The sequence below is a fragment of the Mesocryomonas lacus genome, from assembly GCF_055730135.2.
Window position 1 is genome coordinate 334,593 of the sequence record NZ_JBUZWE020000001.1, and the last position, 111,717, is coordinate 446,309.

At 66.9% G+C, this 111,717-nt stretch carries 106 protein-coding genes (2 of these 106 running past the window's edge); 47 read left to right on the forward strand and 59 right to left on the reverse strand.

The window, feature by feature from the left end; translation table 11 throughout:
* Positions 1-681 carry the 3' portion of a polysaccharide deacetylase family protein gene (locus tag ACZLZY_RS01590; protein ID WP_472931654.1) on the forward strand. It extends 372 nt beyond the left edge of the window, so only the last 681 of its 1,053 coding nucleotides appear in the window; the start codon falls outside the window, past its left edge; the stop codon is at positions 679-681.
* Positions 682-724: 43 nt separating this feature from the next.
* Here the strand turns inward: ACZLZY_RS01590 and ACZLZY_RS01595 are convergent, their stop codons facing one another.
* Complete coding sequence (locus ACZLZY_RS01595; RefSeq protein WP_472931655.1) at positions 725-946, reverse strand: DUF2842 domain-containing protein; 222 nt, start codon at positions 944-946, stop codon at positions 725-727.
* A 244-nt stretch (positions 947-1,190) separates the two neighbouring features.
* Between ACZLZY_RS01595 and ACZLZY_RS01600 the strand changes: the two genes are divergently transcribed.
* Entirely contained in the window at positions 1,191-2,279 is a 1,089-nt protein-coding gene (locus ACZLZY_RS01600; RefSeq protein ID WP_472931656.1) for a COX15/CtaA family protein, read from the forward strand.
* A gap of 26 nt (positions 2,280-2,305) precedes the next feature.
* Here the strand turns inward: ACZLZY_RS01600 and ACZLZY_RS01605 are convergent, their stop codons facing one another.
* From ACZLZY_RS01605 to rplM, 7 genes are all read right to left on the reverse strand, one after another.
* Positions 2,306-2,872, reverse strand: coding sequence for an MOSC domain-containing protein (locus tag ACZLZY_RS01605; RefSeq protein ID WP_472931946.1), 567 nt, complete (start codon positions 2,870-2,872; stop codon positions 2,306-2,308).
* 26 nt (positions 2,873-2,898) lie between these two features.
* Positions 2,899-3,954: an N-acetyl-gamma-glutamyl-phosphate reductase gene (gene argC, locus ACZLZY_RS01610; RefSeq protein WP_472931658.1), complete on the reverse strand. Its 1,056-nt coding sequence runs from the start codon at positions 3,952-3,954 to the stop codon at positions 2,899-2,901.
* Positions 3,955-4,057: 103 nt separating this feature from the next.
* Positions 4,058-5,017, reverse strand: coding sequence for an agmatinase (speB, locus tag ACZLZY_RS01615; protein WP_472931659.1), 960 nt, complete (start codon positions 5,015-5,017; stop codon positions 4,058-4,060).
* Between the two features lie 106 nt (positions 5,018-5,123).
* On the reverse strand, positions 5,124-5,408 hold the full coding sequence (locus ACZLZY_RS01620; RefSeq protein ID WP_472931660.1) for a type II toxin-antitoxin system RelE/ParE family toxin: 285 nt from the start codon (positions 5,406-5,408) through the stop codon (positions 5,124-5,126).
* Positions 5,405-5,701, reverse strand: a complete 297-nt coding sequence (locus tag ACZLZY_RS01625) for a hypothetical protein (RefSeq protein WP_472931661.1) — start codon at positions 5,699-5,701, stop codon at positions 5,405-5,407. The genes ACZLZY_RS01620 and ACZLZY_RS01625 overlap by 4 nt, the downstream gene beginning before the upstream one ends.
* A gap of 176 nt (positions 5,702-5,877) precedes the next feature.
* The gene (gene rpsI, locus ACZLZY_RS01630; protein WP_472931662.1) at positions 5,878-6,348 is read right to left on the reverse strand and encodes a 30S ribosomal protein S9; all 471 of its coding nucleotides are present in this window, start codon (positions 6,346-6,348) and stop codon (positions 5,878-5,880) included.
* Positions 6,348-6,812: a 50S ribosomal protein L13 gene (gene rplM / locus ACZLZY_RS01635; protein ID WP_472931664.1), complete on the reverse strand. Its 465-nt coding sequence runs from the start codon at positions 6,810-6,812 to the stop codon at positions 6,348-6,350. Before rplM ends, rpsI begins: the two co-directional genes overlap by 1 nt.
* A 319-nt stretch (positions 6,813-7,131) precedes the next feature.
* On the opposite strand from rplM, the gene ACZLZY_RS01640 reads away from it, so the two are divergent.
* From ACZLZY_RS01640 to ACZLZY_RS01650, 3 genes are all read left to right on the forward strand, one after another.
* A complete protein-coding gene (locus tag ACZLZY_RS01640; RefSeq protein WP_472931665.1) occupies positions 7,132-7,950 on the forward strand; it encodes an enoyl-CoA hydratase in 819 nt (272 codons plus the stop codon).
* Positions 7,951-8,036: 86 nt separating this feature from the next.
* Positions 8,037-8,426: a CoA-binding protein gene (locus tag ACZLZY_RS01645; RefSeq protein ID WP_472931947.1), complete on the forward strand. Its 390-nt coding sequence runs from the start codon at positions 8,037-8,039 to the stop codon at positions 8,424-8,426.
* Between the two features lie 209 nt (positions 8,427-8,635).
* Positions 8,636-9,916 (forward strand): O-acetylhomoserine aminocarboxypropyltransferase, encoded by a 1,281-nt coding sequence (locus ACZLZY_RS01650; RefSeq protein ID WP_472931666.1) that lies wholly within the window; start codon positions 8,636-8,638, stop codon positions 9,914-9,916.
* A 13-nt stretch (positions 9,917-9,929) separates the two neighbouring features.
* On the opposite strand, the gene ACZLZY_RS01655 is transcribed toward ACZLZY_RS01650, so the two are convergent.
* Positions 9,930-10,064 (reverse strand): hypothetical protein, encoded by a 135-nt coding sequence (locus ACZLZY_RS01655; RefSeq protein ID WP_472931667.1) that lies wholly within the window; start codon positions 10,062-10,064, stop codon positions 9,930-9,932.
* 87 nt (positions 10,065-10,151) lie between these two features.
* Here ACZLZY_RS01655 and ACZLZY_RS01660 point away from each other — a divergent pair, with 87 nt between their 5' ends.
* Positions 10,152-10,493 (forward strand): cupin domain-containing protein, encoded by a 342-nt coding sequence (locus ACZLZY_RS01660; protein ID WP_472931668.1) that lies wholly within the window; start codon positions 10,152-10,154, stop codon positions 10,491-10,493.
* Between the two features lie 95 nt (positions 10,494-10,588).
* On the opposite strand, the gene ACZLZY_RS01665 is transcribed toward ACZLZY_RS01660, so the two are convergent.
* Positions 10,589-11,611 (reverse strand): SOUL family heme-binding protein, encoded by a 1,023-nt coding sequence (locus ACZLZY_RS01665; RefSeq protein WP_472931669.1) that lies wholly within the window; start codon positions 11,609-11,611, stop codon positions 10,589-10,591.
* Between the two features lie 420 nt (positions 11,612-12,031).
* Between ACZLZY_RS01665 and ACZLZY_RS01670 the strand changes: the two genes are divergently transcribed.
* Both ACZLZY_RS01670 and ACZLZY_RS01675 read left to right on the forward strand, forming a co-directional pair.
* On the forward strand, positions 12,032-12,517 hold the full coding sequence (locus ACZLZY_RS01670; RefSeq protein WP_472931671.1) for an SRPBCC family protein: 486 nt from the start codon (positions 12,032-12,034) through the stop codon (positions 12,515-12,517).
* Between the two features lie 397 nt (positions 12,518-12,914).
* Entirely contained in the window at positions 12,915-14,519 is a 1,605-nt protein-coding gene (locus ACZLZY_RS01675) for a putative bifunctional diguanylate cyclase/phosphodiesterase (RefSeq protein ID WP_472931672.1), read from the forward strand.
* Between the two features lie 97 nt (positions 14,520-14,616).
* On the opposite strand, the gene ACZLZY_RS01680 is transcribed toward ACZLZY_RS01675, so the two are convergent.
* The 7 genes from ACZLZY_RS01680 to ACZLZY_RS01710 form a co-directional block, all read right to left on the reverse strand.
* Entirely contained in the window at positions 14,617-14,964 is a 348-nt protein-coding gene (locus ACZLZY_RS01680) for a hypothetical protein (protein ID WP_472931673.1), read from the reverse strand.
* A gap of 165 nt (positions 14,965-15,129) precedes the next feature.
* Positions 15,130-16,026 carry an SMP-30/gluconolactonase/LRE family protein gene (locus ACZLZY_RS01685; RefSeq protein ID WP_472931674.1) on the reverse strand — a complete coding sequence of 299 codons (897 nt, stop codon included), beginning with the start codon at positions 16,024-16,026 and terminating at the stop codon, positions 15,130-15,132.
* Complete coding sequence (locus ACZLZY_RS01690; protein WP_472931676.1) at positions 16,023-16,664, reverse strand: 2-dehydro-3-deoxy-6-phosphogalactonate aldolase; 642 nt, start codon at positions 16,662-16,664, stop codon at positions 16,023-16,025. The genes ACZLZY_RS01685 and ACZLZY_RS01690 overlap by 4 nt, the downstream gene beginning before the upstream one ends.
* Positions 16,665-16,666: 2 nt before the next feature.
* Complete coding sequence (locus ACZLZY_RS01695) at positions 16,667-17,599, reverse strand: 2-dehydro-3-deoxygalactonokinase (protein ID WP_472931677.1); 933 nt, start codon at positions 17,597-17,599, stop codon at positions 16,667-16,669.
* A gap of 82 nt (positions 17,600-17,681) precedes the next feature.
* Positions 17,682-19,484, reverse strand: coding sequence for an IlvD/Edd family dehydratase (locus ACZLZY_RS01700; RefSeq protein WP_472931678.1), 1,803 nt, complete (start codon positions 19,482-19,484; stop codon positions 17,682-17,684).
* 101 nt (positions 19,485-19,585) lie between these two features.
* Positions 19,586-20,515: a Gfo/Idh/MocA family protein gene (locus tag ACZLZY_RS01705; RefSeq protein ID WP_472931679.1), complete on the reverse strand. Its 930-nt coding sequence runs from the start codon at positions 20,513-20,515 to the stop codon at positions 19,586-19,588.
* 3 nt (positions 20,516-20,518) lie between these two features.
* Positions 20,519-21,334, reverse strand: a complete 816-nt coding sequence (locus tag ACZLZY_RS01710; protein ID WP_472931681.1) for a FadR/GntR family transcriptional regulator — start codon at positions 21,332-21,334, stop codon at positions 20,519-20,521.
* A gap of 295 nt (positions 21,335-21,629) precedes the next feature.
* Here ACZLZY_RS01710 and chvE point away from each other — a divergent pair, with 295 nt between their 5' ends.
* The 5 genes from chvE to ACZLZY_RS01735 all read left to right on the forward strand — a co-directional run bounded on the left by chvE (position 21,630) and on the right by ACZLZY_RS01735 (position 30,231).
* The gene (gene chvE / locus ACZLZY_RS01715) at positions 21,630-22,709 is read left to right on the forward strand and encodes a multiple monosaccharide ABC transporter substrate-binding protein (protein ID WP_472931682.1); all 1,080 of its coding nucleotides are present in this window, start codon (positions 21,630-21,632) and stop codon (positions 22,707-22,709) included.
* 123 nt (positions 22,710-22,832) lie between these two features.
* Positions 22,833-24,380, forward strand: coding sequence for a multiple monosaccharide ABC transporter ATP-binding protein (gene mmsA, locus ACZLZY_RS01720; RefSeq protein ID WP_472931683.1), 1,548 nt, complete (start codon positions 22,833-22,835; stop codon positions 24,378-24,380).
* Positions 24,377-25,579, forward strand: a complete 1,203-nt coding sequence (mmsB, locus tag ACZLZY_RS01725; RefSeq protein ID WP_472931684.1) for a multiple monosaccharide ABC transporter permease — start codon at positions 24,377-24,379, stop codon at positions 25,577-25,579. The genes mmsA and mmsB overlap by 4 nt, the downstream gene beginning before the upstream one ends.
* Before the next feature lie 315 nt (positions 25,580-25,894).
* Positions 25,895-27,145 carry an efflux RND transporter periplasmic adaptor subunit gene (locus ACZLZY_RS01730; RefSeq protein WP_472931685.1) on the forward strand — a complete coding sequence of 417 codons (1,251 nt, stop codon included), beginning with the start codon at positions 25,895-25,897 and terminating at the stop codon, positions 27,143-27,145.
* Positions 27,142-30,231 carry an efflux RND transporter permease subunit gene (locus ACZLZY_RS01735; RefSeq protein WP_472931686.1) on the forward strand — a complete coding sequence of 1,030 codons (3,090 nt, stop codon included), beginning with the start codon at positions 27,142-27,144 and terminating at the stop codon, positions 30,229-30,231. Before ACZLZY_RS01730 ends, ACZLZY_RS01735 begins: the two co-directional genes overlap by 4 nt.
* A 27-nt stretch (positions 30,232-30,258) precedes the next feature.
* Here ACZLZY_RS01735 and ACZLZY_RS01740 read toward each other — a convergent pair whose 3' ends face one another.
* On the reverse strand, positions 30,259-31,002 hold the full coding sequence (locus ACZLZY_RS01740; RefSeq protein WP_472931688.1) for a phosphatase PAP2 family protein: 744 nt from the start codon (positions 31,000-31,002) through the stop codon (positions 30,259-30,261).
* 246 nt (positions 31,003-31,248) lie between these two features.
* Here ACZLZY_RS01740 and ACZLZY_RS01745 point away from each other — a divergent pair, with 246 nt between their 5' ends.
* Both ACZLZY_RS01745 and pncA read left to right on the forward strand, forming a co-directional pair.
* Entirely contained in the window at positions 31,249-33,795 is a 2,547-nt protein-coding gene (locus tag ACZLZY_RS01745; RefSeq protein WP_472931689.1) for a hybrid sensor histidine kinase/response regulator, read from the forward strand.
* 75 nt (positions 33,796-33,870) lie between these two features.
* Positions 33,871-34,503, forward strand: coding sequence for a bifunctional nicotinamidase/pyrazinamidase (gene pncA / locus ACZLZY_RS01750; RefSeq protein ID WP_472931690.1), 633 nt, complete (start codon positions 33,871-33,873; stop codon positions 34,501-34,503).
* Positions 34,504-34,506: 3 nt separating this feature from the next.
* Here the strand turns inward: pncA and ACZLZY_RS01755 are convergent, their stop codons facing one another.
* Positions 34,507-35,007: a DUF427 domain-containing protein gene (locus ACZLZY_RS01755; RefSeq protein ID WP_472931691.1), complete on the reverse strand. Its 501-nt coding sequence runs from the start codon at positions 35,005-35,007 to the stop codon at positions 34,507-34,509.
* A gap of 234 nt (positions 35,008-35,241) precedes the next feature.
* Positions 35,242-36,459 carry an acyl-CoA dehydrogenase gene (locus ACZLZY_RS01760; RefSeq protein ID WP_472931692.1) on the reverse strand — a complete coding sequence of 406 codons (1,218 nt, stop codon included), beginning with the start codon at positions 36,457-36,459 and terminating at the stop codon, positions 35,242-35,244.
* A 177-nt stretch (positions 36,460-36,636) separates the two neighbouring features.
* On the opposite strand from ACZLZY_RS01760, the gene ACZLZY_RS01765 reads away from it, so the two are divergent.
* Both ACZLZY_RS01765 and ACZLZY_RS01770 read left to right on the forward strand, forming a co-directional pair.
* Positions 36,637-37,818 (forward strand): amidase, encoded by a 1,182-nt coding sequence (locus tag ACZLZY_RS01765; RefSeq protein ID WP_472931693.1) that lies wholly within the window; start codon positions 36,637-36,639, stop codon positions 37,816-37,818.
* A gap of 148 nt (positions 37,819-37,966) precedes the next feature.
* Positions 37,967-38,797 (forward strand): transglutaminase-like domain-containing protein, encoded by an 831-nt coding sequence (locus ACZLZY_RS01770; protein WP_472931694.1) that lies wholly within the window; start codon positions 37,967-37,969, stop codon positions 38,795-38,797.
* 43 nt (positions 38,798-38,840) lie between these two features.
* On the opposite strand, the gene ACZLZY_RS01775 is transcribed toward ACZLZY_RS01770, so the two are convergent.
* The 11 genes from ACZLZY_RS01775 to ACZLZY_RS01825 all read right to left on the reverse strand — a co-directional run bounded on the left by ACZLZY_RS01775 (position 38,841) and on the right by ACZLZY_RS01825 (position 50,603).
* Positions 38,841-39,659, reverse strand: coding sequence for an ATP-binding cassette domain-containing protein (locus ACZLZY_RS01775; protein ID WP_472931695.1), 819 nt, complete (start codon positions 39,657-39,659; stop codon positions 38,841-38,843).
* Between the two features lie 27 nt (positions 39,660-39,686).
* The gene (gene ssuC / locus ACZLZY_RS01780; protein ID WP_472931696.1) at positions 39,687-40,448 is read right to left on the reverse strand and encodes an aliphatic sulfonate ABC transporter permease SsuC; all 762 of its coding nucleotides are present in this window, start codon (positions 40,446-40,448) and stop codon (positions 39,687-39,689) included.
* An 87-nt stretch (positions 40,449-40,535) separates the two neighbouring features.
* The gene (locus ACZLZY_RS01785; RefSeq protein ID WP_472931697.1) at positions 40,536-41,489 is read right to left on the reverse strand and encodes a sulfonate ABC transporter substrate-binding protein; all 954 of its coding nucleotides are present in this window, start codon (positions 41,487-41,489) and stop codon (positions 40,536-40,538) included.
* Positions 41,490-41,608: 119 nt separating this feature from the next.
* Entirely contained in the window at positions 41,609-42,139 is a 531-nt protein-coding gene (locus ACZLZY_RS01790; RefSeq protein ID WP_472931698.1) for a flavin reductase family protein, read from the reverse strand.
* A 71-nt stretch (positions 42,140-42,210) separates the two neighbouring features.
* Positions 42,211-42,840, reverse strand: coding sequence for an RBBP9/YdeN family alpha/beta hydrolase (locus tag ACZLZY_RS01795; RefSeq protein WP_472931699.1), 630 nt, complete (start codon positions 42,838-42,840; stop codon positions 42,211-42,213).
* Between the two features lie 144 nt (positions 42,841-42,984).
* Complete coding sequence (locus tag ACZLZY_RS01800) at positions 42,985-44,379, reverse strand: FAD/NAD(P)-binding protein (RefSeq protein ID WP_472931700.1); 1,395 nt, start codon at positions 44,377-44,379, stop codon at positions 42,985-42,987.
* 61 nt (positions 44,380-44,440) lie between these two features.
* Positions 44,441-44,899: an RrF2 family transcriptional regulator gene (locus tag ACZLZY_RS01805; protein WP_472931701.1), complete on the reverse strand. Its 459-nt coding sequence runs from the start codon at positions 44,897-44,899 to the stop codon at positions 44,441-44,443.
* A gap of 112 nt (positions 44,900-45,011) precedes the next feature.
* Positions 45,012-45,212 carry a hypothetical protein gene (locus ACZLZY_RS01810; RefSeq protein ID WP_472931702.1) on the reverse strand — a complete coding sequence of 67 codons (201 nt, stop codon included), beginning with the start codon at positions 45,210-45,212 and terminating at the stop codon, positions 45,012-45,014.
* Between the two features lie 149 nt (positions 45,213-45,361).
* Positions 45,362-48,472, reverse strand: a complete 3,111-nt coding sequence (locus ACZLZY_RS01815) for an efflux RND transporter permease subunit (protein ID WP_472931704.1) — start codon at positions 48,470-48,472, stop codon at positions 45,362-45,364.
* Positions 48,469-49,542: an efflux RND transporter periplasmic adaptor subunit gene (locus tag ACZLZY_RS01820; protein WP_472931705.1), complete on the reverse strand. Its 1,074-nt coding sequence runs from the start codon at positions 49,540-49,542 to the stop codon at positions 48,469-48,471. The genes ACZLZY_RS01815 and ACZLZY_RS01820 overlap by 4 nt, the downstream gene beginning before the upstream one ends.
* Positions 49,539-50,603, reverse strand: coding sequence for an efflux RND transporter periplasmic adaptor subunit (locus ACZLZY_RS01825; protein ID WP_472931706.1), 1,065 nt, complete (start codon positions 50,601-50,603; stop codon positions 49,539-49,541). Before ACZLZY_RS01825 ends, ACZLZY_RS01820 begins: the two co-directional genes overlap by 4 nt.
* Positions 50,604-50,791: 188 nt before the next feature.
* Between ACZLZY_RS01825 and ACZLZY_RS01830 the strand changes: the two genes are divergently transcribed.
* Together ACZLZY_RS01830 and ACZLZY_RS01835 are read left to right on the forward strand one after the other, a co-directional pair.
* Positions 50,792-51,487, forward strand: coding sequence for a TetR/AcrR family transcriptional regulator (locus ACZLZY_RS01830; RefSeq protein ID WP_472931707.1), 696 nt, complete (start codon positions 50,792-50,794; stop codon positions 51,485-51,487).
* 134 nt (positions 51,488-51,621) lie between these two features.
* Entirely contained in the window at positions 51,622-52,524 is a 903-nt protein-coding gene (locus ACZLZY_RS01835) for an alpha/beta hydrolase (protein WP_472931708.1), read from the forward strand.
* A gap of 36 nt (positions 52,525-52,560) precedes the next feature.
* Here the strand turns inward: ACZLZY_RS01835 and ACZLZY_RS01840 are convergent, their stop codons facing one another.
* The 7 genes from ACZLZY_RS01840 to ACZLZY_RS01870 form a co-directional block, all read right to left on the reverse strand.
* Entirely contained in the window at positions 52,561-54,564 is a 2,004-nt protein-coding gene (locus tag ACZLZY_RS01840; protein WP_472931709.1) for a CocE/NonD family hydrolase, read from the reverse strand.
* Between the two features lie 286 nt (positions 54,565-54,850).
* Positions 54,851-55,060 carry a hypothetical protein gene (locus ACZLZY_RS01845; protein ID WP_472931710.1) on the reverse strand — a complete coding sequence of 70 codons (210 nt, stop codon included), beginning with the start codon at positions 55,058-55,060 and terminating at the stop codon, positions 54,851-54,853.
* A gap of 479 nt (positions 55,061-55,539) precedes the next feature.
* Entirely contained in the window at positions 55,540-57,174 is a 1,635-nt protein-coding gene (locus ACZLZY_RS01850; RefSeq protein WP_472931712.1) for an ABC transporter ATP-binding protein, read from the reverse strand.
* Positions 57,171-57,992, reverse strand: a complete 822-nt coding sequence (locus tag ACZLZY_RS01855; protein ID WP_472931713.1) for an ABC transporter permease — start codon at positions 57,990-57,992, stop codon at positions 57,171-57,173. Before ACZLZY_RS01855 ends, ACZLZY_RS01850 begins: the two co-directional genes overlap by 4 nt.
* Before the next feature lie 9 nt (positions 57,993-58,001).
* Positions 58,002-59,117 carry an ABC transporter permease gene (locus tag ACZLZY_RS01860; protein ID WP_472931714.1) on the reverse strand — a complete coding sequence of 372 codons (1,116 nt, stop codon included), beginning with the start codon at positions 59,115-59,117 and terminating at the stop codon, positions 58,002-58,004.
* Positions 59,117-60,706, reverse strand: a complete 1,590-nt coding sequence (locus ACZLZY_RS01865; protein ID WP_472931715.1) for an ABC transporter substrate-binding protein — start codon at positions 60,704-60,706, stop codon at positions 59,117-59,119. Before ACZLZY_RS01865 ends, ACZLZY_RS01860 begins: the two co-directional genes overlap by 1 nt.
* A 292-nt stretch (positions 60,707-60,998) precedes the next feature.
* Complete coding sequence (locus ACZLZY_RS01870) at positions 60,999-61,976, reverse strand: GlxA family transcriptional regulator (protein WP_472931716.1); 978 nt, start codon at positions 61,974-61,976, stop codon at positions 60,999-61,001.
* Positions 61,977-62,080: 104 nt separating this feature from the next.
* Here ACZLZY_RS01870 and ACZLZY_RS01875 point away from each other — a divergent pair, with 104 nt between their 5' ends.
* From ACZLZY_RS01875 to ACZLZY_RS01885, 3 genes are all read left to right on the forward strand, one after another.
* Positions 62,081-62,986 carry a beta-keto acid cleavage family enzyme gene (locus ACZLZY_RS01875; protein WP_472931717.1) on the forward strand — a complete coding sequence of 302 codons (906 nt, stop codon included), beginning with the start codon at positions 62,081-62,083 and terminating at the stop codon, positions 62,984-62,986.
* Positions 62,987-62,990: 4 nt separating this feature from the next.
* Positions 62,991-64,502 (forward strand): carnitine 3-dehydrogenase, encoded by a 1,512-nt coding sequence (locus ACZLZY_RS01880; protein ID WP_472931718.1) that lies wholly within the window; start codon positions 62,991-62,993, stop codon positions 64,500-64,502.
* Positions 64,503-64,598: 96 nt separating this feature from the next.
* Positions 64,599-65,237: a hypothetical protein gene (locus tag ACZLZY_RS01885; protein ID WP_472931719.1), complete on the forward strand. Its 639-nt coding sequence runs from the start codon at positions 64,599-64,601 to the stop codon at positions 65,235-65,237.
* A gap of 22 nt (positions 65,238-65,259) precedes the next feature.
* On the opposite strand, the gene speB (ACZLZY_RS01890) is transcribed toward ACZLZY_RS01885, so the two are convergent.
* The 3 genes from speB (ACZLZY_RS01890) to ACZLZY_RS01900 are packed head-to-tail and all read right to left on the reverse strand — an operon-like array spanning position 65,260 to position 68,286.
* Complete coding sequence (speB, locus tag ACZLZY_RS01890; RefSeq protein ID WP_472931720.1) at positions 65,260-66,333, reverse strand: agmatinase; 1,074 nt, start codon at positions 66,331-66,333, stop codon at positions 65,260-65,262.
* Entirely contained in the window at positions 66,326-67,531 is a 1,206-nt protein-coding gene (locus ACZLZY_RS01895) for an aminotransferase (RefSeq protein ID WP_472931721.1), read from the reverse strand. The genes speB (ACZLZY_RS01890) and ACZLZY_RS01895 overlap by 8 nt, the downstream gene beginning before the upstream one ends.
* Positions 67,528-68,286, reverse strand: a complete 759-nt coding sequence (locus tag ACZLZY_RS01900; RefSeq protein WP_472931722.1) for an MBL fold metallo-hydrolase — start codon at positions 68,284-68,286, stop codon at positions 67,528-67,530. Before ACZLZY_RS01900 ends, ACZLZY_RS01895 begins: the two co-directional genes overlap by 4 nt.
* A gap of 364 nt (positions 68,287-68,650) precedes the next feature.
* Here ACZLZY_RS01900 and ACZLZY_RS01905 point away from each other — a divergent pair, with 364 nt between their 5' ends.
* The 5 genes from ACZLZY_RS01905 (at position 68,651) to ACZLZY_RS01925 (ending at position 73,491) form a co-directional block, all read left to right on the forward strand.
* A complete protein-coding gene (locus tag ACZLZY_RS01905; protein ID WP_472931723.1) occupies positions 68,651-69,718 on the forward strand; it encodes an ABC transporter substrate-binding protein in 1,068 nt (355 codons plus the stop codon).
* Between the two features lie 124 nt (positions 69,719-69,842).
* Positions 69,843-70,697 carry an ABC transporter permease subunit gene (locus ACZLZY_RS01910; RefSeq protein ID WP_496253507.1) on the forward strand — a complete coding sequence of 285 codons (855 nt, stop codon included), beginning with the start codon at positions 69,843-69,845 and terminating at the stop codon, positions 70,695-70,697.
* Positions 70,698-70,705: 8 nt separating this feature from the next.
* On the forward strand, positions 70,706-71,485 hold the full coding sequence (locus ACZLZY_RS01915) for an ABC transporter permease (protein ID WP_472931725.1): 780 nt from the start codon (positions 70,706-70,708) through the stop codon (positions 71,483-71,485).
* Entirely contained in the window at positions 71,472-72,545 is a 1,074-nt protein-coding gene (locus ACZLZY_RS01920; RefSeq protein WP_472931726.1) for an ABC transporter ATP-binding protein, read from the forward strand. Before ACZLZY_RS01915 ends, ACZLZY_RS01920 begins: the two co-directional genes overlap by 14 nt.
* A gap of 205 nt (positions 72,546-72,750) precedes the next feature.
* Positions 72,751-73,491: a ParB-like protein gene (locus ACZLZY_RS01925; RefSeq protein ID WP_472931727.1), complete on the forward strand. Its 741-nt coding sequence runs from the start codon at positions 72,751-72,753 to the stop codon at positions 73,489-73,491.
* Positions 73,492-73,593: 102 nt separating this feature from the next.
* On the opposite strand, the gene hmuQ is transcribed toward ACZLZY_RS01925, so the two are convergent.
* Both hmuQ and ACZLZY_RS01935 read right to left on the reverse strand, forming a co-directional pair.
* Positions 73,594-73,935 (reverse strand): heme-degrading protein HmuQ, encoded by a 342-nt coding sequence (gene hmuQ / locus ACZLZY_RS01930; RefSeq protein WP_472931728.1) that lies wholly within the window; start codon positions 73,933-73,935, stop codon positions 73,594-73,596.
* An 89-nt stretch (positions 73,936-74,024) separates the two neighbouring features.
* Complete coding sequence (locus tag ACZLZY_RS01935; RefSeq protein ID WP_472931729.1) at positions 74,025-76,232, reverse strand: TonB-dependent hemoglobin/transferrin/lactoferrin family receptor; 2,208 nt, start codon at positions 76,230-76,232, stop codon at positions 74,025-74,027.
* 224 nt (positions 76,233-76,456) lie between these two features.
* On the opposite strand from ACZLZY_RS01935, the gene hemP reads away from it, so the two are divergent.
* From hemP to ACZLZY_RS01955, 4 genes are read left to right on the forward strand one after another with little or no spacing between them, the layout of a single operon-like run.
* Entirely contained in the window at positions 76,457-76,648 is a 192-nt protein-coding gene (gene hemP / locus ACZLZY_RS01940) for a hemin uptake protein HemP (protein ID WP_472931730.1), read from the forward strand.
* 55 nt (positions 76,649-76,703) lie between these two features.
* A complete protein-coding gene (locus ACZLZY_RS01945) occupies positions 76,704-77,522 on the forward strand; it encodes a heme/hemin ABC transporter substrate-binding protein (protein ID WP_472931948.1) in 819 nt (272 codons plus the stop codon).
* 5 nt (positions 77,523-77,527) lie between these two features.
* Positions 77,528-78,607 (forward strand): FecCD family ABC transporter permease, encoded by a 1,080-nt coding sequence (locus ACZLZY_RS01950; RefSeq protein WP_472931731.1) that lies wholly within the window; start codon positions 77,528-77,530, stop codon positions 78,605-78,607.
* A gap of 7 nt (positions 78,608-78,614) precedes the next feature.
* Positions 78,615-79,436 (forward strand): heme ABC transporter ATP-binding protein, encoded by an 822-nt coding sequence (locus tag ACZLZY_RS01955; RefSeq protein ID WP_472931732.1) that lies wholly within the window; start codon positions 78,615-78,617, stop codon positions 79,434-79,436.
* 282 nt (positions 79,437-79,718) lie between these two features.
* On the opposite strand, the gene ACZLZY_RS01960 is transcribed toward ACZLZY_RS01955, so the two are convergent.
* From ACZLZY_RS01960 to ACZLZY_RS01980, 5 genes are all read right to left on the reverse strand, one after another.
* A complete protein-coding gene (locus ACZLZY_RS01960) occupies positions 79,719-80,321 on the reverse strand; it encodes a glyoxalase superfamily protein (RefSeq protein ID WP_472931733.1) in 603 nt (200 codons plus the stop codon).
* A gap of 223 nt (positions 80,322-80,544) precedes the next feature.
* On the reverse strand, positions 80,545-81,456 hold the full coding sequence (locus ACZLZY_RS01965; protein ID WP_472931734.1) for an ABC transporter permease: 912 nt from the start codon (positions 81,454-81,456) through the stop codon (positions 80,545-80,547).
* Between the two features lie 10 nt (positions 81,457-81,466).
* A complete protein-coding gene (locus tag ACZLZY_RS01970; protein WP_472931735.1) occupies positions 81,467-82,759 on the reverse strand; it encodes an ABC transporter permease in 1,293 nt (430 codons plus the stop codon).
* Positions 82,760-82,856: 97 nt separating this feature from the next.
* Positions 82,857-83,939 (reverse strand): ABC transporter substrate-binding protein, encoded by a 1,083-nt coding sequence (locus tag ACZLZY_RS01975; RefSeq protein ID WP_472931736.1) that lies wholly within the window; start codon positions 83,937-83,939, stop codon positions 82,857-82,859.
* A gap of 97 nt (positions 83,940-84,036) precedes the next feature.
* Positions 84,037-85,173: an ABC transporter ATP-binding protein gene (locus tag ACZLZY_RS01980; protein ID WP_472931737.1), complete on the reverse strand. Its 1,137-nt coding sequence runs from the start codon at positions 85,171-85,173 to the stop codon at positions 84,037-84,039.
* Between the two features lie 338 nt (positions 85,174-85,511).
* On the opposite strand from ACZLZY_RS01980, the gene argE reads away from it, so the two are divergent.
* Complete coding sequence (gene argE, locus ACZLZY_RS01985; RefSeq protein WP_472931738.1) at positions 85,512-86,672, forward strand: acetylornithine deacetylase; 1,161 nt, start codon at positions 85,512-85,514, stop codon at positions 86,670-86,672.
* 34 nt (positions 86,673-86,706) lie between these two features.
* Here argE and ACZLZY_RS01990 read toward each other — a convergent pair whose 3' ends face one another.
* Positions 86,707-87,381 carry a DUF1028 domain-containing protein gene (locus tag ACZLZY_RS01990; protein ID WP_472931739.1) on the reverse strand — a complete coding sequence of 225 codons (675 nt, stop codon included), beginning with the start codon at positions 87,379-87,381 and terminating at the stop codon, positions 86,707-86,709.
* 750 nt (positions 87,382-88,131) lie between these two features.
* On the reverse strand, positions 88,132-88,746 hold the full coding sequence (locus ACZLZY_RS01995; protein WP_472931740.1) for an FMN-dependent NADH-azoreductase: 615 nt from the start codon (positions 88,744-88,746) through the stop codon (positions 88,132-88,134).
* Positions 88,747-88,772: 26 nt separating this feature from the next.
* Between ACZLZY_RS01995 and ACZLZY_RS02000 the strand changes: the two genes are divergently transcribed.
* Positions 88,773-89,831, forward strand: coding sequence for a LysR family transcriptional regulator (locus ACZLZY_RS02000; protein WP_472931741.1), 1,059 nt, complete (start codon positions 88,773-88,775; stop codon positions 89,829-89,831).
* On the opposite strand, the gene ACZLZY_RS02005 is transcribed toward ACZLZY_RS02000, so the two are convergent.
* The gene (locus ACZLZY_RS02005) at positions 89,818-90,855 is read right to left on the reverse strand and encodes an LLM class flavin-dependent oxidoreductase (RefSeq protein ID WP_472931742.1); all 1,038 of its coding nucleotides are present in this window, start codon (positions 90,853-90,855) and stop codon (positions 89,818-89,820) included. The two genes, ACZLZY_RS02000 and ACZLZY_RS02005, sit on opposite strands and share 14 nt — an antisense overlap.
* Before the next feature lie 307 nt (positions 90,856-91,162).
* On the opposite strand from ACZLZY_RS02005, the gene solA reads away from it, so the two are divergent.
* The gene (gene solA / locus ACZLZY_RS02010) at positions 91,163-92,347 is read left to right on the forward strand and encodes an N-methyl-L-tryptophan oxidase (RefSeq protein WP_472931743.1); all 1,185 of its coding nucleotides are present in this window, start codon (positions 91,163-91,165) and stop codon (positions 92,345-92,347) included.
* Positions 92,348-92,402: 55 nt separating this feature from the next.
* Here solA and ACZLZY_RS02015 read toward each other — a convergent pair whose 3' ends face one another.
* Positions 92,403-93,062, reverse strand: a complete 660-nt coding sequence (locus tag ACZLZY_RS02015; protein WP_472931744.1) for a sulfite oxidase-like oxidoreductase — start codon at positions 93,060-93,062, stop codon at positions 92,403-92,405.
* A gap of 233 nt (positions 93,063-93,295) precedes the next feature.
* Between ACZLZY_RS02015 and ACZLZY_RS02020 the strand changes: the two genes are divergently transcribed.
* Together ACZLZY_RS02020 and ACZLZY_RS02025 are read left to right on the forward strand one after the other, a co-directional pair.
* Positions 93,296-94,411: an acyltransferase family protein gene (locus tag ACZLZY_RS02020; RefSeq protein WP_472931745.1), complete on the forward strand. Its 1,116-nt coding sequence runs from the start codon at positions 93,296-93,298 to the stop codon at positions 94,409-94,411.
* A 225-nt stretch (positions 94,412-94,636) separates the two neighbouring features.
* On the forward strand, positions 94,637-95,296 hold the full coding sequence (locus ACZLZY_RS02025) for a DedA family protein (protein ID WP_472931949.1): 660 nt from the start codon (positions 94,637-94,639) through the stop codon (positions 95,294-95,296).
* A gap of 104 nt (positions 95,297-95,400) precedes the next feature.
* Here ACZLZY_RS02025 and ACZLZY_RS02030 read toward each other — a convergent pair whose 3' ends face one another.
* A complete protein-coding gene (locus tag ACZLZY_RS02030) occupies positions 95,401-95,700 on the reverse strand; it encodes a hypothetical protein (protein WP_472931746.1) in 300 nt (99 codons plus the stop codon).
* Between the two features lie 413 nt (positions 95,701-96,113).
* Here ACZLZY_RS02030 and adh point away from each other — a divergent pair, with 413 nt between their 5' ends.
* The 4 genes from adh to ACZLZY_RS02050 all read left to right on the forward strand — a co-directional run bounded on the left by adh (position 96,114) and on the right by ACZLZY_RS02050 (position 100,257).
* Positions 96,114-97,634, forward strand: coding sequence for an aldehyde dehydrogenase (gene adh, locus ACZLZY_RS02035; protein WP_472931748.1), 1,521 nt, complete (start codon positions 96,114-96,116; stop codon positions 97,632-97,634).
* Positions 97,635-97,711: 77 nt separating this feature from the next.
* Positions 97,712-98,092: a DUF779 domain-containing protein gene (locus tag ACZLZY_RS02040; protein WP_472931749.1), complete on the forward strand. Its 381-nt coding sequence runs from the start codon at positions 97,712-97,714 to the stop codon at positions 98,090-98,092.
* Between the two features lie 216 nt (positions 98,093-98,308).
* Entirely contained in the window at positions 98,309-99,313 is a 1,005-nt protein-coding gene (gene rsgA, locus ACZLZY_RS02045; protein ID WP_472931950.1) for a ribosome small subunit-dependent GTPase A, read from the forward strand.
* Between the two features lie 113 nt (positions 99,314-99,426).
* Positions 99,427-100,257 (forward strand): aldo/keto reductase, encoded by an 831-nt coding sequence (locus tag ACZLZY_RS02050; RefSeq protein ID WP_472931750.1) that lies wholly within the window; start codon positions 99,427-99,429, stop codon positions 100,255-100,257.
* Between the two features lie 63 nt (positions 100,258-100,320).
* Here the strand turns inward: ACZLZY_RS02050 and ACZLZY_RS02055 are convergent, their stop codons facing one another.
* Positions 100,321-100,863, reverse strand: coding sequence for a gluconokinase (locus ACZLZY_RS02055; protein WP_472931751.1), 543 nt, complete (start codon positions 100,861-100,863; stop codon positions 100,321-100,323).
* Between the two features lie 90 nt (positions 100,864-100,953).
* Positions 100,954-101,721: an SDR family oxidoreductase gene (locus tag ACZLZY_RS02060; protein ID WP_472931752.1), complete on the reverse strand. Its 768-nt coding sequence runs from the start codon at positions 101,719-101,721 to the stop codon at positions 100,954-100,956.
* 131 nt (positions 101,722-101,852) lie between these two features.
* Between ACZLZY_RS02060 and ACZLZY_RS02065 the strand changes: the two genes are divergently transcribed.
* Positions 101,853-102,890, forward strand: a complete 1,038-nt coding sequence (locus tag ACZLZY_RS02065; RefSeq protein ID WP_472931753.1) for an L-idonate 5-dehydrogenase — start codon at positions 101,853-101,855, stop codon at positions 102,888-102,890.
* Positions 102,891-102,953: 63 nt separating this feature from the next.
* Here ACZLZY_RS02065 and ACZLZY_RS02070 read toward each other — a convergent pair whose 3' ends face one another.
* Complete coding sequence (locus ACZLZY_RS02070; protein WP_472931755.1) at positions 102,954-103,817, reverse strand: LysR substrate-binding domain-containing protein; 864 nt, start codon at positions 103,815-103,817, stop codon at positions 102,954-102,956.
* A gap of 42 nt (positions 103,818-103,859) precedes the next feature.
* Positions 103,860-105,092 carry a M24 family metallopeptidase gene (locus ACZLZY_RS02075; RefSeq protein WP_472931756.1) on the reverse strand — a complete coding sequence of 411 codons (1,233 nt, stop codon included), beginning with the start codon at positions 105,090-105,092 and terminating at the stop codon, positions 103,860-103,862.
* A gap of 294 nt (positions 105,093-105,386) precedes the next feature.
* Between ACZLZY_RS02075 and ACZLZY_RS02080 the strand changes: the two genes are divergently transcribed.
* Positions 105,387-106,406 (forward strand): Ldh family oxidoreductase, encoded by a 1,020-nt coding sequence (locus ACZLZY_RS02080; RefSeq protein ID WP_496253505.1) that lies wholly within the window; start codon positions 105,387-105,389, stop codon positions 106,404-106,406.
* Positions 106,407-106,436: 30 nt separating this feature from the next.
* On the opposite strand, the gene ACZLZY_RS02085 is transcribed toward ACZLZY_RS02080, so the two are convergent.
* Positions 106,437-107,030, reverse strand: coding sequence for a GNAT family N-acetyltransferase (locus ACZLZY_RS02085; RefSeq protein WP_472931759.1), 594 nt, complete (start codon positions 107,028-107,030; stop codon positions 106,437-106,439).
* Between the two features lie 208 nt (positions 107,031-107,238).
* Between ACZLZY_RS02085 and ACZLZY_RS02090 the strand changes: the two genes are divergently transcribed.
* From ACZLZY_RS02090 to ACZLZY_RS02110, 5 genes are all read left to right on the forward strand, one after another.
* Entirely contained in the window at positions 107,239-107,853 is a 615-nt protein-coding gene (locus tag ACZLZY_RS02090) for a dual specificity protein phosphatase family protein (RefSeq protein WP_472931760.1), read from the forward strand.
* Positions 107,850-108,527, forward strand: coding sequence for a winged helix-turn-helix domain-containing protein (locus ACZLZY_RS02095; RefSeq protein WP_472931761.1), 678 nt, complete (start codon positions 107,850-107,852; stop codon positions 108,525-108,527). Before ACZLZY_RS02090 ends, ACZLZY_RS02095 begins: the two co-directional genes overlap by 4 nt.
* Complete coding sequence (locus tag ACZLZY_RS02100) at positions 108,514-109,983, forward strand: sensor histidine kinase (protein WP_472931762.1); 1,470 nt, start codon at positions 108,514-108,516, stop codon at positions 109,981-109,983. The genes ACZLZY_RS02095 and ACZLZY_RS02100 overlap by 14 nt, the downstream gene beginning before the upstream one ends.
* Before the next feature lie 158 nt (positions 109,984-110,141).
* Positions 110,142-110,651 carry a 2'-5' RNA ligase family protein gene (locus ACZLZY_RS02105; protein WP_472931763.1) on the forward strand — a complete coding sequence of 170 codons (510 nt, stop codon included), beginning with the start codon at positions 110,142-110,144 and terminating at the stop codon, positions 110,649-110,651.
* A gap of 104 nt (positions 110,652-110,755) precedes the next feature.
* Entirely contained in the window at positions 110,756-111,007 is a 252-nt protein-coding gene (locus tag ACZLZY_RS02110) for a hypothetical protein (RefSeq protein WP_472931764.1), read from the forward strand.
* 108 nt (positions 111,008-111,115) lie between these two features.
* Here the strand turns inward: ACZLZY_RS02110 and ACZLZY_RS02115 are convergent, their stop codons facing one another.
* A protein-coding gene (locus ACZLZY_RS02115) for a cation:proton antiporter (RefSeq protein WP_472931766.1) crosses the window boundary here: on the reverse strand, positions 111,116-111,717 show its 3' end. 949 nt of this gene lie beyond the right edge of the window; 602 of the gene's 1,551 nt are visible here — the last part of the coding sequence; its start codon lies off the right edge, out of view; the stop codon is at positions 111,116-111,118.

Sequence of the window (111,717 nt, forward strand, 5' to 3'; positions counted from 1 at the left end):
GCGATCTTCGTCACGCCGGGAATGACGGAAGGGACGACCTTGCCCTGGTGGGAGGTGGTCGAAAAGGTCGTGCGAGACCGCGACAGCGTCCTCGTGCCCTTCCTGCCGGAGACCTTGCCGGCGCGGACCGTTGCCGACAAGCGACGGGTGTTCGACCGGATCTTCCTCTATCTGACGAATGAGTGCCCGGAAGCCTGTCTCGATGGGACCGTTCGCCGTCTGGCAGGCCTCAACGGCATTGCTGCCTGTGACGCCGCATCCCGTGTGATGGACTGGGAGACCCTCAAGCGTCTGTCAGAGGATCCACTGTGCACCATCGGCGCGCACTCGATGACGCATGCGCGGCTCTCGCGCCTCGACGGGCACGCGATGCGGCGCGAACTCGGGCAATCCCGTCACGTCATTGGCGAAAGGCTCGGCCGGGTCCCCGACTTCTTCGCTTATCCCTATGGCTACCGTGCCGCCTGCGGTCCCCGCGAGTTCGAGGCGGCGGCCGCGGCCGGCTATGCCGCCGCCTTCACCACCCAATTGCACGCGCTCAGCCCCCGGACGGCCGGAAATCTCCACGCGCTGCCGCGCCTGTCGCTCAACGGCTACTACCAGGATCCCCGCTATGTCGACGTGCTGATCTCCGGGCTGCCGGGCCGCTGGAAAGAGCGACGTACCCGCATGGAAGTCTGAACTCGCGCTACCGCGACATCCACGCCGGCGCGGCGCGGTGTCTTCAGCGAGAGCGCGGCTTGCCCTTGTAGCCTTCCATCCAGCGGATCAGGAACATCGCCGGCACCACCCAGAACAAGCCGCTGATGGCGAAGAAGGCGAGGTGGATCCAGCCGCTCGACTGGCCGAGATAGAGCGATGCGAAGGCGGTTGCGAAGATCGCATAGACCGCGACGAGCACGATCATGATCACCGTGCCGATGAGTTTTCTCAGTCTGAGGGGCATACCGTCCGCCAATCCTTGTGGTCGCCTAGATGCTTAGGCACTGGCGGCCGGAAAGGCCAGCTTTAGCTCCAGCGTCCCGCCCAGCCTGCGACGGTCCGACCGCTTGAAGTCGGGGGCGGTTCGGGGCACATGACCTTCAGAACTTTCCGCGCCTTGCCTTCCTTTCCGAGGGGGGGCCGCCGGATGGTATTTCTGATAGGGGAGGCGACATCGTCGGCTCGTCCCAAGGCCAAGGTCGGTGCCGATGTCCAGCGTTTCGCTCTCCCCACCCGCAGCCGTCCCCTCCGCCGCTATCAGTCGGGACGGCGCAAACCGCCGCGCCGTGCGGTATTGGCTCTATCTTGTGGCGCTAATCGTCTTTGCGCTGGTGGTCGTCGGCGGGGCGACGCGCCTTACCGAATCCGGCCTGTCGATCACCGAGTGGAAGCCGATTCACGGTGTCATTCCGCCGCTGTCGGAGGCGGAATGGCAGGAGGAGTTCGCGCTCTACCAGCAGATCCCGCAATATACCGAGCTGAACCAGGGCATGGAGCTTTCCGGCTTCAAGACGATCTATTGGTGGGAGTGGGCGCACCGGTTCCTCGCCCGCTTCGTCGGTCTCGTCTTTGCCTTGCCGCTCGCCTATTTCTGGATTGCGGGGCGCATCCCGCCGGGCCTTAAACCCAAGCTCGTCGGCATTCTGGCGCTTGGCGGTCTGCAAGGCGCGATCGGCTGGTGGATGGTCGCCTCCGGCCTCAGCCAGCGCACCGATGTCAGCCAGTATCGGCTCGCCGTGCACCTCACCACCGCTTGCTTGATCTTTACCGCGACACTGTGGGTCGCGCGTGGCCTCGCGCCGCACAGCAATGACGCTGCGCCGTCGCGGACCTCGATGCGTGCCGCCGGGATCATCCTCTTCCTGGCACTGCTGCAGATCTATCTCGGCGGGCTCGTCGCCGGTCTGAACGCCGGCCTGACCTTCAACACCTGGCCGCTGATGGACGGAAGCCTCGTGCCATCCGGCCTCTTCGCCATGCAGCCGGCCTGGCGCAACCTCTTCGAGAACGTGATGACGGTGCAGTTCGTGCACCGTCTCGGCGCCTATCTGCTGCTGGCGGTCGTGCTGATGCACGCCATCGCCTCCATCCGCCGGGCTCCGCGCACGACGCATGCGCGGCGGGCGGGCGTGTTGCTGGCCCTGGTTCTCGTCCAGGCCGGCCTCGGCATCACCACGCTGCTGCTGGCGGTGCCGATCGGCTGGGCCTTGCTCCACCAGGCCGGCGCGCTGGTCGTCCTCGCCTTCAGCGTCGCCCATGCCCGGGCGCTGAAAGGGCCGTATCCGGTCCGGGCCTGATCGGTTCGGATCGTCGCTCAGGCTGGCTAGACCGGGTTGAGCGCCTCGTGAGGGAAGGGTGGCAGGACGAGGCGGATCGCATCGCCCGGCGTGAGGCTGCCGCCGACGCGCACGACCGCCATGACACCGGCCTTGCGCACAAGTCCGCCCTCGGCATCCCGCCCGAGCGTTGCGGCCGTGAGGCCCTTCTCGTACGCGTCGAGCTGGGCGCAGGGATTGCGCAGCCCGGTTACTTCCACCACCGCTTCATCTCCGATGTGCAGAAGGGTGCCACGCGGCAGGCCCAAGAGGTCGACCCCGCGCGTCGTGATGTTCTCACCGAGCATGCCGGCAGAGACCGTAAAGCCCCCGGCGACAAGTTCATCCAGCAGTTCGCCGTGGATCAGATGGACCTGCCGGAGGTTCGGCTGCGTCGGGTCGACCTTGACCCGCGACCGGTGCTTTACTGTGACGCCGGCATGCGCGTCGCCTTCGACGCCGAGGCCTTCCAGCAAAGTGATGCTCGGGACCGTCGGCTTCGAGAAGGCATGCGTCGCATCAACTGCCACTGCTATCACCGTACCAGCGGCTTGTACCGCCGGTACCGGCTGCACGGCGGAGTCGGTCTTGTGGGTGCCGCTCACGGGAACAACGGCAGCTGTTCGATGCCAAGTGTCTCTTCCAGGCCGTAGGCGACGTTGAAGTTCTGGATGGCCTGGCCGGCCGATCCCTTCACCAGGTTGTCGAGGGTCGAGATGACGATCGCCCGGCCCGGGATGCGGTCGGGCACGACGTTGACGACGACATAGTTCGAGCCGCGCACCATCTGCGTCTGCGGCAGGACGCCTTCGCCGGCGACGGTGACGAAGGGCTCGTCGGCATAGGTATCAACCAACTGCTGGCGAAGGTCCGCCGCGGTCGTGCCTGCCGACAGCCGGACATAGCTCGTGCAGAGCTCGCCGCGGCTCATGGGGATGAGGTGCGGCGTGAAGTTGACGCGGAGGTCGGCGACATCGGCGGCCTTGCCGATTTCCTGCTCGATCTCCGCCATGTGGCGGTGCTTGCCGACGGCATAGGGGCTCATGCCCTCGCCGGCCTCGCAGAACAGGACGTTCTCCTTCGCGCTCCGGCCGGCGCCGGACACGCCGGACTTCGCGTCGATGACGATGTCCGTCACGTCGATCAGCCCGGCCTTGGCCAGGGGCAGCAGCGCCAGGAGCACGGCGGTGGGGTAGCAGCCGGGGCAAGCGATGAGGCGCGCGCTCGCGATGTCGGCGCGGTAGTGCTCGGTGAGGCCGTAGACGGCCTCCGGCTGGATGTCGGTGGCGACGTGGTCGAGCCCGTACCATTCCTTGTAGGCGGCGGGGTCGCGAAGCCGGAAGTCGGCCGACATGTCGATGATCTTCACATCGGGATAGCGCTCGAAGATGCCCTTGGTGATCGCCTGCGTCGTGCCGTGCGGCAGGCCGCAGAACACCGCGTCCACCGCGCCCCAGTCGGCGTCGTCGACCTTGACAAGATCTGGCAGCTCGATGTGCGAGAAGTGCGGGAAGACCGCCTTCATCGGCTTGCCGGCATGGCTGTTGGCGGTGAGCGCGGTAATCTCGATGCCGGGATGGCGGACGGCGAGGCGCACCAGATCGGCGCCGGTATAGCCGCTGGCGCCGAGGACGCCGATCCTGATCTTCTTCGCCATGCCATTCTCCATCGCAGCTATTTCAATCACTTGTCCCCGGCCGCGGAATCGTTTCGTCAGCCAGGTGAATCATTCTCTCAACTGAAAGGCAGGCAGGCTAAGCCTATCCTGCCTCCTGTTCCGCCAGGATCCCCAGCACATAGAGAGCCACGGTCGCGCCCGCCACCGCGGTGATGTCGGCATGGTCGAACGGCGGCGACACTTCCACCACGTCCGCGCCAACGATCGGCAGGTGCTTCAGCTTGTGCAGCACGGACAGCATCTTCGCGCTGGACGGGCCGCCGGCGACTGGCGTGCCGGTGCCGGGCGCGAAGGCGACGTCGAGGCAGTCGATGTCGAAGGTGAGGTAAACTTTCCGCCCCGCCGTCCGGGCGATGATGCGCTCGGCGATCGCAGCAGCCGTCAGGTCTTCCACCTGGTTGCCGTGGATGATTTCGAGGCCGAGCGTCTCCGGGGCGTGCGTGCGGATGCCGATCTGGATCGACGTGTCAACATCCACCAGCCCGTGCTTCACCGCCGCAGTCAGGAACGAGCCGTGGTCGACGCGCTCGCCAGCCACTGAATGCGCTAGTGGCCAGGTGTCCTGGTGCGCATCGAAATGGACCAGCGACAACGGTCCGTGCTTGGCGGCATGCGCCTGCAGGAGCGGCCAGGTGATCGAGTGGTCGCCGCCGAGCGTCAGCAAGAAGCCGGTCTCGGCCAGCAGGGCCTCGGCCTCCACGCGCATCAATTCATGCGCGGTCTCGGGCGTGCGGTAGTCGAGCAGGCAGTCGCCGTAGTCGACGACGCTGAGCTGTTCGAACAGGTCTCGGTGGAACGGGTATTGCGGATCATTGTCGAAGATCTGCGACGCCCGCCTGAGCGCCGAAGGACCGAAGCGGGTGCCCGGCCGGTTCGAGACGGACGCGTCGAAGGGAATGCCCCAGACAGTGACGTCGGCGCCCGCCGGCGTTTTCGTCAGCTTGCGCCGCATGAAGGAGGGAATGCCGGCATAGGTCGGGTCGCTCGCGGCGCCGAGGGCACCCGTTGCCGTGAAGGCGTTGTCGATCGATTTGGAAGCCATGGCAGATCCGATGATGCGCGTCAGTTGCGGCTGCCTAGCGCATCGGGCGGTCATATTGAAGGGCGGATCGCTTGCAGTCCGATGCGTCTGATCCAAACCGCCTGCGTTATTTTCGCTGTGGCCACGACAGCTTTTCGTGCAGGAACCGCACAATCGTCACCTCATCCTTCTCGATGCGATAGACGAGGATGAACGGGGTATCCGGAATAACGAGTTCTCGCGTCTCTGGCACACGTCCGCTTCGTGCGGAGTAGGGCAGGTCCGCCAAACGCCGTGTTGACGCCTGGACAATGTCGCCGATGGTGATGGCCGCTCGTGGATTCCGCTCGGAGATATACGCGATCTGCTTCCAGCGCTCCTGCTCCGCGCGCCTGGACCAGATGACCTTCATCCGAGCTTGCCGGCGATACGCTGCATCAGCTCCTGCCTTTGCGACGCCCACAGGCGCGAAACCTCCTCGTCAGAAACGAACTCCGCCCCCGGCTCCGCCATCTCACGCAAGCCCTCTTCGACTTGTTGTCTGAACCAGGCGTCGTATTCCGGAGTCTCGGCCTCGAACTGCAAGAATTCGTGGACCAGCTGTTCCAGCATGGCCGCGCGGCCGTAGCCCTTGGTCGCGGCGAGGGCGTCGAAGGCGGCGAGCGCCTCGTCGTCGAGATCGACGGTGAAGGTCACGCTGGGCATGCGCTTCTCCTTGTTCGCGTCGGGCGAGGATAGCACCGGTCGTTACCAGGGAGAACACGGTGTTCGCTCAGCCGGACAAGGGTGGTCCTCTCGCCAAGCCCGCTTGGGTCCGCCCATAGGAAAAGGGCCGGCATTGCTGCCGGCCCTTCCAAAGGCATTGTCCAGGAATGCGAAGCTTAGCGCTTCGAGAACTGGAACGAACGACGGGCCTTGGCCTTGCCGTACTTCTTGCGCTCGACGACGCGGCTGTCGCGGGTCAGGAAGCCACCCTTCTTGAGCACGGCGCGCAGGCCCGGCTCGTAATAGGTGAGGGCCTTCGAGATGCCATGACGGACGGCACCGGCCTGGCCGGACAGACCGCCGCCGGCGACGGTGGCGACGATGTCGAACTGGCCGTCACGGGCCGCGGCGACGATCGGCTGGCGCAGCACCATCTGCAGCACGGGACGGGCGAAATAGGCCGCGAATTCCTTGCCGTTGATGGTGATCTTGCCGGAGCCCGGCTTGACCCAGACGCGGGCGACCGCGTCCTTGCGCTTGCCGGTGGCATAGGCGCGGCCAAGCTGGTCGATCTTCTGGACGTGGACCGGGGCTTCGACGAGCGTGTCGACCGTGCCGAGGCTCTGCAGCGAATTCAGATCGGCCATTATGCAGCCCTCCGGTTCTTTGGATTCATCGCGCCGACGTCGAGCGCCTCTGGCGTCTGGGCGACATGCGGATGCTCGGAACCGGCGTAAACGCGCAGGTTCTTCAGCTGCTGGCGGCCAAGCGGGCCCTCGGGAAGCATGCGCTCCACGGCCTTCTCGACGACGCGCTCCGGGAAGCGGCCTTCGAGGATCTGCCGCGCCTTGCGCTGCTTGATGCCGCCGATGAAGCCGGTGTGCCAGTAGTAGGTCTTGTCGGTGAACTTCTTGCCGGTGAACACCACCTTGTCGGCATTGATCACGATGACATTGTCACCGTCGTCGATGTGCGGGGTGAAGGTCGGCTTGTGCTTGCCACGAAGGCGGAGGGCGATGATGGAAGCGAGGCGGCCGACGACGAGTCCTTCGGCGTCGATCACGATCCACTTCTTCACCACCGTCTCGTTCTTCTGCGAGAAGGTTTTCATGGGGTCTACCCTTGGATGAGCGGCGATGCGGCAATCCGGGGGACCGCCAAACGAAAAGCGCGGCCCGGGGGCCGCTCTCTGTGACGGGTGTGTAACGACAGGGGGCACTTTGGTCAAGATGGCTAAATGCGGCCCGAGACAAGCATAAGTCAGCAAAATCAATAATTTGATATGTGAGGTACTATAGTACCGTAAACAATTGTGGCGCCTGGTGACGGGATTCGCCGGCTGGCTCCCCCCCGGCGGGAGTGGGGCAGTGCCATTGGCGGGCGGGATCGTCTAGAACGATCCGACGACACCAGCATGCGAGACCGCCGATATGGCCGATATCCTGTCCCATCCGAAGACGGCGACGCCACCCGTCGCAATTGCCCGGCCGCCGGGAATTCACCGCATCGTCCTGTCGAACCCGCCGGCCAATGCGCTGTCGATGGCAACGATGGCGGCGCTGATCGAGGCGCTGGCGGCGGCAGCCGAGGACCCGGCCTGCCGGGTCGTGGTGATCGCCGCCACCGGTTCGGTGTTCTCCGCCGGCCACGACCTCAAGGAGTTGACCGCCCACCGAGGGGACGCGGATGGCGGGGAGGCGTTCTTCGCCGCGGCGATGGCGCGCTGCGCCGAGCTGATGCAGGCGATCGTGCACCATCCCCGGCCCGTCATCGCGGAGGTCGCAGGGCTCGCCACGGCCGCGGGCTGCCAGCTCGTCGCCAGCTGCGACCTCGCCATCGCCTCGGAAGAAGCGGCGTTCTGCACGCCGGGCGTCAACATCGGCCTGTTCTGCTCGACGCCCGCCGTCGCGCTGTCGCGCAACATGGCGCCGAAGCACGCGATGGAAATGCTGCTGACCGGCGAGACCATCGACGCCCGCTCGGCGCGCGATTTTGGCCTGGTCAACCGCGTCGTGCCGCCGGAATACCTCTCCACCATCGTGCAGAAATACGCCAACACCATCGCCTCGAAATCGCCACTGGCCGTATCGCTGGGCAAGGCGGCGTTCTACCGCCAGGCGGGGCTCCCGCTGGCGGAAGCCTATGCCCATGCCGCCGGTGTCATGGTCGAGAACCTTCTCGCCCGCGATGCCGGCGAGGGCATCGGCGCCTTCCTGGAGAAGCGACTGCCGGTCTGGACAGGCGAATGAGCGGGCCGTTGCACGACGGCGGATCCTCGGATGATCCGGCCAGCCTTGCCAGCGTCACCGCTGGCCTCGTCAGCGACCGGGCAGGCATCGCGGCTCTTCTCGCAGGCGTGAAGGTGATCGCCCTCGTCGGAGCCAGTCCGAACGAGGCGCGGCCTTCCTACGGGGTGATGAAATTTCTTCTGTCCCGTGGCTACCGCGTCATTCCCGTCAATCCGGGGCAGGCGGGCAAGACCCTTCTGGGCGAGACCTGCCACGCGACCCTTGCCGACATCCCCGAGCCGGTCGACATGGTCGACATCTTTCGGGCAAGCGAGGCAGTGCCGGGCATTGTCGACGAGGCCCTCGCGCTCGTGCCGCAACCGCGGGTGATCTGGACTCAGCTTGGCGTCCGGCACGACGCGGCGGCGGCGAAAGCGGTGGCTGCAGGAATGGCGGTGGTCATGGACCACTGCCCGAAGATCGAGCTGCTTCGCTAGCTGCCTGCAGAGATTTGTTGGCATCGTCCGCCGCAAAAGGTCTCGACGAAAGCACCGCGCCGTCGCCCGACCGCCCGCGACACCGTTGACGGCGACCGGTTTTCCTGAGGACGAACCGGCGGACGGGCTTCCCCGATGCCGGCAGATTGGGCTTTGTCCCTTGGCGTGCCGGAGTCACACTGGCGGTCGCGAAAACCAGGGAGGATTTCATGAGCTCGACACCCGGCTTCGATACGCTGGCCGTGCATGCCGGCGCCCAGCCCGATCCCGCCACCGGCGCGCGCGCCACGCCGATCTACCAGACCACGTCCTTCGTGTTCGACGATGTCGACCACGCCGCCGCGCTGTTCGGCCTGCAGCAGTTCGGCAATATCTACACGCGGATCATGAACCCCACGCAGGCAGTGCTCGAGGAGCGGGTTGCCGCGCTCGAGGGTGGTACGGCGGCGCTCGCCGTCGCCTCCGGCCATGCCGCGCAGCTTCTGGTGTTTCATGCGCTGATGCGGCCCGGCGATGCCTTCGTCGCCTCGCGCCGGCTCTATGGCGGGTCGATCAACCAGTTCGCTCATTCGTTCAAGGCCTTCGACTGGCACGTTGCCTGGGCCGACCCGTCGGACATCTCGACCTTCGAGGCCGCAATCACCGACCGGACGCAGGCGTTCTTCATCGAATCGATCGCCAATCCCGGCGGCGTCGTGGTCGACATTGCGGGGATCGCCGAGATCGCGCACCGGCACGGCCTGCCACTCATCGTCGACAACACACTGGCCAGTCCCTACCTCTGCCGCCCGCTGGAGCACGGCGCCGATATCGTCGTCCACTCGCTGACCAAATTCATGGGTGGGCACGGCAATTCCATGGGCGGCGCGATCGTCGACGGCGGCACCTTCGACTGGTCCGCCAGCGACCGCTATCCCGTGCTGTCGACGCCGCGACCGGAATATAACGGCCTCGTCCTGCACGAGAGCTTTGGCAATTTCGCCTTCGCCATTGCCTGCCGCGTGCTGGGCCTGCGCGATCTCGGTCCCTCGATCTCGCCGTTCAACGCCTTCATGATCCTCACCGGTATCGAGACCTTACCGCTGCGCATGCAGCGCCATTGCGACAACGCGCTGGCGGTGGCGGAGTATCTGTCGGGCCACGACAAGGTCGGCTGGGTTTCCTATGCCGGCTTGGCTTCCGACCCCGGTCACGCGCTGATGCAGACCTATTGCCCGAAAGGCGCGGGCGCGGTGCTGACCTTCGGGATGAAGGGCGGCTACGCGGCTGGTGTCACTTTTGTGGAGTCGCTGGAGCTGTTCTCGCACCTTGCCAATATCGGCGACACGCGCTCGCTGGTGATCCATCCAGCGTCGACCACGCACAAGCAGCTCAGCGACGAGCAGAAAGTGACTGCCGGGGCCGGTCCGGATGTCGTGCGGCTGTCGGTCGGGATCGAGAGCATCGAGGACATCATCGCCGACCTCGCGCAGGCGCTAGCGCGGACTTGACGCCCGCGACGTCCTATCCGTTTGCCGGCAGGCGGCGTAAACGCCGCCAGGCCGACATCAGGCGCTCGGCATAAATGCCAAGAACGCTGGCCACGACAATGTTGGCGGCGAAGAAGGCGAGGAAGGAAAGCACTGCCTGACCCGTCATGGCGACTGTCCCGCTTGGGAGAAGGCCTTTCTTCTAGCCACTGAGCCTTGCTTGCGGCTGACGCTGCGGGAGATGTGAGGAGTTTTGATGAAACTTATGATGTTCGACCAGACCAGCGTCGCCGCGGTCTCCGATGCGCCCCCCGCCGAAAGGGTTCTCAGCGGTGAACCGCGGACCCGAACCTGGAACCTCGAGGACGACGGCGCCGGCCTCTACGCCGGGATCTGGGAAGCCACGCCCGGCGAGTGGGCGGTCGAATACACCGAGTGGGAGTTCTGCCACATCATCTCGGGTCATTCGGTGCTGACACCGGAGAAGGGGCCTGCACAGATGGTCCGAGCCGGCGACAGCTTCGTCATCCCGCGCGGTTTCAAGGGAACCTGGACGGTAATCGAGACGACGGTTAAGCACTACGTGATCAAGGAGTAGGCGGCGGCGCCGTCGTAGTCAGCTTTGCCAACTTCACCCCGACAGCAGAACGCCCGCCTTTGAGGGGCGGGCGTTCTCTTAAAAAACTAGCTGGCTTAGCGCTCGACTTCGATCAGGATCTCGTTGCGCTTCAGGAAGCCCGGGGTCCACGGCGGGTTGTAGAAGGCATATTCCGGATCGCCCTTCTGCGTCAGGTTCTCGTCCGCGATGTAGTTGTAGAGCAGCATCAGCTTTTTGGACGCGAGCGTCGCAGAGAAGTTGCCGTTGAAGCGGATGGCGACGACGCGCTTGGACGGCACTTCCTTCAGCTTGACGTCGTCCGACGCCGGGGCCGGCAAGGTCGCGACTGTGTGCTTCTTCGGCATAACGAAGCGAATGGCCCAGCCCTTCGTCTGGCCTTCGTTCTCGGACAACTGCTGGAGGACCGGCGAGGTCATCGGAATTTTCTTGCCATTGCGGTTGTTGGCAAAGATGTAGTCCGCCAGCGTCTCGAAACCGATCCGGCGCGCCTTCTCGTGATAGCCGCTCTTGATCGTCTCGGCCACGACCATGCCGTCATAGTCGCGGACCTCAATGTCGCCGTCGTTGCGGACGGTATCGTAGTCCGGCTCTTCGGTATGATCGGCCACCTTCTTGGTGACGAAATAGGCTGCGCCTGCCAGGGCCAGGACGCCGCCGCCGATCAGGACCGTCGACAGGCCCGGGCGCTGCCGCAGGAAATCAAGGCCCTGCTGCGCCTGCATGCCGCGGCGAAAGCTCTGCGAGCGCGGCAGGCGCGGGTCAGGAAGGCTGCGCGACAGGCTGGAGAGGCGTGATGTCGGGATCCGGCTGGCGATGCCCGACAGCGCACCGCCGACTTCCGGCAGGCGTTCGCGGACGGATCGGTAGGAGCTGCGCGCATCATCAGCGCTCGGCACCGACCAGTTGGTCAGGAAGTCCGGGAGATATCGGGAAGACGAATGACCCGGCAGGTTGCGCTGGATCGAGCGGCGGAAACGCTCGGCGGTCGACGGGGTGAAGCGGTCGACGACCTGCTGCTCAAGTTCGACGATCTTGTCGCCAATATCGCCGATCGCGTCATGGATACGGTCGTAGGCGCTGGACTTGTCGCGGAACATAGGCATCTCCTGGAAAGCACGGCGAACGTTCGGTGGTGCGCCGCAAATAAATGAGCCCGGCCTCCGGCCCGGCATGGTGCGCTCATAACGCCGAGCCCGCGGCGATGGTTGCGCGTCCTCGCGGTATCGACGGCCGCACCGAGAGCGGGTGGGGGCCGTCGCGAGCGAGTTTTCGAGGGTTCTCTGTGCAGTGCAACCTTTCCCGGCCGAGAAGCTTATAGCGGCATCAGTTTCTTCATGGACTGATACTCCAGACAAGACTTCAGGGCGGCCTCCGAGCCGCCCCTTTTTTTGTCCGTTCTTTCCGCGCCGTTCCGATGCCATCGGCGCCTTGTGGGAAGCGCATCGTTACAGCCTTTCGAAAGGCCTTGCCCATGCTACTGATGGCGTGGGCACCGCGGGTTTTACGTGGAGGAAGACATGCGAAAGACGGGTTGGATTGTCTTTGCGGTTGTGCTGGCGGCGTCGTCGCCAGCGTGGGCCATCAGCATCGACAAGGATATCGATACCGACGTTCCCGCCCCCAAGGTCTGGGCGACCGTCGGCGACTTCTGCGGGATCGGCAGCTGGCACCCGGCAGTCGAGAAATGCGTCGAGAGCGAGAAGAACGGCGTCGCCGTTCGCACGCTGACCTTGGCCGGTGGCGGCGGGACTCTCGTCGAGGAACTCGTGAGCCGCGACGACAAAAAGATGACCTACACCTACAAGATCGTCGACGGGCCGCTGCCGGTCGCCAACTACCAGTCGACGCTGACGGTCGAAGCCGATGCTGACGGCGAGGAGACCGAGGTCAGCTGGACCGGCACCTTCGACGCCAAGGGCGCCAGCGATGCCGAGGCCGAAAAGGTGATCACCGGCATCTACGAGTCCGGTTTGAAAGCGCTGGTCGAGAAGGCGGCGAAGTAGCCCCTGTCGATCGGCTAAGATGCGTTCGCTACCCCGGCACCAATGACGAGGCCGGGGTAGCATGACTGCCGGCAAGCTGCCGCAGCCAGCAGAGGCATGCAACGAGTGGACGCTCACACCGGATCGTTGTTTCCTCTAGACTGCATAAGAGATGTAATACTTTCGTCTAGAGACATCTAAAATTTTCAGTATCGTCTGTATACAGCCGACTAAACGATCAGTCGCCTTTTTGACGCAAGTCTTAAGTGATCTGTAAGATCGCCTGAGTAACCTGATTTGGCTTCCGGAAGTGCGCGGTTGGCTGTCGGGAAGCGTCCCGTTACCCGACATCACCACGGCCTGACAGCATCCTTTCAATCCGTACTGCCCCTGGCAGTAATTTGGGATCGGGTCGGCCATGCGGTTCTCCAGCGCCAGCGAAGCCATCCGCGAGCGGAAGTTCGAGCTGGCCTACGCCATGGGCGGTGTGGCGCTCGGGGTCCTGTTTTCGGTGACGAGCCTTGCCGTCGACATGCAGGTGCGGAGCTGGCGGGGCATGGATGGCAGCCTTGAGGCGACGTTCGCATCCAGCCTGATGCACAGCCTGGCACTGATCTCGCCGCTGATCATCGGCCGCATCTTCTACTCCATCGGCAAGCACTACCGCCGGGTGCGCGAGCAGATGCGCCAGCTGACGCAGACCGAACAGTGGATGCGCGCGCAGGCTCACCGCGACGCCGTGACCGGCCTGTTCAACCGCGCCCATCTGACCCGCACGCTGGAGGAGGGGCTTGCGACCCGGACCTGGGAGGACCGGGGCGCGCTCCTCTACATGCTCGACCTCGACGATTTCAAGCACATCAACGACACCTTCGGCCACCGGGCCGGCGACATGGTGCTGGAGGAGGTCGGACGGCGCCTGATCGCAGTGTCCGGACCGGACGATATCGCCGTTCGCCTCGGGGGTGACGAGTTCATCCTCGTGCACTTCCCCTCGGACGACGAGGCCGAACCCGGTCTCTTCGCGGAGAAGCTTTTGGCTGCTGTGACGCGCGAAATGGCGGTGGAGGACACCAGGATCCAGCCGAACACCTCGATTGGGATCGCCCGCGTCGGTGTCGACGGCAGCACCTGGTCGGAGGTGATGCGCTCGGCCGACGTCGCGCTCTACCAGGCCAAGCTCAGCCCGCAATCCTGCTACTGCATCTTCCTGCCGGAAATGAAGGCGCGCAAGGACGACGAGACCATGCTGGAGGCCGAGATGCGCGCCGGCATCGACCGTGGAGAGTTCGAACTTCACTACCAGCCGATCTACGGCACCAAGAGCGAGGTCATCCGATCCTTCGAGGCGCTGGTCCGCTGGAACCATCCGGTGCGCGGCTTCATGTCGCCGATCGATTTCATCCCGCTGGCGGAGAGCTCGGGCCTCATCGTCCGCCTCGGGCGACATATTCTGCGAGAGGCCTGCAAGACCGCAGCAAACTGGCCGAAGCCGATCGGCATCGGCGTCAACCTGTCGCCGGTCCAGTTCAAGGATGCCAACCTCGTCGACCATGTCGAGGCGGCGCTGGCCGAAAGCGGCCTCGCGCCGGGGCGGCTCGATCTCGAGATCACCGAATCGCTGCTGCTGGAATCCTCGCACCGTGTCCGCACCGCGATGGACCGCCTCCGGGCCCTCGGCGTGCGCATCACCATGGACGATTTCGGGACCGGCTTCTCGAGCCTCTCCAACCTCCGCCATTTCCGGTTCGACCGGCTGAAGATCGACCGTTCTTTCACGCGGGACGTCGCCGACAGTTCGGAGGATGCGGAGATCGTTCGCACCATCGTGCGCCTGTCGCAGGCGCTGAAGATGGAGACCATTCTGGAAGGCGTGGAGACGGTCAGCCAGCGTGATTTCGCGCGGGAGGAAGGGCTGACCGAGGTTCAGGGCTTCTATTACGCCCGGCCGATGACCTCGGGCGATGTCGATAAGCTGCTGGCCGCTCCTTTGGACCCGCGTCAGGATGTCTGCGCGGCCTGAACGCCGCTCATTCGGCCCTTTCCCAGACGAAAAAAAAGGGACACCGCGAACGGAGCCCCTTCTGGATTTTGCGAGCCGGCCTTGCGCCGTATGAGGCTTAGTCGAGCGAGGCGCGCACCATCACCGCTTCGGCTTCGCCGACGGTGAGCACGTCACCATCGCGGCTGATCTCGATTTCGCGCGGCGCCTTGCCGGCTTCCGACGGGATCGACACGGTCACGGCCTGGCCATCGGCCAAGGTCGCGACGAAGCGAACAGGTGCAGCGCCTTCGGCAGCGCTCATGGTCGCCACAACACGGAAGCCACCAGCTTCCTGCGTGTAATAGACGACGCCGGTGGCGTCCTCGAGAACGACGCTCTTGGCGGTCATCGGCTTCACGTCAGCAGCCTGTGCGGCGCCGGCGGTCAGGATCGCGGCAAGCGCGAGGAGGGTGGTCTTGGTCATCTCTACGTCCTTCAAGAAGAATTAATCATCCTCCGACGCGAGATATAATCGGCTTCGCTGCACTGCACAATACGACTAGCCATGCGTTTGCGGCATGTCTGCATTGTCCAGTCAGATCAGCAGTTTGTCCGATAAGTTTTACTGTTGCAGTGCAGTAAGTAATGCTTAGTCCAGAAGAACTCTTGGCTCATGCCGGCCCTTCATCGGAAAATCCAGCAAGAAGGTCTTTCCCGCCGCCGGCTCCGCTGCGATCTCCGCCTCGCTCATGCCTTCACGGGCAGAGGTCACCAGCATGCGATCCGCCTTCGCCCCGACGAAGAGCGGGCAGGTCGGCCGGCTGGCGGGCAGCGCGATGGTGCGCAGCCGCTCCCCCGCGGGGCTGTAGGCATCGAGGCAAGCGCTGCCCCAGCGTGCATTCCAGATCACCCCCTCGGCGTCGATCACCGCGCCGTCGAGCCCGCCTTCCTGGCCACGATGGTCATAAAGCGGCACCGCCTCGCCGATCGGCTCGCCGGTCGTCGGCTCTGTCGGCACGCGCATCAGCAGGCCGACCGCAGTATCGGTGAAGTAGGCCGTTGTCCCGTCGGCGGTGAAGCAGATGGCATTGGGAATGCTGATGCCGGCGTAGAGCTTTGTCACTTCGCCGCGATAGAAGCGGTAGATCGAGCCCGCGCCCTTCTCGGCGTTAAGGCCCATGGTGCCGATCCACAGCGCGCCGGAGGGATGTACGCGGCCGTCGTTCGACCGGGTCCGCTGATTGTCGTCCTCGAGCCGGGTGTGCCGCGCCATCGCGCCGCTGGCGATGTCCCGGACGTAGAGCCCGTCCTCGGTCGCCACCAATTGCCGTTTGTCGTCGATGAAGGCGAGCTGGCTACCCTTGAAGGGCAGGGGATGCAGCACCGTCTCGCCGGTGGCGAAGCGATGCTCCAGCATCGTCTTCTCCAGGATGTCGAACCACCAGGCGGTGTCGCTGGCGACGTCGTAGGTCGGTCCTTCGCCGAGATGGCAGGAATGATCCGACAGGATCGCCGTCGCGACGCTCTCGCCTTTGACGCCGCTCACGCTGCGAATGCTTCGTCATAGGCGGCGATCGCCGCCTTGCCGCGGGCCACCACCTCGGCGGCGGGCATGCCGACCTTGTAGAGGCTGGACCCCAGCCCGAAGGTCCGCACGCCGATCTTGCCGAAAGCGGAAAAGTCCGCATCCGACACGCCCCCGACGACGCCGATTGGAACGGTCTTCGGCAGCACGGCCATCATCGCCTGAATGCCGCCAATGCCGATCGCGCCAGCCGGGAAGAATTTCAGCGCCGAGGCGCCGGCATCGATCGCGGCGAAAGCCTCCGTCGGGGTGAACACTCCCGGCATCGTCACCATGCCATGCCCGGCCGCCCGACGGATTACCGTGGGGTTGACGTTCGGGCTGACGAGGATACGCCCGCCGGCATCGTTCAGCCGGTCGACCGCCTCGGGCGTCAGCACCGTGCCGCCGCCGATGAGGACACCGGCCGGCGCCATCTTGGCGGCGATTTCGATCGAGCGGAACGGCTCCGGCGAGTTCAGCGGGATCTCGATGGCCTCAAAGCCGATCTCGATCAGGCCGCCGACGGTCGCCTCGACCTCCTCGGGCTTCAAGCCGCGCAGGATGGCGACCAGAGCGCGCTTCAGCGGCGGCCAGGCGACGTGCGGGATCTCGGTCATGGTCAGTCCTTGAAGGTGCCGAAGCAATGGCGGGCGGCGGCGATGAGGCCCTTGCGGACGGCGCTGTCCGCATCGGCTTCCGTGGTGGTGAAGCCGGCGAGGGGGAGCGCCGCGAGGTAGAGATCGCGCAGCGGTCCGGAGGCGGCGAGCGTCACCGAGGTCCGGCCGGGATAGAGTGCCTTGGCGCCGGCAAGTTCCAGGCCGATGACGAGGCCCGAGAGTCGCGATCTCGTCTCGGTTGGCGTCGCCGTGCCGAACAGGCCGCTCGCCCGCAGCGAGAACAGACGGTTGAGGATCGCCGCCGGGGTCTCCAGGCTGGCGGCGACGCCCGAGGCAAACGCTGCCCGCTCGGCGATGACGTCAGCGGCGGGGTCGATGCTGTGGCGCAGGATCGAGTGCTCGCTGACGAGAGCGAACATCTCGCCGGTCATGAAGGTCGAGAAGCCCGAGATCCGGCCGCTGCCCGCCTCGACCCATTTCGAATGCGTGCCGGGCAGGCACAGGAGGCCTTCGAGCCCGAGGCCCATGACCTGCGTCTCCTCGCCGCGGATCACGTCGTCGGCAAGGCCAGCCGACCGCGCACGCTGCGCGACGCCCGGCAGAATTCGCACGTCGCGGGCGATGCCGGGGACCCGGATGGCGCCGCGGGTGATGGCGGCCAGGTCGGCCGGCGCGTCGACATAGGGCGCCTCGATCCAGCCCTGGCGCGCGCCTGCCATGCCGCAGACGATGACCGGCAGGTCCGCCGGCGCCTCCAGCGCGGCGAGATGGGCCTCCAGGATCGGCGCGAAACCCTCGCCCGCTGCGGCGGCCTGCATGCCCTCGCGGCTGCGGCGTTCGCCGAGAACGCCGCCGTTGACATCGAGCAGCCAGAGGCGGAACCCGGAGGTTCCCCAGTCGACGGCGGCGCAGAAGGCGGTGTCGGGTATGGTCATCAGGCGTCTCGTTGTTGCAGGCGTTTGTGCGTGAAAAGGGGCGCCTCAAGCGCCCCTTGCCTTGTCGATGCCGGTGCCCGGCTCAGTGGTTGTCGCGCGGCAGGCCCTTCAGCTGGGCGATCCGCTGGTAGGCGATCGCCGGCTCCAGCACGGCGCCGGTCGACATCTGGCCGACGATGGCGCGCTGGATCTCCTGCCACGGGGTCTGGTGGGCCGGGTACTGGTAGCCGCCCTCCGCCGCGAGCGTGGTGCGGCGTTCGGCCAGCTCCTCGTCCGAGATCAGGATGTCGGCGGTGCCGCGGCCGATGTCGATGCGCACCCGGTCGCCGGTCCGGATCAGCGCAAGGCCGCCACCGGCTGCCGCTTCCGGCGAGGCGTTGAGGATCGAGGGCGAGCCCGAGGTGCCGGACTGGCGACCGTCACCGATGCAGGCAAGCGATGAGATACCGCGCTTGATGAGGTAGTCGGGCGCCCGCATGTTCACGACCTCGGCCGCGCCGGGATAGCCGATCGGGCCGGCGCCGCGCATGAAGAGGACGCAGTGCTCGTCGATTGCGAGCTCGGGATCGTCGATGCGGTGGTGGTAGTCCTCCGGGCCGTCGAACACGATGGCGCGGCCCTCGAAGGCCTCCGGGTCGGCGGCGTTGGCGAGATAGCGTTCGCGGAACTCCGGCGAGATCACCGACAGCTTCATAATGGCGCTATCGAACAGGTTGCCGCGCAGCACGCGGAAGCCGGCATGGGTCTTGATCGGGTTGTCGAAGGTCTTGATGACGTTCGCGTCCTCGATCCGGGCGCCACGGCAGTTGTCGCCGAGGCTCTTGCCGTTGACGGTCGGCGCGTCCTCATGGATCAGGCCCTGCAGCATCAGCTGATTGACCACCGCCGGCACGCCGCCGGCATGGTAGTAGTCCTCGCCGAGATACTCGCCGGCGGGCTGCAGGTTGACCAGCAGCGGGATCTCCTCGCCGTACTTCTGCCAGTCGTCGATATCGAGCTCGACGCCGACATGGCGGGCGAGGGCGTTCAGGTGGATCGGCGCGTTGGTCGAGCCGCCGATTGCCGAGTTGACGCGGATCGCGTTGATGAAGCTCTCCTTGGTCAGAATGTCGGAGGGCTTCAGGTCCTCGTGCACCATGTCGACGATGCGCTTGCCGGTGAGATAGCTCATCTCCTGGCGGTCACGGTAGGGCGCGGGGATCGCGGCCGAGCCCGGCAGCTGCATGCCGAGCGCCTCGGCGAGCGAGTTCATCGTCGTCGCCGTGCCCATGGTGTTGCAATAGCCGGTCGACGGGGCCGAGGACGCCACGAGCTTGATGAAGCCTTGATAGTCGATCTCGCCCTTGGCCATCAGTTCGCGGGCCTTCCAGACGATTGTGCCCGAGCCGGTGCGCTCGCCGCGGAACCAGCCGTTCAGCATTGGGCCGACGGAGAGCGCGATCGCCGGAATGTTGACGGTCGCCGCCGCCATCAGGCAGGCGGGCGTGGTCTTGTCGCAGCCGATGGTGAGGACGACGCCGTCGAGCGGGTAGCCGTAGAGCACCTCGACGAGCGCGAGATAGGCAAGGTTCCGGTCGAGGCCGGCGGTCGGACGCTTGCCCGTCTCCTGGATCGGGTGAACCGGAAACTCCAGCGGAATACCGCCGGCCTCGCGGATGCCGTCGCGCACGCGCTTGGCGAGCTCGAGATGGTGCCGGTTGCAGGGGCTGAGGTCGGAGCCGGTCTGCGCGATGCCGATGATCGGCATGCCCGACTGAAGCTCCTCAAGGCTGAGGCCGAAGTTTAGGTAGCGCTCGAGATAGAGCGCGGTCATGTCCGGATTGCTCGGATTGTCGAACCAGGCGCGTGAGCGAAGCTTGGTCTGGGTCTCGTTGTTCTTCAGCATTTCGGGTCAACTTCTTGGCTGGATCTGAAAATCGGGCTTGGCTTCAGGTGGTCCGTCAGCGGATGTTTCCGGGCTGAAGGAAGAGGCGATGATGATCGTGGCTAGTCGAAGGCGTCGACGAGGGTGCGGCGGCCGAGCATGAAGGCATCGGCGACATGGCGGAGCGGCGAGACGTCGACGTCGGAGCGTCCCGCCCGGATGAGCTCGACGAAGCGGGCGTAGATGCCGTCATATTCGGCTTCCGGCGGCAACGTTACAACCGTGCCGTCCACCCGCATCTCGCTGCCGCCCTTCGACAGCATCAGGACGCCCTTGTCGGTCTCGACGGTGATGTCCCAGGTCTGCGGGCCGGTCTGGCGCCAGTCGAACTCGGCGGTGATCGGGGTGCCCAGGCGATCAGAGAAGGCAAGTTTGGCCGCGATTGGCTGCGCGCGGTTGGCCGGAAACTCCAGCGTCGAGGCGGTCAGGAAGAACGGCTCCGGCAGGATGCGGGTGACGATCGACAGCGCGTTGATGCCGGGATCGAAGACGCCGAGGCCGCCGGGCTCCCAGATCCAGTCCTGGCCGGGGTGCCAGTGGCGCACGTCCTCCTTCCACTCGACTTTGACCGAGCGGATCGCCGCCTCAGCGAGGAAAGCGCGCGCCGGCTCGACGGCCGGGGCGAAGCGCGAGTGCCAGGTGGCGAAGAGCGTCAGGCCCTTGGCGTTTGCGAGCTCCACCAGCGGCTCGATCTCGGCGAGCGTCGCGCCGGGCGGCTTTTCGAGGAGCACGTGCTTGCCGGCGGCGAGGGCCGCCAACGCATAGGCCTGCCGCACGTGCGGCGGTGTGCACAGCGAGACCGCCTTAATCTCGGGCGAGCCGGCGAGCATTGCCTCGAGCGTCTCGTAGTTGGCGACGCCTTCGACGGCGGCGTTGCGGCTGGCCGCGGCGGCGAGCGCGATGCCCGGCGTCCGGCCGAGCGAGGGGATGTGCTGGTCGCGGGCGATCTTGCCGACGCCGGCTAGTCCGAGCGGGATGGTGTCTGCGGTCATTTCCTACTGCACCTGATGGTTCTTGGAAGGGAGGGACGCGGCATCGGCCGCGTCCGGGTCCGGACAGTCGTCGTCCGGCTGGCTGTAGAGGGATGCGACCACGTCCTGGGCGGCACTCTCGATCAGCCGCCGCATGAACAGGCCGGCAGCCTCGCCGTCGCCGCGGCGGATCGCATCGTAGACGCGGGCATGCTGGCGCACCGTCTCCTCCTGCGGGTTCTGCCGCCAGGAGAGCGAGAAGGAGATCGACAGGCTTCGCTCGATCATCGTCCCGAGCGATCGCAGGATAGGATTGCCGGTGGCCTCGAGGATGATGCGGTGGAAGGCGAGGTCCGCGGCGATGAGCTCGGGCGAGCCGCGCGGGTTGTCGGCCATCGCCTGCAGCGCCTCAGCGAGCCGGGCCGACTGCTCCTCGGTGATGCGGCTGGCCGCCAGCCGAGCGGCTTCGGGCTCGTTGATCAGGCGCATCTCGTAGAGCGCCTCGACGAAGGGCCGGCGGTTGCCGACCATCAAGTGCCAGCGCATCACCTCGGCGTCGAGCATGTTCCAGTCGTTCGAATCACGCACCCTTGTGCCGACCTTCGGGCCGACGGTGACGAGACCCTTCGAGGCGATGTGGCGGATGGCTTCGCGTACCACGGTGCGCGAGACGCTGTAGGTCTGCTGGATTTCAGCTTCTGTGGGCAGCACGGTTCCGGCGACCAGTGCGCCGGAGGTGATCTTGCAGCCGAGATCGACGGCGAGCGTCATCGTACGATTGACCTTCTCGCCCTTGATGCGCCCCTCCGGGCGCGCCCGCTGCTGCAAGATGTCGTTCATTCCACCCCATCCGTCCCGCAATCATCCTATCATTGGCGTCTAAATAAGCAACGCTGCGTCCAGATGTTTACCAGATCGGGTATTGATATGATGAATGGTGCCGATCCCCTTGACAGTCCGATCAAAGGAAATCAAGCTTTGAGCGTCATACGAACTGCCCATCTCGCTCAGGGGCAGTGAGCGGCCCGGGAGAAGACGGCCGCGGTGACGAGGAGGAGCGGCTGAATTCGCGATGCGGTAGCCGGCGGTCGAAACCAGATTTCGAGCGCGGGGCGATTGCGTCAATAACCGTTTGATGAGGGAGAGTCGTGTGAAAACTTTGAAATTGCTTCTGGCTGGCGCCGTTTTCGGCCTGGCCGCTTTGTCGGGTGCCGCCTACGCGCAGGACAAGGGAACGGTCGGCGTGTCGATGCCGACGAAGTCGTCCGCGCGCTGGATCGCCGACGGCGACAACATGGTGAAGTCGCTGGAAGCCAAGGGCTATACCGCCGATCTTCAGTACGCCGAAGACGACATCCCGACCCAGCTGTCGCAGATCGAGAACATGGTCACCAAGGGTGCCAAGGTCCTCGTCATCGCCTCGATCGACGGCACCACGCTCACCGACGTGCTGCAGCAGGCCGCCGATGCCGGCATCAAGGTCATCGCCTATGACCGCCTGATCAAGAACTCGCCGAACGTCGACTACTACGCGACCTTCGACAACTTCCAGGTCGGCGTCCTGCAGGCCTCGACCATCGAGAAGGCGCTCGGCCTGAAGGACGGCAAGGGCCCGTTCAACATCGAGCTCTTCGGCGGGTCGCCGGACGACAACAACGCGTTCTTCTTCTACGATGGCGCGATGAGCGTGCTGCAGCCCTACATCGACTCCAAGAAGCTCGTCGTCCAGTCCGGCCAGACCGGCATGGACAAGGTCGGCACGCTGCGCTGGGATCCGGCGACCGCACAGGCGCGCATGGACAACATCCTGTCCGCCAACTACGCCGACAAGAAGCTCGACGCCGTCCTGTCGCCGTATGACGGCATCTCGATCGGCATCATCTCGTCGCTGAAGGGCGTTGGCTACGGCGCTGCCGACATGCCGATGCCGGTTGTCTCCGGCCAGGACGCCGAAGTCCAGTCCGCCAAGTCGATCATGGCCGGCGAGCAGACCTCGACGATCTTCAAGGACACCCGTGAGCTCGCCAAGGTCACCGTCGACATGGTCGACGCGATGGCTGCCGGCACCGAGGTCAAGGTCAACGACACCACGACCTACAACAACGGCGTCAAGGTGGTTCCGTCCTACCTCCTGAAGCCGGTCGCGGTCGACAAGACCAACCTCGAGGAAACCCTCGTCGGCAGCGGTTACTACACCGCCGACCAGCTGAAGTAAGAAGAACCGCTTGTGATCGAGGCTCGGGTGGCTCACGCTTCCCGGGCCTTTCTGCTTGAAGCTTGAACCCGGCCTTTCCCACCGGCGCAACTTGCCCCGGTCCCGGACGTGGCGGAGGACACGATGACTCCCATTCTGGAAATGCGCGGTATCACCAAGACGTTTCCGGGCGTTCGCGCGCTCGACAACGTCAATCTCTCGGTGCGCGCCGGCGAGATCCACGCCATCTGCGGCGAAAACGGCGCGGGCAAGTCGACGTTGATGAAGGTGCTCTCGGGCGTCTATCCCAGCGGCACCTACGAAGGCGAGATCCGCTACGAGGACGAGAAGCGCGAGTTTCGTGACATCGCGGACTCCGAAAAGCTCGGCATCATCATCATTCACCAGGAGCTGGCCCTTGTGCCGCTGCTGTCGATCACCGAGAACATGTTCCTCGGCAACGAGGTGGCGCGCTACGGCATCATCGACTGGGACGCCGCCCATGCGCGGACCCGCGAGCTCCTCGCCAAGGTCGGGCTGAAGGAAAACCCGACGACGCTGATCAAGGATCTTGGCGTCGGCAAGCAGCAGCTGGTCGAGATCGCCAAGGCACTCGCCAAGGACGTCAAACTGCTGATCCTCGACGAGCCGACCGCCAGCCTCAACGAGAGCGACAGCCAGGCTCTCCTCGACCTCCTGCTGGAGTTCAAGGGGCAAGGCATGTCAGCGATCATCATCTCGCACAAGCTGAACGAGATCTCCCGCGTCGCCGACCAGATCACCGTTCTGCGCGACGGGTCGACCGTGTCGACGCTCGACTGCAAGAAAGAGCAGATCTCCGAAGACCGCATCATCCGCGACATGGTCGGCCGCAACCTCGACGACCGCTACCCGCCGCGGACGCCGAAGATCGGCGAGATGCTGTTCGAGGTCAGCAACTGGAACGCCTTCCACCACCTCAGCGCCCAGCGCCAAGTGCTGAAGGACATCTCCATCAACGTCCGCAAGGGCGAGGTCGTCGGCATTGCCGGGCTCATGGGGGCAGGGCGCACCGAGCTCGCCATGTCGGTCTTCGGCAAGGCCTATGGCCGCAACATCTCGGGCGAGGTCAAGATGCACGGCAAGACCGTGGACGTCTCGACCATCGGCAAAGCGATCGATGCCGGCATCGCCTACGTCACCGAGGACCGCAAGCAGTACGGCCTGGTGCTCGAGGACGACATCAAGCAGAACATTTCGATGGCGAATCTCTCCGGCATCTCAAATGCCGGCGTCATCGACAACCACAAGGAGCGCGAAGTGGCGGAGGGCTATCGCAAGAAGCTCAACATCCGCTCCTCCGGCATCCTGCAGAAGACGCTGAACCTCTCCGGCGGCAACCAGCAGAAGGTCGTCCTGTCGAAGTGGCTGTTCTCGGGTCCCGAGCTGCTGATCCTCGACGAGCCGACCCGCGGCATCGACGTCGGCGCCAAGTTCGAGATCTATTCCATCATCAACCAGCTGGCCGACGAGGGCAAAGGCGTCCTTGTCATCTCCTCGGAAATGCCGGAGCTTCTCGGCATCTGCGACCGCATCTACGTCATGAACGAAGGCCGCATCTGCGCCGAAATGCCGGCCGCCGAGGCGAGCCAGGAAAGCATCATGCGGGCGATCATCCGTTCCGGCCAACCAGTCCAGGATAAAGCGCAATGAGCATCAAGACGGCCGACGAGCCGACCTCCGCCGGCAAGGGCTTCGACCTCGGCTTCTTTAAGGCGCACATCCGCGAATACGGCATGCTGCTCGCCCTCGTGGTGATCATGGCGTTCTTCCAGGTGATGACCGGCGGCGTCCTGATGAAGCCGCTGAACCTCACCAACCTGGTGCTGCAGAACAGCTACGTCATCATCATGGCGATCGGCATGCTGCTGATCATCATCACCGGCCACATCGACCTTTCCGTCGGCTCGGTCGCGGGCTTCATCGGCGGCCTCGGCGCCGTCCTGATGGTCAAGCAAGGAATGGACGGCTTCTCGGCCTCGCTGATCTGCCTCGCCGTCGGCGCGCTCATCGGCGGCGCGCAAGGCTATCTCGTCGCCTACTTCAAGGTGCCATCCTTCATCGTGACGCTCGCCGGCATGCTGGTCTTCCGCGGCCTGACGCTGAAGGTGCTGGGCTCGGCCTCGGTCGGCCCGTTCCCGGAGGCCTTCCAGCTGCTCTCCAAGGGCTTCATCCCGGACTTCCTCGCGGGCACGCCGGGCGTCCACATGACGACGCTGCTGCTCGGCGCTGCCGCCGCCGCGCTGCTGCTCTTCCTCAGCGCCCGCCGCCGGCAGAAGCAGACGCGCCTTGGCCAGGTCGACGAGCCGTTCGCGCTGTTCCTCGGCCGCAACATCTTCATCACCGCGGCGATCATGCTGATCACCTGGCTGCTCGCCTCGTACCGCGGCTTCCCGAACGTCCTGATCGTCATGGCGCTCTTGATCGCGGTCTATGGCTTCGTCACCACCCGCACCACGGTCGGCCGCCGCATCTATGCGGTCGGCGGCAATGAGAAGGCGGCGAAGCTCTCGGGCATCAAGACCGACCGGCTGACCTTCTTCACCTTCGTCAACATGGGCGTCCTCGCCGCGCTGGCGGGCCTGATCTTCGCCGCCCGCCTGAACTCGGCGACGCCGAAGGCCGGCGTCGGCTTCGAGCTCGACGTCATCGCCGCCTGCTTCATCGGCGGCGCCTCGGCCTATGGCGGCGTCGGCAAGGTGATCGGCGCGGTGGTCGGCGCCTTCATCATCGGCGTGATGAACAACGGCATGTCGATCCTCGGCATCGGCATCGACGACCAGCAGGTGATCAAGGGCCTTGTCCTTCTCGCCGCCGTCTGCTTCGACGTCTACAACCGCAACAAGGCCTGAACCGCCAAAAGTGACAGGGCGGCTCCAGGGCTAGCTGACCACTGAAAGGGCCCGGACCTCAAGACGAGGTGCCGGGCCCTTTCCTTTGCCGGGCGAGCTTTTCGCCGGGTGGAGGGATGGGAAGACGCAGCGGTACTTTGTCACCTGAAGGTACAGGGCGTTTCACGCGCGGCCTGCAGATGCTAGCGTGCACCCTCGGCAGGCACGCGCGAATGACGCTGCGGCGACCAACCTTTCTCGCCACGATCGCGTGGTAGAAGTGCGTTGCGCGCCAAGACCGACACCGGTCGACGGGCGGGGGGAAACTGGACCACGATGACGATGCGATACCCGAGTGCCGCTTTCCTGCTCCTGCTGGCACTCGCTCCAGTCCGGTCAGTTCTCGCCGACGAGGCGACAGCCCCTGTGCAGCGCACGGTCCGTCTCCCCGCCGCCACGGTCGTCACCTCGTCCATGGCAAGGCTCACCCAGACCGTGCCGATCAACGGCTCGCTCGTCGCCCGCGAGACGGTGTCGGTGATGCCGCAGGTCACTGGCTACCAGATTATCGAGGTCACGGCCGACGTCGGCGATACCGTCGCGAAGGGCGAGGTGCTGGTACGTCTAGACCGCGCGCCGCTGGAGTCGCAGCTTCGCCAGACCGATGCCGAGATTGATGCGGCCCGCGCCACCATCGCCCAGAACGGCAGCCAGATCGAAGGTCAGCAGGCGACGCTGGTGCAGGCGACCAGCATCCTCGAACGCGCGCGCAAGCTGCTCGCCAATGGCGCCGGCGCGCGTTCGACCCTCGACGACGCCGAGGCGACATTTGCCGGGGCCACCGCCTCGCTGCAGGCGGCGCGCGATGCGCTGACCACCGCCACCGCCCAGCTGGAGCAGATCCGGGCGCGGCGCGAGGCGCTGGCGCTGCAGCTGGCGCGCACCGAGGTCGTGGCGCCGGTCGCCGGCGTCATCGCCACCCGCGCGGCCAATGTCGGGCAGAACGCCGGCATGGAAACGGCGGCGATGTTCACGCTGATCCAAGACGGCGAGATCGAGTTCGACGGCCAGATCATCGAGACGGCGCTAGGCCAGGTGAAGCCCGGCCAGAAGGCGACGTTGCGGCTGTCCGGCTTCGAGAACCGCCTCGGCACCGTCCGCCTGCTCTCGCCGAACGTCGATCCGAAAACCCGGCTCGGCAGCGTCAAGATCAGCGTCGACGATGATCGCGGCCTGCCGATCGGCATCTTTGCGAGTGCCGTTGTCACCACGGCCGCGCGCGATGCCGTCACCGTACCGCTGTCGGCGGTGGTGCCGAGCAGCGCCGGCGACACGGTCCAGGTCGTCGATGCGGCCGGTGTCATCGAGGTGCGGGTGGTGTCGACCGGGATCGTCGAGAACGATCTGGTCGAGATCGCCAAGGGCCTTGCGGCGGGCGAGACCGTGGTCGCGAAGTCGGGGCCGTTCTTCCGCAATGGGATGAAGATCAGGCCGGTTACGGCGCCCATCTCCGGGGCGCCGGAGCCGAAGCCCGAGGAGATGGCGCGGGGCGATGTCGCCGGCAGCGGCAAGGCGGTGGCCCAGTGAACTTCTCGGCCTGGTCGATCCGCCATCCGGTTCCGCCGATCGCCATCTTCCTGGCGCTTCTGGCCATCGGCATTGTCGGCTTCCTCCGGCTGCCGATCACCAACTTCCCGAACATCGACATCCCGATCATCATCGTCAGCGTCGCCCAGCCCGGATCGGCGCCGTCGGAGATCATGACCCAGGTCGGCCAGCCGATCGAGAACTCGATCACCAGCGTCTCGGGCGTCAAGCACATCACCACGGTCGCGACCGATTCGACGCTGTCGACGACGGTCGAGTTCGACCTCGAGTCGGATTCGCAGCGGGCGCTGAACGACGTGAAGGATGCCGTCACCCGCGTGCGCTCGGACCTGCCGGCCTCGGTCGAGGAGCCGATTGTCCAGCGCCTCGACGTCACCGGCCTGCCAATCGTCACCTACTCCGTCACCGATCCCAACCGGACCATTGCCGAGCTCTCGCATTTCGTCGACGACGACGTGGCGCGCGAGCTGCAGGGGCTGAACTCCGTCGGCGACGTGCGCCGCGTCGGCGGCATCGACGAGCAGATCAATGTCGATCTCGATCCGGCGCGGCTCGCCTCCCTCGGCATCACCGCGGCCGAGGTCAGCCAGCAGCTCTCTGCCACCAACATCAATCTCGGCAGCGGCCGCGGCGATCTCGGCAGCCGCGAGTTCTCGATCCGCGCCCTCGGCTCCTCGCTATCGGTCGCCGATCTCGCTGCGCTTCCCATCGTGCTGTCGGAAGGGCGGTCGGTTCGGCTCGATCAGATCGGCCGCATCAATGACGGCGGTGCCGAGATCCGGTCCTATGCGAGTTTCGATGGCGAGCCGATCGTCGCCTTCCAGATCCTGCGCTCGACCGGTGGTTCCGACACCGAGGCGGCCGACAGCGCCTATGCGGCGGTCGAGAAGCTGAAGGCGCTCTATCCCGAGGTCACCTTCGCCAAGATCGACGACGTCTCGGTCTACACCCGCGGCAATTACGAGCAGACCATGGACACGCTCTACGAGGGCGCAGCGCTCGCCGTCGTGGTGGTCTTCCTGTTCCTGCGCGACTGGCGGGCGACGCTGATCGCCGGTGTCGCCTTGCCGCTGTCGGTGATCCCGACCTTCTTCATGATGTGGGTCCTCGACTTCTCGTTGAACGGCATCAGCCTGCTCGCGGTGACGCTCGTCACCGGCATCCTCGTCGACGACGCCATCGTCGAGATCGAGAACATCGAGCGGCACATGGCGATGGGCAAGTCGCCCTACAAAGCCTCGATGGAGGCGGCCGACGAGATCGGGCTGACGGTGGTGGCGATCTCCTCGACCATCGTCGCGGTCTTCGCGCCGGTGTCGTTCATGTCCGGCATTGCCGGCCAGTATTTCCGCCAGTTCGGACTGACCGTCGCCATCGCCGTGCTGTTCTCGCTCGCCGTCGCGCGGTTCCTCACGCCGATGATGACCGCCTACTTCCTGAAGGACCGCGGCCATGGCCAGCGGCCCGACGGCTTCATCATGCGGAACTACCTCCGCATCCTGCGCTGGACGCTGCGCTGGCGGTGGATCACGCTCGGGCTGGGTCTTGCCTTCTTCGCCGTGTCGATCTGGTCGGCGACGTTGCTGCCGACCGGTTTCATCCCTGAGGAGGACAATGGCCGCTCGTCACTGTCGGTCGAGCTGCCGCCGGGATCGCAGGTCGAGGACAACATGCGTGTCACGGCGGCGATCGCCGAGAAGCTGCAGGCCATTCCCGAGGTCGCCGACGTCCTCATCACCGGCGGCAACGGTCCGGGTGGCGGCTCCGTCGCCGATCCGACGCAGGCCGTCATCAGCCTTTATTACGTGCCGAAGGCCGAGCGCAGCCTCGGTAAATACCAGATCGAGGCGAAGATCGAGGAGGCCATCGCCGGCATTCCCGACATCCGCACCTATTTCGCCAATGATGGCGGCCAGCGCGCCATCGTCCTTTCCATCCTCGGCGAGGATCAGGGCAAGGTCGACGCCTATGCCCGCGATCTCGTCGACGCCATCTCCGCTCTGGGTTCGGTGAAGAACGTCACCTCCGGCGCCTCGCTGATGCGCCCGGAAATCCAGATCACGCCGAAAGGCGACGTCGCGGCCGAGCTCGGCGTCACCGCCAATGCCATCGCCGAAACCATCCGCGTCGCCACCATCGGCGACGTCGAGGCGCGGCTGGCGAAGTTCAACCGCGGTGACCGGCAGGTGCCGATCATGGTTCGGCTGAACGACGACGCCCGCCGCGACCTCTCGAACCTCAGCAACCAGATGGTCCCGCGCACGGGCGGCGGCAGCGTGCCGCTCGGCGTCGTCGCCACAATCGCGCTCGCCGACGGCCCGACCAAGCTCGAGCGCTACGACCGCAGCGCCCGTGTCACCATCGGGGCTGACCTGCCGGCGGGGATGCCGCTCGGCGAGTCGGTCGCCGCCATCTACGCCCTTCCGCTCGCCGCCAACCCGCCGCCCGGCGTCTACATCCAGAGCTCGGGCGACGCGGAGGTGATGCAGGACGTTTTCTCGTCCTTCGGCCTTGCGCTCGGCGCCGGCGTGCTGATGGTCTATGCGGTGCTGGTGCTGCTGTTCGGCGGCTTCCTGACGCCAACGACGATCCTCCTGTCGCTGCCGCTATCGGTCGGCGGCGCCATCGTCGCGCTTTACCTTGCCAATGATGCGATCAGCCTGCCGGTGGTCATCGGCTTCCTGATGCTGATGGGCATCGTCACCAAGAACGCGATCATGCTGGTCGAGTTCGCGGTGATGCAGGAGCGCGCCGGCGTGCCGCGCCGCGAGGCAACGCTCGATGCAGCCCACAAGCGCGCCCGGCCCATCGTGATGACCACCATCGCGATGATCGCCGGCATGGTGCCCTCCGCCATGGGCATCGGCGAGGGCGGCGAGTTCCGCTCGCCGATGGCCGTCGCGGTGATCGGCGGCCTTATCGTCTCGACCATGCTTTCGCTGGTCTTCATCCCGAGCCTCCACAGCCTGATGGAAGGGTTCGGCGATCGGCTGAAGCGCGTTTTGACGCGTTTGGTCAATCCGCCGACGGCTGCCGACCGCGGCGTCGCGCAGCCCGGCGAGTAGCGGGCAGGCACTTGCAGAAAAGGGCGCTTAGGCCCGGGAAGACGGGGCGTCGTCTTCCGTCTTCTCGCTTTCGACGACGCCGCGGGTTTCCAGCCAGGTGGCGATGACCCACCACAAGAGGGCCCAGCTGGCGCCGGCGGCCCAGCCGGCCAGCACGTCCGTCGGCCAGTGGACGCCGAGGTAGACCCGGCTGACGCCGATCATCAATGTCAACAGAGCCGCTACGGAGAGGAGGTAGATCTTCATCCCGCGTTGCGGCTGGACGCGGGCGACGAGGACGGCGAGCGTCAGGTAGACGACGGCCGACAACATGGCATGGCCACTTGGAAAGCTTGCCGTGTAGGTGATCGAGCCGTGCGGCACGAGGTCGGGCCTTGGCCGGTCGAAGCCGCGCTTCAACAGCGAGGACATGATAAAGCCGCTGAAGATCGCGGTGATGACCAACACCATCGAGCGGCGATTGCCTTGCATCCACAGGAAGCCGGAGACGGCGATGGTGATCAGCGTCAGGATGCCGACACCGCCGAGGGCCGTGAAGTCGCGGAACATCTCCTGCAGCCAGCCCGGCCCGTAGGGGTTCTGCGGGTTGGCCGCGTCGCGCAGCGCCAGAAGCAGCCAGGTGTCGAAGGCATGCGTCCCGCCTTCCATCACCTCTTCGGCGATCGCCGCAAATCCCCAGACGCCGAGGGCGACGAGCACGAGGCGCAGAAGCGTCCATGCCTCGACGTGTCGACCGGTCCACTGCAGCAGGTCGCGGGGAGTGAGGCGCATGAGTTTTCCTTGATTGCCGCCGTTTCGGACAACAAGGATAGGGCAGGGGCGAGGGAAGTCGTGGTAAAATCGTCGGCCCGTACGACGGTCCGTTCCGAGCCGGGATTGTACGGTTTCGTTTGATCCTTTTCGTTGACTTAGTTTCTGGCACTGAACATACGCGTGAGGCTGCGCGATGCGAGTTTTGCATCGTGGAAGAGGCGATCCCTGGGGTCGGTCTAGCGACCGGAAGACGTGGCGGAACAGATGGCAGCGAAGCAGCAATGGCCTGTCGATGGCGGAGAAGCTGGCGAGCTTGTCAGAACCTTCGATTGGTCCAGCACCTCGCTCGGCCGCCTCGATGACTGGTCGCCGGTATTGCGCTCCGTTGCCGATGTCGTCGTTAATTCCCCGATACCGAAAGTGCTGATGTGGGGGCCGGACCACACAATGCTCTACAATGACAGCTACCGCATCATCGCCGGCGGGAAACACCCGCTCGCCTTCGGCGGTGCGGTGGATACGATCTGGCCGGAGATCTGGGACTGGAACAGGCAGGTGCTGGCGGCGGGCTTTCGCGGCGAGGTGCAGGCCTTTCGCGAGCAGACCCTCGTCCTCAACCGGAATGGCATCCGCGAAGAGGCGACCTTCGACCTGTTCTACACCCCGATCCGGCAGGATGACGGCGAGATCGGCGGCGTCCTCTGCACGGTGCTCGAGACGACGGTCGCCGTGTCCGCGCAGCGCGAACTGGCCCGCCGCGAGGCCGAGCTGCGGACCATCACCGATTCCCTGCCCATTCTGGTCGCCTTCGTCGACCGCAATCTGATCTACCGCTTCGCCAACAATCACTACCGTGAGTGGCTGGGGCTCGATCCGGCCGACATCATTGGGCGCCATGCGCGGGTCATTCTCGGCGACGAGGCCTATTTCGAGCGCCAGCCGCTGCAGGCCCGCGCCTTGGCCGGAGAGATGATCGTGTCGGACGGCTGGATTCCCCGCCCGGACGGTTCGCGGTCGATGGCCGAGATCCGCTATATCCCACGGATCGCGGCGGACGGCTCCGTCGAGGGCATTCATGTCCTCGCGTTCGACGTCGACGCCCGCAAGCGCAATGAGGAGCAGTTGCGCCGGCATGCCGAGGAACTGCAGCAGAGCGTCCGCCAGCGCGCGATTGTCGAGGAGCAGTTGCGCCAACTGAACGAGAACCTCGAGAGCCGGGTCGCCGCGGTGATTGAGGAGCGGCGGCAGGCTGAGGTAGCGCTGGCGCAAGCACAGCGGATGGAGACGATCGGCAAGCTGACCGGCGGCGTCGCGCACGACTTCAACAACCTGCTGCAGGTCGTCTCCGGCAATCTGCAGCTGCTGGAAAGGGACATCCGCGGCAACGAGCCGGCCGAGCGCCGGGTGCAGAATGCACTCGCCGGCGTCGAGCGTGGCGCCCGCCTTGCCGGCCAGTTGCTCGCCTTCGGGAGGCGGCAGGCGCTGGAGCCGAAAGTCGTCAACGTTACCCGCCTGGTGCGGGACATGGACGACATGCTGCGCCGGGCGATTGGCGAGAGCATCGAGATCGAGACGGTCGCTGGCGGTGGCTTGTGGAACACGTTCATCGATCCGCACCAGATCGAGAACGCGCTTTTGAACCTTGCGATCAATGCCCGCGACGCCATGGACGGAGAGGGCAAGCTGACCATCGAGCTCGGCAATGTCAGCCTGGACGATGCCTATGCCCGCTCGCATCTCGAGGTCGTCGCCGGCCAGTATGTGATGATGGCGGTCACCGATACCGGCTGCGGCATGGCGCCGGAGATCATCGACAAGGTGTTCGAGCCGTTCTTCTCGACCAAGACCGAGGGCAAGGGCTCAGGCCTTGGGCTCTCCATGGTCTACGGCTTCGTCAAGCAGTCCGGCGGCCACATCAAGATTTATTCCGAAGTGGGCCATGGCACCACCATCCGGCTCTATCTCCCGCGGGCGCAGGCGGCCGAGGACATCGAGGTGAAGCTGTCTTCGGACCGAGTGATCGGCGGAGCCGAGACGGTCTTGGTGGTCGAGGACGACGAGGCGGTGCGCGCGACCGTCGTCGAGATGCTGACCGATCTTGGCTACCGCGTCCTCAAGGCCGTGGACGCCCAGTCCGGGCTCAGCGTCGTCGAGAGCGGCATTCCGATCGATCTCCTGTTCACCGACGTGGTCATGCCGGGGGCGCTGAAGTCGACGGAACTCGCCCGGCGGGCCAAGGAGCGCCTGCCGGACATCGCCGTGCTGTTCACCTCGGGATACACCGAGAACTCGATCGTGCACGGCGGGCGGCTCGACGCCGGCGTGGAACTCCTGTCGAAACCCTACTCGCGGGAAGCGTTGGCTCGGAAGGTGCGGCACGTGCTGTCGCTCCGCGAGCAGAAGGCCGACCCGCAGGCCGGCCAAGCGCCAGCGCTCGAAGAAGCCCCACGCCAGTTCACCCCGCGGACGATCCTCCTCGTCGAGGACGATGCGCTGATCCGGATGAACTCCGCCGACATGCTGCATGATGCGGGCCATGTCGTCGTCGAGGCCGACAATGCGGAAGATGCGATCGCGGCGCTGCAGACGACGGCGATCGACGTTCTCGTCACCGATGTGAACCTTCCCGGCATGTCCGGCCCGCAACTGGCCGATCGCGCGCGGCAGCTCCGCCCGGGCATTGCCGTCGTCTTCGCCACCGGTGACGCGAAGGTTGCGAATGCGGGCGATGCAGTGGTGCTGCAGAAGCCCTATGGCTCCGGCGAATTGGATAAGGCTGTCCGCCAGGCGCTCGATGGAACGGGGCGCTGACCCGCCGGTAGGCCTTTGGCGTGATGGTGGGTCCAAGGTCGGCGGGAGGGTCCGTCACCCTGAAGGAGAGACGATGTGATCGAGCTTGAGAACGCCCGCGACGCCTTGGTTGTTATCGACGCGCAGAACGATTTCTGCTCCGGCGGTGCACTGGCGGTCAGCGACGGCGATGCGGTCGTGGCGGTCATCAACGCCCTCGCGCCGCGCTTCGGCAACATTGCGATGACGCAGGACTGGCATCCGCCCGGCCATATCTCCTTCGCCTCGACGCATCGCCGCCGGCCTTTCGACACCATCACGCTGCCCTATGGCGTTCAGGTGCTCTGGCCGGACCACTGCATCCAGGGCAGCGCCGGCGCCGAGTTCCACCCCCGGCTCGATCTCCGCGGTGCCCAGGCGATCGTTCGCAAGGGTTTCCATGGCGATGTCGACAGCTATTCCGGCCTGATGGAAGCCGACCGCGCAACGCAAACAGGTCTCGGGGCGTATCTCCGCGAGCGCGGCATTGGCCGCCTCTTTCTCGCTGGCCTCGCGACCGACTTTTGCGTCGCCTGGACGGCGCTCGATGCCCGTGCCGCAGGTTTCGAGGTCGTGCTCATCGAGGATGCCTGCCGGGCCATCGATGTCGAGGGATCGCTGGCGCGGGCGATGGCCGAGATGACGCAGGCTGGCGTTGTGCTCGCAACTTCTGCCGACATCCACCGCTGACGTCTACCAGCCCCGCGTGCCCGGCGGTCCCTTGAACGGGCCGGCTACATGGCGCGTAATCCAGCCGCCGTAGAAGTCGCCCGCCTGCGGCGTCACGGTCTCACCGTCGACGAAGCAGGCATCGACGCGGCCAGGGTAAAAGGCGAACCAGCCGGCGACGGCGAGGAAGTCCGGGGTCGGGCGCGGATAGGACCACGCCGCGTCCTGCGCAGTTCGCCCGCCGACGACGATGTCGTGGTAGGAGGCGCCGCCTTTCCACTCGCAAAGTGTCCGTGTCGACGCCGGCACCAGTAGCGCGGTATCCACGTCTTCCGGCGGGAAATAATAGGATGGCGGATGGCTGGTCTCGATCGCCCGCATGCCCCGCCGGGTCTCGGCGATCGTCTGGCCCGAGAAGACCACGCGGAGGTGGAAGCCGACCGGCTCGATCCGGGCCGGTCGCGGGAAGTCCCACACGCTTTCCTGGCCGGGGGCGGGGGTGTCTCTTTGCGGGTGTTTGAACATGCGGGCATTATGGGCGTCGTGGCGCCCAAGGGCGAGATGCCTTTCCCGCAATCACCCCGAACTGATCGCTTGACGGGTCGTTAGGGAGGCTGAATCGCCGGGTCAGCATTCGGCTCCACGCAGTTGATCCGACGCTGGTTTCCGAGCCGGACCACCGGCGGGAATGCCGATGTCCTCTGCCAATCCAACCCCCGCGGTTCGAACCGTCCGGACGGGCCACGGCGTCGGCAGGCGCTAGAAAAACGCCTGCAGCCCGGTCTGCGCGCGGCCGAGGATCAGCGCATGGACGTCGTGCGTGCCCTCATAGGTGTTCACCGTCTCGAGGTTCTGCGAATGGCGGATCACGTGATACTCGCCCATGATGCCGTTGCCGCCGTGCATGTCCCGCGCCTGCCGGGCAATGTCGAGCGCCTTGCCGCAATTGTTGCGCTTGACGAGGCTGATCATCTCCGGCGCCATCTTGCCCTCGTCGAACAGCCGCCCGACGCGCAGCGATCCTTGCAGTCCGAGCGCGATCTCGGTCTGCATGTCGGCGAGCTTCTTCTGGATCAGCTGGGTGGCGGCGAGGGGCCGGCCGAACTGGCGGCGTTCCATCGTGTAGTCGCGGGCGCGCTGCCAGCAATCCTCGGCGGCACCCATCGTGCCCCAGGAAATGCCGTAGCGGGCGCGGTTGAGGCAGCCGAACGGCCCCTTGAGGCCGGAGACGTTGGGCAGGAGGTTCTCCTCCGGCACGATCACGCCATCCATGACGATTTCACCGGTGATCGAGGCGCGCAGCGACAGCTTGCCGGTGATCTTTGGCGCCGAGAGGCCGGCCATCCCCTTTTCGAGGATAAAACCGCGGATCTGATCGTCATGCGCTGCTGACTTCGCCCAGACGACGAAGACGTCGGCGACGGGGGAATTCGAGATCCACATCTTGGCGCCGGTGAGCCGGTAGCCGTCGGCGACCTTCTCGGCGCGCGTCGTCATGCCGCCGGGGTCGGAGCCCGCCTCGGGCTCGGTCAGGCCGAAGCAGCCGATCCATTCGCCGGAGGCAAGCTTCGGGAGGTATTTCTGGCGCTGGGTGGCGTCGCCATAGGCGTAGATCGGGTACATCACCAGCGAGGACTGCACCGACATCATCGACCGGTAGCCTGAATCCACGCGTTCGACCGCGCGGGCGACGAGGCCGTAGGAGACATAGGAGGCCTCTGCGCAGCCGTACTCCTCCGGCAGCGTCACGCCGAGCAGGCCAAGTTCGCCCATCTCGTTGAAGATCGCGCGGTCGAAGGTCTCGTCGCGATAGGCGTCGACGACGCGCGGCCGCAGCTTTTCTTCGGCATAGGCGCAGGCGGTCTCAAAGATCATCCGCTCGTCGTCGCTCAACTGGTCGTCGAGGCGGAAAGGGTCGGTCCAGTCGAAGCGGGCGGGTTCGGGTTGCCGGCTCTCGCTCGTGGTCGCGTGGCTCATGATTGCTGCCTTATCCATCCTGCATCCGCTGGCGGACGCCGTCGCCGCATTATGACCGCTGGGGGCGGCCGGTCCAGTCCTCATCGAACGGCGCCGTCGATGGCGGCCTGCCGTCGCGAAGGCTATAAGCCTGCAGCACTTGCTGCTGCCGCACCGAAACGCCTGAAGGACTGCCCGATGCTGCTCGATCACGATCCCGTTCGCGCCTTCCTCCCCTATCCGCCGGTGGCCGTCGCTGCTGCTGCCGACGGTCCCCTGAAAGGTCTCCGCCTCGGGGTGAAGGATCTGTTCGACGTCGCGGGCTACCCGACCGGTTGCGGCAATCCCTCGATCCTGGCGTCCAGCGGCATCAAAGCGGTGACCGCGCCGTCGATCCAGCGCCTGCTCGACGCCGGTGCGGTGTTCGCCGGCAAGACGCAGACCGACGAGATCGCCTATTCGCTGTTCGGCGCCAATCCGCATTTCGGCACGCCGGTGAACACCAAAGCGCCGGGCCGCATTCCCGGTGGCTCGTCCTCGGGCTCGGCAGCGGCGGTCGCAGCTGGGCTGGTCGACTTCGCCATCGGCACCGACACCGGCGGTTCGGTGCGGGCGCCCGCGAGCTTCTGCGGCCTCTGGGGCTTTCGCCCGACGCAAGGGCGGATCTCGCTTGAGGGCTGCATGACGCTGGCGCCGAGCTTCGATACCCTCGGCTTCTTCGCCCGCGATGGGGCCACGCTGCTGCGGGTTGGCGACGTCCTCCTTGGCGACGACCCGGCGCCGCTCTCGTCCGTTCCGCGGCTGCTGCGGGCGACCGACATGTTCGCCCGGCTGGGGCCCGACGCCATGGCGCTTCTCGGTTCGGCGTCAGGACAGGTGCGCACCGAGCCCGTCGACGTCTTCGGCGACATGCCGGCGCATCAGGTGTTCGATGCCTTTCGCATTTTGCAATCGCGGGAGATCGTCCGGCAGATCGATCCCTGGCTGGAAGGGCGGAACTGGTACATGGGCGGTCCGGTCAGCGAGCGCCTGGCACTTGCCCGCACGATCGATGCCGACCAGGAAGCGGCCGCGGACCGCGCCCGCAGCCGCTTTCGCGCCGCCATGGACGCTTGTCTCGGCCAGGACGGGGTGCTGCTCGCGCCGGCGGTGGCCGATGCGCCGGTGCCGCTTGTCGCCTCGCCGGAGGTGAACGAGAGCTTCCGCATCGGCGCCATGACCTTGCTGTCGGTCGCGGGGCTGGCCGGACTGCCGCAGGTCGTCGCGCCTGCCGGCATGCTCGATGGCGGTCCGCTCGGCATTTCGCTCATCGGGCCGCGCGGCTCAGATCGCGCGCTGCTCGCGCTCGCCGCCAACCTTTGGCCTGACGCCAACGGTTGATCTGCTGTCGCTCCCACCAGGGACGGGCACCGTAACCGCCACCTTTGGGCAATATTCCCAAGTCCGTGAAACCGATGGCATGGCACTTGCATTTGGGGACGGGTGACGGGTTAACCTTCGTCCTGAAAGCTTGCACGCGGGGAGTGGCATGAAGATACGCGCAGGGTTCCACGTCGCCTACGAGGTTTGGCAGCCCACCCCGATGCTGCTGGTGCTGAACATTCATCCCTCGCGCCGCGTCGACCTCCTGACCGACCAGGTGCTGAGCTTCGACCGGCCGATCGAGGCCTGGGACTACACCGACGGTTTCGGCAATGCCTGCAGCCGCATCGTCATGCAGCCCGGCGTCACCACCATCTCGACCGAGTTCGAGATCTACGATACCGGGCTTCCGGACGTGCAGGCCTGGGATGCGGTGCAGCACGACATCAAGGATTTGCCGGACGATGTCCTGGTCTACCTCCTCGGCAGCCGCTACTGCGACACCGACAAGCTCGCGAACTTCGCCTGGCAGAATTTCGGCCACACGCCTTTCGGCTGGGGCCGCGTGCAGGCGATCTGCGACTACGTCCACAACCACATCACCTTCGATTACCAGAAGGCCGATGCTACCCGCAGCGCGCATGACGGCCACACCGGCCGCTTCGGCGTCTGCCGTGATTTTTCGCACCTTGCCGTAACACTTTGCCGCTGCATGAACATTCCGGCGCGCTACTGCACCGGCTACCTCGGTGACATCGGCGTCCCCGCGGTGCCGTCGCCGATGGATTTCAGTGCCTGGTTCGAGGTCTATCTCGGCGGGCACTGGTACACGTTCGACGCCCGCCACAACACGCCGCGCATCGGCCGCATCCTGATGGCGATCGGCCGCGACGCGACCGACGTGGCGCTGTCGACGAGCTTCGGCCCGTCGAACCTCTCTCGCTTCGACGTCATCACCGACGAGATCCAGCCGGCATCCGCCATCGCGGCGCAGTAGCCGTACCGCAAAGGCGGATCAGCACATCAGCGGACGCGCTGCCTCAAGCGGCGCGTTCGAGCAGTTTGTCCAGCACCCTTGCCTCCAAGGCTCCGAACTTCGGCGTGCCGCGCTGCCGCGGGCGGGCGAGGGGCACCCGCATATCGAGGGCGATCTGGCCGTCCTCGATCAGCACGATGCGGTCCGCGAGCGTCACCGCCTCCGAGACATCGTGCGTCACCAGCACGGCGGTAAACCCTTGATTCCGCCAGACGCGCTCGAGAAAGCGCTGCATGTCGATCCGGGTCAGCGCGTCGAGGGCGCCAAGCGGCTCGTCGAGCGCGAGGAAGCCGGGGTGGCTCACCAGCGCGCGCGCCAGCGCCACGCGCTGCCGCTGACCGCCCGACAGGACGGAAGGCCATTCGCCACCGCGGTCGCCGAGCCCGACCTCCTCCAGGGCGGTAGCGGCAAGCTTGCGCCTGGCCGCGCGCGGCAGCTGGCTGTCGGTGCCGAGGGCGACATTGTCGACAATCCGCTGCCAGGGCAGCAGGCGCGGTTCCTGAAACAGGAAACGCCCCGTCGCCCGTGCGGCCGTCACGGCAGGCTTTCCGGCGATCTCGATCCGGCCGTCGTCCGGCTGTTCCAGCCCCATCAGCAGCCGCAGCAGCGTAGACTTGCCGCAGCCCGATCGCCCGACGATCGCCAGGAACTCGCCCGGCCGGATGTCGAGATCGATGCCGTCCAGCACCGTCTTGTCCCCATAGCGCTTGGAGAGGCCGCGCACGCTCACGGTGGCACCCATAGAGCGCGACACCGTCACCGGCTGGGCGAGGGTCTCGTCGCGGGCAAAGCGCAGTAGCGGTGGGAAGAAGGCAGCGTCCATGTCGGGTCCTCCGGGATGTTGCGGGGGTTAGCGGTAGGCCGGGTTCCAGGAGAGCGCCCGCCGCTCGGCGAGGCGCACCACACTGTCGGCGAGCTTGCCGAGGGCGGCGTAGATCAGGATGGCGAGGATCACGACGTCGAGCTGCATGAACTCGCGTGCCTGCATCGCCATGTAGCCGAGGCCGGAAGAGGCCGAGATCGTCTCGGCGACGATCAGCGTCAGCCACATGATACCGAGCGCGAAACGCACGCCGACGAGGATCGACGGCAAGGCGCCCGGCAGGATGACCCGCGCAAAAAGCTCGCCCGGTCCAGCGCCATAGACCCGGGCCATCTCGATCAGCTGCGGGTCGACCGAGCGGATGCCATGAAAGGTATTGACGTAGACCGGGAAGAACACGCCGAGCGCGACGAGGAAAAGCTTCGCCTCCTCGCCGATCCCGAACCAGATGATGACCAGCGGGATGAGCGCGAGGTGCGGGATGTTGCGGATCATCTGCACCGAGGTGTCGAGGACGGTCTCCGACATCCGCGAGAGCCCGTTGGCAAGGCCGAGCGCGAAACCGATGGCGCCGCCGACGAGGAACCCGCTGAGCGCGCGTCCGACGCTGACCCTCATATGCTCGGCCAGTTGCCCGTTTTCGGCCAGGCGGATGAAGGCATCGAACACCGCCGTCGGCGCCGGCAGGACGTTCTTCGGAACGTAGCCGGTCTGGCTGGCGATCTGCCACGCCGCGAGCACGGCCAGCGGCACGAGAAAGGGCAGCGCCCGGTCGGTCGTCTTCGTCATGGTCGATCCTGCATCTGCCGCCCGCGCGGCCGGCTGGCGCGGGCGGGCGGCTGGTTGCGAAACGGGGCGAACCGGGCGCTTCAGGGCTTAGCCCTGCGGCGCCGTCCACACGATGTCGCGCACGGCGATCGGCGCGGGGATCAGGCCGAGCTTGGCGAACCGGTCTGCGACCTCCTGCTGGGTTTTGACGATGTCGTCGGTCACCGGTGTCACCGTGAACTCGCCGCGATCGGCGGTCAGCTTCTGGATCTCGATCGGCACGCCCGTCGCCGCGCTCAATGCCTCGGCCACGCCGTCCTTGTGCGTGTTCGCCCACTTGCCGGCCTCGCCGAGCGCGCCGATCGCCTGCCGCAACACGTCGGGATGCGCCTTGGCAAAGCTTCCATTGGCGAGGAAGAAGGAGTTCGTCTTGCCAAGGATCTCTGGTCCCGCCGCCAGCACGCGGGCGTCTGAGTTTAGCTCGGCGCCGGCATAGAAGGGGTCCCAGATGCTCCAGGCGTCGACCGAGCCGGTCGAGAACGCAGCGCCGGCGTCGGCGGGGCTGAGATAGACGGGCTCTATGTCGGCATAGCCGAGGCCTGCCCTTTCCAGCGCCGCAACGGCGACGTTGTGGGCACTCGAGCCCTTGGTGAAGGCCAGCTTCTTACCCTTCAAGTCTGCCACTGACTGGATCGGGCTGTCCTTCTGCACGAGAATGGCCGAGTTGCGGCCCGTCGACGGGAGCGCCGCGGCGTAGACGACATCGGCGCCCGCCGCTTGGGCGAAGATGATAGGCGAGTCGCCGGTGGTGCCGAAGTCGATCGAGCCGACGTTCATGGCCTCGAGCAGCGGCGGGCCCGACTGGAACTCGATCCAGTTCACCTTGATGTCCTCGTCGGCCAGCGCCTTCTCGATCAGCTGCTGGTTGCGCGCCACGACGAGGACGCCGTTCTTCTGGAAGCCGACATTGAACTCCTTGAGGTCGGCAGCGGTCGCCGAAAGGCTCGAAGCGGCAAGGAGCGCCAGGGAGGCGGCGCCGACGATGAGAGATCTGAGGGACATCCGGGTTTCCTTTGCTGTGAGGGGGGCTGTGAAGGGGAGAGGCGCCGCTCGCCGTCGGGAGGACATGGCGAACGGCGCGCCGCGGGCCGGGCGGTTCGGGAGCCCGCCGGCCGGGCGGATCAGTCGGCGCCGGCGTGAACGCCGTAGCGGCCATGGCTGTAGACGAGCGCTGCGCCGTCCCCGGTGACGACGGCGCGCACCCGGCCGAAGACCAGCGCATGGCTGTGTCGCTCGACAATGTGCTCGACCTCGCAGTCGATCGAGGCAAGGGCGCCGTCCAGCGCCAGGGCACCGGTCTCGAGGACGGTCCAGTCGGCGCCCTGGTAGCGGTCGGCGCCCTTCAGGCCGCCACGCCCGGCAAAGCGGTCCGCGATCTCCTGCTGGCCGGCCTCGAGGATGTTGACGCAGAAATGGCCGCCGTCGCGAATGGCCGGCCAGGTCGAGGAGGCGAGGTTGATCGACACCAGCATGGTTTCAGGCTCCATCGACAGTGAGTGGGCGGATGTCACCGTGGCCCCGGTTCGGCTGTCGCCGCGCCCGGCGGTCACCACCGAAACGCCGCCGACGAGGTGGCGCATGGCGGATTTCAGCCCGGCACGTTCCGGGGCGGGAGGCGGCGAGGGCCGGGTGAGGACGGCGGATGCGGACATGGCGGCTCCGGATGCGTAAGTGGAAAGGGATGCGGCCCGCCGGATCGACGGAGCCTCAGTACCGATTCGGCTTACCCGGCCGGCCGGAGCGTCGCGGCTTCGCGGCGGGCGAGGAAAGCGGCCTCCGGAAAGGACGGGCGTGGCAGAGGCGCGGTCTGCGCCTGCGTCTGACGGCCGCGCAAGGCTTCTGCGAGGATCACACCGTCGGGCCAGGGGCCGAAGCCGCTGGCGACGTTGATGTGGCCGGCCTCCCCGAGGTCGACGAGGCCGGCGCCCCAGAGCTTGGCGAGTGCTGTTGCCCGCGAATAGGTCATGAACGGATCGTTGCGGCTGGCCACGACGATCGAGGGAAACGGCAAGGCAGCGGTCGGCAGCGGCGCGAAGTCTGCAAAGCCCAGATCCTCTCCGGCGAACCCGTCGGCATCGGCCGGCGCGACCAGGAGTGCTCCGCCGATGTGGGCTGCCGAGGGGCGGCCGGCGAGGTGGGCGACAAGGGCGCAACCAAGGCTATGGGCGACCAGCACCGCCCCCGGGGCGGAAGACAGATGCATCTCGAGGACATGCAGCCAGTCGGTGAGGACCGGATGATCGAAGTCCTCCTGTTCGACGATCTCGACCAGCGGATTGTCGGCGGCCCAGTGCCGCTGCCAGTGTCCCGCCGGCGACCCATGGTAGCCGGGGATGATGAGCGTATGGATCATCGGCCAGTCCTCCTTGTCCCGAAACATCGTTCGATCTGCAGGCAAGGTAGGGGACGCCGTCGGTGCTGGAAAAGAACAAAATACTATATTGATAGATTTATGAGATAAACTTCTGCGGCTCCGCGGACGATCTCCCTGCGCCTTTCAGCGGAGCAGGGAAAGCGGAGCGACCGTCCTCGGGGCGTCCTGGAGCACGGCGTGGAGACGCTCGGCCAAGGCTGCGCATTGCAGGCGGATGTCGGGGATCGCGGTGACCTCCCAGAACCGTGCCCGCGTCACCGGTCCGACGGCGAAGAGGGTCGGCGAGGCCTGACCGGCCTGGTTGACCACCGCGCACTGCTCGTCGACGTCAATCCCGATCTTCAGCGCATCCGGTCGGGCAAGGCCGCGCTCGATCAGGCTGGCGATGAGGCCTTCGCGGTGCTGGGTGACGTCACGCAGGATGCCGGTGCAGTCGATGACCTTGCCGACCGCCAAGGTCTCGGCAACTGCGGCGCCCCGACGGCGAAACCGTACCTCGACGCCCCGCTCCGTCGTCTCGACCCCCTGGAAGTAGCCGGTGACGATGTCGAGCCGCTCCCGCGTCGCGGCCGCGCGGATCTTCACCTCGCTCTCCGGTGGCAGGCGGTGGCGGTGCACCTCCCAGAACGTCCGGACATGGCGCAGGAAACGCTTCTTCGCCTCGGGCGTCAGCGACTGCCAGAGCTTGGCGGTATGCGGGCGGATGCCGTCGACCACGTCCCGCCAGTCGCCGCCGCGCTCGCTCGCCCAGACAACGGTCTGCCGGAACCAGTGCAGCAGATAGGAAATCTCGGTGCCGAAAGGCACGTCGGCGGCGTCGATCCGGATCGGCGTATTGCGCTTGTGGACGCGGGGCAGCAATCCCCGGCGCGACAGCGCGGTGATCTTGCCGCGGTGTCCCTCGTTGGCAAGCTGGATCACCGCATCGACCATCGACAGGCCGGTGCCGAGGATCAGCACGGGATCGTCCGGCCCGATGCCGGCCTCGGCCGGCGTCGACCATGCGCCGATATAGGGGCTCCCGGCGGCAAACCCTGGCACGGCATGGCCGGTCGCCAGCACGGCGGCGTGGCCGATATGGCTGGTGTTGTCGGCGAGGTCGACGACAACACCGCCCGCCGTGGTGCGGATACCCGTACATTCACCGGAGACGATCTCCAGGCGGCCGTCGCCGGTCTCCGCCAGCCATGGTTTCAGGAGATCGCCGAGGTAGCGGCCATAGAGGCTGCGCGAGACGAAGCAGAACGGATCGGAGCAGCGGAGGTCGTCCGGCGCGCCGGTCTCAATCAGCCAGCGCCAGAAATGCTCGCTGTCCTCGGCGAAGGCGCTCATCGAGCCGGCGCGGGTGTTGAGGATGTGGTCGCGCTGCTGAGTGGAGTAGGCGATGCCACGGCCGATCTCCGGCCGTTGCTCGATGATCGCGACCTTGACGCGGCTGCCGTCCCGTCCGAGGAGCCGCGCGGCGAGAATCGCGCCGCTGGCGCCGCCGCCGACGATGATGATGCGCTTGCCGGTCATGCCGCGGCCCTCCCGCAGGACCGGTCCAGGTCGGCTGGTCGCGTCCTGGCGAATGGACCGCTCAGGCCAGAGCGGCCAGTTCGTCCGCGCCGAGGTCGATGTCGCCCGGCATGTCGCGCATTTCCGACAGCGTCTTCTCGTCCAGCACGGCCGAGATGGCGTTGCGCACCTCGAGCATCACCAGCCGCACCGAGCAGGCCTTCTCGTCCTTGCAGTCGTCGCAGCGCCGGTAGGCCGTTCGGCTGGCACAGGAGATCGGCGCCAAGGGGCCGTCGAGAACCCGCAAGATGTGGCCAACCCGGATTTCGCCCGGCGGTCGCGAGAGCGCATAGCCGCCGTTTCGACCCTTGCGGGCGTGCACAAAGCCGGCATTGCGAAGATCGCCGAGGATGGCGTCGAGGAATTTCTTCGAGATGTTGTTGCTCTTGGCGATCTCGTCCGACAGCGTCAGCCGTCCCTCTGAAACCGCCGCGAGATGCATCATGGCCTTCAGGCCATACTTGCCCTTCATGGTCAGCATCGTCTGCCTGCGCCTTCCACACTGCCGCTCTGGTGTCGAGATATAGAGCGGCGGTATAGATTAAGGGGTAAGATATGCCCAGTAAAATGGCATGTCGGGGTTGAAAATTCCGTCATGGCCTCGCCTCCGGAATCGCTGCGACACGCTGGCTCTCTGTCGGAAACAGCTTTGCCTGGTCGATCGCGGCCGTCCGCAAGCCGTCGCCGGAACCCACGCTGTCGGGATGGTGCGGCATGACGACGATGTAGAGGATGAGCGTGACCGCGCCGATGAGGCCGAGCGTGTCGCGGGCATGGGTGAGGGCTGTTCGCATTGGACGTCGTCTCCCATTTGGAGATTAGTCCATCGCGTTTGTAGCTTTATGTCAAGCGGCGGGCTTTTCGTCGCCGCGGACGCCCCGCTCAACCCCGCTGCGAGCGGTCATCCCGAGGCCGGCGTCGTCCGCCGGCCTAGGGGCGTCGGTCAGGCGGTGGCCGGACCCTCAATCGGCGGCGTCGCTGGCATCGGCTCGACCGCTTCCTTGTCCGTCGGCTTCGGCGTTTCCTTGATGCGGAACCAGGCGACGTACATGGCGGGCAGGAACAGCAGCGTCAGCACCGTTCCGGCGATGATGCCGCCCATCATCGCGTAGGCCATCGGCCCCCAGAACACCTCGCGCGAGATCGGGATCAGCGCTAGCGAGGCGGCGGCGGCGGTGAGGAGAATCGGCCGCATCCGGTGCTCGGTCGCCTCCAGCACCGCATCCCACTTGGCCACGCCCTCCGAGATCAGGTGCTCGATCTGGACGATCAGGATCACCGAATTGCGGATCAGGATGCCGATCAGCGCCAGGATGCCGAGGATCGCGACGAAACCCATCGGTGCCCCGGAGGGCAGCAGCGCGGCGACGACGCCGATCAACCCGAGCGGCGCCACCGCGACCACCAGGAACAGCCGCTGGAAGCTTTGCAGCTGGAACATCAGGATCGTCGCCATGGCGAACAGCATCAGCGGCACGATCTTGACGATCGGTCCCTGGCCCTTGCCGCTTTCTTCCACCGCGCCGCCGATGGCGATGCTGTAGCCGGCCGGCAGCTTGGCGGTGAATTCGTCGAGCTTGGGCTGGATCTCGGCGACCGCCGTCGCCGGCTGCACGGCCGTTGCCAGCGCCGCTTTGACCGTGATGGTCGGCAGCCGGCCGCGCCGCCAGACCAGCGGCTGCTCGAGCTCGTAGCGGAAGGTCGCCACCGCTGCGAGCGGGATGGTGGTGCCGTCGCGGGCGGAGATCTGCAGGTTCTCCAGTGTCTCGATCGACGAGCGCTCCGAGGGCATGGCGCGGCCGACGACATCGACGAGATAGATCGAGTCGCGGATTTGCGTCGCCGTCGAGCCGCCGACGATGCCGTTCAGCACCGAGGCGATGTCCTCGGAGGTGACGCCGAGCTGCGCCGCCTTGTCCTGCAGCACGTTGACCTTCACCACGCGTGCCGGCTCGTTCCAGTCGTAGATAATCTGTCCGATATTGGCGTTGTCCGCGACGATGCCGGCAACGTCCTGGGCATAGCCGCGCAGCGTCTGGATGTCGGGGCCGCTGATCCGGTACTGCACCGGCCGGCCGACCGGCGGGCCGATGTCGAGCGCGTGGACGAAGACGTCGGTGCCGACGAACTCCTTTTCGGCGATCGCGTTCAGCCGGGCTCGCACGCGCTCGCGCGCCTCCAGGCTCTTGGTCATGATGACGATCTGGCCGAAGTTGGGGCTCGCCGGCGGCACGTCGTAGGAGAGCAGGAAGCGCACGGCGCCCTGGCCGACATAGGAGGACCAGAAATCGATGTCTTCGTCGCCGACGAGGTTCTTCTCGAAGCGGTCCATCTGCGCCCGGGTCTCGGTGATCGAGCCGCTTTGCAGTGCCGTCCAGTCGACGATCACCTCCGGCCGGTCGGAGGAGGGGAAGAACTGCTGCTGGACGAAGCCCATGCCGTAGATGGCGGTCGCGAACAGTCCGATGGTGACGAGGATGGTGAGGTACCGCAGCCGCATGCAGAGCAGGAGGATGGCGCGGAAGCTGCGGGTGAACAGGCCCGGCTTCTCGTGCTTGTTCTTCATCGTCTTCGGCAGGAAGGTGACGCCCAGCAGCGGCGCGAACAGCACGGCCACAACCCAGGACACCAGCAGCGACACCGCGATCACGACGAAGAGCGTGAAGGTGAACTCGCCGGCGCCACTGTTGTTGAGGCCGACGGGGATGAAGCCAGCCACCGTCACCAGCGTGCCGGTGAGCATCGGGAAGGCGGTCGAGGTGTAGACGTAGGTCGCCGCCTTGTGCAGCGAATCGCCGACCTCAAGCCGCGCCACCATCATCTCGACCGCGATCATCGCGTCGTCGACGAGCAGGCCGAGGGCGATGATGAGCGCCCCGAGCGAGATGCGCTGCAGCGAAATGCCGAAGATTTCCATGAAGACGAAGGTGATCGCCAGCACCAGCGGGATCGACAGCGCCACGATGAAGCCGGCGCGCATGCCGAGGCTGATGAAGGACACGACGAGGACGATGATCACCGCCTCGGCCAGCGCCTTGGTAAAGCCGCCGACCGCCTCCTCGACGACCTTCGGCTGGTCCGAGACCTTGTGGATGCCGACGCCGACGGGCAGATCCGCCTCGATCTGGCGCATTTCTTCGGTCAGCGCTTCGCCGAATTCCAGAAGGTTCGCTGCCGGCTTCATGCCGATCGACAGGCCAATCGAAGGCTGGCCGTTGTAGCGGAACAGCGATGTCGGCGGGTCGACGTAGCCGCGCGCGATGGTTGCGACATCAGACAGGCGGAAGAAGCGGTTGTTGATCCAGAGATTGACGCCGCGCAGGCTGTCCTCGGATGAGAACTGGCCGTTGACGCGCACCGAGATGCGCTCGCCGTTCGCCTCGATCACGCCCGAGGGCGAGATCGCGTTCTGTTCCTGCAGCGCCGTGACGATCGTCGACTGGCTGATGCCGAGCGCGGCGGTCTTGCGCGTCGAGAATTCGAGGTAGACGACCTCGTCCTGCGCGCCGATCAGGTTGACCTTGCCGACGTTCGGCACCGTCAGGATTTTCGCGCGGGCCGCCTCCAGATAGTCGCGCATCTGGCGCTGGCTGAGGCCGTCGGCGGTAAAGGCGTAGATGTTGCCGTAGACGTCGCCGAAACTGTCGTTGAAGAAGGGGCCCTGGACGCCGGACGGCATCTCGCCCTTGATGTCGGCGATGATGTTGCGCACGCGGATCCAGGCCGCGCCCACGGCCTCGTCGCCCTGGATGGTGTCGCGCACGTTGACGAAGATCGTGGTCGAGCCGGGCGTCGTCTGGCTGCGGACGTAGTCGAGCTGGTCGAGCTCCTCGAGCTTCTTCTCGATGCGGTCGGTGACCTGGTTGATCGTGTCCTCGACAGAGGCGCCCGGCCATTGCGCCGTGATGATCATGGTCTTGATCGTGAAGTTCGGGTCCTCCTCGCGACCGAGGTTGATGTAGGACATCACCCCCGCCAGCGACGAGACGAGCATAAAGTACCAGATCAGCGAGCGGTGCCGCAGTGCCCATTCGGAAAGATTGAATCCGTTCATGGGACGGCTCCTTCGCTCAGCTTGACCTTCTGGCCCTCTTCCAGGCTGTGCACACCGGCCGTCACGATCCGCATGCCGGCATCGACGCCGTTGCCGATCGTCACCATGCCCTGGCTCTCCTTCCCGGCGAGCGTGACCGGGCGCGTCGCCACGGTCATCGCCGCGGGGTCGACGACCCAGACCGATGTCTTGCCATCCTTGTCGAGGATCGCGGTCGCCGGCAGCGCGATCCCGGCCGATCCGGTGATGCGCCGTGCCGCGGTGATGGTGGTGCCGAGCCGGAAGGTGGCCGGCGGATTGTCGAGGGTGATCTTGATGCGCCGGGTGCGGGTCGTCGCATCGGCTTGCGGTGCGATCTCGCGCACCTTGCCGGCGGCCTTGACGCTCGGATCGATCTGCAACGTCACGTCGAACGTGTCGCCGAGCCGGGTTTGCTTCGCGATGTCGTCGGGTACGTCGACGACGGCTTCACGCACCTCCGCCTGGGCGATGGTAATGACGGTCGTCCCGGCGGCCACGACCTGGCCAACTTCCGCCCCGGTCGCGGTCACGACGCCGGCGGTATCGGAGACCAGCCGTGTGTAGCCAAGCTGTTCCTTTGCCTTGGAAAGGTTGGAGCGCGCCGTGGTCACCGCGGCGTCGGCCGACTCGCGCGACTGCACGGCGGCATCGAGATCAGACTGCGTCGAGGCGGTCCGGGCCAGCAACTGCTTCTGCCGGCTTTCGGTCGAGGTCGCATTGGTCAGCTGGGCGGTGGACTTCGAGAGCTCCGCCTCTAGCGACCGGACTGCCAGGTCCTGAACGGTCGGGTCAAGGGCCGCGAGGAACTGGCCGGGAACCACGGTGTCGCCGACATCGACGTCGCGCGTGACAATGCGGCCGAGGATGCGGAAGGCGCGTTCGGTGGAGTAGCGCGGCTGAACCGTGCCGGAAAAGCCGCGGTCGGCGATCGTCTGCGGCGCGGCGACGACGGAGAGCACGGGCCGGATGGGCGGCGGCGGCGCTGCTTCCTCGCTGCAGCCCGCGAGGCTGACCACCGTTAGCAGCACGAGGCAGAGGGCATTCCTCACTGGGCGGCTCCCATGTCCAGAGCGACGACCTGGCCTTCGCGCAGCAATTGCGCCCCTGCGGTCACGACCACGTCTCCCGACTTCAGGCCGTCCTCGACGAGGATCTCGCCCGTCCGATAGCGTTCGATGGCGATCTGACGCTGCCCGACCTTGTTGGTCGCGGTATCGACGACCCAGACCGAGGGTTTGCCGGCATCGGATGACAGAGACGTCCACGGCAAGGTGATCGCATCGTGCCGTTCCAGCGTCGCGAAGCCCGCCACCGCCGCACCGAGCGTCATCGCCGGCGGCAAGTTGGCGCCGAGGCCGACCTTGACCCGCACCGTGCCGCCGGTGGTGTCGAAGATCGGCGCGATCTCGTCGACCTCGCCGGTCACCGTCACGCTGGGGTCGCTGACGAGGCTGACGGCCACTTTTCCGTCCGCCGGCGCCTTGGACAGGAGGGATTCGTAGACGTCGAACACCGCTTGCCGCTCGCCATCCTGCGCCAGGCTGAAGATCGTCTGCGCAGCGTCGACGACCTGGCCGGCCTCGGCGCTGCGGGCGGTGATAATGCCGGCCGCATCGGCACGCAGGGAGGTGTAGGCCAGCTGATCCTCGTTGGTGGCGACGTCGGCCTTCGCTGCGGCCAACGTGCCTTCGGCCGTCTGGGCTGCCTCCGCGGCGTTGTCGTAGGAGCTTTTGGTGGTGTAGCCGCCCGTCAGCAGCTGCTTCTGTCGATCGAGCGTCGTCTGCGCCTGGCGCAGCGTCGCCTCGGCGGCGCCGAGGCTGGCCTTGGCGGCGGCGAGGTCTGCCTGCTGCTCCTCGGTATCGAGGGTCGCTAGAACCTGCCCCTTTTCCACGTGATCGCCGACATCGACCAGCCGGTTGGCAATCCGCCCACTGGTGCGGAAGGACTGGTTGCTTTCGATCCGGGCGGCGATCGAGCCGGTCAAGGTCACCGTCGGAGCAAACGGCTTGCGCACCACGGTCTCGCCGCGCACAGGCGTCAGCTTCGGCGGCGGTGGCGGGGCTTCGTCGCCGCAGGCCGCCAGCGATGCCGCGCCGAGCAGCGCCAGCATCAGGCCCGCCCGCTTTGAACTGCGAGGGTCCAGCAGGCGGAAGGGGGATCGGCGGGAAGGGGAGATCGGGCGCATCGAAGCCTCGAGAGCAAGAAATAGAACTGAACCGTTCAGTTCAGTCTTGACTGATGCCGTTCGGATTGAGAAGTGTCAATCGTCTTCTCTCGGACCTGAAGAATTGCCGTTTTATGGTCAATACGCCCGGGCGCTCGCGCATCAAGGAATCGATCGCGGCGTGCTTTTCCGGCCTCTGCAAGTCGCCGGACCGATCCAATGCCAAAGTCGCCCAGCTGCTGGACGCAGCCCACCGGCTGTTTCTTGCGCAGCCCTATGATGCCGTCTCGACCGATGCGATCGCCCGCGCGGCCAAGGTGTCGAAGGCGACCCTTTATGCCCACTTCGCCAGCAAGGAAGCGCTGTTTGCCGCTCTGGTCGAGGAGCAGTGCATCGGCATCTCCGGCGACATCTGGACCGAAGGCGGAGGCTCGGACGACATCGAGGCCGTGCTGAAAACGATCGCGCGCAACTTCGTCAGCATGTTCGTCACCGGCACCGCGATGGGGCTCTACCGCGTCATCGTCGCCGAGGTGCCGCGCTTTCCCGAGCTTGGCCGCATCTTCTTCGAGGCAGGTCCGCGCATGCTGCACGAGCGCATCGGCACCTTCCTCCGCGAGGCCGATGCCCGCGGCCGCCTCGTCGTTCCCGATCCACATCTCGCGGCCGTCCAGTTCCTGGCCCTCATTTCCTGCGAGATCCCGATGCACGAGATGCTCGGCCTCGAGCCGATGCAGGCCGCCGATGTGCAGAAGCGGGTCGACAGCGGCATTGCGCTCTTCCTCGCCGCTTATGCGGTGCCCGGCGCCGTCCCCTCAGCAGCTGCCTGACACCGCGCCCTTGAGCGCAGCATTTTCTACAGGGCAGTGCGAGCCGGGTAGGGGAAGCGGCGTCCTGCGGTCGCCAATTGGCATTGTGCGCCTGACGCGCTACCCCGTCGGGCAATCGCCCACGGAGTTCGCCCATGCGCCAGCCATCGCCGACCGAGCCGGAGATCCTTGCCTACCAGGCCCGCGTCGATGGCTTCTATCCGCCGGACGCTGTCGACGCCTCGATCGACCAGCAGCGCCGGTGGTATGACGAAATGTGCCAGGGTTTCGACGCCCCACTGCCCGAGGGACTCGTCGTCGAGGATGGCGCGCTCTGCTCCATTCCCGTCCGCTTCTACCGCCCGGCGCGGCGCACCGCGGCGGCGACGCTTCTCTATCTGCACGGCGGCGGCTTCGTCGTCGGCTCGCTCGACAGCCACCATGCCATTACCGCCGAGATCGCCGAGGCAGCCGGCGCCGAGCTTATCGCCGTCGACTACCGCCTGGCGCCCGAACACTGCCACCCCGCCGCGTCCGACGACGCCATGCAGGTGCTCCGGCAATTGCTGGTCGACGGCCGCCGCGTCGTGGTCGTCGGCGACAGCGCCGGCGGCAACCTCGCCGCGGGCCTGACGGTGCGCGCCCGTGCCGAAGGGCTGTTCGGCGTGGTGGGACAGGTCCTCATCTATCCCGGCCTCGGCGGCGACCTCGCGACCGGCTCCTATGCCGAGATGGCGGAGGCGCCGGGCCTTACCACCGCCGACGTCGCCTATTACCGCCGCGTCTACGCGGCCCGCGAGGACGACGTCGTCGCCCATCCGCTGCGGGCCAAGCGCTTCGAGGGTCTTCCGCCGGCCTACATCACCGCCGCGCACTTCGATCCGCTGCGCGACGATGCGAGGCTCTATGCCGCGCGCCTCGCCGAGGCCGGCGTCGACGTTACCTTCCGCGAGGAGCCGCAGATGGTACATGCCTGGTTGCGTGCCCGCCATGTCAGCCCCGGCGCTGCTGCTGCCTTCGCGGCGCTGTGCAAGGGTGTCGCCGCGCTGGCCCGGTGAGGGAAGGGCGCCAAACGGCGTCCGGGCCCGCGCGCCTTACATGAAGTCGCGCGCGATCGTCCGTTCCCAGGTCTTTCGGTGAACCTCGACCTCGCCCTCGAAGGCGACCGCCTCGGCAGAGATCAGCCAGTCGCTCGCTGTACAAGCGATGCGCGCCACCGTCGTTGTCCGCGTTGACCAACCCTCTCGGGCCATCTCAGTGATCCAGCGCGACTCGCCCGTCATCGACAGCGGATCGTCCGGGGCGATCGACCAGGTCTCGTCGCGCACCTGGCGGGTCGAGAGCCCGGTGTCCGGGTGCTCGAACAGACCGGTGTCCTCGAGGATATGGTAGTGGGTGACGCCGGCGCCGAGGTCGCGCTCCACCGCCCGCCGCGTCACCGATGGCGCATGCTCGATGTAGGTCGGCAGCGGGTTCGGGTTGGCCGGCGCGGGGATATCGATCGTCCGGGCATCGCCGAGCAGCGGCAGCGACAGGACAAGTCCCTCGGTCTCGATCGTCACCCCGCCATCCGCCGGTCCCGGCAGCACCATCGGCCAGTAGGCGGTGGACAGCGACAGCCGCAGGCTGTGGCCGGCGTTGAAGCGATAGCCGCAGGCGTCGAGCGCAAGCTGCACCGTCACCGGCTCGCCTGGCACCAGCGCTTGGGGCGCGGCATTGCCGCCGCGGTGGGCAAGATTGAGTACGCCGAAGGCGACGCGCGTCGCCGTCCCGTCGGGATGCACGTCGACGAGGCGGGCAATCAGATTGCCGGACGCGGTCTCCGGCGTCAGCGTCACGGACAGGCGGGGCTGGCCGAGGATCTCGATCGGCTCGGCGAGGGGGGCAGTGTCGAACACCAGCGATCCCGCATCGTCCAGCCGCTGGTCGCCGGCCATCTCGGCGTCCGGCTTCAAGGTGAAATACTCGCCCGACATGGTGCCGGTATCCTGGGGGGACTTGAGGTAATGCGTTTCAACGCCGCCTGTTGCTGCCGCGTCGATCTCGTTCGCCGCCGTCTCCGCCACAAGCGTCTGGCCAACCTTTCCGCGCAGCTCCAGCGTCTCCGGCGCTGTCCACGTTTCGACGGTCACCCAGCGGCCGGGATCCGCGTCGCGGCGGCGGGCCGGCTTCGGGCCGTCGAGGATGTAGGCCCGCACTTGCGGCAGTGCGTCGATGCCGTTCTGGGTGCCCTTCAGCCAGCGGTCCCACCATTGCACGGCCTCGCCGAGAAAGTCCGTCCGCGGCTTCGGAAAGGCGAAATGCGGATACTTGTGCACCCACGGGCCGATCAGCGCCTTGGCGCGGTCGCCAAGCCCCTCGACCGCCTTCAGCGGGGTGTTGCGGTAGCCGTCGGCCCAGCCGGCGATCACCAGCGCCGGCACCGGGAAGCCGCCGAAATCCTCGGCGATCGAGCCGTGCTGCCAGAACGCGTCGCGCCGCTGGTGCTGCAGCCATTCCTCCAGCATGAACGGCTCGCCCTCCAGCCGCTCCAGCCACATCGCCTTCCAGCGGTCGCCGACGATGGCCGGGTCGGGCGCGCGCGACTGGTAGGCCAGCATGTTCGACGCCCAGGACAGGTTCGCCGAGAGGTGGCAGCCGTTCTTGTAGTGGATGTCGTCATTGTAGCGGTCGACGGTCGAGGCGAGCGAGATCACCGCCTTCAGCGCCTGATGCTTCAGCGCCGCCACTTGCAAGCAATTGAACCCGCCCCAGGAGATGCCCATCATGCCAACGGCACCCGAGGACCACGGCTGCGCGACGATCCAGTCGATCACCTCCAGCGCGTCCGAGAGCTCGCGCGGCGTATACTCCCCGTCGATCACCCCGTCGGATTCGCCCGATCCCCGTATGTCGACACGCACGCCGGCATAGCCCGCCTCGGCGAAGGTCGGATAGGTCGCCTCGTCGCGCAGGCAGGTGCCGTCGCGCTTACGGTAGGGTAGGTACTCCAGCACCGCAGGAACGGACGTTGCGCCCTCCGGCATCCAGATGCGGGCGGCGAGCTTGGTGCCGTCGGCGAGCGGGATCCAGGTGTTCTCGATGACGGTATGGGGCATGCGCGGTCTCGAATTTTTCGGGAAGCGAGGCTACGCTCTGCCCGACCTGCGATGTTGAAACAAGGCAGCGTTACGGTTGAAACGGAACCCGGACAAGCTCTCAGCTTCGTCATCCCGGGCTTGACCGCGGCGAAACCAATTGTTTCGCCCGGGATCCATTCCAAATCCTTGAATGAGCGGGGCAATGGTCGACCCTCTCAGTATTCTGAAACGACATGCCAAGCTCGGCGCGGAGGAATGGATCCCGGCTTAAGGCCGGGATGACGACCTCATGGGACAGCCCAGCTTATCGCTGAAAGGGCTCGATGCCGTGCTCCGCACATCCTTCCAAATAGACGCGTAGCGAAATCGCACCTTCCTCTACCAGCCTTGCAGCATCCTCCGCATAGAAATCCGCCCCGGCGGTCAGCCCAACAAACGCGCCGCGTAACATGCCGACCTCCGCGTCATAGGACACGGTCGCCTTTTGCCTGCTGATCTCGATGATGGTCGTCATGACTTTATTGAGGAGGTGTCGGATCAAGCGTTGAGGTGTTCCGCAAAGCTCCTAATCCGAATGTCGATCCGATGCCGAACCTGAACGACTTGTGGCGGTATGGGCTAACGCCGCGCGGGAGGGCGGCATCCACTTACCGAGGAAATGGGTAAACACAGCCATCGCGAGTGCTCCCACAGGGATCATGGACAACAGCATGATCTGGCCAAGGGTCATCGATCCATCTCCCTTAAATGCCTGTATGCGAGGAAATGTAGGATGCCGCTGGCGCAAAGGCAAACAGATGCGAACAGCGCACCAACAATAAGCGCCGATCGGCCGGTTGGCATTTCCAGAAATGCTTTTGTCAGGGGCCCGAGTGTTCCGACCGCAAAAGTCGCGACCGCAATGCCGTTCAGGAAATTCGCGCGCAGTTTAATCTGCTCGCGTCCCGCCTCCGTAAGCGGGAGTCTGGAACTCGGAGCCATGGCGGCACTCCCCTAATTCCCCGCCGCCGCCATCCGCCGCTGATCGCGCACCTCTTCCAGCCAGCCCACCCGCATCTCCGGCACCGACTTCAGCAACAGGTCGGTGTAGTCGTCGAACGGCGGCGCGAGCACTTTCGATTTCGGCCCGAAGCGCACCAGCTTCCCGCGGTGCATCACCGCCACGCTGTCGGCGATGGCGCGGACGGTCGCGATGTCGTGAGTGATGAAGAGGTAGGAGACATCCGTCTCCTTCTGCAGCCGCATCAGCAGCTTCAGGATGCCGTCGGCGACCAGCGGGTCGAGCGCCGAGGTCGGCTCGTCGCAGAGGATGAGCTCGGGCTTGGCGGCGAGCGCGCGGGCGATCGCCACGCGCTGCTTCTGGCCGCCGGAAAGCTCGGCCGGAAAGCGGTCGGCGAAGGTCCCGCCGAGCTCGATCTCCTCCAGCAGTTCCTCGATGCGCGCCCGCTTGGCCGTGCCGCGCAGGCCGAAATAGAAAGTCAGCGGCCGTCCGATGATCTCGGCCACCGTATGGCGCGGGTTCATCGCCGTGTCCGCCATCTGGTAGATCATCTGGATCTTGCGCAGATCCTCGCGCTGGCGGTCCTTGAGCTTGGCCGGCAGCTCGCGGCCCTTGAAGACGATGCGGCCGTTCTGAGCCGGCAAGAGCCCGGTGATCACGCGCGCCAGCGTCGACTTGCCCGAACCGGACTCGCCGACGACGGCGAGCGTCTGGCCTTTCGGCAGGTGCATCGAGACCCCGTGCAGGACGCGCAGGCCCGAGGGGTAGCCGGCGTCCACGTGGTCGATCGTCAGCAGCCGGTCGCTCTGGTCCGGCGCCTCGTCCTTGCCGTTGTGCCGGATGGCGACGAGTTTTTGCGTGTAGTCCATCGCGGGGGCTTCGAGGATCTGCCGCGTGGTGCCGTATTCCACCGTCTTGCCGTGCTGCAACACCATGATGTCGTCGGCGATCTGCGCAACGACCGCGAGATCGTGCGTGACGTAGATCGCCGCCGTGCCGGTGTCCTCGATCGCCCGCTTGATGGCGACGAGCACGTCGATCTGCGTCGTCACGTCGAGCGCCGTCGTCGGCTCGTCGAAGACGATGAGGTCGGGCGAGGGGAGGAGCGCCATCGCCGTCATCGCCCGCTGCAGCTGGCCGCCGGACACCTGGTGCGGATAGCGCCGGCCGAAGGTCTCGGGGTTCGGCAGGCCGAGGATCTTGAACAGGTGGTCGGCCTTCTTGCGCGCCTCCTCGCGGGTCATCAGCCCGTGCTTCAGCGCCGCCTCGATCATCTGGTCGCCGAGCCGGTAGGCGGGATTGAACGCGGCCGCCGCCGACTGCGCGACGTAGCAGACCTTGGCGCCGCGCTGCTGGCGCAAGCCGGCCGCGTTGCAGCTGATGAGGTTCACGCCGTTCAGCGTGACGGTGCCGCCCGACAGCGTGATGCCGCCACGGCCGTAGCCGAGCGCGGCAAGGCCAATGGTCGATTTGCCAGCACCGGACTCGCCGATCAGGCCGAGCACCTTGCCTTTCTGGAGGTCGAAGGAGACGCCGTGGACGATGGTGATGTCGCGCGGCGCCTCGCCGGGCGGGTAGATCCGCGCCTCGATCTGGAGGTCACGGACGCGCAAAAGGTCGCCGGTCATCCGCGGCCTCCCTTCAGGCTGGAGGTCCGGTTCAGGAGCCAGTCGACGACGAGGTTGACGGAGATGGCGAGGAAGGCGATCGCCGCCCCCGGGATCAGCGCAGCCGAAATGCCGAAGATGATGCCGTCCTTGTTGTCCTTCACCATGCCGCCCCAGTCGGCGTCCGGCGGCTGGATGCCGAGGCCGAGGAAGGAGAGCGTCGACAGGAACAGCACCGAGAAGGCAAAGCGCAGACCGAACTCGGCGAGCAGCGGCGACAAGGCATTCGGCAGGATCTCGCGAAAAATGATCCAGCCGGTTCCTTCGCCGCGCAGCCGCGCCGCCTCGACGAAGTCCATCACCACGATGTCGGTCGCCACCGCGCGGCCGAGCCGGAAGACGCGGGTGCTATCCAGCACCGCCATCACCGAGATCAGGATCCACAGCTTCTGCGGCAGCACGGCCAGCACCACCAGCGCGAAGATCAGCGTTGGGATCGCCATCATCAGATCGTTCAGCCGCGATAGCGCCTGATCGGTCCAGCCCTTCAGCACAGCCGCTGTGAACGACAGGAGGACGCCGAGCGAGAACGACAGGAGCGTCGCACAGGACGCCACTAGGATGGTGGTCTGGGCGCCGAAAATCAGCCGCGAGAGGAGGTCGCGGCCAAGATTGTCGGTACCGAGGAGGAAGGTCGCGCCCATCGGCTCCCAGACCTCGCCCACCACCTCGCGCTCGCCATAGGGCGCGATGTAGGGCGCGAAGAGGGCGCAGAAGAGCGCGAGGGCGATGCCGGCAAAGCCGATCCAGGCCGAGACGGGAATGCTGCGGAGACGCATGTCAGGCCCTCACTTCGGGTGCCGGAGGCGAGGATTGAACACGATGGCGAGGATGTCGGCGATCATGTTGAGGACGATGTAGACGGCAGCGAAGAGGAGGCCGCAGGCCTGCACCACCGGCATGTCGCGGACGGTTACCGCGTCCACCATGTACTGGCCGATGCCGGGGTAGACGAACACCACCTCGACGACGACCACGCCGACGACGAGATAGGCAAGGTTGAGCGCTACGACGTTGATGATCGGCGCGATGGCGTTGGGACCGGCATGACGCGCGATGATCCGCATCCGGCTGAGGCCCTTCAGCTCGGCGGTCTCGACATAAGGGCTGGCCATGACGTTGAGGATCGCCGCGCGGGTCATCCGCATCATGTGCGCGAGCACCACCAGCACCAGCGTCGCGCAAGGCAGGATGATCGCCTCGACCCGCTCCAGGAAGGGCATGCCGGCATAGACCGTCGACGGGAAGGACACCCAGCCGAGGGTGATCGCGAACAGGAAGATGAAGAGGTAGCCGACGAAGAACTCCGGCAACGAGATCGCCGCCAGCGAGAAGATGTTGATGATCCGGTCCGGAATGCGGTCGCGGTACAGCACCGACAGCATGCCGAGCCCGATCGCCAGCGGCACCGAGACGAGGGCGGCGAAGGCGGCGAGGAACAGCGTGTTGCCGAGCCGGTTCGATAGCTGGTCGGAGATCGAGTTCTTCGACGCCCAGGACGTGCCGAAATCGCCCTGGACGGCGCCGCCGAGCCAGGAGAGGTAGCGGGTCACCGCCGGCTGGTCGAGGCCGAGCTCGCGGCGGATATTCTCGACCGCCTGCGGCGTCGCGGACTGGCCGAGATAGGTCTGCGCAAAGTCGCCGGGCAGTGCCTGGATGCCGAGGAACAGCACCAGGGAGACGGCCCAGAGCAGGACGAGGCTGAGCACCAGCCGCTGCAGGATCATCCAGGCCAGCGGGTACTCGCCGCGCAGGCGCTGGAAGGCGGAGGCGCCGGGCCTTTCTGCGGCCGGTGGCGGCGCCGGAGCGGCGAGGACGCCTCCTCCTTGACCGGCCACCGCCAGCGGGTCACCCGCCGGCAGCCGGCCGGTGACGCCACTGGCATCGGAAGGCCCGAGCGCCATCAGGCTTCGAGCCAGACGCGCGTGGCCACGAAGCCGTTCGACATGTCGTTGCCGATGTCGTGGACATAGCCCTTCACGCTCTTCTGGGCGGCATTCACGAAGTCGTTGAACATCGGCAGGATCACGCCGCCCTCGTCGCGGACCATCATCGCCATCGTCCGGTACATGTCCTTGCGCTTGGGCTCATCGAGCTCGGCGCGGGCTTCGAGCAGCAGCTTGTCAAAGTCCTCGCGCAGGAAGCGCGTATCGTTCCAGTCGGCCTTCGAGGTGTAGGCGGTGGTGTACATCTGGTCCTGCGTCGGACGGCCGCCCCAGTAGGAGGTGGAGAACGGCTGGACGTTCCAGACATTGGTCCAGTAGCCGTCGCCCGGCTCGCGCTTGACCTCGATCTCGATGCCGGCCTTCTTGGCCGACTCCTGGTAGAGCACGGCGGCGTCGACCGCGCCGGGGAAGGCGACGTCCGAGGTGCGCAGCAGGACCGGGCCGGAATGACCAGACTTCTTGTAGTGGAAGGCCGCCTTGTCAGGGTCGTAGGCCCGCTGCTCGATGCCTTCAGGGAACAGCGCATAGGTCTCGTTGATCGGGAAGTCGTTGCCGACTTTGCCGTAGCCGCCGAGGATGGTCTTCACCATCGCCTCGCGGTCCATCGCGTATTTCAGCGACATGCGCAGGTCGTTGTTGTCGAACGGCGCCGTGTTGCAGTGCATGATGAAGACGTAATGGCCGCGGCCCGACGTGTTCAGGATGTCGATCTTCGGCGAGCGCTTGAGGAGGCTCACGGTCTTCGGGTCGACGCGGTTGATGAAGTGCACCTGGCCCGAGGACAGCGCGGCGACACGCGCGGTGGCGTCGTTGATGACGATCATCTCCACCGAGTCCACGTAGCCGCGGTCCTGGCGCCAGTCGTTGGTGTTCTTCGAGAACGTCGCGCGCACGCCCGGCTCGAAGCTCTCCAGCTTGTAGGGGCCGGTGCCGATGGCGGCGTTCGGCTTGTCGAAGCCGCCCTTCGGCTGGATGATGAGGTGATAGTCGGACAGGAGCAGCGGCAGGTCGGCATTGCCTTCCGGCAAGGTGACGACGAGGTTGCCGCCCTCCGCCTTGATCTCGCCGATCGACTTCATCACGCCGAGCGCGCCGGACTCTGACTTCTCGTCGGTGTGGCGCTTGAGGGTCGCGACGACGTCGTCGAGCGTCATCTCGCTGCCGTCGTGGAATTGCACGCCCTTGCGGATCTTGAACGTCCAGGTCTTGGCGTCCGCCGAGGACTCCCAGGATTCGGCGAGCGCTGCGACCGGCTGGCCGGTCAGCGGGTCGCTCTCGACCAGCATGTCGCCCCAGGTGCGGCCGATGACGAAGAGAACCTGCGACAGGTATTTGGCGGGGTCCAGCACGTCGGTGGCGGCGCCGCCCTCGAGCCCGAGCTTCAGTGCGCCACCCTTGACCGGTGTCTGCGCGGAGGCGCTGGTCGAATAGAGCGATCCCGCCGCGGTCAGGCTGACGCCAGCCGCCAGAGCCCGCCCCATGAACTCGCGACGGCTCATGCCGCTGCGGGTCACCTCGGCGGCGAGAAACTTCAGGTAATCGCTCATGCTCGTCTCCTGGAAGGGCTCTGCAAGACCCCTGGCGAGCCGCCATGGAGGGTCTGTTTCAGGGGTTCAAAGATGTTCACTGGCTCGAAAGGGACGCTATCCATCCCGCGAATTCCCAAGCAGTCCACATGCGACATCAAGTGTCGTGTTTAACAATCAAATATTGACAGCGAATAAATTCAGTATCGAAGCCGGTGGATGCGGCAAAATCAGGCGGTCGATGCCGCTTTATGTTGCAACGCGGTGACGTTAGACGTCAAGGTCAGAGCAAAGGCGCTCCATTAGACGATGTCTACTGGTTTCTTCTTGCAGTCCGGGCGGCGGAAGGGCTGCTGCCATAGCGTTCACGAAAAGCGCGGGCGAAGGCGGAAGCGGAATGAAATCCGCAGCGTGCTGCAACAGACGACATATCGTCACAAGTTTCAAGCACCATTCGTCGTCCGGCTTCCAGCCGCATCCGGCCGTAGAAGGCCCGCGGCGACAGCCCGACATGCTGGTGGAACTGCGCCTCCAGCGTCCGGACGCCGATGCCAAGGCGGGCTGCAATCTCGTGGATCGGTAGCGGCATGTCGATCCGCTCCTCCATCGCCCGGATCGCTGCGGCGACCCGCGGCTCGTACCAGCCGAGGCTGCCGAGCGAGACGCTCGGCTGCGGGTCCTCGCCGGTGTGCGCGCGGTCGTAGATGAAGACGCTGGCGACGCTCAGCGCCAGCGCGTAGCCTTGCCGTATCCGGATGAGATCCAGCATCATGTCAAGAGCGGGCGAGGCGCCGCCGGTGGTGAAGCGGTCGCCGTCGACGACGAAACGGCTCGGCCGGACGTCTATCCCGGGGAAGCGCGCGGAAAAATCCTCGAGGTCTTCCCAGTGCGTCGTCGCCCGGTGTCCCTCGAGGAGGCCCGCCAGTGCCAGCACCCAGGCGCCGGCCTCTACGCCGCCGAGCGCCGTCCGTCGCCGGCTCGCGGACCGCAGGCCGCGCAGCAGGGCCGGCGTCGCGTGCCGCAGGACATTGAAGGCGGCGATGACAATCAGCGCTACGGCGTCCGAGTCTGGCTGGAAAGCCGCGTCGACGTCGATCCGCAGGCCGCTCGACGTCGTGATGGCGCGCCCATCGGGCGAGACGAGGCGCCAGCGGTAGAGTTCGCGGCCCGACACGCGGTTGGCGGCCCGCAGCGGTTCTAGCGTCGCGGCCAGCGACAGCAGCGAGACGTCGGGAAGGACGAGCAGGTCGAGCGAAAGGGTCTCGTCGCTCGGCGAAAAGATCGAGGCCATGCGCATAGCGTATCAAAACCGGCGGGTTTGGTATCGCGGATGAGATCGATTTTCGGCACGATCCCTCTGTCAGGAACCGGCATGGCCGAGAGGGATCAGCACACATGGCATTGGCGATGAACCGCGACGTCTTCATCACCGCGGCGGTCACTGGCGCGGGCGACACCACCGGACGGTCGGCCAAGGTGCCAGTGACTCCCGCCAAGATCGCCGCCGCCTCGATCGAGGCCGCCGAGGCAGGCGCTGCCATCGCCCATATCCACGTCCGCGATCCCGCAACGGGGCAAGGCTCGCGCGACCTCGCGCTCTACCGCGAGACGGTGGAGATCATCCGCGGCTCCGGCGTCGACGTGATCATCAACCTTACCGCCGGCATGGGCGGCGACATCACATTCGGCTCGGTCGAGAACCCGCTGCCGCCAGCGACCGTCGGCACCGACATGGCCGGCGCCACCGAGCGGCTCGCGCATGTCGCCGATCTCCTGCCGGAGATCTGCACGCTCGATTGCGGCACGATGAATTTCGGCGAGGGCGACTACGTCATGACCAACACGCCGGCCATGCTGCGCGAGATGGCGCGGCAGATCCAGGCACTGGGCGTGCGGCCGGAGATCGAGATCTTCGACACCGGACATCTCGTGCTGGCAAAATGGCTGGCCGGGCAGGGCCTGCTCGACGATCCCATCCTCGTCCAGCTCTGCATGGGTATCCCCTGGGGCGCGCCGGACGACATCGGCACCTTCATGTCGATCGTGAACAACCTGCCGAAGGACTGGATCTTCTCGGCCTTCTCCATCGGCCGCAACCAGCTGCCTTATGCTGCGCTCGCCGCGCTCGCCGGTGGCAATGTCCGCGTCGGCCTCGAGGACAACCTCTGGCTCGGCAAGGGCGTTCTCGCCTCCAACGGCGACCTCGTCGCCGCCGCCAAGACGACGCTGACCTCAATGGGCGCCCGGGTCATCGGCCCGGCCGAGACGCGCGAAAAGCTGAAACTCAGGAAGCGGGCGTAACACAATGGCGGGATTCACGAAAGCCGCTGTCATCGGCGGCGGCGTCATCGGCGGCGGCTGGGTCGCCCGCTTCGCCCAGAACGGACTCGACGTCGCCGTCTACGACCCCGATCCGGAAGCCGAGCGCAAGCTCGCCGGCCTGATGGAGAACGCCGCGCGGGCCTTCGCCCAGCTCGTCCCGGGCGCCAAGCCGCGCTTCGGAACGGTCCGCTTCGTCGCGACGCTCGTCGAGGCCGTCCACGACGCCGACCTGATCCAGGAGAGCGCGCCGGAGCGGCTCGACCTCAAGCAGAGGATCCTCGGCGAGATCGACGCGCATGCCAGGCCGGACGCGCTGATCGGCTCGTCGACCTCGGGCCTCCTGCCGTCGGACCTGCAGGCGGGCCTGAGATATCCCTGCCGGCTCTTCGTCGCGCACCCGTTCAACCCCGTTTATCTCGTGCCGCTGGTGGAACTCGTTGCCGGCAAGGCGACCGATGCCGCCGTCATCGACACGGCGCGCGGCTTCTATGCCGGACTCGGCATGAAGCCGCTGGTGGTGCGCAAGGAGATCGACGCCTTCATCGGCGACCGGCTGCTCGAGGCGCTTTGGCGCGAGGCGCTGTGGCTGGTCAACGACGATGTCGCGACCGCCGAGGAGATCGACGACGTCATCCGCTATTCCTTCGGCTTGCGCTGGGCGCAGATGGGCATCTTCCAAGTCTACCGCATCGCCGGCGGCGAGGCCGGCATGCGCCATTTCATGGCGCAGTTCGGTCCTTGCCTGAAATGGCCGTGGACGAAATTGATGGACGTGCCGGACCTCACCGACGCGCTGGTCGACAAAATCTCCGACCAGTCCGACGCGCAGGCCGCGGGCCTCTCCATCCGCCAACTCGAGCGCATCCGCGACGACAACTTGGTCGCCATCATGCACGCGCTCGCCCGGCAGAACGGCGGCGCCGGCTGGGGCGCGGGGGAGCTCTTGAACACCTACGAGGCGCATCTGGCGCAGACGGCCAGTGCCGCTGCTCCCGCGGCGCCTGTCGCCGCTACCGTCTCGGCATCAGACCCGTCCCAGCCGCTGGTCCTCCACCACGCGACCGTCCTGCCGGAATGGGCAGACTATAACGGCCACATGACCGAGTTCCGCTACCTGCAGGTGCTCGGCGACGCCACCGACGCGCTGCTCTTCCACATTGGCCTCAAGGCCTATCTCGCCGGCGGCCACAGCTTCTACACCGCGGAGTCCCACCTCCGGCATCTGAAGGAGTGCAAGGTCGGCGAGCGGCTGAGCGTCGCGACGCAGGTCCTCTCGACCGACCCGAAACGCCTGCACCTCTTCCACACCGTCACCAATGCCGCTGGCGATCCAGTTGCGACCGGCGAGCACCTTTTGCTGCATGTCGACACCGCGAGCGGCAAGGTCGTGCCGGCGGAAGGCGCGATGGCGACGACGCTCGTTCGTCTGGCGGAGGGCCATGCCGGTCTCGCGCGTCCCGAGGCGGCGGGGCGGTCGGTCGGGCAGAAGCGGTAGGCGACAGGCGCCGGAAAATCCGCGCAGCCGAGACGCGACTGCCGATCGCCGCGTCGCGGCATGGAAAGAAACGGCAGGGACCGTCGTTCACGTCTGATGAACGCCGAGCCCTCCACCCCCGCTGCCGCCTTGCTCGTCGCCGAATGGCCGTTTCCGACCGCCGCGGCTTTCGGATCGGCGGTGCGCGCCAAGGGGATCGAGCGGGAGATCCTCGCAAAACTGCCGTTCCCCGACCGGAAGCGTCTGAAGCGGGCGGACGACGTCTTTCGCCTCAGCATCCCGGCGGAGGAAAAGGATCGGTTCGAGCAGGCGTCGGCCATCGTCGCCGCGACGCTGGCGGGCATAGCGGACCTGCCGCTGCTGCCGCGCGAAGTCGATGATATCCTGACCATCGCGCCGCGCGAGCGGCTGCGCTGGACCAAGGACGGCCGCCTCGAGAGCGCGGGAACCCGCACCGTCAAGCTGCGCGGCCGCGCCAAGGCGGTCACCTTCCACGTCTTCGATCCCCGGCACATCGAGGACGTTCTCGACCGCGACCGGCCGGCCCTCTGGCGCGAGGAGGACAAAGCGGCCAGCGCGGAGGCCCGCCGGCGGGGTGCCGGCAAGGCCGCCCTGACGCGCGCCGGAAAGGGTGCCCCCAAGACGCCGGCCCGTCGCAAGCCTAACCTTCAGGAGCCGATGGCGTCGGACCTGAAGGGGTGGGAAGGCTTTGCCGACGAGGGGTTATTGCGCTGACGCTTCAGCGTCGGCCCGGTCGTTACCGCGTCGCCGTCACGGTGTTCGCCAAATCCGCCATCCCCGGCTTGAACGGGATCAAGCTCAGGATCTCGAACAGCATCTGCGCCCCGGCATGCGCCGTGTTGGTCGTCGCGTCGTATTGCGGGGCGACCTCGACGACGTCGCCGCCGATGATGTCGATGCCGGCGAGGCCGCGGATGAGGGCCTGTGCCTCCCGCGTCGACAGGCCGCCGATCTCCGGCGTGCCGGTGCCCGGCGCGAAGGCGGGGTCGAGGCTGTCGATGTCGAAGGAGAGGTAGACCGGGCCGTCGCCGACGACGCGCCTGGCCTGTTCCGACAAAGCGGCGAGGCCGATGCCAGCGATCTCCTCGGCATGAACCACCGTCATGCCGGACTCCACCGAGAACTCGTAGAGATATTCCGCCGTGCCGCGCATGCCGATCTGGATCGTCCGCTCGGGGTCGAGCACGCCCTCGAGCACCGCCTGGCGGAACGGCCCGCCATGGTGGAACTTGCAGCCGTCGAACATGCCGCTGGTGTCGCAGTGCGCGTCGATGTGGATCATGCCGACCGGACGGTCGCGGCCGAGCGCGCGCAGGATCGGCAGCGAGATCGAGTGGTCGCCGCCAACGGTGAGCGGGATTACGCCGGCCGCCTGGATGGTCGCGATCGCCGCGGCGATGTCCTCGTGCGACTTGTCGAGGTCGAAGCGGCTGCGGAAGGGCACGTCGCCGATGTCGGCGATCTTTAGTTCGGCCGAGGGCATGGTGCGCAGGACATGGTTGTAGGGCCCGACGCGCTCGATCGTGCGCAGCGCCCGCGGGCCGAAGCGCGAGCCGTTGCGGTTGGTGACGCCGAGATCCATCGGCGCGCCGATCAGCGCGACGTCGAGGTCCGAAAGGTCCGGCGCCGGCCAGGTGACGGCCCGGTAGGGGGCGTCGAGCAGCGTCGGCAGGCCGGCATAGGGCGCGATGCGGGTGCCGCTCGGGTTGATCTGGTGGGCGGCGACCGCGGCGAAGTGCGGATCGTAAAGCGCGGACTCGTTCGCGCCGGAATAGCGTTCGCGCAAGCGGTCGAGACGGGACTTATCCATGGACGCTCTCCGGGGTGCGGGCCGGGGCGCCGAACATCTGGCGCGCCGTGACCAGCCGCTCGCCGAGGCTGGCGATCCGTTCCGCCGAGACGTTGGCGAAGGCGATGCGCAGGTGCGCGTCCTGGCCGGCGCCGAAGAAGCTGCCGGGAAGCGTCACGACGCCGAGTTCGCGCGCCAGCCTTTCGGCGACGACGGCCGAGGGGGTGCCGTGGAAGGGATGGCGGACATAGGCGAAATAGGCGCCGACCTGCTCGATCCGCCAGTCCGGGTGATCTGCCATGGTCTTCCGGAAGACGTCCGCGCGCGTCAAAATCTCCGCCCGCTTCTCCTGCCGCCAGTCGGCGAGCGCGGTGATCGCCCAGACGAGGGCCGGCTGCGGCGGGCGCGGGGCGCAGATCTGCAGGCAGTCGAGCACCTTCCCGGCTTGGTCGAGGAAGCCCGCCGAGGCGGTGATCGCGCCCATGCGGTGGCCGGGAATGGCGTAGGATTTGGAGAAGGAATAGAGGCAGACCAGCGTCTCGCGCCAGCCGTTCCGCTGGAAGAGGTCGTGCGCCGGGGTCTGCGATTCCGGCATGAAGTCGCGATAGGTCTCGTCGAGGATCAGGAAGATGCCGTGCTTCTGGCAGATCGCGAAGATTTCCGCGATCAGCGCCGGCGGATAGATCGCCCCGGTCGGGTTGTTCGGCGAGACGAGGGCGACCGCCCTGACCTTGCCGTCGATCATGCTCTCGATGCGGGCGGGGTCTGGCAGGAACCCATCCTCGGCATGGGTCGTCAGGGTGCGCGTCTCGATGCCCAGCATGTCGAGCGTCATGGTGTGGTTGAAGTAGGAGGGCGCCGGCAGGATCACCGCGTCGCCGGTCTTTGCCACCGTCATCATCGCGACGAAGAAGGCCTGGTTGCAGCCGGCCGAGATGCCGGTTTCCGCCGGGTCGATCGTCGTACCGTAGAGCGCCGAGACGTGCGCGGCATAGGCGTTGCGCAGCGCGGTGTCGCCGAGGATAGGCCCGTAGCGGGCGGCATCGTCGCGGCCGGCGGCCTCGGCAAGCTTGGCCAGCATCGCCGCGGGCGGCGCCTCGCCGGGCACCGCCTGGCTGAGGTTGATCAGCGGGCCGTGACTGCCGTCATAGCCCGCAGCCCAAAGGGCGGCCTGGCCGATCGGCGGGGCGGCGACGCGTGCGAGAAAGGGATTGGTCATGCTCTGTCCTTGCCGTCCAGAAAGGCCCGGATGATCGCCCGGTGCCGGTCTGCGTCGTAGCTGGCGAAGTGTCCGGCATGCACGAGCCGCACCGGCAGCGCCAGCAGCCGCTCCATGCTTTTCACATAATCGGCGGCGTTGGAATGGTAGGTGTCCTCGATCAGCGGTCCGTCGTAGACGATGTCGCCGGAAAACAGCAGGCCGCTCGCCGCCTCCCACAGCGCAATGCCGCCGGGCGAGTGGCCGGGCGTGTGGATCACCTCGAAGTGGCGGTCGCCGAGATCGATCACGTCGCCGTCGGCCAGCAGCCGCGTCGCGGGCGCCGCCTTCACCGCATAGGTCGCGGAGGCATAGGGAAAAGGCGGCAGGCGGGTGAAGATGGCGTCGGTGACGTAGGGATCGGCGAGCGTGTTCGCCCGCGTCGGCGCGGCGAGGAGATGGCTTTCCGCCGCGTGCACGCAGCGGCAGTCGAACTCATGGTGACACCCGACATGGTCGAAATGCGTGTGGCTGGCGACTGCCTGCAGCGGCCGTTCGCTGACCAGCGGGATCTGCTCCCGCAGGCTGACGACGCCCATGCCGCTGTCGACCAGCATGTCACCGTCGCGGCCGCGGACATGCCAGATGTTGCAGCGGTAGAACGGCTCGATGAAGGGCTCGATGATCCAGGTGACGCCGTCGCTGAGGCGGCGCGTATCGTACCAGTCGAGGGCGGAGGCGCGGGACCTGTCGGCGGCATCGACGGGAGCGGGCAAGAGCGATCTCCGGGAGGGCGAACGCGGCGCTGCGGCCGGTCGCGACGATGGTGTGGGCGGCGCTGCGGTCGCCGGCGCGGTGTCCGGGTCGCGGCATGGCCGGGCCGCCGCCAGCCTGCGACAGATGGCCCGGCCGGACAAGCCCGCCGACGCGGTGACCGGCGGGCCGGCGTCCGCGCCGCGCCACGCTCGGGCGTTGCGCGTCTTCCCCTGACGGCAGCGCTTGACGCGCCCGTGCCGCGCCCGTTTATGTGGCAGCCAATCCGTCCCGCCGACCGGCCCTGGCCCGTCGATGGCCAAGCGGACGAAGCGGGTGGACATCCGTGCGGCCGGTCGACCGGCACGCCGGCAGGGGAGGATCGACATGACACTCACACGGCGCACCATCCTGTCGCTCGGCACCGCGGCCGTGGCCGCCGGTGCTTTCGGCCTGCCGCGCCGGGCGCGGGCGGCCGACACCATCACCGTTCTCAACTGGCAAGGCTATGGCACCGACGAGGCATGGGCGCTGAAGATCTTTCAGGAGCAGACCGGGATCGAGGTGGTCAGCGACTACTTCAATTCCGAGCCGGAAATGCTGACCAAGCTGCGGACCAATCCCGGCGTCTACGATGTCGTCCTCGTCAACTGCGCGCGCACGCAGCAGGCGGTCGCCGACGGCCTGCTCGAGCCGATCGACTTCGCGCAGTTTGCCAACGCTTCCGGCCTGTCGCCGCAGTTGCGCGACAACCCCGACCTCATCGCCGACGGCAAGAGCTACGGCGTCGCCTGGGTCTGGGGCATGAACGCGCTGGCTTTCCGGACCGGGACGCCGAAGCCTGACAGCTATGCTGCACTCGCCGATCCCGTGCATGCCAAGAAGGTCGGGCTCTACGACGATGCGGTCACGGCGGTCGCGGTCGGCGCCTTCCTGACCGGGCAGGACATGAACGATCCGAAGGATTTGCCGGCGGTGATGAAGACGCTGAAGGACCTGAAGCCGAACGTGCGCACCATCTGGTCGAGCGAGGACCAGTGGAACAAGGCCTTTTCGGCCGGCGAGTTCGACCTCTCGGTCTACTGGTCCGGCGCCTCGGTGCGCTCGCAGCGCAATTTCAAGCTGCCGGTCGAGTTCGTGGTGCCGAAAGAAGGCGCCATCGGCTGGTTCGACAGCCTCGCCATTCCCGCGACGTCCGAGAAGAAGGAGAGCGCGGCAAAATTCATCGACTACATGATCAGCCCGGACTTCTACACCGAATGGGCGACGAAGATCGGCGCCCCGGCCTCGGCGAGCGCCGCGGCGATGGAGAAGCTGCCGGCGGATGATGTCAGCCGCCTTGTCCACAAGCCGGAATATCTGACGTCGATGAGCTTCATGGCGCCGATCCCGGACGAGCGGCGCGAGGCTTTCGCCAGCCTCTGGTCCGAGGTGAAGGCGTTCTATGCCAGCTGAATTGGGGGCGTCAGCCGCCAATTCAGCGCACCGCGAACCGGACGCTTCGGCGGCCGGTTCGGCGACAGCAAATCCGTCCCCGGACGGATTTGCGTGTGCGACGTCTCCCGTCCGCACCCGTGACCTGCGCCTGCCAAGCTGGGCGGCGACGGCAGCGCTGTTGCTGCCGACCTATGCCTGGCTGACGCTGGCAGTCCTGCTGCCGCTCGCCACCATGTTCGTCTTCAGCTTCCTGACGGCGACGCCGATGGGCTCGAAGCCGGTGGCTTGGACGCTGAAGAACTACCGCGCCTTCGCGGACCAGCCTTATCTCTGGGGCGTCGCCTGGCGATCGCTCTCGATCGGGCTCTGGACGACCGGGATCTGCGCCGTCGCCGGCTTCCTCGCCGCGCTGGCGCTGGCGAAGGCGACCGCCGGCCGGGTGCGCGAGACGCTGCTGATCCTCGTCCTACTGCCGTTCTGGACCAACGGGCTGGTGCGCGTGTTCTCCTGGACCATGGTGATCCGGGAAGGCGGCTTCATCGACGCCGTCGCCCGCACGGTCTGGCCGGGCGCGCCGACGCTCGGCTTCCTCTACACCCAGCCGGCGATCATCCTCGGCCTCGTGCACGGCTACCTCCCGTATATGGTGCTCACCTGCTACATCGCCCTCGTTACCATCGACGACACGGTGATCGAGGCGGCGGCGAGCCTTGGGGCGCGCTGGTGGGTGATCCTCGGCAAGATCCTGGTGCCGATGGCGATGCCCGGCCTCGTCTCGGGCGCCATCCTGATCTTCGTGCCGGTGATCGGCAGCTTCATGGAGCCGCGTATTCTCGGCGGCACGGTCGGGGTGACGATGGGAACGGTGATCGAGGACCAGTTCACCCAAGCCTTCAACTGGCCGCTCGGCGCAGCGCTCTCCTTCATCATCCTCGGCGTGGTGATCGCCGTCTTCGCCACCTTCTCCGGCGTGCTGCGCCGCGCGACGCTGGCCTGAGAGACGCCATGCGCCGACTAGCTAAATTCTACCTCGGCCTCGTCCTCGTGTTCCTCTATCTGCCGATCGCGGTGATGATCGCCATGGGCTTCAACGAGTCGCCGCTTTACGCGCTGCCATTCACCTTCACCACGGGCTGGTACGAAGCGCTTGCGGGCAATGCGAAGCTGATCCGCGCCGGTTCCAACAGCCTCTCGATCGCCGCGATCACGGCGGTGCTGGCGACCGCGCTCGGCACCATGGCAGCGGTGGCGCTCTCGCGCCGGACGTTTCGCGGCCAGACGCTGCTAAAACTGCTGCTGCTGCCGCCGATCGCCATCCCCTGGCTGATCACCGGCACGGCGATGCTGGTCTTCTTCTTCTGGACCGGCATCGGCCGCGGCTTCCACGCCATGCTGATCGGCCATGTCGCGCTGGCGATCCCCTATGTCGTGCTTGTCGTCGGCACCGGGCTCGCGACCGTGCGGGTCGATCTCGAAGAGGCCGCCATGAGCCTCGGCGCGCGGCCGCTCGCGGCCTTCTTCCTTGTGACCTTGCCGCTGCTGGTGCCGAGCATCGTCGGCGCGGCGCTGTTCGCCTTCGCGGTCTCGCTGGACCAGTTCGTCGTCTCCTATTTCCTCGCGACGCCGGGGGCGAGCACGCTGCCGGTCGAAATCTATTCGGCGATCCGCAAGGGCTTCACGCCGGAGATCAACGCCATTTCCACCATCCTCCTGATCGGCTCGATGCTGGTCATCCTGGGCTTTGCCTTGCTCGCCCGACCGGGAGCCGCCGATGAGCGCCGTTGACCTCACCGCCGTCGCCAAGCGTTTTGGCGCGACTCCGGTGCTCGCCGACATCACGGCGAGCTTCGCCAGCGGCTCGTTCACCAGCCTGCTCGGGCCGTCGGGCTCCGGCAAGACGACCTTGCTGCGGATCATCGCCGGCTTCGTCGCGCCCGATGCCGGCCGCGTCGCGATCGCCGGCGAGGACGTCACCGACGTGCCGGTCTGGGCGCGCAACATCGGCATGGTGTTCCAGAACTATGCGCTGTTTCCCCACCTCAGCGTCGCCGACAACGTCGCCTTCGGCCTCAACCGACGTGGCATCCGCGGCTTGGAAGCGAAGCGCGAGGTCGGCCGGGCGCTGGAGATGGTGCGGCTGGAGGGGTTCGACGCCCGCAAGCCGAAGCAATTGTCCGGCGGCCAGCAGCAGCGCGTGGCGCTGGCTCGGGCGATCGTCACCCGGCCGAAAGTGCTGCTGCTCGACGAGCCGCTCTCGGCGCTCGACCGTCGGCTGCGCCAGGAGATGCAGGTCGAGTTGCTGCGCATCCAGCGCGAGAGCGGCCTGACCACGATCTTCGTCACGCACGACCAGGAGGAGGCGCTGACGCTGTCGGACCGGATCGCCATTCTCGACCAGGGCCGGATCGTCCAGATCGGAGCGCCCGCCGAGGTCTACGAACGGCCGAGCACCCGTTTTGCTGCAGAATTCCTCGGCGACATGAATTTCCTCGAGGGGACGGTTGGGCCTGCGGGCATCGCGCTTGCCGACGGTACCGCCATTGGCACGACCGCGGCGCTGCCGTCTGCCGGGACAAGGGTGACGCTGGCCGTGCGGCCGGAGAAGATCTTAATCGTGGCAGCCGGCGCCGCGTCGGGCGCCATGACGGGAGAGCCGGTGAACCGCGTGCCGGCGCGGATCGTCTCCACGGTCTATGCCGGACAGGCGCTGACCTATGTCGCCGAGGGCGCCGGACAGGGCTTCAAGGTCTTTGCCCAGAACAGCGATGCGCGGCCGCATTCCGTGGGCGCCGCCGTCGACCTCGTCTGGTCGCCCGCCCACACCGTCGTCATCGGGGAAGCCTGAGGGGCCGCTGGACCTGATCAACGCGGCTTCCGACCGGGGCGTTGACGATCTCTTCGCCTCGGTCATCATCGCGGCCATTCAAGTAATGGACGCGCGGTCTCCAAGGTATATCGTCTTCACCGAGCAGCCGGCTGACCGCCGGGGGCGGTGACCTCGTCATCGCCGGACGTAGGGCGTCTTGGTCGTTGAACGGGGAGGGGCGTCCATGAAGGCGATCATCATGTGCTGGGGAGTCTCGGTTCTCCTGGCCATTCCATCCGGCTCCGCCGCTGCGGCCGACGCAGCATGCTCGGACAGGACGTCCGCCGGCACGGTCTGCACCTGCGACGTCCGCGAACTCCGGCCCTTGCAGGGCGCCATCGGCCTCGATGAAGTGGAGAGCAAGGCCGCCAAGATCGAGGACAAGCCGAAGAAGGCGATGCGCGCGCTTGCCGCCGACCCCATCAAGGTCGTCCACGGGCCGGGGGGCGCCCTGTTCATCACCGATCATCATCACGGCGCCGATGCCTGGCGCCTGGCCGGTCATCCGAACGCCTTGTGCGAGATCGTTGCCCGACCCGCCTTCGAGCCCGAGGCGGACTTTTGGCAAGGACTCACCCAGGATCAGATGGTGCGGCTCGCGGATGAGAACGGCAAGCCTCTTCAGCCAAGCCAGCTGCCGGCGTCGCTGGTACAGCTTCCGGATGACCCGTACCGCAGTCTCGCCTGGCGGCTGCGCAAGGCCGGCGGGTTCTGCCGCTCCGAGATGGAGCAGAAGGAATTCGCGGAGTTCATCTGGGCCGACTGGATGCGGGCGCAGCCGAAACTCCAGGCGGCTGCGGTCAGCGCGGACGAGAAGTCGATGGTGAAGACGGCTCTCTCGCTGGCGCTGAGCCCGGCGGCGAAGGCACTTCCGGGCTACATCGGCGACAAGCCGACATCGTTCGAATGCGCCGGGGAAGACTAAGGCCGCCCGCCGACGTCGGCGAAAGAGGCCGCTTACGATGCAAGGCCCGGACACGCCTCTCGGCGCATCCGGGCCTTTGCTGCCGGCAAGCGTGTGCCGGCGTCAGGCGGCGTCGACGGCCGGGGCGGCGACGATGTGCTGGAAGCTTTCGAAGCCCTCGAACTGCGGATGGCCGATATAGGTCGGCGCGCGGCCGGAGGTGTTGGTGCGGGCGTGCGAGGCGCGGAAGGCCTCGGATTTAGTCCAGGCCTCGAAGTCGGCCTTGGTCTTCCAGGTCGTGTGCGAGGCGTAGAGGACGTGGTCCTCGGCTTCCGGCCCGCGCAGCATCTGGAACTCGACGAAGCCGGGCAGCGTGTTGAGCTGGCTCTCGCGGTTCAGCCAGATCTGCTCGAAATCATCAGTCGATTCCTTGGCGACCTTGAAGCGGTTCATGGCGATAAACATCGGCTGTCCTTTCGGCGGAGAAGGCCGGCTCGGCGGCAAGGGCCGGGCCGGTTGGGGTGGCCGGGTGCGCCGAGGCGTCCCGGCGGCGGTCAGAACTGGAAGGTGAGGGTCGCTTTGAAGCTGCGGCCCGCCTCGGTGTAGTATTCCTTGGGTAGCGTGGCGCTATCGGGGATGTCGAGGGCGTCATAATAGGTGGTGTCGAGCAGGTTGTAGACCCCGGCTTTGAGCTTTGCTCCTTGCAGCGCTTCCGGCGCCCACCAGCCGGTGATGTCGACGAGGCCGTAGGCGGGCGTCTTCGACAGGTCGTTCTCCACCTTGTTGCGGGCGGCGACGCCGGTGAGGATGAGATCGCCGCCGAACTGCTCAAAGCCATAGCCAACGCCGAGAACGCCCTTCAGCGCCGGGATGGAGTTCAGGTGCTCGCCGGTCGTCCGGTCCCGGCCGAGATAGCTCGCGAACGAGGCGAAGCCGTGCCAGCCGAGGTCCTGGTTGAAGTAGACCACGGCTTCCGCGCCGTAGATCTCGACACTGTCGCGGTTGAGCGTCTGGGTAATGCCCATGGGATAGGTGCCGGCGGGGATGCCGACCTCGGCGGGCGTCACCGACACCGCGTCGATGAAATTCTTGTAGCGGTTGTAGAAGCCGTTGATCGAGCCGCCAAAAATCTCGTCGCCGAGCTTTGCGCCGATCTCGAAACCATTGCTGGTTTCCGGCTCGAGCGCGGGATCGCCGAGGCGGAGATAGGTGCCGGGCCCGCCATAGCTCAGGTAGAGCTCCGACGCCGTCGGCGCGCGGAAGGCCTGCGCCCATTGGGCAAACAGGGTGACGCCCGGCCCCATGTCCCATTCGCCGCGCAGTTTTGGCGAGAAGGCCGAGTCCGAGGATTCGTCCGGCAGGCCGGTATAGGTGACGTTGTCGGTGAAGCCCGGCGTCTCCTGCGGGGTCTGGCGGTACCAGTCGTAGCGGATGCCGGGGGTGATGCGGACCTTGCCGTCGGCGAGCGCGATCTCGTCCTGCAGGAAAATGCCGAGCGTCGTGCCATCGACGTCGGGCATGTCGGACTGGTTGGAGTGGAGGAAGTTGCAGTTGTAGAACCGGCCCGTGTAGGGCGGGGCCGGGCAGCTGTCCTCGCCGATCGACGCGGACGAAGCCTTGCTGGCGAAGAGTTCGCCGCCGACGGTGAAGCCGTGCGTTGCTCCAAGGAGCTCGGCTTCGGACAGCAGGCTGCCGTTGACGCCGTAGGTTTCCTCCTCGCGCTCGGTCAACCGGCGGTAGGCGCCGCTGGGTGTCGTCAGGCGGACGGCGGAGAAGTCGCTGTCGAGCTGCTGGCGCTGCCAGTAGACCACCGCCTCGGCCGCGTCGATCAGCCCGTCGGTGTTGCCCGGATCGTATTCGTAGCTCGCCGAGACGCGCTTTCGCGCATTGCTTTCGTCCTGCATCGCCGAGCCCGGCCGGTAGGTGGCGATCGAGGACGTCCGGCTCTCGATGTCGTCGTCCCGGTCGAAGGATTCCGCCGTCAGGCCGAAGACATGGCCGCCCTCGACATGCTGGCGGACCTTGGCCAGCACGTTGTCCTGGTCGAAGTCGAGCGGGTTCTTCTCCGTGCGCAGCGCGCCGAAACCGCCGACATCGCCTTGGTTCTCGATCTCGTGGCCCTCGCGGGTGCCGCCCTGGACGAGGAAGAAGGTCTGGTCGATGCGGGCGGCCAGCGCCTGCTCGACGCCCCAGCTTTGGTCCTTGCTGTCAAAGCTGCCCTTGGAGACGCCGCCGAAGACCTTGCCGTCTGCGAGGAGGTCCTCCGGATTGATCGTCCGCAGGGCGATGACGCCGCCGAGCGCGCCCGAGCCGAGCAGGCTGGAATCCGAACCCTTGACGATGTCGAGCTGCGACAGCGTGTTGAAGTCGAAGCCTGAGACGCCGCCGGTAAGGCCGCGGGCGCCGTCCTCGATCCAGGGAATGCGGATGCCGTCGACTGTCGTCAGTACGCGCGCCTTGTCGAGCCCACGGATGTTGAAGCTCTTCGACCCCTCGCTGTAGTTCACGGCGGGATCGAGCCGGCCGATATCGTCGGGATCCTCGATCTGCGCGGCGTCGATCTCGGGCCGGGTGACGCGGTGGGTGAGGACGCTGGCGGCCTTCGTCGCCGGAACCCTGCCGGTTGCCCCCGACAGGGTCACCGGCGCGAGTTCGATGGCGCCGGCCGGAACGGCCTCTTGCGCAAGGCCGGGCCGGACCATTGCGAGGGCGGTAATCAGACCGGACGCAACTCCGGCGTAAAGGCGCGTGCGGCTACCCATCGCAATACTCCCTGGGGCTTGGTGAAAGGAAAGCATTGCGGGCTGGGTCAGCGGAAACGCATGGCCGTGCTGGCGGTGCCTGGGCCGTTGCCAGCATTGCGCTGGCAGCCCCCTGGTTGACGCTCCTACCTAAAGATGAATATGTGAGTCAACAAATAACTGGATACATCTAAGTTGTTTGAATCATTCCAGAATTGAATCATTCTAAAGCTGATCGTATTGCCATGAATGCTGCCGATATCCCGACCGACCCGTCTCTGTTCGCGTCCAGCGACACCGCTCATCTTCCGCTGCCGTTTCGTCACTTCCAGGCGTCGGACCTGTTCGGCGCGGCGCGGGAAATCGGCATCGTCCACGACGGCGTGCTCTACCGCCTGCGCCTCACCCGCGCCGGCAAGTTGATCCTGACCAAGTGAGGTCCCGATGATCCCGTTCCAGATCCGGCTTCCCGGGATAACAGCCGTCTTGGTCATGCTTGCTCTGCCGGCCGGCGCGGCCGAGCCGCAGCGCATCGTCTCGGTCGGCGGCGCCGTCACCGAAATTCTCTATGCGCTCGGCGAAGGCGAGCGGATCGCGGCGGTCGACACGACCAGCCTCTATCCGCCCGAGGCGAAGGCGCACCCGAATGTCGGCTACATTCGCGCGCTGTCGGCCGAGGGCGTGCTCTCGCTCTCGCCAGACATGATCCTGATGGAGGCGGGCGCCGGTCCGGCCGACGCCGTCGCTTTAATCGACGGAGCGGGGGTGCCGGTGGTGCACGTGCCGGCCGGGCACGATGCCGGGGCGCTGGCGGAAAAGGTGCGGACCGTCGCCGCCGCCGTCGGGCGCGGCACCGAGGGCGAAAGGCTCGCCGCGACGATGGCGGCGGATCTCTCGAAGCTCAAGGCCGATCTGGCCGGGGTCGGCCAGCGGCAACGCGTGCTGTTCATCCTGTCGCTGGCCGATGGCCGGCCGATGGCGGCCGGCTCGGGCACCGCGGCCGACAGCATGATCGGGCTGGCCGGCGCCGACAACGTGCTGGCGGACATGCAAGGCTACAAGGCGCTGTCCTGGGAGGCCGCCGCCGCGCTGCAGCCGGACGTCGTCCTGATGATGGACCGCGGCGGTGCGGCGCACGATGCGAGCGCGGCCGTCGCCTTGCCGGCGCTGTCCGAGACATCGGCCGGCCGCAACAAGGCGGTGATCACCATGGACGCGCTCTACCTCCTCGGCTTCGGCCCGCGCACCCCGGCCGCCGCGCGCGAACTGGCCGGCAGGCTCTACCCCGACCTGGCGCTGTCGCGGCCATGAATGCCATGGCCTCCCGGCTGCGGCTGGCCTCGGCAGCGGCGCGCGAGGGCGATCGCTCGCTCCGGGCAGCGTTCGCCCTCGCCATGCTGGCAACGGCGCTGCTCGCCTGCGGCGTGCTCTCGCTCGGCGTCGGCCCGGCGGGGCTCGCCCCCGGACGGGTGGTGGCGATCCTTTTTGCTGGCGCCGACGGGCTGGCCCGCTTCGGCGGCGACCACATCATCGTCTGGCAGATCCGCATGCCCCGCATCCTCCTCGGCGGGCTCGTCGGGGCGGCGCTCGCGGTGGCAGGCGCGGTCATGCAGGGCCTCTTCCGCAACCCGCTCGCCGATCCCGGCCTCGTCGGCGTCTCGGCCGGCGCAGCGCTCGCCGCTGTCGGCATGATCGTGCTCGGGGGGAGCCTCGTAGGCCCCTTGGTGCCCGGCAGCTTCGCGCTGCCGCTCGCGGCCTTTTTCGGCGGGCTCGCAACCACCATCGTGCTCTATCTCATCGCGACGCGCGGCGGGCGCACCTCGGTCGCCACCATGCTGCTGGCCGGTATCGCGCTCAGCGCCTTGTCGGGCGCGGTGATGGGCCTCCTCGTCTACATCAGCGACGACCAGCAGCTGCGGGACATCACGTTCTGGAGCCTCGGCGGCCTCGGCGGCGCGTCCTGGGCCAAGCTTGCCGCGAGCGGACCGATCATGCTCGCGGTGATCCTCGCCGCGCCGGTGCTTAGCCGCGGGCTGAACGCGCTGGTGCTGGGCGAGGCGGAGGCCTTCCATGTCGGCGTCTCCGTCCAGCGGTTGAAGAACCTTGCGATCTTCCTCGTCGCCGCGGCGACCGGGGCGGCGGTCGCGACCTCGGGCGTCATCGGCTTCGTCGGCATCGTCGTCCCGCACCTCCTGCGCCTTGCCATCGGTGCCGATCACCGCGCGCTGCTGCCGGCCTCCGGCCTCCTTGGGGCGATCCTCCTGATTGCCGCCGACATGCTCGCCCGCACCATCGCCGCGCCAGCCGAGCTGCCGATCGGCATCATCACCGCGGCGATCGGCGCGCCCTTCTTCCTCTGGATGCTGCTGCGCCGCCGCAGCATCATCGACCTGTGAGGCATCCATGCTGGCGCTCGAGGGCATTTCCGTCCGGCTGGGATCGCGGGACGTGCTGGCCGACATCAGCACCAAGGTGCGGCCGGGCGAGCTCACGATCGCCGTCGGTCCGAACGGCGCCGGCAAGTCGACGCTGATGAAGGTGATGACCGGCGAAATACCGCCGCAGGCAGGCCGGGTCACGCTGCGCGGCCGGCCGCTCGCGGGGTTCACACCGCAGGCGCTCGCCCGCGAGCGGGCGGTGCTGCCGCAGAGCGCGGGCCTCGCCTTCCCGTTCACTGTGCTGGAAGTGGTGCGGCTCGGCCTCGACGGGCGCCCTGGCCTGACGCTCGAGCGGCGACGGCTCGAGCCGCTCGCGGCGCTGGAGAAGGTGGAACTCGCCGGCTTCGGCGCGCGGCGTTTCCAGGAACTCTCTGGCGGCGAGCAACAGCGGGTGCATCTCGCCCGAGTGCTCTGCCAGATCGGCGCGCCGGTGGCGGAAGGCGTTCCGCGCACCCTGTTCCTTGACGAGCCAACGTCGAGCCTCGACATCCGCCACCAGATCGCCGTTCTGATTATCGCCCGCGCCTTCGCCGACGCCGGCGGTGCGGTCTTCGCCATCCTGCACGACCTGAACCTTGCCGCGACTTTCGCCGACCGGATGCTAGTGATGCAGGCCGGGCGGATCGCGGCGGAGGGGATGCCGTCGGAGGTCCTGGCGGATGGCCTGCTCGCTGACGTGTTCGGGATCCAGCTGCGGGTCGGCCAGCCGCCGACTGCCGGCGTACCGTTCATCCTGCCGCAGTCGATCGAAGCGGCGGCTCGGCCGGGGTTTGGCATACACGGATAAGGCCGTCGTGCTGGGTCTTCAGCGACCCTGCCTGCGCGCTGAACTGTCGGGCATCGCGTGACCGGGACGCGAACTCCGACGCTCGTCATCCTCTGCCGCAGGCCGGGGACCATGCCGGGACGTTTCCGCTCCGTTTCGTCAGAGGCGGGCTGCCTCCGCCGTTGTAACGGCGTTCTGCGCCTCGGCATGGGTCCCCGCGCTGCGCGCGAGGATGACGAGATTTAGAACATTCGCGAAGCGTCGAGATTGTCCGTGTTGGCGTGACACCAACACGCACCGCCTTCAGACCATGACGGGTTCGCTTGTAACCGGTGCCTGTCCGTTCGCTTCGGCTTCCACGGGCCGCTCGCAGAAGCGGATGCGGTTGCCGAAGGGGTCGATGACCTCCATCACCAGGCCCCAGGGCATGTCCTCGACGCCGGGAGAATTGTTGGCATAGCGGCGGGCGAGGACTTCGGCGTTGAAGGCGCGGATGCCGCGCATGGCGACGAACGTGGTGGAGCCGGGCGTCGCGTCGCCGTGGTGCTCGCTGAGGTGCAGGATCAGCCCGGCGCGCGACACCTGGCAGTAGAGCGGCGCGCCGGGGTGGAAACGGTGCTCCCAGTCGAGCGTGAAGCCGAGAAAGCCGAGGTAGAACTCCTTCGCCTTGTCCTCGGCGAAGGTGCGGAAGATCGGCGCGGTCTCGTGGAAGCCGATGGCCCGGGCGGCGTCGGTGGAGAAGCCGGCCGCATCGCCGATCTTTGCGGCGAGCACGTTCCAGCTGTCGAGGCCGAACTGGCCGGCGACGATTTCCAGGCACTGGCTGTGGGAGAGGGGCGTGCCCCGCTGCTCGAGATTTGCCCGGAGGCTCTTCGCCATGATCTTGGCATCGAGAAAACTGCGCATGTTTCCATCCGTCCTGTCAGGCGAACGAGATGCCGGGGCTCGCACTGCCGACGCGTTCGCCGTTCAACGAGGAGCGGAGGACGGGTGTGTCGCGATACCTTCACCATGCCCCAAGGGGCGCGAGCGGCAGGCGGTATTGGCCTGCGGAAAGACTAGCAGCGGGGGCTGGGGGCGGCAAGCGGATGTCTGGGCGACCGGCCGCAACGCTGCCCGCGCGCGACGCCTATGAGGGCGTCACGCCCCGCAGCCGCTCGGAGCGGCGGCGCAGCAGCTCGACGGCGGTGAGGAGGGCGATGGAGAAGAGGACGAGGATCGTCGCGGCGGCAAGGATCGAGGGCGAGATCTGCTCGCGGATGCCGTTCCACATCTGCCGCGGGATGGTCTGCTGGTCGAAGCTGCCGACGAAGAGCACCACCACCACCTCGTCGAACGAGGTGACGAAGGCGAAGAGCGCGCCGGAGATGACGCCGGGGGTGATCAGCGGCAGCATGACCTTGAAGAAGATGGTCGAGGGCGGCGCCCCGAGATTGGCGGCAGCGCGCGTCAGCGAATGGTCGAAGCCGACGAGGGTCGCGGTCACGGTGATGATGACGAAGGGGATGCCCAGCGTCGCATGCGCCATGATGATGCCGATATAGGTGTGGGCGAGCCCGGTGGCCGAGTAGAAGAAGAAGAGGCCGGTGGCGGTGATGATCAGCGGCACGATCATCGGCGAGATCAGAAGGGCCATGATCACCTTGCGGAACGGCATTTCCTTCTTCGACAGGCCGAGCGCGGCGATGGTGCCGAGGACGGTGGCGAGGATCGTCGAGGACACGCCGATGATGATCGAGTTCTTCGCCGCGTGCACCCATTGCGCATTGTTCCAGACGTCCCACCACCAGGCCATGTCGCGGGGGGCATCGGGGTTGGCCATGCCGAAGGTCAGCAGCCGGTCGTACCAGCGCATCGAGAACGCCGCCGGATCGAGTGTCAGCATCGCCTTGGTGTAGGTGAAGTAGGGCTCGGCATTGAACGAGAGCGGGATGATGATCAGGATCGGGGCGATCAGGAACAGGAAGACCAGTCCGCAGAAGATACGGAAGCCGTAATAGGTCAAACGGTCGAGCGGGGTCGCGTAGATCGGCAGCGCCATCGTCCGTCTCCTAGCCGAGTTTCATGTTGTCGATGCCGACGAGGCGATCGTAGAGCCAGTAGAGCAGCATCACGCCGGCCAGCAGGATCGCGCCGAGCGCGGCCGCCAGCGACCAGTTCAGCGACGACAGCATGTGGAAGGCGATGGTGTTGGAGATCAGCTGGCCCGAGGCGCCGCCGACTAGGGCGGGCGTGATGTAGTAGCCGATGGCCAGGATGAAGACGAGCAGCGTGCCGGCGCCGATGCCGGGGACCGTCTGTGGAATGTAGACCTTGCGGAAGGCCAGAGCCGGCGTCGCGCCCATCGAGATCGCGGCGCGCATGTAGTGCGGCTTGATCGTCTTCATGACGGAGTAGAGCGGCAGGATCATGAAGGGCAGGAGGATATGCACCATGGCGATGATCGTGCCGGTGCGGTTGTAGATCATCTCGATCCGGCCATCCTCGGACAGGATGCCGAGCGCCACCATGATGTTGTTGAGGACGCCCTGGCCCTGCAGCAGCACCAGCCAGGCGGTGGTGCGCACCAGCAGCGCCGTCCAGAACGGCAGCAGCACCAGCACCATCAGGAGGTTCGAGGTGCGCATCGGCAACGTAGCGAGGAGATAGGCGACGGGAAAGCCGAGCACCAGGCAGATCGAGGCGATCACCGCCGACAGCCAGAGCGTGCGGATGAACAGCATGACGTAGATGCTCTGCTCCGGCGGCATGGTGACGATGCTGCCGGACGCGTCGCGGGTGAGGTCGACGGCGGCAAGGTAGAAGTCGCCGGTGATAGAGGACGAGGCGCGGCGCATCGCATCCCACATCGCGGGATCCGACCAGTCCTTGTCGATGGCGACGAGGGCTTCCCTGTAAGGTCCGGCCTCGAGCTTGGCGACGCCGCGGGCGGTCTTCTTGAACAGCGAATTGGCGCCGGGCATGGAATAGTTGATGCGGGTGCCGACCTGGCCGAGCGTCCGGTCCGCCTGGGCATCCTTGATGTCGAGCGCCAGCGCTTCGAAGCCGGGTTCGCCGGGAACCCCGAGGCCGGCATTGGCGCTGAAATAGGCCGTCGTCCGCGGCATGGCATCGCCGAAAGTCGGGTTCCAGATGCTGAGCCAGAGCATTTGCCCGATGGGAAAGGCGAAGGTCAGGAGGATGAACAGCCCGAGCGGCGCGACGAAGGCGAAGGCGCGCCAGCGCGCGCGGCGGGTGGCGCGCATCAGCGCCTGCTTCAGCGGCGTTCCGTCGGCGGCGACGATGGCCGGCCGGCCGCTGGGTCTGGCCGAAGCGCTGCGGGCGTCGAGGAGCATGTCGCTCATGGGCTTTCCGCCTTGTTCGCTGGACGTGCCTTCTGCAGGCGGCAGTCCGGGTGATGCGAAAACGGCGGGGCAAGACCCCGCCGCTTCTGGGTTCAGCTCAGCTGGCGAGCCAGGTGGCGAAGCGAGCCTGCATGTCGTCGTTGTGGTCGGCCCAGAACTCGAAGCTGTTGACGAGGGCGTTGCCCATGTTCGCCTCGGCTGTCGGCATATGCGGGGCCATGTCGGTCTTGCCGTCGTTGAACTTGCCGACCAGCGGGCCGGAAGATTTGCGGGCCGGGCCATAGGAGATCCAGGCGGCCTGGTCGGCCAGCGGCTTGGAGCCGGTGGCGAACTTGATGAAGTCCCAGGCGAGATCCTTGTTCGGCGCGCCCTTCGGGATGACGAAGAAGTCCATGTCGAGGATCTGCCCGTCCCAGACGATGGCGAACGGCTTGTTCTCCTTGATCTGGGCGCCGAAGATCCGGCCGTTATAGGCGGTGGTCATCACCACCTCGCCGTCCGCGAGCAACTGCGGAGCCTGGCTGCCGGCGTCCCACCAGACGACGTTGCCCTTGATCTGGTCGAGCTTCTTGAAGGCGCGGTCGACGCCTTCCTTGGTGTCGAGCGTCTCGTAGACCTCGGCGGCCGGCACGCCGTCGGCCATCAGCGCCATTTCGAGATTGGCTTTCGGGTCCTTGCGCAGGCCGCGCTTGCCGGGGAACTTCTGGATGTCGAAGAAGTCGGCCATGGTCGTCGGCTTCGCGCCGGAGAATTTCGAGGTGTCGTAGGCGAAGACGGTGGAGAAGACGATGTTGGCGACCGAGCAGTCGCCGAGCGCACCCTCGATGAAGTCCTTGTCGGCCGCGGTGCCGTCGATGCCGGCGGGCAGCGTCTTGGTATCGAGCGGCTCCAGCAGGCCCTCGTCGCAGTAGCGCACGGCATCTGAGAACTCGACGTCGGCGACGTCGATGCTGACATTCTTGGCCTCGACCTGGGCCTTGATCGGCGTCTTCGGATTGTCCGCGTCGACCGACTTCACCTTGTTGCCGGTGGCCGCCGTCCACGGCTTGAAATAGGCCTCGTCCTGGCTCTTGGCGTAGTCGCCGCCCCAGGACACAACGGTGATCTCGCCCGCGGTCGCGGCCGTGGTGAGAAGCCCGACAGCGATGCTTGTCGACGCCATCCAAGTCATGAAACGCATGATGCACTTCCCCATTTGAAGCCCGCGATCACCGCAAGGCCGTTGGTCTCGAAAGGATGATGGGCGCCCCGCAGGACGCCGACAGAAAGCCTGTGGCTCAGCCGGCCATGCGGTCGAGCGCGTGACAGTCGGCCGACTTCCAGCCGACGCGCGCGGTGCGGCCGGCACCGATGGCGGGCCCGCCCGACTCGTTGCGCAGCTTGACGACGAAATCGGAATTGCCGGCGATGGTCATGCGAACGCGGATGTGGTCGCCGAGGTAGATCAGTTCCTCGATCCGTCCCTCGAGGATGTTGTCGACGCTGCCCTCGGCCGGATCGAAGGCGATGCGTTCGGGCCGGAGCGAGATCGTCGTCGCCGACTTCATGCCGCCCGAGTTCACGTCGCGTGCCCGCACCGTCTCGCCGCTGTCGAGACGGACCTCGGCGGTGTCGCCGCTGATGCGGTTGACGGTGCCGTGCAGCCGGTTGTTCTCGCCGATGAACTGGGCGACGAAGGAATTCTGCGGCGCCTCGTAGAGCGCGTTCGGGGTCGAGAGCTGCTGGATCACGCCGTCGTTGAAGACGGCGATCCGGTCCGACATCGTCAGCGCCTCGGTCTGGTCGTGCGTGACGTAGACGACGGTGACGCCGAGGTTCTCGTGGATGTGCTTGATCTCGTACTGCATCTGCTCGCGCAGCTGCTTGTCGAGCGCGCCGAGCGGTTCGTCCATCAGCACCAGCTCGGGCTCGAACACCAGCGCGCGGGCCACCGCAATGCGCTGCTGCTGGCCGCCGGAGAGCTGGGCCGGCCGGCGGTTGCCGAACTGCTCCATCTTGACCATGGCGAGCACCTTGCGCACCCGGCTCTCGACCTCGGCCCGCGGCATCTTGCGGACATTGAGCGGGAAGGCGAGGTTTTCGGCGACCGACATGTGCGGGAACAGCGCGTAGTTCTGGAACACCATGCCGATGCCGCGCTTGTGCGGCGGGACGTGGTTGATCGGCTGGCCGTTGAGGTAGATCTCGCCGTGTGTCGCGGGCTCGAAGCCGGCCAGCATCATCAGGGCCGTCGTCTTGCCCGAGCCCGACGGGCCGAGCATGGTGAGGAACTCGCCCGACGCGATGTCGAGGTTGAGGTTCTTCACGACGAGGACCTCGCCGTCATAGCTTTTCTGGACGTTCTGGAAGCGAACCGACGAGGCCCGATCACCTTGCCCCGAGGAGGTATCCAATGCTGATGCCGAGCCATTCATGCGGTGATCTGGCCTCTTGTTCCGGTCAGCCGCCGAGGGTATCGGCAGCCGCTGATGCCGCAGTCAACGACCTCATTGCGTTGCGGTCAACCGGATTCATTCGTTTTTCGCACAGTTCGTCATCAAAAAATTTGATGCTTAATTCTAATGCAGGCTTGCTGATTTGATGGGCTTGGCATCGGAAATTTGGCAAGCTTTACTGAGCATTAGATAAGTCCGTCGCGAAGGATGACCCACGCCTGCCACGCCGTCCTTCACGAAAGGCAGCGCTGGAGCGACGCAAGACCAGTCGGAAATGTCGTATTCCGGATAATAGACAGCAGAGGACACACTCCCGTATGCAGCGCCCCCCGACGACCCTGGACATCCTGGAAAGGCTCATCGCCTTCCCGACCCTGTCGCGCACCCCCAACATGCCGCTGATGGACTATGTCGGCGGCCTGCTCTCGGCAGCCGGTGCCGAGATCGACATCATTCCGCATGAGAGCGGCACCCGCGCCAATCTGTTCGCCACCATCGGCCCGCGGGGCGTTCCGGGCGTCATGCTGTCGGGTCACACCGACGTCGTACCGGTCGAGGGCCAGGACTGGAGCGTCGATCCGTTCCAGTTGACGCGCCGCGACGGGCGGCTGTTCGGCCGCGGAAGCGCCGACATGAAGGGTTTTGTCGCCTCCGCCGTCGCCGCCGCGCTGCGCGCCGCCGAACGCAATCTGGTCACGCCCTTGCACCTCGCTCTTTCCTACGACGAGGAGATCGGCTGCATTGGCGTCGGCGATCTCATCGAGATGCTGGCGGGCGCGCCGGTGAAGCCGCTGATGGGCATCGTCGGGGAGCCGACCAACATGGTCGTCGCCACCGGCCACAAGGGGAAGGGCTTCTACCGCGCCTGCTGCCACGGCCGCGAAGGCCATTCGGCGCTGGCGCCGATGGCGCTGAACGCGCTGCATCTGGCGACGGATTTCGTCGGCGCGGTGCGGGCCTTGCAGGCCGAGGTCGCCGCCCACGGCACGAAGGACGACGACTACGACGTCGCCTACACCACGCTGCATGTCGCCCGGATCAGCGGCGGCACCAGTCCCAACATCGTGCCGAACTATGCCGAGGTCGATTTTGAGATCCGCCACCTCGCGAGCGACGACCCGAAGACGATGATCCGGCAGCTGGAGGAGGAGGCAAGCCGCATCGTCGCCACCACTGCCGATCCCGACGCCCGCATCGACATCGCCACCACCGGCGGCTACCCGGGCCTCGACACCGCGCGCGATGCCGCGGTCGTCGAGTTCGTCCAGTCGCTGACCGGCACCAACCGCACCATCAAGGTGGCTTTCGGCACCGAGGGCGGTCTGTTCTCTGAGACCGCCGGCATTCCCATCGTCGTCTGCGGCCCCGGCTCGATGGCGCAAGGCCACCGGCCCGACGAATTCGTGACGGAGGAGCAGCTCGCCCGCTGCGACGCGATGATGGATGGGCTGATCGAGCGGCTGGTGGTCGGGCTATAGCAGGCCGATGGAGATCGCTTGAGGTGGCGGGGCGTCAGCGGTCGCCGGGTACGCCATAGCTCGGGGCCTCGCGCGGATCGAGCGCGCGGGTGACGTAGGCGTCGAGTTGCGGGGCGTAGCGGCGCCAGAGCCTGTCCAGTTCGGTGATGGGGCACGCCTCGCTCCAGTCGCAGCGCAGGTCCGCCACCGGCCAGGCGACGTCGCGCACGAGCTTCAGCCCGGCCGAGCGGACCGGCCCGGCCTCGCCGCCTGCGCCGAGCGCCGCCTGCAGGACCGCGATGAGCCGGTCGCCGAGTGGGCCGGAGGAGGCGGCAAAGCTCGCCACCATCGCCGCCGGGACACCGGCATCGGCGAGGAGGTTGCCGGCGCAGGCGACGTTCGGGCCGGTCGCCTCGGCGAAAATGCCAAGCGCCTTGGCGCCGGAGAAGATCGCGGCCTTTCCCGCCGCATCGACGGCCAGCACTTGCCGGTATTCCGGGTGGGGCGCCACGCGCGCGAGGATGGCGACCGTCTCGGCAGCCGAGGCGCCGCGCGCCAACAGGTCCAGCGCCTGCTGGCCGAGGCGGGGATCGGTGACGTTCTGGCTGGCGACGGCACCGATGCCGGCCGCGGCATAGGCGCAGCGCGCGGCGACAGCTGGTGAGGAGGAGGCGACGGCGACGCCAAACATGCCGGTCTCGGCGCAGCGCGCGACGATGGAAAAGGTCATGCGGTTCTTCCCGTCGCGGCAAGCGCCTGCCGGCCTGCTGCGTCGGAGTGAAGGGCGGCTAGTCCGGCTAGTCCGGCTGGCGTCACGGCCATCTCGACGGTGAGGACACCATCTTGTCGGAAGCAGACAGTCTGATCTTCGAAGAGGATCATGGCGGACTTTCCTGCAGATGGGCGCCAGGTTGCGCCGATGACGGTACAAGACGGCCGTGCGGGCAGAGTGCATCAGAAGAAAGTCTTGCCAAAATCCCCGGCGCGGGAAAGCAGGACAATACGAGACCTGACCTCGGCTTTTCCGAAGCCGGCCGGCACCGCCTAAGGCCGGGTCCGCCTTTCGGGAACCCGGCACCCGGCGGCGCGGCGCGTTTTACTTCTTCGGCTTTGGCGGGGCGGCGCCGGCCATCTTCTGGCTGGGGGCCGCAGCATTCTGCTTGGGTGGTGCGGGCTTCTTGGTCTTGCCCTTGCTCTCTTTCATCGTCCGCTCTCCGTAAGGTCTGGGGCCGGGCGATCAGCCCGGGCCCGCTGTGATGGCGGCGGTCGGGAACGACAGGGTTTCCGGCGGACCGGGCGTGCTGCAATTGGCTTCCGCTGAGCCGAGTCTAGCACGCGCCGGCGCCGCGCCAAGCACAATGATGGCGGGCGCGAAGGCGCATTCTGTCGCTCTGTCGCGGCGACGACCCGCGAGTTGGCTCGCCTCTTCGCGCCTGGGTGGCCCGTCCCGCGGTCGGGACAGGCCGGCGGACGCTGCGGGTCAGGCCGCCTTGGCGAGATTGAAGCCTTCGATCCAGGCGGCGGCCTTGGCGATCTGTGCTTCCGCGTTCTCGGGACCCATCGCCTGCTTCTCGACCCGGACGAAGTCGACATCGCGAAGGCCCATGAAGCCGAGCATGCTGCGCAGATGCGGCTCCTGCTGATCGAGCACGGTCGTCGGCCCTTCGCTGTAGGCGCCGCCCCGGGTCTCGATGACCACGACTGGCTTCGGCGCAACGAGGCCCTTTGGCCCCTCGGCACCGTAGGCGAAGGTCTCGCCGGCCCGCAGCACATGGTCGAACCAAGCCTTCAGCGTCGACGGAATGCCGAAATTGTACATCGGCACGCCCATCACGATGATGTCGGCGGCGTGGACTTCGGCGATCATCGCATTGGCGAGGTCGCGGATCGCGTCGGCGCCCTCGGTCGGCGCAGCGCGGCCGATGCTGCCGAGGGTGGTGGACTGAACATGCGGCACCGGCGACGCGTCGAGGTCGCGCTCGACGACGGCAAGGCTCGGATCCGCCGCGACGAGACGCGCGACCAGCTGGTCGACCAGCTTTCCGGACAGGGAGTTCTTGCCGCTGGCGCTGCTCTTGATGACGAGAATGCTCATGCTCATGCCTTCCGGATGCTGTAAGGATGGCGAATAGATATCGCTCCGGCGCTGTTTCCGGCAGTCGTCATTTTCCCGCCTCGGTGTTGCAGAACATGGAACGCTCCTCGGTCGATTTCGTCGAAGTCCAGGCTTTCGCCGCCGTGGTCGAGACCGGCGGGTTTGCGCGCGCGGGCGAGCGGCTCGGGGTTTCGAAATCGATCGTGTCGCGGCGGGTGGCCAATCTCGAGCGGCGGCTCGGCGCGCGGCTGCTGGTGCGCGGCGCCAAAGGGGCGACGCCGACCGATATCGGCAGTGACTATCACATCCGGGTCTCGGTGATCTTCGGCGACCTCGAGGCCGCGCACGAGGCGGTGGCGGCGGCGACCGCCGAGATCGCCGGCACCATCCGCGTCGCCGCCTCGATTAGCTTCGGCGTTGACCATTTGGCCCCGGCGCTGGCGATCTTTCTGGAGCGGCATCCGCGCGTTGACCTCGAGCTCGCGCTCGACGACCGGCGCGTCGACCTCCTGACCGAGCCGTTCGACATGGCGGTGCGGATCGGCAAGCTGCCGGACTCCAGCCTGATCGCCCGCAAGCTCGCACCGGTCGCGGCGGTGCCGGTGGCCAGTCCCGCCTATCTCGCCGCCCGCGGCACGCCGCAGCGCCCGCGCGATCTCAGCGATCACGACCTGATGGTCTATACCAACACGGCACGGTCGACAGAGTGGCAGTTTCGACGCGGCGCCGCCGCCGAGAGCGCCCGCGTCACGGGGCGAATCCGGGCGAACAACGGCGAGGCGTTGCGCGAGATGGCGCGGGCAGGGCTCGGCGTCGCCTTGTTGCCGACCTTTATCGTCGCCCCCGCGATCGCCGACGGCAGCCTGGTCCCGTTGATCACCGACTGGGCGCCCGAGGAGGTCGGCGTCTACGCGGTGATGCCGCCCGGGCGCTCGATGACGGCCAGGGTCCGGGCGCTGGTCGACTTCCTCGCCGCCCATTTCGGCCCGGTGCCGACCTGGGACCCCTGCTGGGCGAAGCGTCAGGAGATGGTCGAAGGCTCTGCCACGGCCGTCGACGCTACGGCGAAGCCTACGTCGCCTTAATCGCTGCGCGTACCGCCGGGGCGACCTCGGTGCCGTAGAGCCGGATGGTCTCCAGCACCTCGGCATGCGGCATGCTGCCCACCGGCGTGTGCAGGAGGAAGCGGTCGATGCCGAGGTTCTCCCGCAGGAGGAGGATCTTGGCGATGACCTCCGCCGGGCTGCCGGCAAACAGCGCGCCGTTGGGGCTGCGGGCATTGTCGAAGCCGGCGCGGGAGTAGGGCGCCCAGCCGCGCTCGCGGCCGATCTTGTTCATCGCGATCGCCGTCGAGGGGAAGAAGAGCTCGGCCGCCCGCGCCGACGTGTCGGCCACGAAGCCGTGCGAGTGGACGGCGACTTTCAGGCTCTGCGGATCGTGCCCGGCACGCGCCCCGGCCTCGCGGTAAAGGCGTACCAGCGGCGCAAACTGCGCCGGGCTGCCGCCGATGATGGCGAGCGCCAGCGGCAGGCCGAGCGCGCCGGCGCGGGCGGCCGAGGGCGCGTTGCCGCCGCTGGCGATCCAGACGGGCAAGAGATGCTGCACGGGGCGGGGATAAACGCCGCGCTGGTCGATGGCCGGACGGTGGCCGCCGCGCCAGGACACCACCTCGCGCTCGCGGATGGCGAGCAGAAGTTCGAGGTTTTCCGAGTAGAGATCGTCGTAATCGTCGAGGTTCTGCCCGAACAGCGGGAAGGATTCGATGAACGAGCCGCGCCCGGCCATGATCTCGGCGCGCCCGTTGGACAGCCCGTCGAGCGTCGCAAAGTTCTGGAACACCCGGACCGGATCGGCCGAGGAGAGCACCGTCACGGCGCTGGTCAGCCGGATGCGCGTCGTCCGCGTCGCGGCGGCCGCCAGCACGAGTTCCGGGGCCGACGAGGCATAGTCCGGCCGATGGTGCTCGCCGAGGCCGTAGACGTCGAGACCGACCCTGTCGGCAAGGACGATCTCCTCCACCGCTTCGCGCAGCCGCTGCCCGTGGTTGGCGACGACTGAGGTGACCGGGTCGGGGGTGGTTTCGGCGAACGAGCTGAGACCGATTTCCATACTGCATCCTTTCGAGCTTCAGGCGGAGTGATAGCCCATCGCTCCGAGATGTGATCGCCTCGATTGGCTGCCAAGCCGCGACGCACCGTCACCGGTTCGCATGGCGTCGCATCCCCCAGAGCTGAAACGCGTGCTGCGCCCGCATCGGTCGATGCCTTGTCCGCCCGCCCGTCTCCGGCTACGCCGGTCGCAACTCAACCGCCGGCCGCCTTCCGGCGGCCGTGCGTACCGAGCCGAACACTGCTGCGCTTTATGACGGAGCCATTATGTCCCCGATCGCCATCCCTCCATTTGCGCCGTGCCGTCGATGACCGCGCCGCTGGATTTCAACGTCGCGGTAATCGGCCTCGGCGCCATGGGCAGCGCGGCGATCGCCCATCTTGCCGGGCGTGGCCTTCGCGCCGTGGGCTTTGAGGCAAACTTTCCTGCGCATGCGCAAGGCTCCTCGCATGGCGACAGCCGCATCATCCGCCTCGGCTACTTCGAGGGCGAGGCCTATGTGCCATTGCTGAAACGCGCCTACGCCAACTGGCGGCGCCTCGCCGCAGAGACCGGGGCGCCGGTGCTCGAGATCAACGGCGTGCTGCAGATGGGCCAGCCGGCCAGCCAGATCGTGACCGGCACGCTGAAGGCCTGCGCGCTGCACGAACTGCCGCACGAGGTGCTGGACAAGGCGGCGATGGCGGCGCGCTACCCGATGTTCGCGCTCGACGCGGGCGACATCGCGGTGCTTGACCCGCAAGGCGGCTACCTCCGACCCGAGCTCGCCGTCATGGCGCACCTGAAGCTTGCGGCGGCACGCGGCGCGCTGCTGCGGCTCGGCGAGCGGGTGACCGCGATCGAGCCGGACGGCGGCGGCGTGACGGTGGTCTCCGGGCATTCGCGGGTGCGGGTGGGCAAGGTCGTCGTCGCTACCGGGCCGTGGATCGCCGAACTCGTGCCGGCACTCAAGTCCTATGCCACCCCCATCCGCCAGGTGGTGGCCTGGTATGGCCCACGCGACGCGGCGATGGCGGGACCGCTGGCGGCGATGCCTTGCTTCATCCGGGACGAGGGCGAGGGCGGCTCGTTCTTCGGCTTTCCCGCGCTCGGCGACGCCGGCGTCAAGGTCGGCAAGCACGCGCACCTGTTCGAGCCGATCGATCCCGATGAGCCGAACCCGCCGGTTCGGGACGCCGACCTTGCCGTGACCGACGGCTTTATCGCGGGTCGCCTGCCGCAGGCTGCAGGCCGCCGGCTCGATGCCGTCGTCTGCCGCTACACCATGCTGCCGGGCGAGGACTTTCTCATCGATACAGCGCCGGGCGATCCGCGCATCATCGTCGCCTCGCCATGCTCGGGCCACGGCTTCAAGTTCGCCAGCGTCATCGGCGAAATCCTCGCCGATCTGACTGAGAACGGCGCCACGGCGCTGCCGATCGACATGTTCTCTTTCAAAGCCTTGCAGGCGAAAGCGGATTCGATTTTTCGCACCGCGGAATTGGTGCCTTAACGCCGGATGCGGTCGCATTCCCGCGTCTTGGCATGTCGCGCGGTCGGGCCGCGCCTCAGTCCGAATAGCGTTCCTCGTTCCACGGATCGCCGCGGCGATGATACCCGCGAACTTCCCAGTAGCCGAGATGCTCCTCGGTCTGGAAGGTGATGCGCTTCAGCCATTTGGCGCTCTTCCAGAGATAGAGGTGCGGCACGATAAGGCGCGCCGGACCACCATGCGCCGCGGTCAGCGCTTGCCCCTCCCAGGCGTGCGCCAGCAATGCGCCCTCGGCGGCGAAGTCGGCCAGAGTCAGATTGGTGGTATAGCCGTCATCCGATTTCAGCGTGACGAAGGCGGCCTCGGGCGTTGGTTCCACGGCGGCCAGAAGGTCCTGCGTCGTCACCCCGCGCCAGTGGTTGTCGTAGCGCGACCAGGTCGTCACGCAGTGGATGTCGGAGACGCTCTCGCTTTGATTCTGGTCGGTGAAGTCGGCCCAGTTCCAGCGCAGCGGCCGCGCGACGGCGCCGTCGATGGTCAGCGACCACTCCTCGGTCGCGATCTCCGGCTGGATGCCGAGATCGAGCACCGGCCAGTTGGTGACGAGGTGCTGGCCGGGCGGCAGGCGCTCGGTCTCGGGCCGGGCGTGCCGGCCGGTGAGGAAGCGGCCCTCCTCGGCCCAGCGCTTCTTGCTGCGGGTCAGCTTGGTCTCTGGGCTCTCGCTCTCGTCCGCCATGCCGGGTCCTCCTGTTCGTGCTGTTCGTCAGCCACCAGCGGCAGATGGCACCGCTGGTGTCCATCGGCAATGAGGGGCGCCGCCGACGCCGCTTGCGTCCTTAGCCATCCCGCGACAATTCTCGCCGCGCCGCGCGCGTTGACGCTAGGGTGGCGGCTGGAGCGTGCCGCGCCCCGATCGCGGCGGCTCTCCAGTGCAGTGTCGCACCGGGGAACGGCACGAAGGAAGACGGCATGGAACAGATCTCGCACGCCACGCCACCGAAACCCGCTCCTGCCAAAGCGGCGGACGACGCCACGGCGTCTCCGCCGGGGCAGCGCTTCGACTGGGTCGACGTCGCCAAGGGCTTCTGCATCATGATGGTGGTGATGATGCACTCGACGCTCGGCGTCGAGAAGGCGGTGGGCGAGACGAGCTGGATGGGCGCGATTGTCGAGTTCGCCCGGCCGTTCCGCATGCCCGACTTCTTCCTAATCTCCGGCCTCTTCCTGTCCCGGGTGATCGACCGCGACTGGCGCAGCTTCCTCGACCGACGCGTCGTGCATTTCCTCTATTTCTACCTGCTGTGGCTGACCATCCAGTTCGCCTTCAAGGGGCCGGGCATGGCCATGGAAGAGGGCGTCGGCGCCATGCTCCAGGCCTATCTTCTGGCGATCTTCGTCGAGCCTTTCGGCACCCTCTGGTTCATCTGGATGCTGCCGGTCTTTGCCGTTGTCGTGAGGTTGGCGCGGAACGTGCCGGTGCCGCTGATGCTGCTCGCCGGCGCAGTCCTCGAAATTACGCCGATCAGCACGGGATATGTCGCGATCGACGAGTTCTGCGAGCGGTTCGTCTACTTCTATGCCGGCTACGCTTTGGCCAGCCAAGTCTTTGCGGTGGCGGAGTGGACCGGGACGCATAAGAAGGCTTCCCTGATCGCGCTGTTAGCCTGGGCCGGGGTCGAACTGGCAGCCGTTCTGTCCGGCTGGAGCGCGGCGCCTGGCATCTCGCTGGCGCTTGGGGTCGCCGGGGCGCTGGCGGTGATCGTGTTTGCGACGCTGCTCGTCGGGGTGCCGTATGCCGGGCCGGCACTGCGCTTTCTCGGCGAGCATTCGATCGTCGTCTATCTCGCCTTCTTCCTGCCGATGGCGGTGGTCCGCACGGCACTGCTGAAGACCGGCATCATTCCCGACATCGGCCTCGTCTCGCTGATCACCACTGTCGCATCGGTGCTCGTGCCGCTGCTGATCTGGCAAGCCAGCCGTCGGCTCGGCTGGACCTTCCTGTTCGAACGGCCGGCCTGGGCGCATCTAGGCCGGGAGAGGCCGACGATGGGACGGTCATCGGCACCCGGTGCGTCATCGGCGTGAACGGGCGGGTCGGACCGTAGGCCCGCGCCTCCGCGTTACCGCGGGAGCGGAGCGATGCAAGCGCGGAGCGCTGCGGGGGCCAGCCGTCACACGCCCTCTACAGAGCCGGGATAACGTTGCGCCATGGTAACGGGGCCGAAGGAAATCCGGCGCTGCAGCCGCCGGGCCGATTGCTCTCGCGACAAGTTTAGAGATTTTTCAAATGGCGGATGCTAAGGCCTGATGATGGAAGCATTTTTCGCCGATCTGACGCAGCTCCTGAAAGACAACCAGATGTGGGCGGGACCCATCGTTGGGCTGATTTCTTTCGGGGAATCCCTGGTGATTGTCGGGCTGCTGATTCCGGCGACGGCGGTCATGGTCGTCATCGGCGGATTGCTGGGGGCCGGCGTCGTCACCCCCGTTCCCGTGCTCATCGGCGCCGTCGTCGGCGCTGTCCTGGGCGACATCGTTTCCTACTTCCTTGGCCGCTGGCTCGGACCCAGCATCGTCCACAAATGGCCGCTTAACCGCTACCGCCATTCCGTTGCCAAGACCCGGCTGTTCTTCCGAAAATACGGCTTCGCCTCGGTCTTCATCGGCCGCTTCCTCGGCCCGATCCGCTCGACCGTCCCACTGGTCGCGGGCATGATGGCGATGGAGCAAAAACGCTTCCAGATCGCCAATGTTCTGTCTGCCTGCGTCTGGGCGCCGGTAATGCTCGCGCCGGGCTGGCTTGCGGGCCGTGGCATGATGGAGTTCGACGGCCTGACCGAGATGCACATCATCGGCCTGATCGGCCTGATCCTGCTGGCGACCGCCGTCGGCACCTATTTCGGCACCCGCCGCCTCAACACCCGCCGGCCGGGCCGAGTGCGCGTTATCAAAATGCCGCCGGTCGTCTGAACCGAGGCCGCAGGACAGGGCTATCCTCAGCCCGCCCCAACTCCTCAGCGCCGAGGCGCAGCCGCTATTTCTTCAGAAATGCAGGCCAGTGCCATGCGGGCGTCTCAGCTCTGCGGCTCGTTCGACCCATCGCGCGCGGCGGCAATAGCGGTGGCGCATTCCGGCGTTGCGCGGGTGAGGACTTCTTCCGGCGGGGTCATGCCGCTCCAGATGCCGACGACGTTGGTCGCCGCCCACCACGGATCCTCGCCGGCCTGGCGGATCAGCACCGGGGTCGCGCCGGCCACGCAGCGGGATATGCTGGAGACCGTCGCGGGCGACAGATTGCCGAAACGCTCGCCCATCTCCGCCTTGAGCGGATCGATGAGGAAGAACGAGATGAGGGCGACGAAGAAGGCTTCCATAGGTTCTATCCGGGAAAATGTCCGACATCACGAGCGGAGGCTCGCCAGAGGGGCCCGGACAGGGTCCTCGGCGAGATGGGGATGCGCGCTGACCCGAACAAGCGCTGTGACTCCGAAATGGTCGCGCCGCCAAAGCCGGCCGTGTGCCAGCCGTTGGCACGACAGGGCGGCCCGCGCCGCGACGAAGCAGGCCATCAATAGGCCGTTGACGATCGACGGCAATCCGCGCAATCTCCGGCCATCGGGGGAGGCCGTTCCGGGCGCCGAACTGCAGTTAGCAGCGAGCGTTTCGTGCAGCCACCTCCACCTTCGCCGTAGGCGCCATATGACCCGTGAAGGGCGAGGGGCAACGGCCTGAACACCCGCCGAAAGACGGCGGAGTGCGCAAGGCGCAACGATCCCGGGAGGATAAAATGTTCCAGCAGGCACTCGACCAGGTCTCGAAGAAGGTCCTGATCCGCGAGCAGTACGACAACTTCATCGGCGGCAAGTGGGTCGCGCCCTCCGACGGGCGCTACTTCGACAATCCGAGCCCGGTCACCGGCAAGCTTCTCTGCAAGGTCGCGCGCTCCAGCGCCGCCGACATCGAGCTCGCACTCGACGCCGCGCACAAGGCGAAGGACGCCTGGGGGTCGACCTCGGCCGCCGAGCGTTCGCGCATGCTGAACCGCATCGCCGATCGGATCGAGGAAAACCTCGACCTCCTCGCCATGGTCGAGACGCTCGACAACGGCAAGCCGATCCGCGAGACGACGCATGCCGACCTGCCGCTGGCGGTCGACCATTTCCGCTACTTCGCCGGCGCGATCCGGGCGCAGGAAGGCGGCATTTCCGAGATCGACAAGGATACCGTCGCCTACCACTTCCACGAGCCGCTCGGCGTCGTCGGCCAGATCATCCCGTGGAATTTTCCGCTGCTGATGGCGATCTGGAAGCTCGCCCCGGCGCTCGCCGCCGGCAACTGCATCGTCCTGAAGCCGGCCGAGCAGACCCCGCTCGCCATCCTCGTGCTGATGGAAATCCTCGGCGACATCATTCCCGAGGGCGTCGTCAACGTCGTCAACGGTTTCGGCGTCGAGGCCGGCAAGCCGCTGGCGCAGTCGACCCGCATCGCCAAGATCGCCTTCACTGGCGAGACGACGACGGGTCGCCTGATCATGCAGTACGCCTCGGAAAACCTCATCCCGATGACGCTGGAGCTCGGCGGCAAGTCGCCGAACATCTTCTTCGCCGACGTGATGGACGAGGACGACGACTTCTTCGACAAGGCGCTCGAAGGCTTTGCGATGTTCGCGCTGAACCAGGGAGAGGTCTGCACCTGCCCGAGCCGCGCGCTGGTGCACGAGTCGATCTACGACAAGTTCATGGAGCGGGCGGTCGCCCGGGTGAAGGCGATCAAACAGGGCCACCCGCTGGATCCCTCGACTATGATCGGCGCCCAGGCCTCGAACGACCAGCTGGAGAAGATCCTCTCCTACTTCGACATCGGCCGCCAGGAAGGCGCCGAGGTGCTCACCGGTGGCCAGCGCGCCAATCTCGAGGGCGAGTTGTCGGGCGGCTATTATGTCGAGCCGACGATCTTCGCCGGCCACAACAAGATGCGCGTCTTCCAGGAAGAGATCTTCGGCCCGGTGGTGTCCGTGACGAAGTTCAAGGACGACGCGGACGCGATGGCGATCGCCAACGACACGCTCTACGGCCTCGGCGCCGGCGTCTGGACCCGCAACGGCACGCGCGCCTACCGCTTCGGCCGCGGCATCCAGGCCGGCCGCGTCTGGACCAACTGCTACCACGCCTATCCCGCCCACGCGGCGTTCGGCGGCTACAAGCAGTCCGGCATCGGCCGCGAGAACCACAAGATGATGCTCGACCACTATCAGCAGACCAAGAACATGCTGGTCAGCTACTCGCCGAAGGCGCTCGGCTTCTTCTGAAGCCGCCCGGCGTAAGGCTTGAAACATCGGCGGCGGGAGCGATCCCGCCGCCGATGCCGGTTTGAAAGGAGACGAGAATGGTCGAGCGTGTCACCATCACCGAGGCGGCGAGCGCCATGGTCCGCCAGCTGCAGGCCGCGCACGGGCCGCTGATCTTCCACCAGTCCGGCGGCTGCTGCGACGGCTCGGCACCGATGTGCTACCCGAAAGGCGATTTCCGGACCGGCGGGCAGGACGTGCTGCTCGGCGAGATCGACGGCTGCGACTTCTTCATGGGGGCGGCACAGTTCGACTACTGGAAGCATACCGCCCTCATCATCGACATCGTGCCCGGCCGCGGCTCGGGTTTTTCGCTGGAGGCGCCGGAGGGCGTGCGCTTCCTCACGCGCTCGCGGCTGTTCACCGACGCCGAGAATGCCGAGTTGGACGCTGCGGGTCCGCCCGCGCGCGGCGGCTGAGCGTTATTCCGTCGGGCTCTTCCGTGCCCTTCGGACAGGTGCCTGTCCGGCTGTTGCCAAGCGCGGGTTGACCACCCTATAGACCGCGGCAGCCGCAGAAGGCCGCGACACTCCGCACCGAGGGTGGCGCGACCCTGGTCCTCCCGCCATCCCCTCTCCAGAAGGCGACTTGCCCTTGAGCCTCTCTTGAACCCTTCCGGCGATGGCGCCCCGACGATGACGCTGCCGGCGCTCGGCTGGTCTGATTTCTATGCCGAGCAGGTAACGGCGGAGGAGGCGGGCTTCGAGCCCCGACGGATCGCCACCGTCCACCGCTCCCGCCTCACCGCCATCGCCCAGTCGGGCCCGACGCGGCTCGTGCTGCCCGCCAATACCCAGACCGGCGACTTTGCCGTCGGCGACTGGGTGCTCGCCGACCCAAAGACCGACCAGCTGCACCGCCGCCTCGACCGGCTGAGTGTCCTCTCCCGACGCATCGAAGGGCTCCCAACGCCGCAGCTCGCCGCGGCCAACGTCGACACGCTGTTCATCGTCACCTCCTGCAACGCCGACTTCAACGCGGCGCGACTCGAGCGCTATCTGGCGCTCGCCAACCAGGCTGGCACGGATCCGGTGATCCTCCTGACCAAGGCCGACATGGCCGATGATCCGCAATCCTATCTCGACCAGGCGGCGGCGCTCCAGCGCGACTTGCCGGTGCTGATCGTCAACCCGCGCGCCGACGACGCCGGCGCGGCGCTCGCGCCCTGGTGCGGTCCGGGGCGGACCGTCGCGCTGGTCGGCTCCTCCGGCGTCGGCAAGTCGACGCTGGTCAATTCGCTCGCCGGGCTCGCGCCGGCCGAGGCACAGCTGACCGGCGGCGTGCGCGAAAGCGACGCCAAGGGTCGGCACACCACGACGTCGCGCTCGCTGCACGCCATCGCCGGCGGTGGCTGGGTCATCGACACGCCAGGCATGCGCACGCTGCATGTCAGCGACGCCGCCGAGGGCATCGACACGCTGTTTGCCGAGATCACCGAGCTCGCGCCGCTCTGCCGCTTCCGCGACTGCACCCATGCGCACGAGCCCGGCTGCGCGGTTCGGGCGGCGGTCGAGGCCGGCACGCTCGACCCGGATCGCCTCGCGCGCTGGCGCAAGCTGCAAGACGAGAACCGCGGCAACACCAAGGTGCAGACCGGTCCGCGCGGCAACAAGGGCGCGGGCTACGTCAAGAAGCGCTGACGCGCCGTTCAGCCTCGCGCCTCGGCTCGCGCCGGCAGCGCCGCCCTTCCGAAACCACCGCTGGCGCCTACCTCCTCTCCGGAACGTTCGGCGGTGAACGAGGAGAGACGGACATGCAACAGGTGACGCTGCCCAGCGGCGAGACGGTCCCGGCATTGGGGCAAGGGACCTGGATGATGGGCGAAAACGCCGCCCGCCGGCCCGACGAGATCGCCGCCCTGCGCCGCGGCATCGACCTCGGCATGACGCTGATCGACACGGCCGAGATGTACGGCGACGGCGCCTCGGAGGAGCTGGTGCGCGAAGCGGTCGGGACGCGGCGCGACGAGATCTTCCTCGTCACCAAGGCCTACCCGCAGAACGCCTCGCGCGCGCGGCTGCCCGAGGCCTGCGACCGCAGCCTGAAGCGCCTCGGCACCGATCGCATCGACCTCTACCTCCTGCACTGGCGCGGCGGCGTGCCGCTGGACGAGACGGTGGCGGCGATGAAGGCGCTGCAGGTGGCCGGCAAGATCCGCCACTGGGGCGTCAGCAATCTCGACGGCGACGACATGGCAGAACTCGTGGACGTCGGCGGCGGCGACTGCGCCACCGACCAGATCCTCTACAACCTCACCCGCCGGGGTCCGGAGTTCGACCTCTTGCCCTTGCTCGAGGGCCGGTCTATCCCGGTTATGGCCTACAGCCCGGTCGAACAAGGTCGGCTGATCCGGCACAAGGGGTTGGCGGAGGTCGCCGCGCGGCTGGAGGCGACCCCGGCACAAGTTGCGCTCGCCTGGCTGCTGCGGCGGGAAAACCTCATCGCAATCCCGAAGGCCGGCACGCCCGCGCATGTCGAGGAAAATGCCCGCGCCCGCGACCTCGTGCTGACACCGGACGACCTCGAGCGTCTCGACGCCGCCTTTCCGCCGCCGCGCAAGGCGGTGCCGCTGGAGATGCTGTAGCCGCGGCAGCAGCGCCGTGCGTTCTGCGGCATACTGCGCGAATGCCGCAGGCCCTTGGCGGCGTTAATTCCGCGTCGGCAGTTCCAGCCGCCGGCCGACCAACTCCGCGAGGGTCTCCGGAGGCTCGCGGCAGTCGAGGGTGATGACGTTCTCGCTTTCGGGCGAGGGCACTTCGAGCGTCGCCAGCTGGCTGTCGAGGAGCGTCGGCGGCATGTAGTGGCCCTTGCGCTGCGCCAGCCGCTCAGCGATGACCTCGCGGCTCCCGTCGAGGAAGGCGAAGAGCAGGCCCGGACACGCGTCGGCGAGCTTCCGGCGGTAGCTTTTCTTTAGCGCCGAGCAGGCCAGCACAGTTGCCTCGCCCGTCGCCGCGGATTGGGCGAGGCGTTCGGCCAGCCGGTCGAGCCAAGGCCACCGCTCCATATCGGTCAGCGGAATGCCGGCGCGCATCTTGGCGACGTTCTCCGGCGGGTGGAAATCGTCGGCATCGAGAAAGATGAAGCCGTAGCGGTCCTTGATGGCCAGGCCGAGGGTCGACTTGCCGGTGCCCGACACGCCCATCACCACGACCACGGGCAGCGGGTTGGCCTGCTTTGAAGCGGTGCTCATTGGATGGCCCCTCGCGCTACTGCAACGGCGGCGGGCAGTTCGCTTGTCATACGTATTGTTCCTCAGGAGGGATGTCGGCGGCGTGGCGTCTCAAAGGGTCGCAAGCACGCCGCCGTCGACGTAGAGGATCTGACCGTTGACGAAGTTCGAGGCGTCGGAGGCGAGGAAGATCGCCGCGCCCTGCAGTTCCTCGACCTTGCCCCAGCGGCCCGCGGGGGTCCGGGTCTTCAACCATTTGTCGAAGTCGGCGTCCGCCATCAGCGCCTGGTTCAGCGGCGTCTCGAAATAGCCGGGGCCGATGGCGTTGATCTGCAGCCCGTGTCGCGCCCAGTCCGTGCACATGCCCTTGGTCAAGTTGTTCACCGCGCCCTTGGTGGCGGTGTACGGGGCGATGGAGTAGCGGGCGGCGGCGCTCTGGAGGCTGGCGATGTTGATGATCTTGCCGCGACCGCGGCCGATCATGTGCCGCGCGACCGCTTGGCCGACATAGAAGACCGAGTCGACATTGGCGCGCATGATCTCGTGCCAGGTCTCGGTCGGATAATCCTCCAGCGGCGCCCGGCGCTGGATGCCGGCATTGTTCACCAGGATGTCGATCGGACCGACCGCCGCCTCGATGCCGTCGACCCCGGCGCGGACGGCGTCGACCTCGGTGACGTCGAAGCTGGCGATCGAGGTCTGGATGCCGTCGGCCTCGAGGCGCTCGGCGGCGGCTTCGAGCTTGGCCTCGTCGCGGCCGTTGAGGACGACGTGCGCGCCCGCTCTGCCGAGACCTTCGGCGAGCGCGAAGCCGATGCCCTGGCCGGAGCCGGTGACGAGGGCGGTGCGGCCGGTGAGATCGAACAGTTTCAACGACATCCCGGCGTTCCCCTCGCGGCCGCGGGCGCCAAGCGCCGGGCCGTCTTTCCGCTTTTCCGCGTGCTATTCCATGTTATCCCTAGCACCGCAAGCCGGCGGAACGCCCGGCAAGATCTGGGAAACATGCCGTTATGCGCGCTGCCGTCATCCATGCCGCCAAGGACCTTCGCATCGACGAGCGGGAGGCGGCGACGGCCGGCCCGGGCGAAGTGCTGGTTCGCTTCGGCGCCGGCGGCATCTGCGGATCCGACCTGTCCTACTGGGGCAAGGGCCGGGTCGGCGACTTCGCGCTGCGCGAGCCGCTGGTGCTCGGCCACGAGATTTCCGGCGAGGTGATCGCGCTGGGCGACGGCGTCTCCAGCCTCGCGCTCGGCCAGCGGGTCGCGGTCAATCCGAGCCGTCCCTGCCTCCACTGCGACTACTGCCGGGCCGGGCGCGGCAATCTCTGCCGGAACATGCGCTTCTTCGGCTCGGCGGCGATCTTCCCGCACGTCCAGGGCGCCTTCTCCGAGACCTTCGTCTGCCGCGCCGACCAAGCAGTGCCGGTGCCGGCGACCATGTCCTTCGCCAAGGCGGCGCTCGCCGAGCCGCTGGCAGTGGCACTGCATGGCGTCCGCCGCGCCGGCGAGCTGCTCGGCAAGCGCGTCGTGATCGCCGGCGCCGGCCCGATCGGCATGCTGGTGGCGCTGGCGGTGCGGCGCGCCGGCGCGAGCTTCATCGCCATCACCGACCTCGTCGACCAGCCCCTCGCGCTGGCGCTCAGCGCCGGTGTCGACGAGACGATCAACGTCGGCACGCGCCCCGAGCAGCTGGCCGCCTATGAGGCCGACAAGGGCTTCTTCGACGTGGCGCTGGAGGCGACGGGCTCGCCGCTGGCGCTGTCCTCGCTGTTCAGGGTGGTTCGGCCGAGCGGGCGCGTGGTGCAGCTCGGCATGATGCCGCCGGGCGAGATCCCGCTGCCGGCGAACCTCCTGATGGCGCGCGAGATCGATTTCGTCGGCGCCTTCCGCTTCGCCGAGGAGTTCCACACCGCCGTCGACTGGCTGGCGCGCGACCTCGTCGACGTCGCGCCGGTGATGTCGGCCGAGCTGCCGATGGAGCGCCTCAGCGAAGCCTTCGAACTCGCCGCCGACCGCCGCTGGGCGATCAAGGTGCACCTGCACTTCTAGCCGGCGAGACCGCTTTGGTTGCGGGCGCAGGGAAGAGCGCGCCCGTGTGGCGTCCCGCCCTTCTCAGATGGTCTTTTCGGCGAAGAGGTCGGCGAGCCTGGCGGCAAGGCTCTGCGCGACCGCCGACTGCTTCGAGTTTTCGGCGAGATAGATCCCGATCACGACATCGGCGAGCGGCGGAAGGTCGTTGGCCGGTCCGAGCTCCCGGAGCCCCGGCGGCAGGACCCGACGGGCCATTGCCGTGATGCCGAGCCCCGAGGCGACGGCGGCGGCGATCCCGGACTGGCTGGGCGAGGCGTAGACGAAGTCGAAGGCGCGGCCGGCGCGCTGCAAGGCCGTCAGCATGCCGCGGCGGTAAAGGCATCCTTCGGGATAGCCGACGAGCCGCACCGGTTCGCCGGCGCCGTGGGGCAGGGGCACCGGGCCACCTGCCCAGACGAGGCCCTCGCGCCAGGTCATGAAGGCGCCTTCGGCCGGGCCGTCGGCGGTCATCGCGACGACGATGTCGTAGGCGCCATGATGCAGGTCCCGCAACAGGGCCGCCGACAGGTCGTAGGTGACATCGAAGGTCATCCCCGCACCATCGGCCCCGAGCCCGCCGAGTAGGTGCGGCAGGAAATGGTCGGCATAGTCGTTGGCAAGGCCGAGGCGCAGGCTGCCGCGGGCGTTGCGCCGGGCGAGGCGGAGCATCATGTCGTCGTTGAGGGCGAGGATCTGCCGTGCAAAACCGGCGACGATCTCGCCCGCCTCCGTCAGCTCGGTGCCGCCCTTGCGCAGCAGCGGTGCGCCGACAAGGTCCTGCAGCTTCTTCATCTGCAGGCTGATGGCGGGCTGGGTCCGCCCGAGCCGTTCGCCGGCGCGGGTGAAGCCCTTGAGGTCGATGATGGCGACGAAGGCCCGCAGGAGATCGGTCGGGATGCTGCGCAAGGTTCACCCTCCCTCGTCGGAAAGCTTATCCTAGCGCAGATTTCATCCCCGCACGATGTTGTGCTCCGGTCCGAACGGGAAATGCGTGATGTTCTCGGCGCCGTTCTCGCCGAGGACGAGGATGTCGTGTTCGCGGTATCCGCCGGCGCCCGGCATGCCCTCCGGCAGGCTCAGCATTGGCTCCATCGAGACGACCATGCCGGGCTTCAGGACCGTGTTCACATCCTCGCGCAGTTCGACGCCGGCCTCCCGGCCGTAATAGTGCGAGAGCACGCCGAAGGAATGTCCGTAGCCGAAGGAGCGGTATCCGAGCAGGCCCTCCGCCCGGTAGAGGTCGTTCAGCTCTGCTGCGATGTCGCCGCAGCGGGCGCCCGGCCTCAGGATCTCCAGTCCGCGGCGGTGCACCCGGACATTTGCCTCCCAGATGGCAAGGCTCGCATTGTCGCAATGGTCGAGGAACAGCGTCCGCTCGAGCGCGGTGTAGTAGCCGGCGATCATCGGGAAGCAGTTGAGCGAGAGGATGTCGCCCCGCCGCAGCCGGCGCGACGTCACCGGGTTGTGCGCGCCGTCGGTGTTGATGCCGGACTGGAACCAGGTCCATGTGTCCATCAGCTCGGCATGCGGCAGGACGGTGGCGATGTGCCGAACCATCGCCTGCGTCCCGGCAAGCGCGATCTCGTGCTCGGCGGCGCCGTTCCGGATGGCAGCCCGCACCGCCACGCCGCCGATATCGGCGGTCTCTGCGCCGAGACGGATCAGCGCGATCTCCTCGGCCGACTTGATCGTGCGCATCCACATCACCGGCTGGCCGAGGTCGACCAGCTCGCAGCCGGGAAACGCGTCCTGCAGCTGGCGGTGCAGTTCGAGGGTCATGTGCTCGAACTCGATGCCGATGCGGCGGCAGTCCTTCAGCTCGCTTTGCAGCGCGTGCAAGAAATTGTCCTTTCGCCAGTCGGTATAGGTGATGTTGTCGCCGAAGGTGCGCCGGAACGGCTGGCCCGCATCGATCCCCGCCGACACCGAGACCGCCCGTGCCGGGGTGACCACGAAGGCATAGCGCCGGCCGAAGGAGCAGTAGAGGAAGTCCGCGAAGTAGTTGATGTTGTGATAGGACGTCAGCAGCGCCGCATCGAGGTCGAGGTCGGCGAGGATGCCGCGCAGGCCATCCTGCCGCCGCTGCATCTCGGCGGCCGAGAAGGTCGGCACCGCCTTCTCGCCATTGTGCATGCGCTGGACGCGCAGGAGGTCGTTGGTCACGGCGACATGCTGGTTCATGGGGGCCTCTTCGGGTCGGCGCATGCGGCATGAGAACCGCCATCCGCTGGAGATTAGGAGAGAGCGACCGCGGCTTTGAAATGAGAAAGCGCAATCGTCCCATCAGCCTTCCTCATGCAGTGCGTCTGATCCCGCGCCCGAGGAGGCACAGCGCCGCAGCCGGATGATCTCTTCGGCAGGTGGCTGGACAGACCGGCCCAGCCGGTGACACCGTCCCGCAACAAGGCCAACACCCCGGTAGGACTGCCTGCCGGTGGAAGGAAAGCCGAACTCAGAGGGCATGATATGGATGCGATGGCTGGCGAACGGGTGACGTTCGAGGCACTGGTGCATCGGCTGCAGCCGATCTTCGAACGGCATGGCTGCTCGCCCGAGGTCGCCCGGCTGCTTGCGGAAAACTGTGCCGCGGCGGAGCGGGACGGCGCCGCCAGCCACGGCCTGTTCCGCATGAAGGGTTATGTCGACAGTCTCAACGCAAACGGCTGGGTCGACGGCCGCGCCGTTCCGGTCGTCGAGGACGCCGCATCCGGCTTCCTACGCATCGACGGCCGCAACGGCTTCACCGTGCCGGCGCTTGCCGCCGGGCGGTCGGAAGCGGTCGCGCGGGCAAGGGCGAACGGCGTCGCCGTCATCGCCATCCGCAATTCGCACCATCTCGGCGCCTTGTCGCTCGACGTCGAGCCGTTCGCGGAGGAGGGGCTGGTAGCCCTTGCCTTCATCAACTCGATGAAGAGCGTCGTACCGCAAGGCGGGCAGAGGGCGGTGCTCGGTACCAACCCCATCGCCTTCGCCAGCCCACGCGCCGACGGACCGCCGCTGGTGTTCGACATGGCGACCTCCGCGATGGCGAACGGCGATGTTCAGGTCGCCCGGCGGGAGGGCCGCGCGCTGGACGAAGGTGTCGGCGTCGACCGCGAGGGCGAGCCGACGACGGATCCCGCCGCCGTGCTGGAGGGCGGTGCGCTCCGCCCCTTCGGCGGCCACAAGGGTGCAGCGCTCTCGGTGATGGTCGAGATCCTCTGCGCGGCACTGGTCGGCGGAAAGTTTTCGGCCGAGGTGGATCTCTCCTCGCATCCCGGCGCGCATACCCCGCACACCGGCCAGTCGCTGATCCTCATCAATCCCCAGGCCGGGCGCGGCGCGCTGCCGGACTTCGCCGTCCGGGTCGAGCAGCTCCTCCATCTGCTGAACGACGCCGGACAGGACCGCCTGCCCGGAGACCGCCGCCTCTCGGCGCGGGCGCGGTCGGCGCAAGACGGCATTGCCGTTTCGGCCGAGATGAACGCACTGCTGGAGCGGTTGGAGACGGCGTGAGCCTGCCGGGTGGAGCGCGTGTCGCGGCCCTCAGCCGGCCAGCAGCGGGATGTGCGGTGCGACATCCGGCGGCGCCAAGCCATCCAGGCGCGGGTCGGGGGCGATCTCGACCTCGCGCTTGTAGGCGGTGAAGCCGGAGCGGGTGTAGAAGGCAATGGCCCTTGGATGGTCGAGCGTGCAGGTGTGCAGCCAGAACCGCCGGATCGGATGCGCAAACGCCTTCTCGATCGCGCGGTTCATCAGAAAACGCCCAGCCGGCCCGCCGATCAGCGACTGCGAGAGCCCGAAGAACAGCAGCTCGCACTCGCCTTCCCGCCGGAAATCGAGCTCGAGCAGGCCGAGCCCGCCCTTTCCGTCGCTCAGCCGGTAGATCTCCAACCCTGAAGGCGCGATCTCGGCGGCCAGCGCCGCATCGTCCATCGCCAGACGGCTGAACCAGAGCCAGTCGATCCCGACAGCGCGGTAGAGCTCCCGGTAGGCCGCGAGATCGGCAGCCATCCGCTCCAGCTGCCAGCCGTCCCCGACCGTTTCCGGCCGCAGCTCGGGGCGCCCAGTCATCTCGAGATAGGTGACGATGGTGGCGAGCATCCCTTGCGGGACGGCGTGAAATCCGGCGGTCAGCATCGTGTGGAACTCCCAGGCGCGAACAGGCCAGCGGCATCCGTGCCGGCCTCGTTCCGACTACGATATTCCAGCGCCCGCCGCAGCCGCAAAAGCCAGGTTGCAGAAGCGAAGTTATCAGGCGCCGGCATTGGCGATCGGTATAGTTCCGGCCATCGGTTCAAGGGGGAGACGCCTCTATCACGGGGAAAGTTCTCGTAACGAGGTGCCGATGTCCCGTTTGCAAATTCGCCTGCGCCTGGCCTTGGTGGCGGTTCTCGTCCTCCTATCGCCGGCGCTCGGCTACGCCGCCTACCAGCATGTCACCGGCAATCTGCATGTGGTGGAGGATGGCATGCTCTACCGCTCGGGGCAGCTGGACGGGCCGGCGCTGACCAAGCTCGTCCTCGACAAGAACATCCGCACGATCATCAACCTGCGCGGGGCGCATCCGGACACCAACTGGTATGCCGCAGAGAACTCGGTCGCCGATGGGTACGGCGTGCGGTACATCCCGATCCCGCTGTCTTCGGCCGAAGAGCCGGACATGGCGACCATGCTGGCGCTTGCCAATGCAGAGCGCAATGCGCCGGGCCCGCTGCTCGTCCACTGCCGCAGCGGCGCCGACCGCACCGGGCTCGCCGCGGCGATCTACGAACTGGTGGTCGCCGGCAGCAGCAAGGAGGCGGCCGCCAGCCAGCTCTCGCCGTTCTACGGGCATTTTCCCTGGTTCGGCTCGCGCACGGCGGCAATGGACCGGGCCTTTGCAAAATTCGCGGAATACTGGGACGCGTCGGGGCGACGTGCTGTAGCCTTCGGCGACAGGGAGATGTTGGCTGCCAAATGAAAATCCTGCTGATTGAAGACGATAGACAGACCGCTGACTATATCGTCGGCGGCCTCGCCCAGGAGGGTCATGATCTGGACCATTCCGCGAATGGGCCGAACGGGCTCGAGCTCGCCTGCACCCGTGACTACGACGTGATGATCGTTGACCGCATGCTGCCGGGCCTCGACGGCCTGTCGATCGTACGCGCTTTGCGATCGTCCGGCCGGGATACGCCGGTACTGTTCCTGACGGCGGTGGGCGGCGTCGACGACCGGGTCGAGGGCCTCGAGGCCGGCGGCGACGACTATCTGCTGAAGCCTTTCGCCTTCTCGGAGATGATGGCGCGGATCAACGCGCTTGGCCGAAGGGCCCCGAGCCGCAAGGAGGAGACGGTGCTGAAGGTCGGCGCGCTCGAGATGAACCTGATCGCCCGCACGGTGGTGCGCGATGGGGTCGCCATCGAGCTGCAGCCGCGGGAGTTCCGGTTGCTGGAATATCTGATGCGCAACCGGGGCCGGGTGCTGACGCGGACCATGCTGCTGGAGCGTGTCTGGGACTTTCACTTCGATCCGAAGACCAATGTGGTGGAGACCCATGTCAGCCGCCTCAGATCAAAGGTGGACAAGCCGTTCGAGAAGGAGATGATCCGCACCGTACGAGGCGCTGGATATTCGCTCAATGCACCTGCCTGAACAGTTTCGCTCGACCTCCTTCCGCCTCGGCCTCGGCTACTCCTTGCTGCTGCTGGTCTCCGTCGTACTGATTCTCGGCGTGACCTATTTCAAGGCGACGTCGGAGGTCGACGGCATCGTTCGCCGGTCGATCGACGAGGATATGGGGGCGCTGAGCGATGCCTGGACGACGGGCGGGCTCGAAGGCCTCAGCGCCGACATTGCGCGGCGTTCCAACAGTGTTTCCGACGACCATTTCTACCTTCTCACCCGCGAAGACGGCAGCAAGATTGCCGGTAATCTACCGGCGGAAGTCTGGTTGGACGGCTGGAGCGAGCGCAAGCTGAAGCGCTCGGTGATCAAGCAGAGCCCCGCTCTCGTGAATGCCGCCAGCCTCAACAGCGATCACGAGGTTCGGCTCTTCGGCGTCGGGGCGGTGATTGGCGGCTACAGGGTGATGGCCGCGCGCAACTCGCATATTCTCGACGAGACGCAGGAGATCATCCTCGCTGCCCTGCTCTGGGGTTGCGTCGTCTCGGTGCTTCTGGCGCTCGGCGGCGGATTGGTCGTCAGCATCGGCCCGACGCGCCGCGTCGATGCGATCGCCTCCGCGATGCGGGCGATCGCCGCCGGGCGTTTCGACCTTCGGCTGCCGATCGCCGGCAAGCGCGACGAGCTCGACCGGCTGTCGAGCGACATCAACGCCATGCTGGCCCGCATCGACGTGCTGATGAGCAGCCTGCGCCAGGTCTCCACCGACATCGCCCACGATCTGCGCACGCCACTGGCCCGGCTGCGGCAAACGCTGGAGGCGGCTCAGGACGGCGATGCCGCCGGGACGCTGCGCAAGAGCACGCTCGACGGGGCGGTCGCCGAAGTCGATTCGATCATCGAGACCTTCAACGCGCTGCTGCGGATCGCCCAGATCGAGGCCGGCGCGCGCAAAGCGAAATTCCGCTCCATCGACCTCTCCGTCCTCCTGACGCAGTTGCAGGACGTGTTCGATACCGTGGCGGATGCGAGCGGCCACCGCATGGAGCTCGACGTCTCCGGCGACCTCCAGATCTTCGGCGACCGCGATCTTCTCCAGCAGCTCTTCGCCAACCTCATCGAGAACGCGATCACCCATGCCCCGGCACCGGCCTTGATCAGGCTGTGGGCAAGGGCTGAGGGCGGCGCGGTCGTCGCAGGGGTCAGCGATGACGGGCCCGGTGTCCCGGTCGAGGAGCGCGAGCGCATCTTCCGGCGGCTCTACCGGCTGGACCGCAGCCGCACGACGCCCGGCAACGGCCTCGGCCTCGCCCTCGTGGCGGCGATCGTGGACCTTCACGATGCGCGGATCGAGGCCGCCGACAACGCACCGGGGCTGATCATGCGCGTCGTGTTTCCGCCGTTGATCGCCGAGACCGCGGGTCTGGCGTCCAATCTGCCGCGGCGTGCTGCCTTGGCGGCACCAACCGCCCTCCAGAAGGCCTGAATCGCCGTCATCGCCGTGCGTCGTGGCGCCGGCAGGGCTTCACCGCGCCAGTATCACGCGGGTTTGTGGTGGCGGAGTGCCGCCTAGGCGCCAGATGGGAAACCTCCCGGCCTCGCTTCCCGCAGACGGGTAGGGCCAGGCCAGCCGGAGAATGCCCCGTGGAAGACGCACCCCTGATCCTGACACTGCAGTTCGACGCCGACAGTTTTGCGCATTTCGATCGGATGCGCCGGCAGTATTTTCCGCCGGCCCGCAATTTCATCCCTGCGCACCTCACACTGTTCCACCATCTGCCCGGCGACCGCTATGCCGAGGTATCGGCCGCCGTGGCGGAGAAGGCATCCGACTCTGCTCCCTTCACCGTGGCGGTGAGCGGCCTTCGCTTTCTCGGGCAAGGCACTGCCTACGCGATCGAGAGCGCAGCCCTCTCGGCACTACGTGCAGGCCTTGCCGCCCACTTCGCGGACGCGCTGACACGGCAGGACGCGCAAGGGTTCCGGCCGCACGTGACCATCCAGAACAAGACTTCTGCGGCGGCGGCAAGGAAGACGTTTGACGCGCTTGCAGATGACTTCGAGCCTTTCGAGGTCACCGCAACCGGCCTCTTGCTCTGGCACTATCGCGGCGGGCCCTGGGAGTCCGCGGGAGAATTCGCCTTCGCCCGTTGAACTGGCCGATGCTGGTTGGACGGACTGGTGCGCGGCTTTAACAGCGGAACCCTCGCCTTAGGTAGATGTTCCTGATATGTTCTAAGCGGACATCAGGGCGGGATATGGTTCAGTCGATCAAGAGCTTTTCGGACGGGCTGAGGAAAGGGCTCGGCATCCTCGTGCGGTGCGAATGCGGTAAGCGGGCGATCTTCCGCGCCTCCGACTTCATGGACGTCATCGCGCCGGGCGAGGACATCGAAGCGCGCGTCTGGCGCTGCACCTGGTGCCGCAAGCGTGCGAGATTTGTCCGTTACGTTCCACTGGACGGCGTGGATCGCGAGGACCTGTCGCGCTGGTCGCCGCGGCCCAGCTAAGCCGATGTCGAAGGAGCAGGCATCCCGGCGGGTCGCCGGTTCCAGTCTGCGAGTACGCTGGCCGGGGACAACGGGTCGGCGACCAGAACACTCATGCGGGTGTCAGACCTAGGTGCGGGTGGCGACCGCGAGATCGGCAAGGTCCAGTTCCTCTTCGATGAGATGGAAGGCTTCGTCGCCGATGGTTCCGTCGCGCCGGAGGGCGAGAAGACGGTTGCGCCGGGCGATAAGGGCCTTTGCCCGCAGCGCCTTCTCCGGCGGGGTCGGCCGTCCAAAACCTTCTTCGGCCGCTTCCGCCACCCGTTTCTCGGCTTCCAGCTCGGCACGCAGCGCGGCCGCCCCGGGCGAGGCGTCGTCCCGCACGGCCGCAATGCCGGCATCGGATGTCGCCATACGCGCCTCGCGCACTTCGCGGGCGACCGGGTCGTCCTCCTCGAGCCCGAAAGCCATCACCAGCGGGCGCAGCGTCAGACCTTGGATCACGAGCGTCCCGAGGGTCACGGCAAAGGCCGAGAACAGCAGCATGCCGCGTTCGGGGAAATCTGTCGGCAAAGCCAGGGCGGTGGCGACGGTGACAATGCCCCGCGTGCCGGCCCAGCCGACGATCACGCCCGTTCGCCAGTCTGGCAGGAGACCGCCCTCGACCGTTGCGCCGTCGGTCCGGGCGATCTGCCACCGGCTCCAGAAGGCCGCGGCGATGGTCCAGACCA

Bases quoted from the DNA above. Each gene is read 5' to 3' on its own strand.
- ACZLZY_RS01595 (WP_472931655.1), bottom strand. From the start codon at position 946: ATGCCCCTCAGACTGAGAAAACTCATCGGCACGGTGATCATGATCGTG.
- ACZLZY_RS01600 (WP_472931656.1), top strand. From the start codon at position 1,191: ATGTCCAGCGTTTCGCTCTCCCCACCCGCAGCCGTCCCCTCCGCCGCT.
- argC (WP_472931658.1), bottom strand. From the start codon at position 3,954: ATGGCGAAGAAGATCAGGATCGGCGTCCTCGGCGCCAGCGGCTATACC.
- speB (WP_472931659.1), bottom strand. From the start codon at position 5,017: ATGGCTTCCAAATCGATCGACAACGCCTTCACGGCAACGGGTGCCCTC.
- ACZLZY_RS01620 (WP_472931660.1), bottom strand. From the start codon at position 5,408: ATGAAGGTCATCTGGTCCAGGCGCGCGGAGCAGGAGCGCTGGAAGCAG.
- ACZLZY_RS01625 (WP_472931661.1), bottom strand. From the start codon at position 5,701: ATGCCCAGCGTGACCTTCACCGTCGATCTCGACGACGAGGCGCTCGCC.
- rpsI (WP_472931662.1), bottom strand. From the start codon at position 6,348: ATGGCCGATCTGAATTCGCTGCAGAGCCTCGGCACGGTCGACACGCTC.
- rplM (WP_472931664.1), bottom strand. From the start codon at position 6,812: ATGAAAACCTTCTCGCAGAAGAACGAGACGGTGGTGAAGAAGTGGATC.
- ACZLZY_RS01640 (WP_472931665.1), top strand. From the start codon at position 7,132: ATGGCCGATATCCTGTCCCATCCGAAGACGGCGACGCCACCCGTCGCA.
- ACZLZY_RS01650 (WP_472931666.1), top strand. From the start codon at position 8,636: ATGAGCTCGACACCCGGCTTCGATACGCTGGCCGTGCATGCCGGCGCC.
- ACZLZY_RS01655 (WP_472931667.1), bottom strand. From the start codon at position 10,064: ATGACGGGTCAGGCAGTGCTTTCCTTCCTCGCCTTCTTCGCCGCCAAC.
- ACZLZY_RS01660 (WP_472931668.1), top strand. From the start codon at position 10,152: ATGAAACTTATGATGTTCGACCAGACCAGCGTCGCCGCGGTCTCCGAT.
- ACZLZY_RS01665 (WP_472931669.1), bottom strand. From the start codon at position 11,611: ATGTTCCGCGACAAGTCCAGCGCCTACGACCGTATCCATGACGCGATC.
- ACZLZY_RS01670 (WP_472931671.1), top strand. From the start codon at position 12,032: ATGCGAAAGACGGGTTGGATTGTCTTTGCGGTTGTGCTGGCGGCGTCG.
- ACZLZY_RS01675 (WP_472931672.1), top strand. From the start codon at position 12,915: ATGCGGTTCTCCAGCGCCAGCGAAGCCATCCGCGAGCGGAAGTTCGAG.
- ACZLZY_RS01680 (WP_472931673.1), bottom strand. From the start codon at position 14,964: ATGACCAAGACCACCCTCCTCGCGCTTGCCGCGATCCTGACCGCCGGC.
- ACZLZY_RS01690 (WP_472931676.1), bottom strand. From the start codon at position 16,664: ATGACCGAGATCCCGCACGTCGCCTGGCCGCCGCTGAAGCGCGCTCTG.
- ACZLZY_RS01695 (WP_472931677.1), bottom strand. From the start codon at position 17,599: ATGACCATACCCGACACCGCCTTCTGCGCCGCCGTCGACTGGGGAACC.
- ACZLZY_RS01700 (WP_472931678.1), bottom strand. From the start codon at position 19,484: ATGCTGAAGAACAACGAGACCCAGACCAAGCTTCGCTCACGCGCCTGG.
- ACZLZY_RS01705 (WP_472931679.1), bottom strand. From the start codon at position 20,515: ATGACCGCAGACACCATCCCGCTCGGACTAGCCGGCGTCGGCAAGATC.
- ACZLZY_RS01710 (WP_472931681.1), bottom strand. From the start codon at position 21,334: ATGAACGACATCTTGCAGCAGCGGGCGCGCCCGGAGGGGCGCATCAAG.
- chvE (WP_472931682.1), top strand. From the start codon at position 21,630: ATGAGGGAGAGTCGTGTGAAAACTTTGAAATTGCTTCTGGCTGGCGCC.
- mmsA (WP_472931683.1), top strand. From the start codon at position 22,833: ATGACTCCCATTCTGGAAATGCGCGGTATCACCAAGACGTTTCCGGGC.
- mmsB (WP_472931684.1), top strand. From the start codon at position 24,377: ATGAGCATCAAGACGGCCGACGAGCCGACCTCCGCCGGCAAGGGCTTC.
- ACZLZY_RS01730 (WP_472931685.1), top strand. From the start codon at position 25,895: ATGACGATGCGATACCCGAGTGCCGCTTTCCTGCTCCTGCTGGCACTC.
- ACZLZY_RS01740 (WP_472931688.1), bottom strand. From the start codon at position 31,002: ATGCGCCTCACTCCCCGCGACCTGCTGCAGTGGACCGGTCGACACGTC.
- ACZLZY_RS01745 (WP_472931689.1), top strand. From the start codon at position 31,249: ATGGCAGCGAAGCAGCAATGGCCTGTCGATGGCGGAGAAGCTGGCGAG.
- ACZLZY_RS01755 (WP_472931691.1), bottom strand. From the start codon at position 35,007: ATGTTCAAACACCCGCAAAGAGACACCCCCGCCCCCGGCCAGGAAAGC.
- ACZLZY_RS01760 (WP_472931692.1), bottom strand. From the start codon at position 36,459: ATGAGCCACGCGACCACGAGCGAGAGCCGGCAACCCGAACCCGCCCGC.
- ACZLZY_RS01765 (WP_472931693.1), top strand. From the start codon at position 36,637: ATGCTGCTCGATCACGATCCCGTTCGCGCCTTCCTCCCCTATCCGCCG.
- ACZLZY_RS01770 (WP_472931694.1), top strand. From the start codon at position 37,967: ATGAAGATACGCGCAGGGTTCCACGTCGCCTACGAGGTTTGGCAGCCC.
- ACZLZY_RS01775 (WP_472931695.1), bottom strand. From the start codon at position 39,659: ATGGACGCTGCCTTCTTCCCACCGCTACTGCGCTTTGCCCGCGACGAG.
- ssuC (WP_472931696.1), bottom strand. From the start codon at position 40,448: ATGACGAAGACGACCGACCGGGCGCTGCCCTTTCTCGTGCCGCTGGCC.
- ACZLZY_RS01785 (WP_472931697.1), bottom strand. From the start codon at position 41,489: ATGTCCCTCAGATCTCTCATCGTCGGCGCCGCCTCCCTGGCGCTCCTT.
- ACZLZY_RS01790 (WP_472931698.1), bottom strand. From the start codon at position 42,139: ATGTCCGCATCCGCCGTCCTCACCCGGCCCTCGCCGCCTCCCGCCCCG.
- ACZLZY_RS01795 (WP_472931699.1), bottom strand. From the start codon at position 42,840: ATGATCCATACGCTCATCATCCCCGGCTACCATGGGTCGCCGGCGGGA.
- ACZLZY_RS01800 (WP_472931700.1), bottom strand. From the start codon at position 44,379: ATGACCGGCAAGCGCATCATCATCGTCGGCGGCGGCGCCAGCGGCGCG.
- ACZLZY_RS01805 (WP_472931701.1), bottom strand. From the start codon at position 44,899: ATGCTGACCATGAAGGGCAAGTATGGCCTGAAGGCCATGATGCATCTC.
- ACZLZY_RS01810 (WP_472931702.1), bottom strand. From the start codon at position 45,212: ATGCGAACAGCCCTCACCCATGCCCGCGACACGCTCGGCCTCATCGGC.
- ACZLZY_RS01815 (WP_472931704.1), bottom strand. From the start codon at position 48,472: ATGAACGGATTCAATCTTTCCGAATGGGCACTGCGGCACCGCTCGCTG.
- ACZLZY_RS01825 (WP_472931706.1), bottom strand. From the start codon at position 50,603: ATGCTGGCGCTGCTCGGCGCGGCATCGCTGGCGGCCTGCGGCGACGAA.
- ACZLZY_RS01830 (WP_472931707.1), top strand. From the start codon at position 50,792: ATGGTCAATACGCCCGGGCGCTCGCGCATCAAGGAATCGATCGCGGCG.
- ACZLZY_RS01835 (WP_472931708.1), top strand. From the start codon at position 51,622: ATGCGCCAGCCATCGCCGACCGAGCCGGAGATCCTTGCCTACCAGGCC.
- ACZLZY_RS01840 (WP_472931709.1), bottom strand. From the start codon at position 54,564: ATGCCCCATACCGTCATCGAGAACACCTGGATCCCGCTCGCCGACGGC.
- ACZLZY_RS01845 (WP_472931710.1), bottom strand. From the start codon at position 55,060: ATGACGACCATCATCGAGATCAGCAGGCAAAAGGCGACCGTGTCCTAT.
- ACZLZY_RS01850 (WP_472931712.1), bottom strand. From the start codon at position 57,174: ATGACCGGCGACCTTTTGCGCGTCCGTGACCTCCAGATCGAGGCGCGG.
- ACZLZY_RS01855 (WP_472931713.1), bottom strand. From the start codon at position 57,992: ATGCGTCTCCGCAGCATTCCCGTCTCGGCCTGGATCGGCTTTGCCGGC.
- ACZLZY_RS01860 (WP_472931714.1), bottom strand. From the start codon at position 59,117: ATGGCGCTCGGGCCTTCCGATGCCAGTGGCGTCACCGGCCGGCTGCCG.
- ACZLZY_RS01865 (WP_472931715.1), bottom strand. From the start codon at position 60,706: ATGAGCGATTACCTGAAGTTTCTCGCCGCCGAGGTGACCCGCAGCGGC.
- ACZLZY_RS01870 (WP_472931716.1), bottom strand. From the start codon at position 61,976: ATGGCCTCGATCTTTTCGCCGAGCGACGAGACCCTTTCGCTCGACCTG.
- ACZLZY_RS01875 (WP_472931717.1), top strand. From the start codon at position 62,081: ATGGCATTGGCGATGAACCGCGACGTCTTCATCACCGCGGCGGTCACT.
- ACZLZY_RS01880 (WP_472931718.1), top strand. From the start codon at position 62,991: ATGGCGGGATTCACGAAAGCCGCTGTCATCGGCGGCGGCGTCATCGGC.
- ACZLZY_RS01885 (WP_472931719.1), top strand. From the start codon at position 64,599: ATGAACGCCGAGCCCTCCACCCCCGCTGCCGCCTTGCTCGTCGCCGAA.
- speB (WP_472931720.1), bottom strand. From the start codon at position 66,333: ATGGATAAGTCCCGTCTCGACCGCTTGCGCGAACGCTATTCCGGCGCG.
- ACZLZY_RS01895 (WP_472931721.1), bottom strand. From the start codon at position 67,531: ATGACCAATCCCTTTCTCGCACGCGTCGCCGCCCCGCCGATCGGCCAG.
- ACZLZY_RS01905 (WP_472931723.1), top strand. From the start codon at position 68,651: ATGACACTCACACGGCGCACCATCCTGTCGCTCGGCACCGCGGCCGTG.
- ACZLZY_RS01915 (WP_472931725.1), top strand. From the start codon at position 70,706: ATGCGCCGACTAGCTAAATTCTACCTCGGCCTCGTCCTCGTGTTCCTC.
- ACZLZY_RS01920 (WP_472931726.1), top strand. From the start codon at position 71,472: ATGAGCGCCGTTGACCTCACCGCCGTCGCCAAGCGTTTTGGCGCGACT.
- ACZLZY_RS01925 (WP_472931727.1), top strand. From the start codon at position 72,751: ATGAAGGCGATCATCATGTGCTGGGGAGTCTCGGTTCTCCTGGCCATT.
- hmuQ (WP_472931728.1), bottom strand. From the start codon at position 73,935: ATGTTTATCGCCATGAACCGCTTCAAGGTCGCCAAGGAATCGACTGAT.
- ACZLZY_RS01935 (WP_472931729.1), bottom strand. From the start codon at position 76,232: ATGGGTAGCCGCACGCGCCTTTACGCCGGAGTTGCGTCCGGTCTGATT.
- hemP (WP_472931730.1), top strand. From the start codon at position 76,457: ATGAATGCTGCCGATATCCCGACCGACCCGTCTCTGTTCGCGTCCAGC.
- ACZLZY_RS01945 (WP_472931948.1), top strand. From the start codon at position 76,704: ATGCTTGCTCTGCCGGCCGGCGCGGCCGAGCCGCAGCGCATCGTCTCG.
- ACZLZY_RS01950 (WP_472931731.1), top strand. From the start codon at position 77,528: ATGGCCTCCCGGCTGCGGCTGGCCTCGGCAGCGGCGCGCGAGGGCGAT.
- ACZLZY_RS01955 (WP_472931732.1), top strand. From the start codon at position 78,615: ATGCTGGCGCTCGAGGGCATTTCCGTCCGGCTGGGATCGCGGGACGTG.
- ACZLZY_RS01960 (WP_472931733.1), bottom strand. From the start codon at position 80,321: ATGCGCAGTTTTCTCGATGCCAAGATCATGGCGAAGAGCCTCCGGGCA.
- ACZLZY_RS01965 (WP_472931734.1), bottom strand. From the start codon at position 81,456: ATGGCGCTGCCGATCTACGCGACCCCGCTCGACCGTTTGACCTATTAC.
- ACZLZY_RS01970 (WP_472931735.1), bottom strand. From the start codon at position 82,759: ATGAGCGACATGCTCCTCGACGCCCGCAGCGCTTCGGCCAGACCCAGC.
- ACZLZY_RS01975 (WP_472931736.1), bottom strand. From the start codon at position 83,939: ATGCGTTTCATGACTTGGATGGCGTCGACAAGCATCGCTGTCGGGCTT.
- ACZLZY_RS01980 (WP_472931737.1), bottom strand. From the start codon at position 85,173: ATGAATGGCTCGGCATCAGCATTGGATACCTCCTCGGGGCAAGGTGAT.
- argE (WP_472931738.1), top strand. From the start codon at position 85,512: ATGCAGCGCCCCCCGACGACCCTGGACATCCTGGAAAGGCTCATCGCC.
- ACZLZY_RS01990 (WP_472931739.1), bottom strand. From the start codon at position 87,381: ATGACCTTTTCCATCGTCGCGCGCTGCGCCGAGACCGGCATGTTTGGC.
- ACZLZY_RS01995 (WP_472931740.1), bottom strand. From the start codon at position 88,746: ATGAGCATTCTCGTCATCAAGAGCAGCGCCAGCGGCAAGAACTCCCTG.
- ACZLZY_RS02000 (WP_472931741.1), top strand. From the start codon at position 88,773: ATGGCGAATAGATATCGCTCCGGCGCTGTTTCCGGCAGTCGTCATTTT.
- ACZLZY_RS02005 (WP_472931742.1), bottom strand. From the start codon at position 90,855: ATGGAAATCGGTCTCAGCTCGTTCGCCGAAACCACCCCCGACCCGGTC.
- solA (WP_472931743.1), top strand. From the start codon at position 91,163: ATGACCGCGCCGCTGGATTTCAACGTCGCGGTAATCGGCCTCGGCGCC.
- ACZLZY_RS02015 (WP_472931744.1), bottom strand. From the start codon at position 93,062: ATGGCGGACGAGAGCGAGAGCCCAGAGACCAAGCTGACCCGCAGCAAG.
- ACZLZY_RS02020 (WP_472931745.1), top strand. From the start codon at position 93,296: ATGGAACAGATCTCGCACGCCACGCCACCGAAACCCGCTCCTGCCAAA.
- ACZLZY_RS02025 (WP_472931949.1), top strand. From the start codon at position 94,637: ATGGAAGCATTTTTCGCCGATCTGACGCAGCTCCTGAAAGACAACCAG.
- ACZLZY_RS02030 (WP_472931746.1), bottom strand. From the start codon at position 95,700: ATGGAAGCCTTCTTCGTCGCCCTCATCTCGTTCTTCCTCATCGATCCG.
- adh (WP_472931748.1), top strand. From the start codon at position 96,114: ATGTTCCAGCAGGCACTCGACCAGGTCTCGAAGAAGGTCCTGATCCGC.
- ACZLZY_RS02040 (WP_472931749.1), top strand. From the start codon at position 97,712: ATGGTCGAGCGTGTCACCATCACCGAGGCGGCGAGCGCCATGGTCCGC.
- rsgA (WP_472931950.1), top strand. From the start codon at position 98,309: ATGACGCTGCCGGCGCTCGGCTGGTCTGATTTCTATGCCGAGCAGGTA.
- ACZLZY_RS02050 (WP_472931750.1), top strand. From the start codon at position 99,427: ATGCAACAGGTGACGCTGCCCAGCGGCGAGACGGTCCCGGCATTGGGG.
- ACZLZY_RS02055 (WP_472931751.1), bottom strand. From the start codon at position 100,863: ATGAGCACCGCTTCAAAGCAGGCCAACCCGCTGCCCGTGGTCGTGGTG.
- ACZLZY_RS02060 (WP_472931752.1), bottom strand. From the start codon at position 101,721: ATGTCGTTGAAACTGTTCGATCTCACCGGCCGCACCGCCCTCGTCACC.
- ACZLZY_RS02065 (WP_472931753.1), top strand. From the start codon at position 101,853: ATGCGCGCTGCCGTCATCCATGCCGCCAAGGACCTTCGCATCGACGAG.
- ACZLZY_RS02075 (WP_472931756.1), bottom strand. From the start codon at position 105,092: ATGAACCAGCATGTCGCCGTGACCAACGACCTCCTGCGCGTCCAGCGC.
- ACZLZY_RS02080 (WP_496253505.1), top strand. From the start codon at position 105,387: ATGGCTGGCGAACGGGTGACGTTCGAGGCACTGGTGCATCGGCTGCAG.
- ACZLZY_RS02085 (WP_472931759.1), bottom strand. From the start codon at position 107,030: ATGCTGACCGCCGGATTTCACGCCGTCCCGCAAGGGATGCTCGCCACC.
- ACZLZY_RS02090 (WP_472931760.1), top strand. From the start codon at position 107,239: ATGTCCCGTTTGCAAATTCGCCTGCGCCTGGCCTTGGTGGCGGTTCTC.
- ACZLZY_RS02095 (WP_472931761.1), top strand. From the start codon at position 107,850: ATGAAAATCCTGCTGATTGAAGACGATAGACAGACCGCTGACTATATC.
- ACZLZY_RS02100 (WP_472931762.1), top strand. From the start codon at position 108,514: ATGCACCTGCCTGAACAGTTTCGCTCGACCTCCTTCCGCCTCGGCCTC.
- ACZLZY_RS02110 (WP_472931764.1), top strand. From the start codon at position 110,756: ATGGTTCAGTCGATCAAGAGCTTTTCGGACGGGCTGAGGAAAGGGCTC.